This is a genomic window from Roseomonas mucosa ATCC BAA-692, assembly GCF_000622225.1.
GTDB lineage: Bacteria > Pseudomonadota > Alphaproteobacteria > Acetobacterales > Acetobacteraceae > Roseomonas > Roseomonas mucosa.
Genome location: NZ_JHWD01000001.1, coordinates 278,209 through 389,878, shown reverse-complemented (window position 1 = coordinate 389,878; position 111,670 = coordinate 278,209). Strand labels below are relative to the sequence as shown.

Annotated in this window: 104 protein-coding genes and 3 riboswitches (2 of these 107 running past the window's edge); of the genes, 50 read left to right on the top strand and 54 right to left on the bottom strand. The window is 72.1% G+C overall.

Annotated elements, in window-relative coordinates; translation table 11 throughout:
• Positions 1-793, top strand: partial view of a phospholipase D family protein gene (locus BT98_RS0101845; RefSeq protein WP_019459651.1) — the 3' portion only. It extends 695 nt beyond the left edge of the window; 793 of the gene's 1,488 nt are visible here — the last part of the coding sequence; its start codon lies off the left edge, out of view; its stop codon occupies positions 791-793.
• A 19-nt stretch (positions 794-812) separates the two neighbouring features.
• On the opposite strand, the gene BT98_RS0101840 is transcribed toward BT98_RS0101845, so the two are convergent.
• From BT98_RS0101840 to BT98_RS0101820, 5 genes are all read right to left on the bottom strand, one after another.
• Entirely contained in the window at positions 813-2,669 is a 1,857-nt protein-coding gene (locus BT98_RS0101840; RefSeq protein ID WP_019459650.1) for a glycoside hydrolase family 15 protein, read from the bottom strand.
• A 257-nt stretch (positions 2,670-2,926) separates the two neighbouring features.
• On the bottom strand, positions 2,927-5,095 hold the full coding sequence (locus tag BT98_RS0101835) for a hypothetical protein (protein WP_019459649.1): 2,169 nt from the start codon (positions 5,093-5,095) through the stop codon (positions 2,927-2,929).
• Positions 5,096-5,098: 3 nt separating this feature from the next.
• The gene (locus BT98_RS0101830) at positions 5,099-7,888 is read right to left on the bottom strand and encodes a DUF4159 domain-containing protein (protein ID WP_051544233.1); all 2,790 of its coding nucleotides are present in this window, start codon (positions 7,886-7,888) and stop codon (positions 5,099-5,101) included.
• The gene (locus BT98_RS0101825) at positions 7,885-8,823 is read right to left on the bottom strand and encodes a DUF58 domain-containing protein (protein WP_019459647.1); all 939 of its coding nucleotides are present in this window, start codon (positions 8,821-8,823) and stop codon (positions 7,885-7,887) included. Before BT98_RS0101825 ends, BT98_RS0101830 begins: the two co-directional genes overlap by 4 nt.
• 4 nt (positions 8,824-8,827) lie before the next feature.
• The gene (locus BT98_RS0101820; RefSeq protein ID WP_019459646.1) at positions 8,828-9,862 is read right to left on the bottom strand and encodes an AAA family ATPase; all 1,035 of its coding nucleotides are present in this window, start codon (positions 9,860-9,862) and stop codon (positions 8,828-8,830) included.
• 138 nt (positions 9,863-10,000) lie between these two features.
• On the opposite strand from BT98_RS0101820, the gene BT98_RS0101815 reads away from it, so the two are divergent.
• From BT98_RS0101815 to phoB, 21 genes are all read left to right on the top strand, one after another.
• On the top strand, positions 10,001-10,567 hold the full coding sequence (locus tag BT98_RS0101815; RefSeq protein WP_369923743.1) for a DUF1285 domain-containing protein: 567 nt from the start codon (positions 10,001-10,003) through the stop codon (positions 10,565-10,567).
• Complete coding sequence (locus BT98_RS0101810; RefSeq protein WP_019459644.1) at positions 10,567-11,250, top strand: CoA pyrophosphatase; 684 nt, start codon at positions 10,567-10,569, stop codon at positions 11,248-11,250. The genes BT98_RS0101815 and BT98_RS0101810 overlap by 1 nt, the downstream gene beginning before the upstream one ends.
• The gene (locus BT98_RS0101805) at positions 11,250-11,525 is read left to right on the top strand and encodes a hypothetical protein (RefSeq protein WP_019459643.1); all 276 of its coding nucleotides are present in this window, start codon (positions 11,250-11,252) and stop codon (positions 11,523-11,525) included. Before BT98_RS0101810 ends, BT98_RS0101805 begins: the two co-directional genes overlap by 1 nt.
• A gap of 39 nt (positions 11,526-11,564) precedes the next feature.
• Positions 11,565-12,878, top strand: a complete 1,314-nt coding sequence (locus tag BT98_RS0101800; protein WP_019459642.1) for a CCA tRNA nucleotidyltransferase — start codon at positions 11,565-11,567, stop codon at positions 12,876-12,878.
• A gap of 28 nt (positions 12,879-12,906) precedes the next feature.
• Complete coding sequence (locus BT98_RS0101795; RefSeq protein ID WP_026032949.1) at positions 12,907-13,305, top strand: DoxX family protein; 399 nt, start codon at positions 12,907-12,909, stop codon at positions 13,303-13,305.
• 113 nt (positions 13,306-13,418) lie between these two features.
• A complete protein-coding gene (locus BT98_RS0101790; protein WP_019459640.1) occupies positions 13,419-15,188 on the top strand; it encodes an ABC transporter ATP-binding protein in 1,770 nt (589 codons plus the stop codon).
• An 88-nt stretch (positions 15,189-15,276) separates the two neighbouring features.
• Positions 15,277-15,648 carry a hypothetical protein gene (locus tag BT98_RS25850; RefSeq protein ID WP_019459639.1) on the top strand — a complete coding sequence of 124 codons (372 nt, stop codon included), beginning with the start codon at positions 15,277-15,279 and terminating at the stop codon, positions 15,646-15,648.
• 98 nt (positions 15,649-15,746) lie between these two features.
• Positions 15,747-16,376 carry an ankyrin repeat domain-containing protein gene (locus tag BT98_RS25845; protein ID WP_019459638.1) on the top strand — a complete coding sequence of 210 codons (630 nt, stop codon included), beginning with the start codon at positions 15,747-15,749 and terminating at the stop codon, positions 16,374-16,376.
• Between the two features lie 90 nt (positions 16,377-16,466).
• Complete coding sequence (locus tag BT98_RS0101775) at positions 16,467-16,646, top strand: hypothetical protein (protein WP_019459637.1); 180 nt, start codon at positions 16,467-16,469, stop codon at positions 16,644-16,646.
• A gap of 183 nt (positions 16,647-16,829) precedes the next feature.
• Positions 16,830-18,104, top strand: a complete 1,275-nt coding sequence (locus BT98_RS22870) for a flavin monoamine oxidase family protein (protein ID WP_051004724.1) — start codon at positions 16,830-16,832, stop codon at positions 18,102-18,104.
• On the top strand, positions 18,104-19,201 hold the full coding sequence (locus tag BT98_RS0101765) for an ABC transporter permease (RefSeq protein WP_019459635.1): 1,098 nt from the start codon (positions 18,104-18,106) through the stop codon (positions 19,199-19,201). Before BT98_RS22870 ends, BT98_RS0101765 begins: the two co-directional genes overlap by 1 nt.
• 3 nt (positions 19,202-19,204) lie before the next feature.
• Positions 19,205-20,038: an ABC transporter ATP-binding protein gene (locus BT98_RS0101760; protein ID WP_019459634.1), complete on the top strand. Its 834-nt coding sequence runs from the start codon at positions 19,205-19,207 to the stop codon at positions 20,036-20,038.
• The gene (locus BT98_RS0101755) at positions 20,039-21,082 is read left to right on the top strand and encodes an MlaD family protein (RefSeq protein ID WP_019459633.1); all 1,044 of its coding nucleotides are present in this window, start codon (positions 20,039-20,041) and stop codon (positions 21,080-21,082) included.
• A complete protein-coding gene (locus tag BT98_RS0101750) occupies positions 21,079-21,711 on the top strand; it encodes an ABC-type transport auxiliary lipoprotein family protein (RefSeq protein WP_081798511.1) in 633 nt (210 codons plus the stop codon). Before BT98_RS0101755 ends, BT98_RS0101750 begins: the two co-directional genes overlap by 4 nt.
• Before the next feature lie 120 nt (positions 21,712-21,831).
• A complete protein-coding gene (locus BT98_RS0101745) occupies positions 21,832-22,437 on the top strand; it encodes a hypothetical protein (protein ID WP_019459631.1) in 606 nt (201 codons plus the stop codon).
• Positions 22,438-22,608: 171 nt separating this feature from the next.
• Positions 22,609-23,652: a phosphate ABC transporter substrate-binding protein PstS gene (gene pstS, locus BT98_RS0101740; RefSeq protein ID WP_019459630.1), complete on the top strand. Its 1,044-nt coding sequence runs from the start codon at positions 22,609-22,611 to the stop codon at positions 23,650-23,652.
• A 73-nt stretch (positions 23,653-23,725) separates the two neighbouring features.
• Positions 23,726-24,727: a phosphate ABC transporter permease subunit PstC gene (gene pstC, locus BT98_RS0101735; RefSeq protein ID WP_019459629.1), complete on the top strand. Its 1,002-nt coding sequence runs from the start codon at positions 23,726-23,728 to the stop codon at positions 24,725-24,727.
• 4 nt (positions 24,728-24,731) lie between these two features.
• Positions 24,732-25,625 carry a phosphate ABC transporter permease PstA gene (pstA, locus tag BT98_RS22865; protein WP_019459628.1) on the top strand — a complete coding sequence of 298 codons (894 nt, stop codon included), beginning with the start codon at positions 24,732-24,734 and terminating at the stop codon, positions 25,623-25,625.
• A gap of 107 nt (positions 25,626-25,732) precedes the next feature.
• Positions 25,733-26,476 carry a phosphate ABC transporter ATP-binding protein PstB gene (pstB, locus tag BT98_RS0101725; protein WP_237719320.1) on the top strand — a complete coding sequence of 248 codons (744 nt, stop codon included), beginning with the start codon at positions 25,733-25,735 and terminating at the stop codon, positions 26,474-26,476.
• A gap of 16 nt (positions 26,477-26,492) precedes the next feature.
• Positions 26,493-27,209, top strand: a complete 717-nt coding sequence (gene phoU, locus BT98_RS0101720; RefSeq protein ID WP_019459626.1) for a phosphate signaling complex protein PhoU — start codon at positions 26,493-26,495, stop codon at positions 27,207-27,209.
• The gene (phoB, locus tag BT98_RS0101715) at positions 27,206-27,919 is read left to right on the top strand and encodes a phosphate regulon transcriptional regulator PhoB (protein WP_019459625.1); all 714 of its coding nucleotides are present in this window, start codon (positions 27,206-27,208) and stop codon (positions 27,917-27,919) included. Before phoU ends, phoB begins: the two co-directional genes overlap by 4 nt.
• A gap of 12 nt (positions 27,920-27,931) precedes the next feature.
• Here phoB and BT98_RS0101710 read toward each other — a convergent pair whose 3' ends face one another.
• Complete coding sequence (locus BT98_RS0101710) at positions 27,932-28,729, bottom strand: glucose 1-dehydrogenase (protein ID WP_019459624.1); 798 nt, start codon at positions 28,727-28,729, stop codon at positions 27,932-27,934.
• A 215-nt stretch (positions 28,730-28,944) separates the two neighbouring features.
• On the opposite strand from BT98_RS0101710, the gene BT98_RS0101705 reads away from it, so the two are divergent.
• Both BT98_RS0101705 and BT98_RS22860 read left to right on the top strand, forming a co-directional pair.
• Positions 28,945-30,564: an ABC transporter substrate-binding protein gene (locus BT98_RS0101705; RefSeq protein WP_019459623.1), complete on the top strand. Its 1,620-nt coding sequence runs from the start codon at positions 28,945-28,947 to the stop codon at positions 30,562-30,564.
• Between the two features lie 265 nt (positions 30,565-30,829).
• Positions 30,830-32,053, top strand: a complete 1,224-nt coding sequence (locus BT98_RS22860; RefSeq protein WP_019459622.1) for a multidrug effflux MFS transporter — start codon at positions 30,830-30,832, stop codon at positions 32,051-32,053.
• An 80-nt stretch (positions 32,054-32,133) separates the two neighbouring features.
• Here the strand turns inward: BT98_RS22860 and BT98_RS27085 are convergent, their stop codons facing one another.
• Positions 32,134-32,286 (bottom strand): hypothetical protein, encoded by a 153-nt coding sequence (locus BT98_RS27085; RefSeq protein ID WP_019459621.1) that lies wholly within the window; start codon positions 32,284-32,286, stop codon positions 32,134-32,136.
• A 331-nt stretch (positions 32,287-32,617) separates the two neighbouring features.
• Complete coding sequence (locus BT98_RS0101690) at positions 32,618-33,889, bottom strand: MFS transporter (protein ID WP_026032946.1); 1,272 nt, start codon at positions 33,887-33,889, stop codon at positions 32,618-32,620.
• A gap of 283 nt (positions 33,890-34,172) precedes the next feature.
• On the opposite strand from BT98_RS0101690, the gene BT98_RS22855 reads away from it, so the two are divergent.
• Together BT98_RS22855 and BT98_RS0101680 are read left to right on the top strand one after the other, a co-directional pair.
• Positions 34,173-35,426, top strand: a complete 1,254-nt coding sequence (locus BT98_RS22855; protein ID WP_019459619.1) for a GGDEF domain-containing protein — start codon at positions 34,173-34,175, stop codon at positions 35,424-35,426.
• Positions 35,427-35,474: 48 nt separating this feature from the next.
• Entirely contained in the window at positions 35,475-35,801 is a 327-nt protein-coding gene (locus tag BT98_RS0101680; RefSeq protein WP_019459618.1) for a YnfA family protein, read from the top strand.
• A 102-nt stretch (positions 35,802-35,903) separates the two neighbouring features.
• Here the strand turns inward: BT98_RS0101680 and BT98_RS0101675 are convergent, their stop codons facing one another.
• The 3 genes from BT98_RS0101675 to BT98_RS0101665 all read right to left on the bottom strand — a co-directional run bounded on the left by BT98_RS0101675 (position 35,904) and on the right by BT98_RS0101665 (position 38,887).
• On the bottom strand, positions 35,904-36,998 hold the full coding sequence (locus BT98_RS0101675) for a Bug family tripartite tricarboxylate transporter substrate binding protein (protein ID WP_019459617.1): 1,095 nt from the start codon (positions 36,996-36,998) through the stop codon (positions 35,904-35,906).
• Positions 36,999-37,112: 114 nt separating this feature from the next.
• Complete coding sequence (locus BT98_RS0101670; RefSeq protein WP_019459616.1) at positions 37,113-37,847, bottom strand: TrmH family RNA methyltransferase; 735 nt, start codon at positions 37,845-37,847, stop codon at positions 37,113-37,115.
• Positions 37,848-37,876: 29 nt separating this feature from the next.
• Entirely contained in the window at positions 37,877-38,887 is a 1,011-nt protein-coding gene (locus BT98_RS0101665) for an Ldh family oxidoreductase (protein ID WP_019459615.1), read from the bottom strand.
• A gap of 321 nt (positions 38,888-39,208) precedes the next feature.
• Here BT98_RS0101665 and BT98_RS0101660 point away from each other — a divergent pair, with 321 nt between their 5' ends.
• The 4 genes from BT98_RS0101660 (at position 39,209) to BT98_RS0101645 (ending at position 42,791) form a co-directional block, all read left to right on the top strand.
• A complete protein-coding gene (locus BT98_RS0101660; protein WP_019459614.1) occupies positions 39,209-40,075 on the top strand; it encodes a branched-chain amino acid aminotransferase in 867 nt (288 codons plus the stop codon).
• Between the two features lie 259 nt (positions 40,076-40,334).
• Positions 40,335-40,961, top strand: a complete 627-nt coding sequence (locus BT98_RS0101655) for a pseudouridine synthase family protein (protein ID WP_019459613.1) — start codon at positions 40,335-40,337, stop codon at positions 40,959-40,961.
• Between the two features lie 145 nt (positions 40,962-41,106).
• On the top strand, positions 41,107-42,096 hold the full coding sequence (locus BT98_RS0101650) for a sensor histidine kinase (RefSeq protein ID WP_019459612.1): 990 nt from the start codon (positions 41,107-41,109) through the stop codon (positions 42,094-42,096).
• A gap of 59 nt (positions 42,097-42,155) precedes the next feature.
• Positions 42,156-42,791, top strand: a complete 636-nt coding sequence (locus BT98_RS0101645) for a DedA family protein (RefSeq protein WP_019459611.1) — start codon at positions 42,156-42,158, stop codon at positions 42,789-42,791.
• Between the two features lie 390 nt (positions 42,792-43,181).
• Here BT98_RS0101645 and BT98_RS25840 read toward each other — a convergent pair whose 3' ends face one another.
• Entirely contained in the window at positions 43,182-43,907 is a 726-nt protein-coding gene (locus BT98_RS25840) for a glycosyltransferase family protein (RefSeq protein WP_019459610.1), read from the bottom strand.
• Between the two features lie 326 nt (positions 43,908-44,233).
• On the opposite strand from BT98_RS25840, the gene BT98_RS0101635 reads away from it, so the two are divergent.
• Positions 44,234-45,385 (top strand): PA0069 family radical SAM protein, encoded by a 1,152-nt coding sequence (locus BT98_RS0101635; RefSeq protein WP_019459609.1) that lies wholly within the window; start codon positions 44,234-44,236, stop codon positions 45,383-45,385.
• A gap of 75 nt (positions 45,386-45,460) precedes the next feature.
• On the opposite strand, the gene BT98_RS0101630 is transcribed toward BT98_RS0101635, so the two are convergent.
• From BT98_RS0101630 to BT98_RS22845, 9 genes are all read right to left on the bottom strand, one after another.
• A complete protein-coding gene (locus BT98_RS0101630) occupies positions 45,461-45,970 on the bottom strand; it encodes a F0F1 ATP synthase subunit B family protein (RefSeq protein ID WP_019459608.1) in 510 nt (169 codons plus the stop codon).
• Positions 45,970-46,719: a F0F1 ATP synthase subunit B family protein gene (locus BT98_RS0101625; RefSeq protein WP_019459607.1), complete on the bottom strand. Its 750-nt coding sequence runs from the start codon at positions 46,717-46,719 to the stop codon at positions 45,970-45,972. The genes BT98_RS0101630 and BT98_RS0101625 overlap by 1 nt, the downstream gene beginning before the upstream one ends.
• 56 nt (positions 46,720-46,775) lie before the next feature.
• Positions 46,776-47,015, bottom strand: coding sequence for an ATP synthase subunit C family protein (locus BT98_RS0101620; protein WP_019459606.1), 240 nt, complete (start codon positions 47,013-47,015; stop codon positions 46,776-46,778).
• 47 nt (positions 47,016-47,062) lie between these two features.
• Positions 47,063-47,818 (bottom strand): F0F1 ATP synthase subunit A, encoded by a 756-nt coding sequence (locus tag BT98_RS0101615; protein WP_027297131.1) that lies wholly within the window; start codon positions 47,816-47,818, stop codon positions 47,063-47,065.
• Between the two features lie 14 nt (positions 47,819-47,832).
• Positions 47,833-48,129: an AtpZ/AtpI family protein gene (locus BT98_RS0101610; protein WP_026032942.1), complete on the bottom strand. Its 297-nt coding sequence runs from the start codon at positions 48,127-48,129 to the stop codon at positions 47,833-47,835.
• A gap of 64 nt (positions 48,130-48,193) precedes the next feature.
• Positions 48,194-50,059 carry an ABC transporter ATP-binding protein gene (locus BT98_RS0101605; protein WP_019459603.1) on the bottom strand — a complete coding sequence of 622 codons (1,866 nt, stop codon included), beginning with the start codon at positions 50,057-50,059 and terminating at the stop codon, positions 48,194-48,196.
• A gap of 126 nt (positions 50,060-50,185) precedes the next feature.
• Positions 50,186-54,289, bottom strand: a complete 4,104-nt coding sequence (locus tag BT98_RS0101600; RefSeq protein ID WP_081798510.1) for a chromosome segregation SMC family protein — start codon at positions 54,287-54,289, stop codon at positions 50,186-50,188.
• Between the two features lie 38 nt (positions 54,290-54,327).
• Positions 54,328-55,002, bottom strand: coding sequence for a thioredoxin domain-containing protein (locus BT98_RS0101595; protein WP_019461928.1), 675 nt, complete (start codon positions 55,000-55,002; stop codon positions 54,328-54,330).
• Positions 55,003-55,023: 21 nt separating this feature from the next.
• Positions 55,024-55,602: a DUF721 domain-containing protein gene (locus BT98_RS22845; RefSeq protein WP_085977418.1), complete on the bottom strand. Its 579-nt coding sequence runs from the start codon at positions 55,600-55,602 to the stop codon at positions 55,024-55,026.
• Positions 55,603-55,743: 141 nt separating this feature from the next.
• Between BT98_RS22845 and BT98_RS28340 the strand changes: the two genes are divergently transcribed.
• Both BT98_RS28340 and BT98_RS0101580 read left to right on the top strand, forming a co-directional pair.
• Positions 55,744-56,931, top strand: a complete 1,188-nt coding sequence (locus BT98_RS28340; RefSeq protein ID WP_019461930.1) for an A/G-specific adenine glycosylase — start codon at positions 55,744-55,746, stop codon at positions 56,929-56,931.
• Positions 56,928-57,467 (top strand): biotin transporter BioY, encoded by a 540-nt coding sequence (locus BT98_RS0101580; RefSeq protein WP_019461931.1) that lies wholly within the window; start codon positions 56,928-56,930, stop codon positions 57,465-57,467. Before BT98_RS28340 ends, BT98_RS0101580 begins: the two co-directional genes overlap by 4 nt.
• 298 nt (positions 57,468-57,765) lie before the next feature.
• Here the strand turns inward: BT98_RS0101580 and BT98_RS22840 are convergent, their stop codons facing one another.
• The 8 genes from BT98_RS22840 to BT98_RS0101540 form a co-directional block, all read right to left on the bottom strand.
• Entirely contained in the window at positions 57,766-58,020 is a 255-nt protein-coding gene (locus tag BT98_RS22840; RefSeq protein WP_162175642.1) for an acyl carrier protein, read from the bottom strand.
• Positions 58,021-58,033: 13 nt separating this feature from the next.
• Positions 58,034-59,752 carry an AMP-binding protein gene (locus tag BT98_RS0101570; RefSeq protein ID WP_019461933.1) on the bottom strand — a complete coding sequence of 573 codons (1,719 nt, stop codon included), beginning with the start codon at positions 59,750-59,752 and terminating at the stop codon, positions 58,034-58,036.
• A gap of 17 nt (positions 59,753-59,769) precedes the next feature.
• Positions 59,770-60,657 (bottom strand): WcbI family polysaccharide biosynthesis putative acetyltransferase, encoded by an 888-nt coding sequence (locus BT98_RS27560; protein ID WP_019461934.1) that lies wholly within the window; start codon positions 60,655-60,657, stop codon positions 59,770-59,772.
• A gap of 22 nt (positions 60,658-60,679) precedes the next feature.
• Positions 60,680-62,017, bottom strand: a complete 1,338-nt coding sequence (locus tag BT98_RS0101560) for a hypothetical protein (protein WP_019461935.1) — start codon at positions 62,015-62,017, stop codon at positions 60,680-60,682.
• 209 nt (positions 62,018-62,226) lie between these two features.
• Positions 62,227-63,312, bottom strand: coding sequence for a site-specific DNA-methyltransferase (locus BT98_RS0101555; RefSeq protein WP_019461936.1), 1,086 nt, complete (start codon positions 63,310-63,312; stop codon positions 62,227-62,229).
• 120 nt (positions 63,313-63,432) lie between these two features.
• Complete coding sequence (locus BT98_RS0101550; RefSeq protein ID WP_019461937.1) at positions 63,433-63,720, bottom strand: hypothetical protein; 288 nt, start codon at positions 63,718-63,720, stop codon at positions 63,433-63,435.
• Between the two features lie 274 nt (positions 63,721-63,994).
• Positions 63,995-64,639 (bottom strand): ribonuclease HII, encoded by a 645-nt coding sequence (locus tag BT98_RS0101545; protein ID WP_019461342.1) that lies wholly within the window; start codon positions 64,637-64,639, stop codon positions 63,995-63,997.
• On the bottom strand, positions 64,639-65,586 hold the full coding sequence (locus BT98_RS0101540; RefSeq protein ID WP_019461341.1) for an alpha/beta hydrolase family protein: 948 nt from the start codon (positions 65,584-65,586) through the stop codon (positions 64,639-64,641). The genes BT98_RS0101545 and BT98_RS0101540 overlap by 1 nt, the downstream gene beginning before the upstream one ends.
• 265 nt (positions 65,587-65,851) lie before the next feature.
• On the opposite strand from BT98_RS0101540, the gene BT98_RS0101535 reads away from it, so the two are divergent.
• Positions 65,852-66,739 carry a cation diffusion facilitator family transporter gene (locus BT98_RS0101535; RefSeq protein ID WP_019461340.1) on the top strand — a complete coding sequence of 296 codons (888 nt, stop codon included), beginning with the start codon at positions 65,852-65,854 and terminating at the stop codon, positions 66,737-66,739.
• 222 nt (positions 66,740-66,961) lie between these two features.
• Here BT98_RS0101535 and BT98_RS0101530 read toward each other — a convergent pair whose 3' ends face one another.
• From BT98_RS0101530 to gcvT, 4 genes are all read right to left on the bottom strand, one after another.
• Entirely contained in the window at positions 66,962-67,519 is a 558-nt protein-coding gene (locus BT98_RS0101530; RefSeq protein WP_019461339.1) for an NUDIX hydrolase, read from the bottom strand.
• Positions 67,516-70,443, bottom strand: coding sequence for an aminomethyl-transferring glycine dehydrogenase (gcvP, locus tag BT98_RS0101525; protein ID WP_019461338.1), 2,928 nt, complete (start codon positions 70,441-70,443; stop codon positions 67,516-67,518). Before gcvP ends, BT98_RS0101530 begins: the two co-directional genes overlap by 4 nt.
• Positions 70,444-70,450: 7 nt before the next feature.
• Entirely contained in the window at positions 70,451-70,825 is a 375-nt protein-coding gene (gene gcvH, locus BT98_RS0101520) for a glycine cleavage system protein GcvH (protein ID WP_019461337.1), read from the bottom strand.
• Between the two features lie 97 nt (positions 70,826-70,922).
• Positions 70,923-72,017 carry a glycine cleavage system aminomethyltransferase GcvT gene (gene gcvT, locus BT98_RS0101515; protein WP_019461336.1) on the bottom strand — a complete coding sequence of 365 codons (1,095 nt, stop codon included), beginning with the start codon at positions 72,015-72,017 and terminating at the stop codon, positions 70,923-70,925.
• Positions 72,018-72,083: 66 nt separating this feature from the next.
• A riboswitch (glycine riboswitch) is annotated at positions 72,084-72,185 on the bottom strand.
• A gap of 3 nt (positions 72,186-72,188) precedes the next feature.
• Positions 72,189-72,296: riboswitch (glycine riboswitch) on the bottom strand.
• Between the two features lie 117 nt (positions 72,297-72,413).
• Here gcvT and BT98_RS27080 point away from each other — a divergent pair.
• From BT98_RS27080 to BT98_RS0101485, 6 genes are all read left to right on the top strand, one after another.
• Positions 72,414-73,052 (top strand): flagellar basal body L-ring protein FlgH, encoded by a 639-nt coding sequence (locus BT98_RS27080; RefSeq protein ID WP_139341803.1) that lies wholly within the window; start codon positions 72,414-72,416, stop codon positions 73,050-73,052.
• Positions 73,049-73,318 (top strand): hypothetical protein, encoded by a 270-nt coding sequence (locus BT98_RS22830; RefSeq protein WP_019461333.1) that lies wholly within the window; start codon positions 73,049-73,051, stop codon positions 73,316-73,318. Before BT98_RS27080 ends, BT98_RS22830 begins: the two co-directional genes overlap by 4 nt.
• A gap of 83 nt (positions 73,319-73,401) precedes the next feature.
• The gene (locus tag BT98_RS22825; RefSeq protein WP_115359166.1) at positions 73,402-73,671 is read left to right on the top strand and encodes a hypothetical protein; all 270 of its coding nucleotides are present in this window, start codon (positions 73,402-73,404) and stop codon (positions 73,669-73,671) included.
• A gap of 380 nt (positions 73,672-74,051) precedes the next feature.
• The gene (locus BT98_RS27075; protein ID WP_139341802.1) at positions 74,052-74,294 is read left to right on the top strand and encodes a hypothetical protein; all 243 of its coding nucleotides are present in this window, start codon (positions 74,052-74,054) and stop codon (positions 74,292-74,294) included.
• Positions 74,291-74,563, top strand: a complete 273-nt coding sequence (locus tag BT98_RS0101490; RefSeq protein ID WP_019461331.1) for a hypothetical protein — start codon at positions 74,291-74,293, stop codon at positions 74,561-74,563. The genes BT98_RS27075 and BT98_RS0101490 overlap by 4 nt, the downstream gene beginning before the upstream one ends.
• Positions 74,564-74,629: 66 nt before the next feature.
• Complete coding sequence (locus BT98_RS0101485) at positions 74,630-74,872, top strand: hypothetical protein (protein WP_019461330.1); 243 nt, start codon at positions 74,630-74,632, stop codon at positions 74,870-74,872.
• Here BT98_RS0101485 and BT98_RS0101480 read toward each other — a convergent pair.
• Both BT98_RS0101480 and BT98_RS22820 read right to left on the bottom strand, forming a co-directional pair.
• Positions 74,856-75,398 carry an ankyrin repeat domain-containing protein gene (locus BT98_RS0101480; protein ID WP_019461329.1) on the bottom strand — a complete coding sequence of 181 codons (543 nt, stop codon included), beginning with the start codon at positions 75,396-75,398 and terminating at the stop codon, positions 74,856-74,858. The two genes, BT98_RS0101485 and BT98_RS0101480, sit on opposite strands and share 17 nt — an antisense overlap.
• A 75-nt stretch (positions 75,399-75,473) precedes the next feature.
• A complete protein-coding gene (locus BT98_RS22820; RefSeq protein WP_075822752.1) occupies positions 75,474-76,064 on the bottom strand; it encodes a hypothetical protein in 591 nt (196 codons plus the stop codon).
• 130 nt (positions 76,065-76,194) lie between these two features.
• On the opposite strand from BT98_RS22820, the gene ispH reads away from it, so the two are divergent.
• From ispH to rnhA, 3 genes are read left to right on the top strand one after another with little or no spacing between them, the layout of a single operon-like run.
• Positions 76,195-77,196: a 4-hydroxy-3-methylbut-2-enyl diphosphate reductase gene (ispH, locus tag BT98_RS0101470; RefSeq protein ID WP_085977410.1), complete on the top strand. Its 1,002-nt coding sequence runs from the start codon at positions 76,195-76,197 to the stop codon at positions 77,194-77,196.
• On the top strand, positions 77,196-78,179 hold the full coding sequence (locus tag BT98_RS0101465) for a homoserine kinase (RefSeq protein WP_019461326.1): 984 nt from the start codon (positions 77,196-77,198) through the stop codon (positions 78,177-78,179). Before ispH ends, BT98_RS0101465 begins: the two co-directional genes overlap by 1 nt.
• Positions 78,169-78,660 carry a ribonuclease HI gene (gene rnhA / locus BT98_RS0101460; RefSeq protein WP_019461325.1) on the top strand — a complete coding sequence of 164 codons (492 nt, stop codon included), beginning with the start codon at positions 78,169-78,171 and terminating at the stop codon, positions 78,658-78,660. Before BT98_RS0101465 ends, rnhA begins: the two co-directional genes overlap by 11 nt.
• Positions 78,661-78,690: 30 nt before the next feature.
• Here the strand turns inward: rnhA and BT98_RS22815 are convergent, their stop codons facing one another.
• The 4 genes from BT98_RS22815 to BT98_RS0101440 form a co-directional block, all read right to left on the bottom strand.
• Positions 78,691-79,209 carry a cupin domain-containing protein gene (locus BT98_RS22815; RefSeq protein ID WP_019461324.1) on the bottom strand — a complete coding sequence of 173 codons (519 nt, stop codon included), beginning with the start codon at positions 79,207-79,209 and terminating at the stop codon, positions 78,691-78,693.
• A gap of 96 nt (positions 79,210-79,305) precedes the next feature.
• Entirely contained in the window at positions 79,306-79,845 is a 540-nt protein-coding gene (gene moaB, locus BT98_RS0101450) for a molybdenum cofactor biosynthesis protein B (protein WP_019461323.1), read from the bottom strand.
• Between the two features lie 77 nt (positions 79,846-79,922).
• Entirely contained in the window at positions 79,923-81,134 is a 1,212-nt protein-coding gene (locus tag BT98_RS0101445; RefSeq protein ID WP_019461322.1) for an MFS transporter, read from the bottom strand.
• A complete protein-coding gene (locus BT98_RS0101440) occupies positions 81,131-81,682 on the bottom strand; it encodes a GNAT family N-acetyltransferase (RefSeq protein ID WP_027297129.1) in 552 nt (183 codons plus the stop codon). The genes BT98_RS0101445 and BT98_RS0101440 overlap by 4 nt, the downstream gene beginning before the upstream one ends.
• A gap of 98 nt (positions 81,683-81,780) precedes the next feature.
• Here BT98_RS0101440 and BT98_RS0101435 point away from each other — a divergent pair, with 98 nt between their 5' ends.
• On the top strand, positions 81,781-82,680 hold the full coding sequence (locus tag BT98_RS0101435) for a LysR family transcriptional regulator (RefSeq protein WP_019461320.1): 900 nt from the start codon (positions 81,781-81,783) through the stop codon (positions 82,678-82,680).
• Between the two features lie 67 nt (positions 82,681-82,747).
• Here BT98_RS0101435 and BT98_RS0101430 read toward each other — a convergent pair whose 3' ends face one another.
• The 4 genes from BT98_RS0101430 to BT98_RS0101415 all read right to left on the bottom strand — a co-directional run bounded on the left by BT98_RS0101430 (position 82,748) and on the right by BT98_RS0101415 (position 88,018).
• On the bottom strand, positions 82,748-83,710 hold the full coding sequence (locus BT98_RS0101430; protein WP_019461319.1) for a Bug family tripartite tricarboxylate transporter substrate binding protein: 963 nt from the start codon (positions 83,708-83,710) through the stop codon (positions 82,748-82,750).
• 13 nt (positions 83,711-83,723) lie between these two features.
• Entirely contained in the window at positions 83,724-84,443 is a 720-nt protein-coding gene (locus BT98_RS0101425) for a class II aldolase/adducin family protein (protein ID WP_027297128.1), read from the bottom strand.
• A gap of 445 nt (positions 84,444-84,888) precedes the next feature.
• Positions 84,889-86,781, bottom strand: a complete 1,893-nt coding sequence (locus BT98_RS22810) for a lytic transglycosylase domain-containing protein (protein WP_019461317.1) — start codon at positions 86,779-86,781, stop codon at positions 84,889-84,891.
• Between the two features lie 286 nt (positions 86,782-87,067).
• The gene (locus tag BT98_RS0101415; RefSeq protein WP_019461316.1) at positions 87,068-88,018 is read right to left on the bottom strand and encodes a uracil-DNA glycosylase; all 951 of its coding nucleotides are present in this window, start codon (positions 88,016-88,018) and stop codon (positions 87,068-87,070) included.
• A gap of 113 nt (positions 88,019-88,131) precedes the next feature.
• Between BT98_RS0101415 and BT98_RS0101410 the strand changes: the two genes are divergently transcribed.
• A complete protein-coding gene (locus BT98_RS0101410) occupies positions 88,132-89,817 on the top strand; it encodes an electron transfer flavoprotein-ubiquinone oxidoreductase (RefSeq protein WP_019461315.1) in 1,686 nt (561 codons plus the stop codon).
• A 403-nt stretch (positions 89,818-90,220) separates the two neighbouring features.
• On the opposite strand, the gene BT98_RS0101405 is transcribed toward BT98_RS0101410, so the two are convergent.
• From BT98_RS0101405 to ptsP, 4 genes are all read right to left on the bottom strand, one after another.
• The gene (locus BT98_RS0101405) at positions 90,221-91,756 is read right to left on the bottom strand and encodes a CYTH and CHAD domain-containing protein (RefSeq protein WP_019461314.1); all 1,536 of its coding nucleotides are present in this window, start codon (positions 91,754-91,756) and stop codon (positions 90,221-90,223) included.
• A 113-nt stretch (positions 91,757-91,869) separates the two neighbouring features.
• The gene (locus BT98_RS0101400; protein ID WP_019461313.1) at positions 91,870-93,651 is read right to left on the bottom strand and encodes a fructose-specific PTS transporter subunit EIIC; all 1,782 of its coding nucleotides are present in this window, start codon (positions 93,649-93,651) and stop codon (positions 91,870-91,872) included.
• A gap of 90 nt (positions 93,652-93,741) precedes the next feature.
• On the bottom strand, positions 93,742-94,692 hold the full coding sequence (gene pfkB, locus BT98_RS0101395; RefSeq protein WP_019461312.1) for a 1-phosphofructokinase: 951 nt from the start codon (positions 94,690-94,692) through the stop codon (positions 93,742-93,744).
• Entirely contained in the window at positions 94,682-97,192 is a 2,511-nt protein-coding gene (gene ptsP, locus BT98_RS0101390; protein ID WP_019461311.1) for a phosphoenolpyruvate--protein phosphotransferase, read from the bottom strand. The genes pfkB and ptsP overlap by 11 nt, the downstream gene beginning before the upstream one ends.
• Positions 97,193-97,558: 366 nt before the next feature.
• Between ptsP and BT98_RS0101385 the strand changes: the two genes are divergently transcribed.
• Together BT98_RS0101385 and BT98_RS0101380 are read left to right on the top strand one after the other, a co-directional pair.
• Entirely contained in the window at positions 97,559-99,157 is a 1,599-nt protein-coding gene (locus BT98_RS0101385) for an ABC transporter substrate-binding protein (RefSeq protein WP_115359278.1), read from the top strand.
• The gene (locus BT98_RS0101380; RefSeq protein WP_019461309.1) at positions 99,150-100,169 is read left to right on the top strand and encodes a P1 family peptidase; all 1,020 of its coding nucleotides are present in this window, start codon (positions 99,150-99,152) and stop codon (positions 100,167-100,169) included. Before BT98_RS0101385 ends, BT98_RS0101380 begins: the two co-directional genes overlap by 8 nt.
• 24 nt (positions 100,170-100,193) lie before the next feature.
• On the opposite strand, the gene BT98_RS0101375 is transcribed toward BT98_RS0101380, so the two are convergent.
• The 5 genes from BT98_RS0101375 to BT98_RS0101355 all read right to left on the bottom strand — a co-directional run bounded on the left by BT98_RS0101375 (position 100,194) and on the right by BT98_RS0101355 (position 104,518).
• Positions 100,194-101,735, bottom strand: coding sequence for a polysaccharide biosynthesis protein (locus BT98_RS0101375; RefSeq protein WP_019461308.1), 1,542 nt, complete (start codon positions 101,733-101,735; stop codon positions 100,194-100,196).
• A 266-nt stretch (positions 101,736-102,001) separates the two neighbouring features.
• Positions 102,002-103,183: a molybdopterin-synthase adenylyltransferase MoeB gene (gene moeB, locus BT98_RS0101370; protein WP_019461307.1), complete on the bottom strand. Its 1,182-nt coding sequence runs from the start codon at positions 103,181-103,183 to the stop codon at positions 102,002-102,004.
• Positions 103,180-103,449 (bottom strand): MoaD/ThiS family protein, encoded by a 270-nt coding sequence (locus tag BT98_RS0101365; RefSeq protein WP_026033223.1) that lies wholly within the window; start codon positions 103,447-103,449, stop codon positions 103,180-103,182. The genes moeB and BT98_RS0101365 overlap by 4 nt, the downstream gene beginning before the upstream one ends.
• Positions 103,450-103,701: 252 nt before the next feature.
• On the bottom strand, positions 103,702-104,013 hold the full coding sequence (locus BT98_RS0101360) for a hypothetical protein (protein ID WP_019461305.1): 312 nt from the start codon (positions 104,011-104,013) through the stop codon (positions 103,702-103,704).
• A gap of 22 nt (positions 104,014-104,035) precedes the next feature.
• The gene (locus BT98_RS0101355; RefSeq protein ID WP_019461304.1) at positions 104,036-104,518 is read right to left on the bottom strand and encodes a peroxiredoxin; all 483 of its coding nucleotides are present in this window, start codon (positions 104,516-104,518) and stop codon (positions 104,036-104,038) included.
• 257 nt (positions 104,519-104,775) lie between these two features.
• Between BT98_RS0101355 and BT98_RS0101350 the strand changes: the two genes are divergently transcribed.
• Entirely contained in the window at positions 104,776-105,471 is a 696-nt protein-coding gene (locus tag BT98_RS0101350) for a YqgE/AlgH family protein (protein WP_019461303.1), read from the top strand.
• A 224-nt stretch (positions 105,472-105,695) separates the two neighbouring features.
• Positions 105,696-106,904, top strand: coding sequence for a Na+/H+ antiporter NhaA (gene nhaA, locus BT98_RS0101345; protein ID WP_019461302.1), 1,209 nt, complete (start codon positions 105,696-105,698; stop codon positions 106,902-106,904).
• Between the two features lie 191 nt (positions 106,905-107,095).
• Here the strand turns inward: nhaA and BT98_RS0101340 are convergent, their stop codons facing one another.
• Positions 107,096-108,706, bottom strand: coding sequence for an ABC transporter substrate-binding protein (locus BT98_RS0101340; protein WP_019461301.1), 1,611 nt, complete (start codon positions 108,704-108,706; stop codon positions 107,096-107,098).
• A 109-nt stretch (positions 108,707-108,815) separates the two neighbouring features.
• A riboswitch (TPP riboswitch) is annotated at positions 108,816-108,925 on the bottom strand.
• A 145-nt stretch (positions 108,926-109,070) separates the two neighbouring features.
• Here BT98_RS0101340 and BT98_RS0101335 point away from each other — a divergent pair.
• Positions 109,071-110,603, top strand: a complete 1,533-nt coding sequence (locus BT98_RS0101335; RefSeq protein WP_019461300.1) for a UxaA family hydrolase — start codon at positions 109,071-109,073, stop codon at positions 110,601-110,603.
• Positions 110,604-110,709: 106 nt separating this feature from the next.
• Here BT98_RS0101335 and BT98_RS22805 read toward each other — a convergent pair whose 3' ends face one another.
• Positions 110,710-111,670 carry the 3' portion of a glycosyltransferase family 2 protein gene (locus BT98_RS22805; protein WP_019461299.1) on the bottom strand. It continues 53 nt past the right edge of the window, so only the last 961 of its 1,014 coding nucleotides appear in the window; the start codon falls outside the window, past its right edge — the gene reads right to left on this strand; it ends in the stop codon at positions 110,710-110,712.

The following is a 111,670-nucleotide window of genomic DNA, read 5'->3' as shown; positions in this document are numbered from 1 at the left end:
GCTGCGTCGCCGCCTCGACGCGGATGCGCGATCCGGCGAGGCCCAGCCCTATCTCGAACGCGTCCGCGCCTCGCTGGAGCGTGACATCCTGCACGGCTATGCAGCCCTGCTGCCCACCCAGGATGTCGAGGTCGCTGCCGACCCGCCCGACAAGGCGACCGGCGAGGAGGTGCCGGGCCGGCTGGTCACCGCCATCGATGCGGCGCTCCAGGGGACGGAGCGCGAGGCGATGTTGATCTCCCCCTATTTCGTGCCGGGCGAGGCCGGCGCCGCGGCGCTGATCGGCCTGCTACGGCGGGGCGTCCGCGTCCGGGTGATCACCAACTCCCTGGCCGCCACCGATGTTGTGGCGGTGCATGGCGGCTATTCCCGCTATCGCCGGCGGCTGCTCAAGGCGGGGCTGGAGCTCTACGAGCTGAAGCGCAGCGGGCGGGAGGACGCCGGCGTGCTGGGCTCCAAGGGCGCCAGCCTGCACACCAAGGCCTTCGTACTGGATCGCGAGCAGCTCTTCGTCGGCTCCTTCAACCTCGATCCGCGCTCGGCCAACCTGAACACCGAGATGGGCGCCTTCATCCGCCACCCCGAACTGGCGGAAAGGCTGCGGCGGGAATTCCGCCGCCTGTCCTCGCCCCAGCGCAGCTACCACCTCAGCCTCCGGCGCGGCCTGATGGTCTGGACCGACGAGAGGCCGGACGGCCGACGCCGCGTCCAGCACAAGGAGCCCGATGCGAGCTGGCAACGCCGCCTCCTGGCCCAGCTCGTGCGCTGGCTGCCGGTGGAAAGCCAGCTCTGAACCGGCCCCGGAGCCGGGGCTAACGCAGCCGGACCACCCGGCGGCTGGGCGTTTCCCGCAGGGTCCGGTCGGCATAGGTGCCGCGCACGGCCTCGCGCCCGCCATGGCGCAGCAGGTCTAGCACCATGGCGCTGTGCAGGAAGCCGAGATGGCTGAAGGCCTGCGGGAAATTGCCGAGGAAGGTGCCGTCCTCGGCGATCTCCTCGGGAAACAGGCCGACATCGTTGGCCAGGGCGCGCAGCGCGTCGAAGCGCTGCCGCGCCTCCTCCTCCCGCCCCAGCCAGGCCAGGGCATCGACCAGCCAGAAGGCGCAGAGCAGGAAGGTGCCCTCATGCCCGGGCAGCCCGTCCTCCGTCTTGTAGCGGTAGACCAGGGCGCCATGGCCGAGCTGCCGGATGATCTCGTCCACGGTGCGGTTGAACACCGCCTCGTCCACGGGAAAGCCCAGCATCGGCGCCAGCAACACCGACGCGTCCACGGCATCGCTGCCGAAGCTCTGGGTCAGGTAGCCGCCATGCGGATGCACGCCGGGCCCGTTCACCTCCGCCACGATGGCGTCCCGCGCCGCGCGCCATTCCTCTCTCTCGCCGAGCAGGTGGATGGCGCGGTCCAGCGCCACCCAGTTCATCAGCACCGCGTGCAGGTAGCGCGTCGGCGGCAGGCGCGGTTCCCAGAGGCCGTTGTCGGGCTCGCGCCAGACCTTGGTCACATAGTCGGCCATGCGGGCGATCTGCGCGCGGGCCTCGCCATCGATCTCGCCGCCGAGCCGGTGCCGCAGATGGACGAGGTCCAGGAGCTGGCCATAGACATCGGCCTGGTGCTGGTCCGCGGCGCCGTTGCCCTCGCGCACCGGCGCACTGCCGCACCAGCCCTCGAAATGCGCGATCCCGCGTTCCTCCAGCCCCTCGCCGCGGCCGTCGATGGCATAGAGCGGCCGCAGCCCGCCATCGTCGCGCAGGGAAAGGTGCCGGACGAAGTCGAAGAAACGCTCGGACTCCCGCACATGCCCGAACTTCTTCAGGGCGTAGAAGGCAAGGCAGGAATCCCGCAGCCAGCAGAAGCGGTAGTCCCAGTTCCGGATGCCGCCGATCTCCTCCGGCAGGGAGGTGGTGGGCGCGGCCACCAGGGCACCGCTGGGCTCGTAGGTCAGCGCCTTCAGCACCAGCGCGCTGCGCACGAGATCGTCCTGCAACGGGCCGTCATAGCTGCGGATGCCGGACCAGGAGACCCAGCCCTGCCGCGCCCGTTCCAGCCGGTCATAGACATCCTCCCGGTCCTCCTCCGTCGCGGCGCCGGCGCGGAACAGGCGGAAGGCGGCATGGGCGCCCCCCGAGAGCGTGAAGCGGGCCGTCGCGCACCCTTCCTCCAGGCTGAGCGGCTCGTCGGACAGCAGGCTGGGGCAGCCCTCCGCCGCGGCAAGGTGCCTTTCCACCCGCAGGGGCGGGAAGGCGGTGGCAAAGCCCGGCAGCGGCCGGAAGCGGAGGCGGAAGCGCAGCCGGCCGGACACGCCGCTCAGGATCCGCACCAGCTCCGGCCCCGGCGGCCCTTCCGGCGGCGGCGGCAGCATCAGGTCGATCAGTCGCGCCATGCCGGAGGCGGTGGCGAAGGTGGTCTCCAGGATATTGGTCTGCGGCAGGTAGGAGCGGCTGACCTCGAAATCCTCCTCGGGGCGCAGTTCGAAGAAGCCGCCCCGGCGCCGGTCCAGCAGCCGCGAGAAGACCGGCGGCGCGTCGAAGCGTTCCAGGCAGCACCAGTCGATCGCGCCGTCCCGCGCCACCAGCGCCGCGCCGTGGCAGTTGCCGATTAGCGCATAGTGCTCGATCGGCTGGTAGGGACGGGTCCCTTCGGGGCTCTGGAGCGGAAGCGTGGGGCTCAAGGGGCGGATCGGTCCTCGCGGCACGGGGTTGGCCCGGACCACCCCGGCCCGGCGGGCATACCCAGCCGGAGGGGCCGGATCGCTCCAGGTCAACGGGACCATGCTCGCGCCGCTGCCCATTCTCGCGGGTAGTTGATGCCGATCCCACGCTCTGGATGGCAGCTTCCATGCCCGTCACGATGGCCGCCATCCCCCGGGACCGGACACAAACGCGACGCCACACCCGAAAGAACCTGCTCCGGGCTGGAAGGCGCGCCTCAGGCCCCTTCGCGCCGCCAAGCCAGGACGGCCACGCCGAGCACCATGGCCAGGGCCAGCCAGGGCGGCAGCAGGGCCGTCGCGGAGAGGCCCGTCACCGTATGGTCCTCGTTGCGGCGCAGGCCGATCCAGCCCGGCCCGGCGGTGTCGCGCCCGGCGGCGACGCGGCGGATATCCGGCAGTTGCGGCTCCGCCCCCGTGCCCAGCCAGCGCGCCGCCCCACCCGTGGCGCGGGCCAGCGGCTCCACCGGTCCGGGATCGGCGCGCAGGTCGGCGATCTCCATGGGATTGGGCGCGGCGGCGGCGGCATAGGCGGTGCGCTGCCCGTCGCTGGCCTGCCAGACGCCCGGCTGCTCCGCCGGCATCTCCACCGTGGAACGGCCGCCGCCCGCCGCGCGGGCCGGATGGCGCGTCACCGTGCCGTCCGGCGCGGTGACGGCGATCTCGGGCGGCGGCGCATCGGCCACGCTGCGGCGGGTCACGGTCAGCCGCCCCTCGGACACGCTGGCGGTGAGGTCCTCCTCCTCCAGCTCCGGCTCGCGCATCGACCAGTGGGCGACACGGCGCAGCAGCTCCGCCTGCGGCCCGCCGCCGTCATGGCCACGCGCCCAGAGCCAGATATGGTCGGAGAGCAGCAGCGCCACCCGGCCCTCGCCCACCCGGTCCAGGATCATCAGCGGGCTACCGCCCGGCGCGTCCATCACCGTGGTGCCGGAACGCGGCTCCGCCCGCATGTAGCGGTACCAGCGGCCCCAACTCTGCGGCCGGTCGCCGGCATTGGCACCGGGCAGGTCCTCGGTCACCGGATGGCGCTGGCCGGCATCGGTGACATGGGCGCGGAAGGGGCCGTCCACCTCGGCATCGTTGCCGCCGCGCGGTGGCGGGGCGAAGCCGAAGTTCAGCCCGTTGCCGAAGCCCGCCCCGCTGCCCAGGGGCGGCCGCACCGGCAGGACCTGCCCCAGCGGCGTCAGGGCGAGGCTGGTCGGACCGCTGAATTCCGGCCCCACGGACAGCAGCAGCGCGCCGCCGCCGCGCACATAGTCGGCGATGTTCCGCAGGTATTGCGGCGGCAGGAAGCCGCGGTTGCTGAAGCGGTCGAAGACGATCAGGTCGAAGTCGCGCAGCCGCTGCTGGAACAGCTCCCGCACCGGGAAGGCGATCAGCGCAAGCTCGTTCAGCGGCGTGTTGTCGTCCTTCTCCGGCGGGCGGAGGATGGTGAAGTGGACGAGGTCCACGTTCGGATCGGCCTTCAGCAGCCGGCGCCAGGTACGCTCCCCGGCATGCGGCTCACCGGAGACGAGAAGCACGCGCAGCCGCTCCCGCACGCCGTTGATCGTCACCACGGCACGGTTGTTCAGGGTGGAGACCTCGCCCGGCCGTTCCTCGGCCGCGACCTCGACCACCGTGGGGCCGCCGCGCTCGATCGGCACGGCGATGCGGTGCTCGCGGCCCAGCGGCACGCTTTCCACGCGCGGCGCGGCGCCATCGCGGCGGATGGTCAGGCGCACGGCGCCGCCGTCGGCCGCCCCCGCGGGCACGCCCAGATCCTCCGCGACCACGCGCAGCTCCACCGAGCGGCCGACGATGCCGAAGCCCGGCGCCTCGATCACCCGCAGCCGCCGGTCCACCTCGCCGGGCCGCCCGGCCAGCAGGGCGTGGAAGGGCGCGTCCAGGGCGGGGCCGCCGGCGCCGCCGGGCGGGGGGATGTCATGGACCTGCCCATCGGTCAGGGCGACGATCCCGGCGAGGCGCGCGCGCGGGATCTCGGCCAGGGCGGTCTCGATGGCGCCGTAGAGCCGCGTGCCCCGGTTGCCGCCTTCTTCCACGGTGATGCTGCGGAACTCCAGGTCCGGGATGCGGCCGAGGCGCTGCTCCAGCACGTCCCGCGCCCGGGCGAGCTGCGCCTCGCGCCCGCCGATCCGCGTGCTGGCGCTGTGATCCAGCACCACCAGGGCGATGTCGGGCCGGGTCTCGCGCGTCTCGGTCACGAGGCGGGGATTGGCCAGCGCGCCCAGGATCAGGGCGAAGGCGGCGGCGCGCCACCAGGCGCCGCGCGCCCGCCGCCAGACGGCCAGCGCCGTGGCGAGGACGGCCAGCACCGCCAGCGCGGCCAGCAGCCAGGGCGGCAGGATCGGGGCGAGGTCGATACCGGAAAGGGTCTGCTGCATGCGCTACTGCCCCAGCCGTTCGAGGATGGCCGGGACATGCACCTGGTCGCCCTTGTAGTTGCCGGTCAGGGCATAGATCACGAGGTTCACCCCGAAGCGGTAGGCGAGCGTGCGCTGCCGCGCCCCGCCGGGCACCACGGCATAGGGGTTGTTGCCGCGCGCATCGACCGCCCAGGCCGAGGCCCAGTCGGCGCCGCCGATGATGGCCGGGCTGACGCTGTCATTGGCGCGCTCCACGTCGCGCGCCACCCAGACCGTGCCGCCGGCCCAGCGCCCCGGAACCTCGGCCAGCAGGTAGAAGGCGCGGCGCAGCACATGGTCCTCCGGCAGCGGCGCGAGCGGCGGGATGTCCAGGTTCCGCGTCACCCGGCGCAGCGCCTCCTTGGCACCGGGCGCCATGCCCTCGCCGGAACCCTCGTCGCGCGTGTCGAAGAGCACGATGCCGCCGTTGCGCATGAAGCCGTTCACCGCTTCCGCTGCCCGGTCGTCGAGGTCGCCCGCATCGGGCGAGACCGGCCAGTAGAGCAGCGGATAGAAGGAGAGATCGTCCACCCCCGGGCGCACCGCGGCGGGCTCGGCCAGGGTGGCGGCGGTGCGGCGGTTCACATAGTCCGACAGCCCCGCCAGCCCGGCGCGCGAGACCTCGTCCAGCGCCGCATTGCCGGTCACCACATAGGCGAGGCGGGTGGCCAGGGCCGGGGCATCCTCGGCGGGCACGGCCCCGCTGTTCCGCGACGGGGCCTGCCCTTGGGCATGGGCGGCGCCGGCGAAGCCCAGCGGCAGGAGCAGGGCCAGCAGGGCCACCCGGCGGGGGGCCACCCGGCGGGACAGCCCGGCGGCCCCTGACCCGCCACCGCGCCCGAGCAGCCCGCGCTGCACCAGCGACAGCACCAGATCCGCCAGCAGCAGCAGCATCGCCGCCGCCAGCAGCCAGGGGCCGAGGTCGCGTTCCACCGGCACGCCGCCCAGCACCACGGCGCGCGCCCCGGCGGGCGGCGGCGGCGCCAGCACGGGGGCCGGGACATGCGCGGACAGGTTCAGCGCCCGGCGCTCGCCGCTCTCGCCGGGGGTGCCGTACCAGCCCGGCGGATGGGCGGGGCCGGGCACCGTGGCCGCGAGGTCCCGCGCCACGATGGCGGTGGCGGTGGCCGGGGCGGGGCCGAGATGGCCGAAGCCGTCCATGCTCTCGATCGGGGCGAGGCGCGCCGCGCCCGCGGCCTCCGCCACGCCGGAGGACAGCGCCACCAGCCGCCGCAGCATGTCCACGAAGAGGCCCGAGAGCGGCAGGTCGGACCAGTCGGCATTGGCGGTCACATGCACCAGCACGATCCGCCCCGCGCCGCGTCCCAGGCCCGTGACCAGCGGCGTGCCGTCGGCCAGGGTCGCCCAGGTCCGCTCGCTCAGCCGCGGGGCAGGCTCGGCCAGGACCTGGGTGCGGATGGCGACCTCGGGCGGCACGGCAAGGCCGGCGAAGGGGGACGTGTCGGGGAAGGTGGCCAGGGGCTGCGGCTTCTCCCAGGACAGCGAGCCGCCGAGCTGCCGCTCCCCGGCCCGCAGCGTGACCGGCAGCAGCGGGTCCGGATGTTCCGCCATGCGCGGCCCGGCGAAGCGCAGCAGCAGTCCGCCCTCCTCCACGAAGCGGGTGACGGCCTGGATCTCCCGCGCCTCGGTCAGCGGATAGTCGGCCAGGACCAGCACCGCCAGCTTGCGGGACAGCAGCGTTTCCAGCGAGCCGCGCCGCACCTCCACGAAGGGCTGCAGGGCGCGCTCCAGGTAGAAGAGCGAGCCGGTCAGCGGCGTGTCGGCGGCGCCGTCCCCGGCCAGCAGGCCGACGGGGCGGCGGCGGAAGCGCTCGTCCAGCAGCACGGAGCCGGCGGCGCCGGTCTCGCCCTCCAGCTCCAGCCGCACCACCTGCTCGCGGATCTCCAGCGGCAGTTCCAGCGCGCCCTCGGCGCTGCCGGCACCCGCCGGGATGGCGATGGTGGCACGGGCCAGGGTGCGGCCATCGGCGGTGCGCGCCAGCACCGCCGCCTCGCCCGGCGTGGCCGAGGGGGTCTGGCGGACGGTCAGGCGCAGCCGGTCGGCCTCCGCCGCCGGCGGCGGCAGGATGCGCAGGGGCAGGGCCGGGTCGCGCCCCGCCACGGTCAGCGGCCCCATCTCCGCCAGCGTGGTGGCCAGCACCGAATCCCCGCTGGCATGGGTCAGCCCGTCGGTGATGAAGAGCGAGGCGGCCTGCCCGCCATTCGCCTGCCGCCAGGAGGCCAGGGCCGTGGCGGCGGCGGCGCGGTCCGGCGCCCAGGGCAGCGGCCGCAGCGCGGCGAGGCGGGTCGCGGCCTCCGGCGCCGGCAGGGGCGGCGTGGGCGCGGGCATCTGCCCATCCGGCGCGGGCGCCGTGGCCAGCAGGGAGACCGGCCGGCCGTCGCGTCCCGCCGCCTCCACCGCGGCGCGGGCGGTGGCCATGCGCTGCGGCCAGTCGGCGGCCGAGGCCCAGCCATTGTCGATGGCGAGCAGCAGCGGCCCCTGCCCACCCGCCCCCGCCGCCGCGTCCCAGACCGGCCGCGCCAGCCCCAGCACGATCAGCGCCGCCGCGGCGAGGCGCAGCAGCAGCAGCCACCAGGGAGTGCGGGCCGGTGTCTCCTCCGCCACGGGCAGGTCGCGCAGCAGCCGGGTGGGCGGAAAGGACTGCCGCTTCGGGGAAGGCGGCGTGACCCGCAGCAGCCACCAGAGCAGCGGCAGGGCCGGCAGGGCGAGCAGCAGCCAGGGCGCGGCGAAGAGCAGGGGACCGAGATTCATGCGCCGCCCCGCCCCCCACGGGCCGGGGCCAGGGCCTGCCAGAGCGCGAGCAGCGCGGCCTCCGGCGGCTGGTCCGTACGATGGACGAGCAGGTTCCAGCCGGCGGCACGGGCAATGGCGCCCAGGCCGTCGCGATGCGCCGCCAGACGCTCGGCATAGAGCTCGCGGATGCCTTCGACGCGCGGGACCAGCGTGGCGTCACCTCCGGACAGGGCCTCGAACCGCACCCGTCCGGCGAAGGGCAGGCTTTCCTCCGCCGGATCGAGCACCTGTACCAGATGGCCCTGCACGCCCTGTGCCGCCAGGGCCGAGACGGCGCTTCGCGTGTCCTCCAGCGGCGCCAGGAAATCGCCCAGCAGCACGGCGCGGGCATGGCGCGGCAGGCGCTGGTCGCGCGGGGGATCGGTGTGGCGCCCCAGCGCCTCGGCCAGGGCCGGCAGCGCGCCGCGCCCGGCCAGGGCCCGCCCGTCGCCGAAAAGGCGCAGCCGCTCGCCGCCCCGCAGCAGCAGCGCCCCCAGGGCCAGGAGCAGGAGCTCCGCCCGCTCCCGCTTGGTGGCGCGGCCAGGGCTGCCGGACCAGTCCATGCCCGGCCCGGCATCGCGCCAGAGGCCCACGGTCTGCGCCGCCTCCCACTCCGTCTCGCGCACGAAGAGCCGGTCGGTCTTGGCGCTCTGCCGCCAGTCCATGCGCGCCAGGCTGTCGCCGGCGACAAAGGGGCGGAACTGCCAGAAGGCATCCCCCTGCCCTGGCCGGCGGCGGCCGTGCACGCCCTGCATCACCGTGGCGGCCACGCGTTCGGCGGCCACCAGCAGCGGCGGCAGCGCCCCGGCGGCGGCCTCGGCCCTGGCGGCACGGTCGATGGCGGTACCGCTGCCCTGGCCGGGGTTCCGGCCTCCTGCGACGGTGCTTCCGGCGCGGAACAGGCCGAGCGCCACCCGGTCAGCCGATCCCGCCGCGCAAGGCGGCGATCACCTCCGGCAGCCGCACCCCGTCCGCCCGCGCGGCGAAGCTCAGCGCGAGGCGGTGCCGCAGCACCGGCTCGCAGAGCGCCGCCACGTCGTCCAGCGAGGGGGAAAGCCGCCCGTCCAGCAGCGCCCGGGCGCGGGTGGCCAGCATCAGCGCCTGGGCAGCGCGCGGGCCGGGGCCATAGGCGAGATGGCGGCTGGCCTCGCCGCCCTCGGGGCCGGGGCGGGCGCCGCGCACCAGCGCCAGGATGGCGTCCAGCACCTTCTCGCCCACGGGGATGCGCCGCACCAGCGCCTGGGCGGCCAGCAGCTCGCCGGGCGAGAGAACGGCCACCGCCTTCTCCTCCGCCGCACCGGTGGTGGCGAGCAGCATGGCGCGCTCGGCGGCGGCGTCGGGGTAGCCGACCTCGACCTCCATCAGGAAGCGGTCGAGTTGCGCTTCCGGCAGGGGATAGGTGCCCTCCTGCTCGATCGGGTTCTGCGTGGCCAGGACGTGGAAGGGCGATGGCAGGTCCATCACCTCCCCGGCCACGGCCACCTTGCGCTCCTGCATCGCCTGGAGCAGGGCGGATTGCGTGCGGGGCGAGGCGCGGTTGATCTCGTCGGCCATCAGAAGCTGGCAGAAGACCGGTCCCCGGATGAAGCGGAAGGCGCGGCGGCCGCGGCTCTCCCCCTCGTGGGATTCCTCCAGCACCTCGGAGCCCAGGATATCGGCCGGCATCAGGTCCGGGGTGAACTGCACCCGGCGGGCATCCATGCCCAGGACGGTGGCCAGGGTTTCCACCAGCCTGGTCTTGCCGAGCCCCGGCACGCCCACCAGCAGCACATGGCCGCCGGAGACCAGGCTGGTCAGCACCTGCTCCACCACCTGTTCCTGGCCCAGGATCACGCGCCCCACGGCGTCGCGCGCCCGGCCCAGCCGGTCGGCCAGCATTTCCGCCTGCGCCATCAGCGCGGCGCTGTCCTCGCCATTTTGCGAGCGGGGATCGCCGAGCACCACTTCCACCATGCCTTCCCCTCTCCCTATATGCATCCCCGTCGGGCAAGGTTGGACGGACCTTCCCGGCTGTGGATGTTCAGTCGTCACGGCATGGATCAGCCTATGACCCTAGCGGCGCGCGAGGAAACAACGAAACCGCTACCCCCGGTGACATTCCGTAAGCGGGATTGCGGCGATTTCGACATGAGGATCGCCCGCGACGGCACCTGGCATTATCGCGGATCGCCCATCGGGCGGAAGGAGCTGGTCTGCCTTTTCGCCAGCGTTCTCAAGCGCCTGCCCGATGGCGGCTATGTCCTGGAGACCCCCGCCGAGCGCGGGCGGATCGCGGTGGACGACGCCCCTTTCGTGGCGGTCGAGATGTGCTGGCGGGACTGTGACTGCGAAGGCCACGGCGTGAAGCTGCAATGCGTGAGCTTCCGCACCAACCTGGACGAGGTGGTGACCGCCGGGCCGGAGCACCCGATCCGGGTGGAGACCGACCCGGAAACCGGCGAGCCCAGCCCCTATGTGCTGATCCGCCCCGGGCTGGAGGCCCGGATCAGCCGCCCCGTCTTCTACGAGATGGTCGCCCTGGCCGAGACCGAGGTGATCGACGGCCGCCGCGTGCTTGGCGTCTGGAGCAAGGGCATGTTCTTTCCGGTGGGCGACCATCCGGAGGAGGAAGCCGGCGACCTGGAGGATGTCTGGGACGAGGACAGCCCCGCCGGGTGATGCGCGACGGCCCGCCCGGCCTGCCGGCCCCGCTTCCGCCCTCCCTTTCCGCCCGGCAGATCGCCCACCGCCTGACGGCGTCCCTGGCGCCGGGACACGCGCCCTCCCTCTATCCCAGCACCACGCCCGACAGCACCGGCCTGCCCGAGGAGCTGGACGCGCCGCCCCCACCCGGGGAGACGGAGGCCGGGACCGGCCTGCGCCGCGCCGCCGTGCTGGTGCCGGTGGTGCTGGGCGAGGCGCCCGCGGTGATGCTGACCCTGCGTGCCGCCACGCTGTCCGCCCATGCCGGGCAGGTGGCGCTGCCCGGCGGGCGGATCGAGGCGGGCGAGACGCCCGAGGCGGCCGCCCTGCGCGAAGCCGCCGAGGAGGTCGGGCTGGACCCGCGCCTGCCGCAGGTCCTGGGCCGCCTGCCGCCGCATGTGACCGGCACCGGCTATCATGTCGTGCCGGTGGTGGCCCTGCTGCGCCCGCCCTTCACCGTGACGCCGGACGCCGCCGAGGTGGCGGAGATCTTCGAGTACCCGCTGGCCCGCCTGCTCGACCCGGCAGAGCCGCAGCGGCTCACCCGCCTTGTCGAAGGGCGGGAGCGTACCTTCTGGGTCTGGCCGCACGAGCAGCATCTCGTCTGGGGCGCCACCGCGGCGATCCTGCGCAATCTCGCCCTGCTGCTGCGCGGCTGATGCTGCTCCGCCTCGTTCCCGTGCTGCTGTTCCTGACGCCCTTCGCCGGCTTCCTGCTCTGGCGCCGGTTCCGGCCGCGTCCCGCGCCGGGGCGGCCGGGCGAGGAGGACCTGCCGTGGCCCTTCCTCGCCCTGGCGGGGGCCGGGCTGGCCCTGGCGGCGGCGGGCCTGGCGGCCTATGGCCTGTCCCGCCGGATGGAACAGGGCAGCACCTATGTGCCGGCCCGGCTGGAGCCGGATGGCCGGATCGAGCGCGGCCATGCCGGGCCGCCATGATGGCGCCCCATGACAGCATCCGGAGAGACCGGAGACCCGATGCGCCCCCACGACGTGATCCCCGAACACCCTGACGGCGCCCCCCACGCCCGGCTGGCTCCCCCGGAACGGCTGACGCGTGGCGCCCCGCTGGCGGTGTTGCGGGCGCTGCCGGGCTCGCGCGCCGTGGGTGGCTGCGTGCGCGACGCGCTGGCGGGGCGGCCGATCGCCGATGTGGATGTCGGCGTGCCGCTGCCGCCCGGGGCCGCCGTGCCGCTGCTGCGCGCCGCCGGGCTGAAGGTGGTGGAGACCGGCCTCGCCCATGGCACCGTCACCGCGATCGGCGATGGCGAGCCGGTGGAGGTGACCAGCCTGCGCCGCGATGTCGTCACCGACGGCCGCCATGCCGAGGTGGAATGGACCGCCGACTGGCGCGAGGACGCGGCCCGGCGCGATTTCACCATCAACGCCATGTCCATGGATGCGGAGGGCAATCTCTGGGACTGGTTCGGCGGGCGGGGGGACCTGGCCGCCGGGGTGGTGCGCTTCGTGGGCGACCCGGCGACGCGGCTGCGGGAGGACTATCTGCGCGCCCTGCGCTTCTTCCGCTTCCAGGCCCGCTACGGCACCGGCGCGCCGGATGCGGCGGCCCTGGCCGCGATCCGGCAGGCGGTGCCGGGGCTGGCCCGGCTGTCCGCCGAGCGGGTCTGGAGCGAGACGAAGCGCCTCCTGGCCGCACCCGCCCCCTCCGGCGCGCTGCGGCTGATGCTGGATACCGGGGTGCTGGCCGCGATCCTGCCCGAGGCTTTGTCCGGCATCCCCGAACCGGCGGCCCTGGCGGAGCGCATCGGCGCCCTGCGGCGCGGCATCGCCGCCGGCCTGCCCCCCGACCCGGTGCTGCGCCTCGCCGCGCTGCTCCCCCCCGGTTCGCGCGGTGCCGGCGGACGGATCGCGCGGCGCCTGCGCTTCTCCAACGAGGAGCGGGAGGTGCTGGAGGGGCTCACGGACCGGGACATCCTGCCTGACCCGGCGCCGGACGACGATGCCCTGCGCCGCTGGCTGTCCCTGCGTGGCGATGCCGGAGCGCCGCCGCGCGAAGCCTGGCTGGCCGAGTTGCGCGACGGGCGCGACCGCTCGGCGCTGCGGGCACGGATCGCGTCGATGCCGGTGCCGCGATTCCCGCTCCAGGGCCGCGACGCCCTGGCCATGGGTGTGCCGCCCGGGCCACAGCTGGGGCGAATGCTGCGGGCGGTGGAGGCCTGGTGGCGGGAGGACGGCTGTCGGGCGGATGCCGGAGCCTGCCGTGCCCGATTGACGGAACTGATGAAGGATATCACGGAAGGCCACTGGCCGACCGGCCAGGGGCGCGCATAAGCGGCCCTCCACCGTCAGAGAGCCTCTCATGCCCCAGGACGACGTCTTCGCCCCGAGCTGGGCCCCCCGTATGCTTTCGGTGCTGCGGATCATGACCGCACTGCTTTTCCTGGCGCACGGCACGCAGAAGCTCTTCGGCTTCCCGACGCCCCAATACCAGCCGGACTTCCTGACCCTGAGCTGGTTCGCGGCGGCGATCGAGCTGGTCGGCGGCGTGCTGCTGACGCTCGGCCTCTTCACCCGCGCCACGGCCTTCGTCTGCGCTGGCGAGATGGCCTTCGCCTATTTCATGGCGCATTTCCCGCGCAGCTTCTTCCCGGCCGTGAACGGGGGCGATGCCGCCGTGCTGTTCTGCTTCGTCTTCCTCTACCTCTTCGTGGCCGGCGGCGGCGCCTGGTCGGTGGACGCCGCCCGCAACCGGGTCTAGCAGGCCGCCCGTCCTGGCTGTTCCCACGCGACGCCTTGCCCCCGGGGGCAAGGCGTCTCCGCGCAGAAGGGCGATACCGTTCGGCGCCGATCCGCTCTAATCCCCCTGCCGACATGGCCCGTCCCAAGCATCCCCCGATTTCCGCCGAAACCACCCGCGCCCTGACCGGGCGGCTCTGGCGCGACTATGTGCGGCAACATCCGCGCGGCATCCTGGTGGCGATCCTCTGCACCGGGGCAGTGGCCGGGCTGACGGCACTGTACCCGGTGGTGATCCAGCAGGCCTTCGACCTCTTCACCAGCGGCGACCCGCGGATCACCTGGCTGGTGCCGCCGGCCATCATCCTGCTGACCTGCCTCAAGGCTCTGGCGCAGTACGGGCAGGCGGTCTCGGTGCAGGCCGTGGTGCTGCGGGTGATCGAAGCGGTGCAGAACGACCTGTTCCGCGCGCTGACCCGCGCCGACCTGGCCATCGTGGCGCGGGAGGCCCCGGCCCGGCACGCTGCCCGCTTCACCGCCGATGCCCAGGCGATCCGGGAGGCGCTGACCAAGGCGATCAACGGCGTGGCGGACCTGCTGACCGTGGTCGGGCTGGTCGGCTCCATGGTCTGGCTGGACTGGCAGATGACACTGGTGGCGGCGCTGCTCTATCCGGTCGCGGTGGTGCCGGTGCTGCGCCTGGGCAAGCGCATCCGCCGCGCATCGGGCGGCATGCAGGACCGGGTGGGGGAGCTGGCGGCGACGCTGACGGAATCCTTCTCCGCCGCCCGCGTGGTCCGCACCTACCGGCTGGAGGACAGCGAGGAGGCACGGGCGCGCGGCGCCTTCGCGCAGCTCCGCGCCGCGCTGATGGGCATCAACCGCATCCGCTCCAGCCTCGACCCGATGCTGGAGGCCATCGGCGGCGTGGCGGTGGCCGCCATCCTGGCCGTGGTCGGCTGGCGCGTCTCGCAGGGCGCCGGCACGGTCGGGCAGTTCACCGGCTTCGTCGCGGCGCTGCTCATCGCCTCCCGCCCCGTGCGGGCCCTGGGCTCGCTGAACGCGGCGCTGCAGGAGGGGCTGGCCGGGTTGTCGCGGGTCTTCGCCGTGATGGACACCAAGCCGCGCATCGCCTCCCCCGCCGGGGCACCCGGTCTTCCGCCGGGCCATGGCCGCGTGGAATTCGCCGATGTTGCCTTCGCCTACGAGGGCGGCGGCGACACGGCGCTGCGCGGGGTGAGCTTCGTTGCGGAACCGGGGCGGACCCTGGCGCTGGTCGGTCCCTCCGGCGCCGGCAAGTCCACCGCCCTGGCGCTGCTGCCGCGCCTCTACGACGTGACCGGCGGCCGGGTCACGCTGGATGGCGCGGATGTGCGGGAGGTTTCACTCGCCAGCCTGCGCGACGCCATCGCCTATGTCGGGCAGGATGCGGTGATCTTCGACGACACCGCCTTCAGCAACATCGCCAGCGGCCGCCCCGGCGCAACGCGGGCGGAGGTCGAGGACGCCGCCCGCGCCGCCGCCGCGCACGGCTTCCTGTCGGCGCTGCCGCAGGGCTACGACACGGTGCTGGGCCCAGGCGGCTCGCGCCTTTCGGGCGGGCAGAAGCAGCGCGTTTCCCTGGCCCGCGCCCTGCTCCGCAACCCGCGCGTGCTGCTGCTGGACGAGGCGACCAGCGCGCTGGACGCGGAGAACGAGGCGGCGGTGCAGGACGCCATCGCCCGGCTGCGGGCGGGGCGGACCACGCTGGTGGTGGCGCACCGCCTTTCCACCGTGCGGGACGCCGACCTGATCGTGGCGATGGAGGGGGGCCGTGCCGTGGAACAGGGCACGCATGCCGAGCTGATGCGGCGGGACGGGCTCTATGCCCGGCTGGTGCGGACCCAGAGCTTCGTGGCAGCCTGATCCTCCGGCGCCGCCGGGCCAGGGGGCGGGGGCCCCTGGGGTGGAAGCCTCTTTTCCTTGTCCCGGCGCGCTCTATCTTGAGATCGTCATGAAACGCCTCCTCCTCGCGCTCCCCCTGCTTGCCACGGCCTGCGCCGCGCCGGGGCCCACCCTGGCGCAGCGGCTCTCGCCGCTGGTGGGGCAGTCGGAAGGAAAGCTGGTCTCCACCCTGGGCGTGCCGGTGCGGACCTATGAGGCGGACGGGCGGAAGTTCCTGGAATTCCAGAGCCAGCGTTTGACCGCGCTGCCTGGCGATCCCTTCTGGGGCGGCGGCTTCGGCTATGGCGGGCGCCCCTTCGGCTGGGGCGGGGTCTGGGGGCCGCCCACCACGGTCTGGGCGCCGGTGACCTGCAGCATCACCTTCGCCCTGCGGGCCGACCGGGTGGAGGACTTCACCTATCGCGGCGAGGGCTGCGCCTGAGGGACACGGGGCCGGCCCCCCCTTCACCGGCCCGAACGGAGCCCGCCCCATTTCCCCGCTGGCAGAAAGCCGCTCTGCCCGCTAGACAGGCACGCATTATGCGCCGCCTGCTCCTCGCCAGCCTCGCCACCCTGCTGCTGCCTGTCGTGGCCGCACAGGCGCAGTATGATCCGACCCGCCCGCGCGGCCCGCTGCAGCCCAATACCCCGGGCGCGGCGCCAGCGGTCGCGCCGCCGCCCCTGCCCGGCGCCGGCAACGGCCCCGGCGGCGCGATCCCGTCGGACAAGCCCGTGTCCAGCATGTCGCCGAACGACGAGCTCTTCGACGCCATCACCCGGGGCGACATGGCCGCCGCCCGCGACGCCGTTTCGCGCGGCGCCGACCTGGAGGCCCGCAACGTCCTGGGCCTGACGCCGATCGACGCGGCGGTGGACCGGGGGCGCAACGACATCGCCTTCTACCTGCTTTCGGCCCGCGCCTCGTTCCGCCCCAGCAGCCCTTCCTCCGCCCCGCCGCGCGAGGCCGCCGCGCCGCGTTCCGGCCCGTCCCGTCCGGCGGCCTCGCGCGAAGCCGCGCGCGGGCGCAGTCCGGCCGGCCCGCGCGAGGCCGCCAGCCCCCGCCCGACGCGCACGGCCGAGCAGGCCCCCACCGGACGTGCCCCTGCGGGCAATGGCGGCACGCCCCGGCCGGAAGCAGGCTTCCTGGGCTTCGACGGCCGCGGCGGCTGATCCCGCTCATCCGGCGAAACCCACAGGCCCGGGCAGGCTTTTCCCTGTACCGGGCCTCGGCCCGTCTCCGGCTGCAAGGAAGCGGACCGCATGAAGGGCACACCGATGAGTCTCTGGCTGAGCGCTGCCAGCCGCACGGCCGGCTGGTGGCAGGGCCATTTCGCCAATGCCTGGCGCCAGCAGAGCAGCAAGGCGATCCGCGCCGCCTTGTCCGCCCCGGCGAAGCCTTCCAGGACGACCCGGACACGGCGGCATACAAAGAAGACCTGAATTCCCCTATCCGTGCGGCCCGCCGCAGGACCGCACGGCCGCCCCCATCGTTCGGACCGGCATGCGGCACGGGCGCATCACACCTCAGGCATCCGCGGGGTCCCTGAGCCTCCAGGTGGATTGGCGTCCGGGACCCGTTGACGTACATCCATGTATGTAATGCCCCGTCCGAGCAAACCCGATGTGCTGATTCTCGGTGCCGGCGCGGCCGGCCTCGCGGCGGCGCGCGCCTGCCTCGCCCGGGGACTGGCTTGCACCGTGCTGGAGGCGCGGGACCGGGCCGGCGGCCGGGTGCTGACCGATCACAGCCTGGGCTGGCCGGTGGACCTCGGCGCCACTTGGCTGCACGCGGCCGCGCGGAACCCGCTGGCCGCGCTGGCACGGGAACTGGGCTTCCCGCTGCTGAACCATGACGATCAGCGGCTCCACCGCCTCTACCTCGACCGCCCCGGCGATGCCCCAGGTGCCGGGCGCTGGGCGACGGAGGCGGAACAGGCGGAATTCGACGCGGCCTATGACCGCTGGATGGAGGCCGTGCGGGCCGCTCCGCGGGAACCGGACCCTGCCCTGGCCGCCGTGGCGCCGAGTGGCGGCCCCTGGGATGCCAGCATCGCGGCCTGGGAAGGGCAGACCATCGCCGCGGCCGAGCCGCGCGACATGGGGGTGGCGGACTTCCTGCGGAACCAGCTGGAGCCGCCCAACCTCCTGCCGGAGCCTAGCTTCGGCACGCTGCTGGCCACCCTGGCGCGAGGCCTGCCGATCCTCACCGGCTGGCCCGTGGAGCGCCTGCGCTGGTCCGGCGGCGGCATCCGGGCCGAGGGGCCGCGTGGCGTGCTGGAGGGGCGGGCGGCCATCGTGACCCTGCCCGCCAGCCTGCTGGCCGCCGGGGCGCTGCGCTTCGACCCGCCCCTGCCGCCCGGGCATCAGGAGGCGCTGCACGGCCTGCCGCTGGGGCTGCTGACCAAGTTCATCCTGCCGGCCAGCGGCGGGGACCGGCTGGACCTGCCGCCCTTCGCGGGTGCCGAGCGGCGCGTCGTGGAAGGCGAGACCCGCATGACTTTCGTGGCCTGGCCCTTCGGCCGGCCGCATCTGGAGGGCTTCCTCGGCGGCGACCATGCCTGGGCGCTGGAGCGCGAGGGCCAAGCGGCGCAGGTCGCCCATGCCCGGGAGGAGCTGGTCCGGCTCTATGGCGCAAGGGCGCGGCGGGCGATCGACTGGGACCGGGCCCTGGTCAGCCGCTGGGGCAGCGACCCCTTCTCGCTCGGGGCCTACAGCTATGCCCGGCCCGGCGCGGCCGGGGCGCGCGCCGTCCTTTCCGCCCCGCTGGCGGACGGACGCCTCGTCCTGGCCGGTGAGCATTGCCACCCGGACCTCGCCGGCACCGTTGGCGGCGCCTGGGAAACCGGCGAGGCCGCCGCCGCGGCGGTCGCCACGGCCCTGTCGCCGGGGAACGGCTGATGGCGGGCGGGACGGAAGCCGGAGCGCCCTCCTTCATGGTAGAGGGCGAGACGCTGCGGGTCTCGGGCGACCTGACCACGGCAACGGTGGCCCCGGTCTGGGACCGCCTGCCCGGCGAGGCCCAGGGGGTGCGGCGCGTGGACCTGTCGGGTGTCGAGACGATCGATACCGGCGGCGCCACGCTGCTGCTGCGCGCCGCCGGGGCCTGCGAGACCTTCGAGGGCGCGAGCCGCCCGGTCGCCGCCGTGCTGGAGCGGGTGCGCGTGGCGCGGGAGCAGCCGGAGCCCCGGCCGAACGGGCCGCGCCTGCCGCTGGTGTCGGCGCTGGGGGCCTGGGGCGTGGGCGTGTGGCGGGCGATGCTGGTCCGCATCGCCTTCCTGGGCGAGGCCGCCGCCACGCTGGTGAATGCCTTCCGGCGCCGCCGGCAGCTGCGCGCCTCCGAGGCGATGCGCCATCTCGACGAGGCGGGGACGCGCTCCTTTCCCCTGGTGATCCTGCTCGGCGTGCTGATCGGCCTGATCCTGGCCTTTCAGTCCGCCGCGCCGCTGCGCCAGTTCGGCGCGGAGACCTTTATCCCCCGCATGGTCGGGATCTCCCTGCTGCGCGAGCTCGGCCCGCTCCTGGCCGGGGTGATCCTGGCTGGCCGCACCGGCTCGGCCTATGCCGCCGAGCTCGGCACCATGACGGTGAACGAGGAGGTGGACGCGCTCCGCATCATGGGCATCGACCCGATGGTGATGCTGGTGCTGCCGCGCCTGCTTGCCGGCCTGGTGGTGATGCCGGTGATGACCCTGCTGATGAACCTGTCGGGGCTGGTCGGCATGACCGGCGTGATGCTCAGCCTGGGCTATCCGCTGGTCTTCACCGTCAACCAGGTGGCCGAGGGCGTGGTGATGAGCGACCTGCTGCAGGGGCTGTTCAAGGCGGCGGTCTTCGGCCTGGTCATCGCCGGCATCGGCTGCCGCGCCGGGCTGACGGCCGGGCGGGGGCCGCGCGCGGTGGGCGATGCCGCCACGGCAGCGGTGGTCGGCGGCATCGTGGCCATCGTGGTGCTCGACGGCCTCTTCGCCATCCTCTTCTACCGCCTGGGGTTCTGAGCGATGGCGGAACAGCCGGCGCGGGACGCGCCATCCCACCGGGGCGACCGCGCGGACCCGCCGCCGGAGGCCATGGGCGGTGCCGGGGACGGCGAGGCGGTGGTCCGGGCGCGGGACGTCGCCATGCAGTTCGGCAGCAACCTGCTGTTCCGGGACGTGAGCTTCGACGTGCGGCGCGGCGAGGTCTTTGTGATCCTGGGCGGCTCGGGCTGTGGCAAGTCCACCCTGCTCAAGCTGCTGATCGGGCTGATGCCGCCGAGCGACGGCCGGATCGAGATCCTGGGCACGGACATGCTGGCGACCGAGGGCGCCGCGCGCCGGGCGCTGCTGAGCCGGCTCGGCGTGATGTGGCAGTCGGGCGCCCTGTTCGGCTCGATGACCCTGCTGGAGAACGTGATGCTGCCGCTGGAGGCCCATACCGATCTGCCGCCGGAGGGCCGGGCGGAGATCGCCCGCACCAAGCTCGGCCTGGTCGGGCTCAGCGAGGCGGCGAACCGGCTGCCGGCCGAGATCTCGGGCGGCATGGCCAAGCGCGCCGGCATCGCGCGCGCCATGGCGCTCGACCCGCCGCTGCTCTTCCTGGACGAGCCCTCGGCGGGGCTCGACCCGATCACCTCCGCGGGGCTCGACCAGCTCATCAAGGACTTCGCCCGCGATCTCGGCACGACCTTCGTGGTCGTGACGCACGAGCTGCAATCCATCCTGAACATCGGTGACCGCTGCATCATGCTGGACAAGGCCGCGAAGGGCGTGATCGCGCAGGGACGCCCCGGCGACCTGCGCGCCGACCCGCCCAACGACACCGTCCGCCACTTCTTCCGCCGGGAGGCCGAGTAGATGGCCGCGCCCGGGCGGGGCTCCGGCCTCTACCTGCGGGTCGGGCTGCTGATCCTGGCGGGAATCGCGCTGGCAGTCGGCTTCGTGATGTTCTTCACCGCCGGCCGGCTCAACCGCCATTCGGAGATCTTCGAGACCTATTTCCGCGAAAGCGTGCAGGGCCTCGATGTCGGCGCCCCGGTGCGCTACCGCGGCGTGCAGCTCGGCCGCGTCACCGAGATCACCCTGGTCAACTCCGTCTACCGCAACCCGGAAGGGCGGCCTTTCCAGGCGGCCTTCCAGCTCGTCGTGGTGCGCTTCGCCATCGAACAGAACCGGTTGGGGCCGGAGGGCACCGGTCCCGAGCGCGCGGTCGGCTTCGGCCTGCGGACCCGCCTGTCGAGCGCCGGCCTGACCGGCGGCTCCTATATCGAGATGGACTTCGAGAACCCCGAGCGTTTCCCGGTGGAGAAGCTGCCCTGGGCGCCGGCGCATCCGGTGATCCCCTCCATCCCCTCCACCGTGGCGCAGGTGCAGGATGCCGCGCAGAACCTGCTGAGCCGCCTGCAGGGCCTGCCGCTGGAGGACATCATGAACAACCTCGACGGCGTGCTGGCGGATGTCCACCGGCAGACCAGCAGCGGCGACCTGGCGAAGACCCTGGCCGATGTCTCGGCCATGGCCGGCACCCTGCGCCAGACGCTGGACAGCACGGATATCCAGGGCATGGTGAAGGACATCCGCGGCGCGGTGGCGGATCTGCGCCGCACCGTGGCGGGGCCGGAGATGCAGGCGACGCTGCGATCCACCCGCGACGCCGCGGCGCAGCTCAATGCCTCCATGCAACGGCTGCCGGCGGTGATCGGCGCGCTGGAGCGCACGGCGCGCACGGCAGGCCATACGACCAGCGACGTGAACGCGGACCTGCAGCCGATCCTGCGCGACCTGGGGGCGGTGGCCGCCAACCTGCGCGACACGACGGAGACCCTGCGCCGTGCGCCCTCCCAGGCGATCCTGGGCGCGCCGCCACCACCGCCCGCCTGGGCCACGGAGCGCAACCGATGAACGGTCCCACCCGACGCCCTCTGTTGATGCGCCGGCCGGTGCTGGCCGCGCTTCTGGCCCTGCCCGGCTGCTCCGCGCTGCAGAGCCGCCCCTATGTGGAGCCGCTGCGCTTCCGGCTCGACCCCGTGCGGCCCGGGCCACCCCTGCGCGGCTTCGGCGGGCAGACGGTCCTGGTCCGCCTGGCGCGCGCGGCACCGGGGACGGAGGGGCGGATGCTGCGCTCCATCAACCCGGACGGCACAGTGCATGTCGAGTACTACGCCGAATGGGTCGCGCCGCCCGCCGAGGCGATGGACGAGGCGCTGCGCCGCTGGCTCGTGGCCTCGGGCCTCTTCGCCGCGGTACTGGCGCCCGGCACGCGGGCCAGCAGTGATCTGGTGCTGGAGACGGAGCTGACCGCCCTGCATGCCGATCTCGGCCAGGGTCTGGCGCGGGCCAGCCTGTCGGCGGTGCTGTTGCGGGAAGGCGCGCTCGACCGCCGCGCCGTACGCCAGTTCACCGTTTCCGGAACCGCGCCCCTGCCGCCGGAACGGCCGCTGCGGCCGGAACCCCAGGCCCAGGCGATGGTGGCTGCCCTGGCAGGGGCCTTCATGCAGCTGGAACAACAGATTTTGATCGCGTTAAGGTAGTAATCTTCTATTAATACAACTTGCAGTTAACTAAGCATGGCGGTGTTCACGAATACCTAGACAACCGTCAACCTTCGGCCAGGATGGCGCGTTGAGGCGGTTGCTTCAGGGGTCACCCCAATGCCGTTCGATGGCCCGGACAGAGACGACGACTGGAACGACGTCTGGTCGGAATACGACCACCGCCTGCATGCGGCGTGCGCCCTGCCGGCCGGCACCACCGGGAAGCCACTGCCAACCCGACGGAACAGGCGCCACCTGCTGCTCCTGCTGCTGGTCCCGCTGCTGCTGGTCTTCGGCGCCGGGCTCGTCGCGCCGTCCTGGATGATGGCGCAGGACTTCGCCGCGAGGCTGCGGCACATGGATGGCGACGCGCTGTTGCAGATGGCCGACCGGCCCAGCCTCCAGAGGAACCTGCGGCGGGAGTTCGCCTCCCGGACCGATGTGGAGGGCCTTTCGCCCACGGCCCGGAACTGGCTCTCGGACATGGCGGAGGAGATGGCGGATGGCTGGAACGACCCGCAATCCGTCGGCGCCTGGCTGCAACTGCGCCGCTCGCCTCCCTTCCTGTCCCAGCACGTGCTGCGCTCCCTCGGCGATCCCATCGGCACCAGCCATCTCCGCTACGCCGCAGCACGCCTGAACTATGCCGGCGGGATTGCCTTCGACCTTTCCTGGGGGGGCGGGCAGGTGCGGCTCCAGGGCCTGCGCTTCCCGGGCGGCTGACCCTATCCGGCGATACCTTTCCCGTCGGTAAAGGTGCCTTCGGCCGGCCGGCCTGTCATCGAACCTTCATAAAAGTGAAACATGTCCGACGCCTTGGGGGACTAGGGAGCAGCCGGCGGCGGGAGAACATGTCCTGCCGGCAATAACAAATCGCTCCGGAGACCACGCACGGTGTACAGACGCTCCCTCGCTCTCCTCACCGGCCTCGCGCTGCTGACCGCCGCCGTGCCGCACGGCGCCCTGGCCCAGACGGCCGACATCACCGGTGCCGGCGCGTCCTTCCCCAACCCGGTCTATCAGCGCTGGGGCGAGGGTGCGAAGGCGGTCGGCATCCAGCTGAACTACCAGTCCGTGGGTTCGGGCGCCGGCATCAACCAGATCCGCAACCGCACGGTGGATTTCGGCGCTTCCGACGCCCCGCTGAAGCCCGAGCAGCTGACCGAGGCCAAGCTGGTGCAGTTCCCGGCCGTGATGGGCTCGGTGGTTCCCATCGTGAACCTGCCGGGCGTCGAGATCGACCAGCTGAAGCTGACGGGCGAGATCCTGGCCGACATCTATGCCGGCAAGATCACCAAGTGGAACGACCCGAAGCTGGTCGAGCTGAACCAGGGCGTGACCCTGCCCAACGTCGCCATCGCGCCGGTCTACCGCGCCGATGCCTCCGGCACATCCTTCGTCTTCACCTCCTACCTCTCCGCCGTCTCCTCCGACTGGCAGGGCAAGGTCGGCGCCGCCACCTCCGTGAAGTGGCCGGCCGGCGCCGGCGCGCGCGGCAACGAGGGCGTGGCCGGCACGGTGCGCAACACCCGCGGCGCCATCGGCTATGTCGAGAACGCCTATGCCACCCAGAACAAGCTGACGACCGTGCAGCTCCGCAACAAGGCCGGCAAGTTCGTGAAGCCGACCATGGAGAGCTTCATCGCCGCCGCCGGGAATGCCGACTGGTCCGCCCCCGGCATGGCCGCCAGCATCATCGACCAGAAGGGCGACAGTTCCTGGCCGATCGTTTCGCCGACCTTCATCCTGCTGCCGGCCAATCCGGAGAACGCCGACCGCTCCCGCGCGGTGATGCGCTTCTTCGACTGGGCCTTCACCCATGGCGGCGACGCGGCGCGCCAGCTCGAGTACATCCCCCTGCCGGAGAACGTGCAGGCCAAGGTGCGCGAGACCTGGAAGCAGGTGACCGTGGACGGCAAGCCCGTCTGGAACCGGTAAGGTCCGGAACCGGAACATGACCGGAGGGGCCGCGAGGCCCCTCCGGCACTTCTGACCCCAGGAAGGCCCGACCTTGTCCCAGACCGCCTCGCACCTCGCGGGCGCCGCCATCGGCGCCGACCCGGTCCCCCCCCGTCCCAGCCGCGCCACGAGGCGCGCCACCGGCTTCGGCGACACCATCTTCGCGGCCCTCTGCCAAGGGGCCGGCATCCTGGTGCTGCTGCTGCTGGGCGCCATCATCGTGGAGCTGTTCCTGGGCGGCCTCCCGGCCTTCCGGGCCTTCGGCCTCGCCTTCGTCGCCTCGACGGACTGGGACCCGGTGCAGGAGGTCTTCGGCGGCGGCGTGCCCATCTACGGCACGCTGCTGACCGCGCTGCTGGCCATCCTCATGGCCGTGCCGGCGGCCTTCGGCATCGCCTTCTTCCTCACCGAGCTGGCGCCCGACTGGATGCGCCGCCCGGTCGGCGTGGCGGTGGAGCTGCTGGCCGCCGTGCCCTCGATCATCTACGGCATGTGGGGCTTCTTCGTGATCGTGCCCTTCATGGCCACCACCATCCAGCCGCCGATCATCGACACGCTGGGCGAGGTGCCGGTCATCGGCGCGCTCTTCTCCGGCGCGCCCTTCGGCACCGGCCTGTTCACCGCGGCGCTGATCCTGGCGATCATGATCCTGCCCTTCGTCGCCGCCACGATGCGCGACGTGTTCGAGCAGGTGCCGCCGGTCTTCAAGGAAAGCGCCTATGGCCTCGGCGCCACGACCTGGGAGGTGATGCGCGGCGTGGTGCTGCCCTATACCCGTACCTCCGTGGTGGGCGGCATCATGCTGGGCCTGGGCCGCGCCCTGGGCGAGACCATGGCCGTCACCTTCGTGATCGGCAACGCCAACCGCATCTCCGCCTCGCTCTTCGGCCCGGGCAACACCATCGCCTCGCTGGTCGCGCTGGAATTCGGCGAGGCCGGGATGGGCAGCCTGAAGCTTTCCGCGCTGCTGGCGCTGGGCTTCGTCCTCTTCGTCATCTCCTTCGCGGTGCTGGCCGTCTCGCGCTGGCTGCTGCGGCCCCGGCTGAAGGGCTGAACCGATGAGCGCCACCACCTCCCGCCCGGGGCATATCGGCCCGCGCAAGGACCCCGCCGTGGCCCGCGCGCTGGGCCGCAGCCGGCACCGCAAGGACCTGCTGATCCGCGCCTTCTGCATCGCCGCCACGCTGCTGGGCCTGTTCTTCCTCGCCTCCATCCTGCTCACCCTGCTGCTGCGCGGCATGCACGGGCTGTCGCTGCAGACGCTGGTCACGGTGACCCGCCCGCCCGGCAGCGGCGGCGGGCTGCTGAACCCGATCGTGGGCAGCCTGATCCAGGTGTTCCTCGCCACGCTAGTGGGCACGCCGATCGGCATGCTGGTCGGCACCTACCTCGCGGAATACGCCCGCGGGTCGAAGCTCGGCGGCGCCGTGCGCTTCGTCTCGGACGTGCTGCTTTCCGCCCCCTCGATCCTGATCGGCCTCTTCGTCTACCAGCTCCTGGTGCTGCCCTTCGGCGGCTTCTCCGGCTGGGCGGGCGTGGTGGCGCTGGCCATCATCATCATCCCCGTCGTGGTCCGCACCACCGAGGACATGCTGAGCCTGCTGCCCGACACGCTGCGCGAGGCGGTGATCGGCCTGGGCTCGCCCAAGTGGAAGATGGTGGTGCTGGTGGGCTGGCGCGCCGCCGCCTCGGGCATCATCACCGGCGTGCTGCTGGGTGTGGCCCGCATCGCCGGCGAGACCGCGCCGCTGCTCTTCACCTCGCTCGGCAACCTGAACTGGTCGGTCAGCCTGAACCAGCCGATGTCGAGCCTGCCGATCACCATCTACGCCTATGCCGGCTCCCCCTATGAGGACTGGGTCACCCTGGCCTGGGCCGGGGCCCTGATCATCACCCTGGGCGTGCTGGGCCTGAACCTCGTCGCCCGCACCGTGCTGCGCGCCAAGCGCTGAGAGGCTCCGCCATGAATGGAAACGCCACCAACTTCAGCATGCCGAGTGCCTCCTCCAGCAGCCTGGTGGACACGTCCCGCCCCTCCGTGCCGCTGAACGAGGCGGGGATGAGCGTGCGCGACCTGAACTTCTGGTACGGCGACAAGCATGCGCTGAAGGGCATCAACCTCGACCTGCCGCACCGCCAGGTGACCGGCATGATCGGCCCCTCCGGCTGCGGCAAGTCCACCCTGCTGCGCATCCTGAACCGCATGTACAGCCTCTATCCCGGCCAGCGGGCCGAGGGGCAGGTGCTGCTGGACGGGGAGAACATCCTCGAATCGGGCGTGGACATGAACGCGCTCCGTGCCAAGGTCGGCATGGTGTTCCAGAAGCCCACCCCCTTCCCCATGACGATCCGCGAGAACATCGCCTTCGGCATCCGCCTGCACGAGCGGCTGGGCCGGACGGAGATGGCCGAACGCATCGAATGGGCCCTGGCCCGCGCCGCGCTGTGGGACGAGGTGAAGGACCGGCTGGACACCAATGCCGCCGGCCTTTCGGGCGGGCAGCAGCAGCGCCTCTGCATCGCCCGCACCATCGCGGTGCGGCCGGACGTGATCCTGCTCGACGAGCCGACCTCGGCGCTCGACCCGATCAGCACCGCGCGCATCGAGGAGCTGATCGACGAGCTGAAGCAGGACTTCACCATCGCCATCGTGACGCACAACATGCAGCAGGCGGCCCGATGCGCCGACCAGGTGGCCTTCTTCTACCTGGGCGAGCTGGTGGAGGTGGCGCCCGCGGCACAGCTCTTCACCACCCCGCGCGAGCGGCGGACCCAGGACTACATCACCGGCCGCTTCGGCTGAGACAGGGGAAGCGGCCATGGCCAACCAGCCCGAACACATCGTCAAGTCCTACAGTGACGACCTGCGCCGGCTGCGCGAGCTGGTCGCCCGCATGGGCGGCCTCGCCGAGCGCCAGGTGGCCGATGCCGCCTACGTGCTTACCCGGCGCGACGCCACGGCCGCCGCCGAGGTCGCCGCCCGCGACGCCCCGATCGACGGGCTGGAGCGCGAGGTCGAGAGCTTCTGCGTCCGCCTCCTCGCGCTGCGGGCGCCGATGGCGGCGGACCTGCGCTTCATCGTCGCGGCGATGAAGATCAGCCAGGAACTGGAGCGCATCGGCGACTATGCCCGCAACGTCGCCAAGCGCGTCATGGTGATCGCGCAGCAGCCCAATCTCGTCGGGCTGGGCACCTTCGAGGCCCTGTCGCAACTGGTGCAGCGCAACCTCAAGGACGTGATCGACGCGCTGCTGAACGAGGATGCCGAGGCCTGCCGCCGCGTCTGGGCCAGCGACGTGGCGGTGGACGACGTCTATAACGGGCTCTTCCGCCAGCTTCTGACCCACATGATGGAAGACCCGCGCAACATCACCGCGGCCACCCACATGCACTTCATCGCCAAGAACTTCGAGCGGATCGGCGACCACGCCACCAACATCGCCGAGACGGTGTACTTCTCGATCACCGGCCAGAACCTTCCCGACGACCGGCCGAAGGTGGAGGCTCCGGGCGACCTGTCTCCGTCCGACGAATGAGTGCCGCGATCGAGACCGGCACCCGCCCCACCATCCTGGTGGTGGAGGACGAGGCGCCCCTGCTGACCCTGCTGCGCTACAACCTGGAGCGCCAGGGCTTCCGCGTCGAGGAAGCGGCCGACGGGCAGGAGGCGCTGCTGCGCGTCTCCGAAGGCCGGCCCGACCTGGTGCTGCTGGACTGGATGCTGCCCAGCCTGTCCGGGCTGGAGGTCTGCCGCCAGCTCCGCCGCCGCCCGGCGACGCGCGACCTGCCGATCATCATGGTCACCGCCCGCACGGAGGACCAGGACGCCGTGCGCGCCCTGGACACCGGGGCGGACGACTACATCGCCAAGCCCTTCACCGTGGAGGCACTGCTGGCCCGGATCCGCGCGCTGCTGCGCCGCTCCGGCCCCGGCTCGATGCGCGAGGCCCTGGTCTGGCGCGAAATGGTGCTGGACCCGGAAGCGCATCGCGTGACGCGCAACGGCCGGCCGCTGCATCTGGGCCCCACCGAGTACCGCATCCTGGAATTCATGATGCAGCACCCGGGCCGCGTCTTTTCGCGCGAGCAGCTGCTGGACGCGATCTGGGGCCGCGACATCCATGTCGAGCTGCGCACCGTGGACGTGCATATCCGCCGGCTGCGCAAGGCGGTGAACGGGCCGGAGGAGGAGGATGTCATCCGCACCGTCCGCTCCGCCGGCTACGCGCTGGACGTGGAGGGCTGAGGGCGTCGCCCCTCAGCCGTTGTCGCGGAAGCCGGGATAGAGGCACATGCCGCCATCCACGGTGATGGTGGTGCCCACCACATAGTCCGACATGTCCGAGGCCAGCCAGACAGCGGCGTTGGCGATGTCCTCCACATCGCCGACGCGGCCATAGGGGATCAGCTCCAGCAGCCGCTTCCCGGCCTCACCCTGCGTGTTCTCCGCATTGATCCGCGTGGCGATGGCGCCGGGCGCGATGGCATTGATGCGGATGCGCTGCCCCGCCAGCTCCTGCGCCAGGGTGCGCATCATCAGCGCGATGCCGCCCTTCGAGGCGGCGTAGTTCACATGCCCCGCCCAGGGGATGACCTCGTGCACCGAGCTCATGTGGATGATCTTGCCCAGGGCGCGGGACAGCTTGCGGTCGCCCTGCTTCAGGAACTGCCGGATGCCCGCCTGGGCGCAGAGGAACTGGCCGGTCAGGTTGGTGTCGATCACCTTGCGCCAGTCCTCGACCGTCAGCTCCGTGGCCGGCGCATCCTTCTGGATACCCGAATTCGCCACCACGATGTCGATGGCGCCCATCGCCTCCGCACCCCTCGCAAAGAGCGCCGCCACGGAATCCGGGTCGGAGACATCGGCCTGCAGCGCCACGGCCCGGCCGCCCCTGCCCTCGATCTCCGCCACCAGCGCCTCGGCGGGCTCACGGCCGGAATGGTAGTTCACGATCACCGCCGCCCCGGCCGCCGCCAGCCCGCGCGCAACGCCCGTGCCGATGCCGGAACTGGCGCCGGTGACCAGCGCGACCTGTCCATCGAGACGACAATCCATGGCTGTCCTCCTGCCTGTGCCGCAGCGCGGCGGCCCTGTCCCCGGCGATGCCCCGAGGGGCGGAACAGACGGCGGCGGCGAGAGTTGCGGGGCGGCGAGCCAGGCCGGACCGATCCGGACGGTTGACGGAACGGACCGGTTTTCGCCAGCCTCCTCGCCCCGGGGGCCGTCACGGACCACGAATCCTGCCTTTTCCCCGGCCGGAACCAGCCAGGATGCCCACCATGCCGCCGAGCACGCCCTTCACCCGACGGACCCTCCTGGCCGGTGGCGCCGCGCTGGGTCCGGCGGCCGCCCTGTCGCGCCCGGTCCTGGCACAGGGCGATGCGGCGCGGGTGCTGCGCTTCATCCCGCAGGCGGATGTCACCATCCTCGATCCGCTGGCCACCACCGCCTATCCAACGCGCAACCACGGCCATATGTGCTGGGACACGCTCTACGGCATCGATGCCAGCTTCAGGCCGCAGCCACAGCTCGCCGAGGGTCATGTGGTGGAGGATGACGGAAAGCGCTGGGTGTTCACGCTCCGTGAGGGCCCGCTCTTCCATGATGGGGAGAAGGTGCGCGCCCAGGATGCCGTGGCCTCCATCAGGCGATGGATACCGCGCGACACGCACGGCCAGACCCTGACGCAGCGGCTGGACGAGATCCGCGTGCTGGACGACCGGCGCTTCGAGATCCGGCTCAGGCGGCCCTTCGGCCTGATGCTGGACGCGCTGGGCAAGGCCTCCTCCTATCCCTGCTTCATCTATCCCGAGCGCTTCGCCACCCAGGACCCGACCAGGCCCTTCACCGAGGTCGTGGGCTCCGGCCCCTACCGCTTCCTGGCCAATGAGCGTGTCTCCGGCGCCCAGGTCGTCTATGGCCGCTTCGACCGGTACGTGCCGACGCCGGTGGGCACGCCCAGCATGATCGCCGGCCCGAAGCTCGCCCGTTTCGAGCGGGTGGAGTGGAAGGTGATCCCCGACCCCGCCACCTCCGCCGCCGCGCTGCAATCGGGCGAGGTGGACTGGTGGGAGGTCGTGCCCTCCGACCTCAACCCGGTGCTGAAGCGCGCCCGCGACGTGGTGCTGGAGCGCATCGACGATTCCGGAACCTATGCCAGCTTCCGCTTCAACCACCTGCAGCCGCCCTTCGATAAGCCCGAGGCCCGCCGCGCCCTGCTCGGCGCCGTGCTGCAATCCGACTTCATGGCGGCGGCGAACGGGGACGATCCGCGCCTGTGGCGCGACAAGGTCGGCTGCTTCCCGGTCGGCAGCCCGCTGGCCAACGACGCGGGGCTGGAGGCGCTGACCGGCCCACGCGACTACGGCAAGGTGAAGGCCGACCTCGCCGCCGCCGGCGTGGCGGGCGCCAGCGTGACGGCGCTGCACGCCACCGACGTGTCGAACCAGAACGCGCTGATGACGGTCGGCGTGGACATGCTCCGCAAGTCCGGCTTCCAGGTGCAGGACGCGACCTCGGACTGGGGCACACTGCTGCAGCGGCGGCAGAATCGCGGCCCGGCGAATCAGGGCGGCTGGAACGCGCTGGTCGCCCTGTTCAGCGGCATGGAGTTCAGCACCCCGGCCGGGCACCTGCTGCTGCGCGCCAATGGCGAGAATGCCTGGTTCGGCTGGCCGACCTCGCCGAAGCTGGAGGCGCTGCGCGAAGAGTGGTTCGACGCGCCGGACCTGGAGGCGCAGAAGCGCCTGGGACGCGAGATCCAGGCGCAGTTCTTCGTGGACGTGCCCTATATCCCGCTCGGCCAGTATTTCGTGGACAGCGCCTATCGCCGCGGCCTGACCGATATCCGCCCCGGCCTGCCGATCCCGCTGAACGTGCGCCGGGGCTGAGGCAGGCCGCGGCCCCTCCCTGGCTGCTGTTGCGCTTCATGGCTGGCCCCGGATGGCTGGCCCCGGGGGAGAGGCGCCGCCTCTTTCGCCGGCCCCCTCTCCGCCGGGGACCGAAGCCGGTTCCTGGACCCGGGCTTGAGTTGGCGCCTGCCTTGGCAGGGGCGAGCCGTGCTTGTTGCATTGCGAGAGGGTTGCTATCGCAGGCTTCCGTGTTCCTGGGCTGGCCGCGATCGGTGCCCGGGTTCCGGCAAAGGAGAACCCTGCATTGGCGCTCCGGCACAAAGGGCTGGCCTTCACCCTCTTCCTGGGTGCGCTCTCGGCCCTGCCGCCCCTGTCCATCGACATGGGCCTGCCGGGTTTTCCGGCGCTGGAAGCCGATCTGGGCGCCACGCCCAGCCAGGCCACGCAGACGCTGAGCATCTTCCTGCTCGGCTTCGCCTGCGGCCCGCTCCTGCTCGGCCCGCTCTCCGACCGCTTCGGCCGGCGGCCGGTGCTGCTGGCGGGACTGGTGGTCTTCGCCCTGGGCGGGCTCGGCTGCGCCCTGGCCGGATCCCCCGGAATGCTGCTGTTCTGGCGGCTCGTGCAGGGCATCGGCGCCGGGGCGGGCGCGACCCTGCCTTTTGCCATCGTCCGCGACCTTTTCGACGGCGTGGAGGCACGGGTCCGCATGTCCTATGTCACGCTGGTCCTGGGCATCGGCCCGATCGTCGCGCCGATACTGGGCACGCTGGTGCTGGCACTGGGCGGCTGGCGGGCGATCTACGGCACGCTGGGCCTCGGCGGGCTAATCCTGCTGCTGGTCACCGCCTGGGGCTTCGCGGAATCGGCACCGGATGGCCAGCACCACAGCCTGCACCCCCGCCAGATCCTGGCGCGCTACGGCGATGTGCTGCGGCGCCGGGTCTTCCTTGGCAATGCCCTGTCCAATGCCGCCTGTTTCGGCACGCTCTTCGCCTACATATCCGGATCGCCAGCGGTGCTGATGGGCCAGTTCGGGGTGGAGCCGGGCCGCTACAGCCTGCTCTTCGCCTGCTCCGCGGTGACGCTGATGCTGGGTTCGGCGCTCAGCGGCCGTCTGGCCGCGGCGCATGTGCCGGGGCAGCTGGCGTCCCGCGCCGCCCTGTCGCTGACGCTGTGCAGTTCACTGCTGGCCCTGGTCCTGACCCTGTCCGGCAGCCTCGGCTCTGCCAGCCTCGTGACCTTCGCCGCCATCGGCAGCTTCGGCTTCGGCCTCCTGGCGCCGAATGTCACCCATGGCGCTTTGCAGCCGATGGGGCGGATGGCCGGGGCCGCCTCGGCGGCGCTGCGCAGCCTGCAGATGCTGTTCGGTGCCTTGGCGGGCGCGCTGGTGGGGTTGTTCTACGATGACCACAGCGCCCTGTCTCTCACGGCGACGATGGCCGGCTTCGCGCTGCTGGGCTTGGTGCTGCAACTCGCCCTGCTGCCGGGCCGGGAGCCTATGCCGGAACACGCGCCCCCGCACAGCTGACGGGGCCCTCCGGTGTCTTGAATCTGGCATCCTGGAGCAGAGCCAGGCGGCCGGCCTCGCCCCGCTCCCGGTCCGGCGCTTCAGCGCGCGGGCGTCGCCGGAACCTTGGGCGCGCTTTCCGCAGCGGCGGCGATCGCGCGTGCGACAACCAGGAGGCCCTGGCGCTGGTGCTCGTTCATGGTGGTAACCAGGCGTTGCAACTCCGCCTGGAAGTTGTGGTTCGAAGACTGCACGTCCTGATGCCCCTCCAGCGTACTCGAACCGGAAACAAGTTTATCGGCATAAATCGCATTTTTTGGATGTTTGCAAGCACCTTTACCATTCCGTCACGAACCGGGCGACAGGCACGGCAGCAAAGGGCAGGAACCTTGGCTTCTTGCAGTTGCGAGATGGAGAATGCCTCCGGAGGCGGGCCGGCCGGGAACTTTCATTCTCGGCTAACAATAAATTTCGTGTGACCGCCTCATCTGCCAGACCATGAAACCATCGCCGCGCCGGGGTGCGCAGCGATCCGGCCGGGCCACTCCTCGAACCCATGTTTCCGTGCCGTGGCGATGCGGCGCCTTACCCGGCGCCGGTGGCCTCTTTCTCCGCCTCGTTCTCCCCTTCCGCCATGGGGTGCAGGGGCGCCACCGCCGGGGTGGTGCCGGGCAGGCCCTGATAGGGATGCTGCTGTTCGGCGGGCAGGGTCGCCCGGGCTGTCAGGCGCCACAGGCCGAAGCCGAGACAGGCCAGCGACACCAGCCCCGCATAGAGGAACAGGCCGCTGCGTCCCACCAGACTCATGCCCGTGGAGGCCAGGACCGGCCCCGCCGCCGCGCCGAAGGAATAGGCCAGCACGAGGCCGCCGCTGGCCGCCACCCGGTCGCCCGCCCCCAGCCAGTCATTGGTGTGCGAGACGCAGAGCGGATAGAGCGCGAAGACCAGGCCGCCGAAGAGCGCCCCCGTTGTCAGCAGCCAGGCGGTGCCGTGCGGAGCAGCCAGGAGCACCAGGATGCTGGAGGCCGTCAGCGCGGCCAGCGTCCCCAGGATCACCAGCCGCCGGTCGAACCGGTCGGACAGGCGCCCGAGCGGCCATTGCAGTGCCATGCCCCCCAGGATCAGCGCGGTCATGAACAGCGTGGTCCCTGCGAGGTCGAGCCCGCTGCCCCGGGCGAAGAGCGGCGCCAGGGCATAGACGGCGCCCAGCAGCAGGCCGCTCGTCACCGTGCCGACCATGCCGAGCGGCGAGATCCGGTAGAGCTGGCGCAGGCTCAGCGAGGCCACGTCGGGCAGTGCGGTGGGGCTCTTGCTGGTCATCGAGATGGGCAGCACGGACAGGCCCATCAGGATGGACAGCAGCAGGAAGGGCCGCAGGTCCCCCGCCCCGCCGATGTTCAGCAGCCCCTGCCCCGCCGCCTGGGCGCCATAGACGCAGACCATGTAGGCGGCGAGCAGCGCGCCGCGCCGCGCCGGTTCCGCCCGGTCGTTCAGCCAGCTCTCGATGCAGATGAACAGCCCGGCCATGCAGAAGCCGTCCACCAGCCGCACCAGCGCCCAGAGCGCGGCGTTCTGCCACAGCGCATAGACCAGGCCGGTGGCCGAGACCGTGGAGGCGAAGACGGCGAAGGCGCGGATATGCCCAACGCGCAGGATGACACGGAAAGCCTGCAGGGCGCCGAGGGTCAGGCCGAGGAAATAGGCCGTGGCGACGAGGCCCGTCAGCGTCGGCGACGCACCGGCCGCGTTCAGGCGCAGGCTGATCAGCGTGGTGAGCGGCCCGTTGCCGAGCATCAGCAGCACCACCGAGAGCAGCAGCGCGCCGACCGGCCGCAGCAGCGGGGGAGCGGTGGTCACCAAGAGTGTCTGTCTCCCTGCTTCCGCCCTTTCCGCGGCGGGCATGGATAGGGCGCGGCGGACGTGACGCGGCAAAGGGGTGGAACGCAAGCCCCCGCCGCTTCGCGTCCTCGCGAGGGCAACGCCGCGCGTGATATCATTTTCCGCCATGGAAGGTTTTTTTGAGCCTTGTGCCGCCAGGGCAGGGCTTCCGGCGTTGACCCGACACGCCGCAACCCCCCGGATCATCCGCAGCTCCTTGCATTTCGATACGGATGCCGATTTTTGAGTGCTAGGGTCGCCCATGATCTTTCCGCCCCTGCATGCCCCGACGCTGCTCGTGGCGACGGCTCTGGTGATCGCCTTTTCCGGGCTGGTCCTCCTGCTGTCTCGTGGCCGCGGCCGGGATGCCGGTCCGCTCGCCCTCTGGGGGATCGCCCTGATCCTGGGAGCGGCCGGCCTTGCCCTGACGGCGGTGGCGCATGATGGCGGCGGTGCCTGGGGCGGGGCGGCGATCCTGCTGGCGACGGCCCTGTCCTGGACGGCGGCGCGGCGCTTCGCCGGCCGGCAGGCCCGCCCCGGCCTGATCCTGCTCGGGCCCGCCGCGTGGCTGCTCTGGGCGGGGCCGGTCGGGGATGGGCTGGAGAGGGCCGGGCTGGCGGGACCCTGGCACGCCACGCCGGTCTTCGCGATTGGCGCCGCCTATACCATCGCCACCGCGCTGGAACTCCGCCGCCGGCGCGACGAGGCGGGGGATGCCGGACGAATCGCCACCCTGCTCCTCACCCTGCACGCCGTGCTTCATCTCGCCCGCGCCGCCTCGCTGGTGCTGGCCACGGAAGGAAGCTGGCTGCTTTCCCCGGACATCGGCATGGTCCTGGTCGCCGAGGCCCTGCTGCACACGATCGGCCTCGCCTTCCTGTTCCTGGCGATGACCAGGGAGCGCGCGGAGCGGCAGGCGCTGGAGCCGTTGCGGCGCCTCGCCCTGTCCGACGGGCTGACCGGCCTCGCCAACCGGCGCCGCCTCGACGAGACCCTGGCGCGGGCGGTGCGGGAGAACGACCGGATGGCGCTGCTGATGGTCGATGTCGATCACTTCAAGGCCTTCAACGACACCTATGGCCACCAGTCCGGCGACGATTGCCTGCGCGCCATCGGCAAGGCGTTGAGCCTGTCCGTCCGGCTTCCCGGCGAGATGGCCGCGCGCTACGGCGGGGAGGAATTCATCCTGCTGCTGCCCGGGGCCGACGAGGCCGCGGCCCTGGCCCGGGCGGAGGATATCCATGCCCGGATCGCTGCCCTGGCCATCGCGCATGGCGGCAGCCCGCCCGGCCGGGTGACGGTCAGCATCGGCATCGCCACCCGGCGGAGCCATGACACCGCTGGGGAGGCCGGCGCGCCGGACCGGCTGCTGCGCGACGCCGACGCGGCCCTCTATGCCGCCAAGGCCGAAGGGCGGAACCGGACCCGGGGCCCCGGATCGGTCCGGGGGCCGGTCCTGCGCCCCAGCCTCCCGGCGCATCTCCATCCCGCCCTGGAGCGGGCGCGCTCCGCCTGACGGCACCGGCCCTTCCGCCCCGCGGGCGCGGCTGGCAAGCGGGGCGGCATGGCCTCCATCCTCCTCTACCTCCTGGCCGCCCTGGCGGAGATCGCCGGCTGCTTCAGCTTCTGGTCCTGGCGCCGCCTGGGACAGAGCCCGCTCTGGCTGCTGCCGGGCATGGCCTCCCTCGCCGCCTTCGCCTTCCTGCTGACGCTGGTGGACAGCAGCGCGGCAGGCCGCGCCTATGCGGCCTATGGCGGGATCTACATCGCCGCCTCGCTGTTCTGGCTCTGGGGCATGGAAGGCGTGGCCCCCGACCGCTGGGACCTTGCCGGCAGCGCCCTCTGCCTCCTCGGCAGCGCCGTGATCCTCTTCGCGCCACGCAGCGGCTGACTGGGAGCGCTGCGCCTGGCGGCGGCCCCCAGGAGGGGCAAGAGGCCGGGGAAGAGGCGAAGGTGTCCCCCGGGACGCGAAACGGCAGCAGTGACGCCTGGATCAGTCCAGCGTCGCGCCCGAGGCTTCCACCAGCCGGTGCCAGTATTCCGCCTGCGTCTGCAGATAGGCCGCGAAGGTGGCTGGGCTGTCGTCCCAGACAGGGGTCAGGCCCTCCGGCACCACGCGGTCGCGGAAGGCTTCCGAGCGCACGAGGCCGGTGAAGGCCGCGAAGAGGCGGCCGATCCGGTCCGGGGCGGTGCCGGCGGTGGTCAGCACCGCATACCAGGCCTGGGCGTCGATGCCGGAGCCCGGCAGCAGCTCCTCCATGGACGGCACGTCGCGCAGCTCCGGCACGCCGGTCACGCGCCTGGCCGAGCCGACCGCCAGGGCGCGGAACTCGCCGCTGCGCAGGTGCGGCAGGATCGCCGGCGCCACGTCGAACATCATGTCCACGTTGCCCACCAGCAGGTCGCGGATCGCCAGGGCGCCGCCGCGATAGGGCACATGGGTGATGTCCACTCCGGTCGCCTTTTGCAGCGCCGCCAGTGTCAGGTGGCTCACCGTGCCGGTGCCGGAGGAGCCCATGGTGATCTTCCCGGGCGCCGCCTTCGCCGCGGCGATGAGGTCGGCGAAGCTCTTCCAGCTGCGGTCGGCCCGCACCACCAGCACCAGCGTTCCGGACGCAACACGGGTGATCGGGGCGAGGTCCTTCAGCGGATCGAAGCTCATGGAACGGCGGTACAGGAAGCGGTTCGCCGCCAGGATCGTGGCCGAGCCGAGCAGCAGCCGGTAGCCGTCCTTCGGCGCGCGGACCACGGCCTCCGCACCCAGGTTGCCGCCCAGCCCGCCACGGTTCTCGACCTGGACCGGCTGGCCAAGGGCGGGCTGCACCTGTTCCGCCAGGAGGCGGCCGAGGATATCCACCGCACCGCCGGCCACATAGGGCACGATCATCTGGAGAGGGCGGTCCGGGAAGCTCTCCTCGGGCGTGGCGGGCGGCGCCGACGGGGAGGCCGCGTCCCGGGACGCTTCCGGAGCACCCCCCTGGGGCGCCCTCTGGTTCACCTCCTGGTTCACCCCTTGGGCCAGGGCGCCGCCGGGGCGGGGCAGCAGGGCCGCCAGGGGGATCAGCATGGCGCGACGGCGCGGGGTCATCGCTCGGCTCCCGGGGTTCATGCGGCTTCCTCCTCGCAGCAGCTCGGCCCGCCTGCAAGACCCGTACCGGCCGCGGCCACCGCGCACGCGGCAGGGGGACGGCAAGGGGACAGGTCAGCGCGCCGAGAGGCTGTGGATCAGCACCGCCGCGGCGACGGAGACGTTGAGGCTTTCCACCCGGCCGGAGCCCGGCAGCGTCACCCGCGCGGCGCAGGCCCCGGCGGTGACCGGGGCGACGCCCTGTTCCTCGTTGCCCAGCACGAGGGCGATAGGCCGCCCGCGCGGCAGTTCCCCGGGCGGAACGCCGCCGGCCGCGACCGCCGCCACGGTCAGCACCTGCGCCGCGATGGCGCGCAGCGTCCCCGGCAGGTCCGGCGCGGCATGGAGGGCGAGCGCCTCCAGCCCGCCCTCGGCGGTGCGGAAGGCGGCCTCGCCCAGCCAGGCCTGGCGCGGATCGCCGGACAGCACCATGCCGGCGCAGCCGAAGAAGGCCGCCGAGCGGGCGATGGCGCCGAGGTTGTGCGGGTTGCCCACACCGTCCAGCACCGGCAGGACCGGCGCGGCGAGGAGCGGGGCCGGCAGGGGCACGGGCAGCAGCGGCAGGCGGCGCGGTACGGCGATGGCCACGATGCCGCCGTGATGCGTGGTGCCCGCGACACGCGCCAGCTCCTCCGGCCGGACCTCGCGATAGGGGCGGCGTTCCCGCGCCAGGGCGGCGCAGACCGGACCGGCCTCCGCACGCATGGCCGGCAGGTAGAAGAGGCGCAGGATATCGCCTGGGCGATGCCGGAAGACGGCCTGCACGGCGGCGCGGCCGCAGATGCGGTCGGGATCGGGGGGACGCGGCATGGCGGATGGCTGCTCCAGGCGCCGCGGGGCTAGAGCTTGCGCCCCGCCAGCCCTTCCAGCATCTCCAGCGTGGTCGTGGAAATCTCCATCCCCTCGGCCTCGCTGCGCGCCTCGGCGGCGAAGCGGCGGCCGCCCGGCAGGCGCACGCCCTCGTCCTCCAGCATCGCGGCGACCAGCGTCTCCACGCGGTCGAGGAAACGGTCCTGCCCCGCCAGCGCGCCGGGGTCGATGACGATGAAGGCCTGGCCCAGCGTCGGCCTGTTGCCCTGCTCCTCGAACAGGCTGTCCGCCTCCACGCTCAGCGCCGCACCGGTCAGCGCCACGCAGAGCAGTTCCACCACCATGGCCAGCAGCGCGCCCTTGGTGCCGCCCGCCGCCAGCATCGTGCCCGCCAGCGCCGCCTTGGCGTCGGTCGTCGGGCGTCCCTCGGCATCCAGCGCCCAGCCCTCGGGGATCGGCTCGCCATGCTGGGCGGCCTTCATGATGCGCCCGCGCGCCACGCTGCTCAGTGCCAGGTCGATCACCAGCGGCGGGGCGTCGCGGCGCGGAAAGGCAGCGGCGATCGGGTTGGTGCCGAAGAGCGGCCGCTTGCCGCCAGGCGCCGGGATCGAGGCCGGGGCATTGGCGAAGGCCAGCGCCACCAGCCCCTTCTCCGCCATGCGCGCCACCGGGATGCCCATGGCGCCGGAGTGGTTGCTGTTGGTCACCCCGGCGAAGCTGATGCCGTGCTCGCGCGTGCGGAGCATCGCCTCGGCCTCAGCGATCTCCAGCGCCGGATAGGCGAGGCCGTGGCGCGCATCGACCAGGACGGTGCCGCCGCGCTCGGCGCGGATCTCCGGCACCGCCTTGCCATCGGCCCGGCCGGTGCGCAGGAAGCCCGTGTACATCGGCACGCGGGACAGGCCGTGGCCGGACCAGCCGGCGGCCTCCGCCCCGACCAGGGCGCGAGCCGTGGCACCGGCCATGATGCCGGAGGACCCGGCATTGACGAGGGACTTGCGGACCAGGAGATGCGCCTGGGCGGTGTTGATGCGCGGCATGTCCCCCTAGGGCCGCGCGCGGCGCAGCACGTCAAGGGGCTTTGCTCGCGGGCCTGCCTTCGTGGCCTCCGGGGGCCTTGCGCGAAGATCCCCGGGGAACGCCCGGAGAAGTCCCGGTGGGCCCAGGCATGTCCAGGGCCGGTCCGGGGCGGCGCCGGGGACGGAATCCGCCGTGGACTCCCGCGAAAAGGGAAAGACATCCCCCGGAAGCCCCTCGTCCGGGGAATGGCTCTCCCGCAATCGCCGGGCGGGCCTTCACCCCCCGCTCCCGGCATGGCAGGCTCGCCACCTTCCTTACAGCATGACGCGGGAGTTCGGCGCATGGCGGGCGTGTTCTGGTACGACGGGCAGTGGAGCACCGAGGAGCCGAAGGTTCTGGGCCCGATGGACCACGCCTTCTGGCTGGGCTCGATCGTCTTCGACGGCGCCCGCGCCATCCGCGGCCTGGTGCCGGATCTCGACCTGCACTGCCAGCGCGTGATCCGCTCGGCCCGCAACATGGGCATGGACCCGAAGATCGCCGCCGGGGAGATCGAGGAGCTCTGCCGCGAGGGCGTGCGCCGCATGGGACCGGATGCCGAGCTCTACATCCGCCCGATGTTCTTTATCCGCACCGGCATCGGCGCGGCCTTCCCGGATCCGGCCTCCACCACCTTCATCCTGTCGATCTACGACGCGCCGATGCCGGAGCCGAAGGGCTTCTCCGCCTGCATGGTGCCCTACCGCCGCCCCGCCGCCGACATGGCGCCGACCGATGCCAAGGCCTCGGCCCTCTACCCCAACTCCTCCCGCGCCGTGCGCTGGGCCAAGGAGAAGGGCTTCGAGAACGCGGTGATGAGCGACCCGGACGGCAATGTCGCGGAATTCGCCACCTCCAACATCATGATGGTGAAGGACGGGGTGGTGATGACGCCCACGGCCAACGGCACCTTCCTGGCCGGCATCACCCGCTCCCGCATCATCTCCCTGCTGCGCGAGGCGGGGCGCGAGGTGCGCGAATGCACCGTGACGCCGCGGATGCTGGCCGAGGCGGACGAGATCTTCGCCACCGGCAACTACGGCAAGGTGCAGCCCTGCACGCGCTTCGAGGACAACCAGATGCAGCCCGGCCCGGTCGCCGCCCAGGCGCGCAAGCTGTATTTCGACTGGGCCGAGGGTTCGCGCATCCTGCCGGGGAAGGCCGCCTGAGGGAGAGCCGCGCCAGCTGCGCTGCGACCTGCTCCGGCCAGCGGAGGACCGGGTCCTGAGCCGCCGGCAGCAAGGCAGCGGCGTCACCCACCCGCGCCCTGCCCCGTCGCGGGACGGACCGCGCGCCGGGGCGAAGCCGGGCCGGGGACAGGATGGGCGCGCCCGTGCCGGAAGCGACCGGGACACGGCGCGGCCCCGGTCCTCCGGCGACGGCCCGCCGTCTTGGCTGGCGCAACGCATCCTGCACCAGGATGGCGAGGTGCTGATCCTCGACAAGCCGGCCGGCCTGCCGGTCCATGCCGGGCCGCGCGGCAAGCCGAGCCTGGAGGACTGGCTGCCCCTGCTGCAACAGGGCAAGCGGCATCTGCCGCAACCGGCCCATCGGCTGGATGCCGACACCGCCGGGTGCCTCGCCCTGGGCCGCACCAAGCCGGCGCTGGCGGCGCTCGGCGCGCTCTTTGCCGCCGGACGGGCGGAGAAGACCTACTGGGCCGTCGCGCTCGGCAGCCCCCTGGCCGAAAGCGGCACGGTGGACGCGCCGCTGCGCAAGGTCAGCACCGCCCGGGCCGGCTGGCGCATGGAGCGGCATCCGGAAGGCCAGGCCGCCCGCACGGCCTGGCGTGTGCTGGGGCGCGGCCCTGGCCTGACCTGGCTGGAGCTCCGCCCCGCCACCGGCCGCACGCACCAGCTCCGCCTGCATTGCGGGATGATCTGCGGCCCCATCCTGGGGGACCCGCTCTACGGCCAGCCGGCCCCGGGGGGTCTGCACCTGCTTGCCCGCGCCCTGCGCCTGCCGCTGGAGCCGCCGCGCGCGGCCGAAGCGCCGCTGCCTGGGGCCATGCAGGCGGGCTTCGCCGCCTGCGGCTGGACGCCGGGCAGCGCCTGAGGCCGGGGCCGATGCCCGCTCCGTGCCCTCCAGCCCGATGCTCGCGAGGGTTTGCGGTGGGCACGATCGCGAAGCCCTCGACGTCCTGCGGCGTCGCTGTCATTCCATGCGCGCATGGGTCCCGCATGAGCACGGAGAGCTGAGGTTGGACGGGCAGGCGAGATCGCAGCGCCTCGGCCATGGCTGGACCAGCGGGCAGCGCCTCGCCGCGCTCTATGGCGGCTATGCGCTGCTGGTCCTGCTGGTCGTGCTGGCGCAGCTTCGCTGGACGGACGGCGAGAGCACGGGGCCGGTGCTGCTGTCGGGCCTGCTGCTGCTGCTGGGCCTGGGCGGAGTGGCCTGGGCCTCCCGCACGCTGGTCGTCCAGCCGGTGGCCGCCGCGGCGCGCCGGCTGGAGGAAGGCGGCCCCTTCCCACTCGCCTCCGGCCTCGCCGGCGACGACTACGACGAGCACCAGGCCCCGGCGGAGATCGCCGAGCTGGTGCAGCGCCTGGGCGCTGCCCGCGCGACCCAGGAGGAAGCGGTGCGCCTGCGCGACCTGCTGCTGCGGGAATCGCACCACAGGCTGAAGAACCACCTGACCCTGCTGGGCTCCTTCCTTCGGATGCAGGAGCGGCAGATCGACGACCCGGCCGCCCTGGCGGCGCTGCGTGCTGCACAGGGACGGATGATGGCCATCGCCGCCACCTATGACCTGATGCACGAGGCCGGGGCGGCGGAGGTCTCGCTCGACGGCATGCTGGAACGCCTTGCCCGGGCGTTGCCGGAGCGCGAGGGCTCGGCGGTTCCCATGGATACCGAGCTGGCGCCGGTCTCCGTGCCAGCCGACGTGGCGGTCAAGCTCGGCCTGGTGGTGAACGAGCTGGCTACACACGCCCTGCGCCATGGCCCGCCCGGGGGCCGGGTGCGGATCGTCCTGCGGGCCGAGGGGGATGGCCTCGTGCTCCTGGTCAGCGACGAGGGACAGGGGCAGCCGGAGGGTCCCAAGGGGCTGGGCATGACCATCGCCGAGGGCCTCGCCCGGGCGCTGGGCGCGCGCCTCGGCCGCCTGCCGCCGCCGCAGAACAGTTGGGAGGTCGCCTGGTCCCCACGCCGGGATCCGGCCAGGAATCAGGGGCAGGCCGCGGCCTCGTGAGGATCCCTGCCCCTGCATGATCGCTGGCCAGGGGCCGCCGAGGATGTTAACAATCGTTCATGATGGATGAATGGACCGCCGCCTTCGAGGGCTGGATGCGCGCCAATGCCGCCTGGGTCGGCCCCGCCACCTTTCTCGTCGCCTTTCTGGAATCCTTTCCCGTGGTCAGCATCGTGGTGCCCTCCACGGCGCTGCTTCTCGCCATCGGCGCACTGATCGGCGGCGGACTGGCGGACCCCTGGCCGGTGCTGGCCGCCTGCGCCCTGGGCGGCATGCTGGGCGATGCCGCCGGGTACTGGCTGGCGCGGGCGGTGGGCCCCTATGCGGTGCGGCGGCGCCTGCCGGCTTCCTGCCGACGGGTCTATGCCTGGTCGGTCACGGTGTTCCGGCGCTGGGGCTGGTGGGCGGTCTTCGCCGGGCGCTTCCTCGGCCCCATGCGGGCGGTGACGCCGCTGGCGGCCGGCGTGACCGGCATGCGCAACCGCGCCTTCCAGAGCGCCAATATCCTGTCCGCCCTCCTCTGGGCGCCGCTGGTGCTGATGCCCGGCTCCATCGGTGGCTGGCTGGCGCGGGAACTCGGGCAGGAGCCCGATCCGCTCCTCCTGGCCGCCACGGCCGGCGGCGCCCTGCTGCTCTGGCTGAGCTACCTGCGGCTGAGGCCCGTGCTGAGCGGTGCGCTGAAGGCAAGGCGCTGAGCCGTCACACTTCCGCCCGGAGGGCGAGGTCCTACCTGGCCTTCGGCGTCGAGGCAGTGCCTCGACCCCCGATACCCCCTATCCGCCAGGAACCCGGTCAAACGCATACGTTGGACCCTGGACCTCCCACTCGTTGACGCTCTCTGACGCCGGATCGCGCCGGAGAGCCTAGCCCTCCAGCGATATCGGTGCGGACAGGGTGTTCCACTCGTTTCCCGAGCCCCATCTGTCCGTTCAGCCCCCGGGGATCGGGGCATAGGCCAACGCCCGCCACGGCTGCCAGCACAGGGAGCCCAGGGCGCGCAACGTCCTGGCAGGAAGGGGATTCCGGGGCGAGAGGCGGCGCCTCTCCCCCGGGGCTGGCCACGGAGGCCCCGCCGACAGTTCCTTCTACCCGGCCAGCCCTGCCATCAGGCCGAGCCTGCGCGGCACCGCCGGTGGCGGCATGACGGACGGCACGGGCCTCACGCCAGCCAGTCTGGCGGGCGCGGTGGCGTAGCGAAGGTCGTGACCCTCGGCGAGCATCTGCCGGAACAGAGCCGCCATCGAGAGATCCTGACCGCCGCGCCGCTCCAGGCGGTTCAGCACCTGCCGGAACAGCGCCACGGAACGGAGGCGGTACAGGCCAGTGCCGCAGAGCCGGGACAGCCCGCGCTGCTCGGACAGTTCTTCCAGCCGCCCCACCGCATCCCCCTGGACGAAGCCGCGAAAGGGGCGGCCGTTCTCGCCGCATTCCAGCCAGCCATCCGCCCCGGGGACCGGCGGCAGATGGCACAGGTCCGCCAGCGCCTCCGCGCCCAGGACCGTCAGCGGCGCCTCGACAGGGGCGCCGATGGCGCCGAGGCCGAGGCGCACCGTTTCCGCCTCCCCGCGTGTCGGCCGGGACAGGGCGACGAGTTCCGCGGCGGTGCCATAGGCCGCCAGCCGGCCGTGCAGGAACTCCGCCACGCCCGGCCGGTCGAGATGGATGATCAGCAGGCTGGAAGTGGGGCCACTGTCCGGCAGGCCCGCGAGGAAGCGGTCCAGCAGGGACGGGCCGCCCTCCGCGCCGCGCAGCCATTCGGGCGGGATCTCGTCGTTGCGTCCCGGACGGCCGACAGCAGGGACCACGATCATGTCGCCGGTTCCCGGTCCCCAAGGGGGGATAGGGAGGGGACGAGTGAAGACGGGGGCATAGGGGTCATGATCGACTCGGATCGGCTCCGGGCAGGGCAAAGGCGTGAAAGGAAAATACATCCATAGAGTGTATCACTTCCAAAACAATCAACCCTAAGTCAATGCCCAAAGTGAGTGGTGGGCGATTCGATGTTCCCATATTGTTCTTGACCTGACGGTGCCCTGAACCCCATATTCGGCAGGAACGAAGAAAGAACGCGGCCACGTTTCCCCCGTGATCCCCCACGGGGACCCCACCGTGGCCGCCCCGGACGGAGCTTCGTGTCATGCCCGATGGCAGCCTGGGCCGCCCCCTCGCCCTGACCGGGTCCCCCCTTCCCGGTGTCCGCAGAGGCCGTGGTGCCTCCGCGAACCCTGCCATCCGCTACGAAAGCTCCGTCCGGGACCCCTTCGACGACGGCTGGAACACGCTGCCCGAGGCACTGGCGGAACTGCCGCCCCTCGCGACCACCCTGACACGGGATGTCACGCGCAAGGCCCTGGCCTGGAACGACAGCCCGGATCTCGGCTTCGACCGCAGCATCAATCCCTACCGAGGCTGCGAGCATGGCTGCATCTACTGCTATGCCCGCCCGACCCATGCCTGGCTGGGCCTCTCGCCGGGCCTGGATTTCGAGACGCGGCTGGTCTTCAAGCCCGAGATCGCCACGCTGCTGGAGAAGGAGATGCGCCGGCCCGGCTATGTGCCGAAGCCCATCGCGCTCGGCTCCAACACCGATCCCTACCAACCCGTGGAGCGGCGACTGCAACTGACCCGGGCGGTGCTGGAGGTGCTGGACCGCTTCAACCACCCGGTTTCCATCGTCACGAAATCCGCCGGCGTGCTACGGGATATCGACATCCTGCAACGGATGGCGTCCCGCAACCTCGTCCATGTCTGCCTGTCCGTCACCACGCTGGACCACAGGCTGGCCCGGCTGATGGAGCCCCGCGCCGCGGCCCCCATACGCCGCCTCGCCGCGCTGCGTGCGCTGACCGAGGCTGGCATCCCCACCGCCGTCCTGGCAGCGCCGATGATCCCCGGGCTGAACGATGCCGAACTGGAGCGCATCCTGGGCGCCTGCCGCGAGGCCGGGGCGAGCCGGGCGGGCTATGTGCTGCTCCGCCTGCCGCTGGAAGTCGCGGAAATGTTCGAGACCTGGCTGCGGAACCACTATCCGGATCGTGCCGCCCGCATCCTGGCGCTGATCCGCGAGACGCGCGGCGGGCAGAGCTACGATTCCCGCTTCGGCATCCGGCAGGTCGGCACCGGGCCCTATGCCGACACGCTGCGCCAGCGCTTCCACCTGGCCCTGAAGCGCTTCGGCTACGGCCAGACCTTTCGCGGCGCCGGGGGGTGCGGCGACGATCCCCTGGACTGCTCGCGCTTCACCGTGCCGCCCTCGGAGGCCGCACCGCAGCAGCTCAGCCTGTTCTGACCCACTCCCGAACGGAAAGGGCCCGCCGGATCGCTCCGGCGGGCCCTTTCCATATTCCCGTGGGGATCCGGCTTTTCAGGCCGCCCGCAGCGCCTTGGGCAGCTCGGCCACGGAACGGTCCACCAGCGCGGCATCGGCCCGGGCGTCGAACTTCTCCGCGATGACGTCGCGCGCGGCCTGGGTGGCAACCTCGGCGGCGGTGCGGCGCACCTCGGCCACGGCGCTCGCCTCGGCGGCGGCGATGCGGTCCAGGGCCATGCGCTCGCTACGCTTGGCACTGGCCTCGGCCTCGGCCATGGCGGCCTTGGCGAGGCGCTCGGCCTCGGCCTTGGCGCGGGCGATCATCTGCCCGGCCTCGGCGGCGGCGGCGGTGCGCTCGGCCTCGGCCTGCTGGCGCAGCGCCTCCGCCTCGGCGCGCAGGCGTCCGGCCTCATCCAGCTCGTTCCGCACGGCCCTGGCACGGGCGTCGAGCATGCCGGCGAGGCGCTGCCAAAGCATCCGCCCGGTCAGCACGACGAAGAGGACGAAGGCGACGCCGACCCAGAACTTCGGGTCGAGCCAGAAATGCTCGTAATGGTGTGCCATCAGGCCTGTCCTCGCGCCGCGATCTGACGGTCGACGGCCTGCGCCACGGCCGCCTGGTCCTTGATGCCGGAAAGGGTCTCGACCAGCGCCGTGGCGGCATCGGTCGCGACCTCGCGCAGCGCGCCCATGGCGGCGTCGCGGGCCTGGTTGATGCGCGCCTCGGCCGAGGCGATCTGCTCCTGTAGCCGGGCATTCAGCGCCTCGGCCCGTGAGGCGGCCTCGGCATTGGCGGCGGCCACGGCGGCGCTGATGCTGTCCTGCGCCTGGGCGCGGGCCTGCTTCGTCGCGGCCAGATGCGCGGCATTGGCCTCGTCGGCCTCGGCCTTGGCCGCGCGCGCGGCCTCCAGGTCGGCACCGATGCGCTGGCGCCGGCTGGCCAGGACCTCGCCCACCGGCGGCAGCAGCCACTGGTAGCAGACCAGCACGAAGAGGCCGAAGATGACGAAGAGCCAGACGACCTGGGCCGTGGTCAGCGGGTTGCCGAAGTCGAGCTGCGGCATGCCGCCCTTGCCTTCGGCCTGGGCCTTGGCATCGTGGTAGTCGGCGCGGTCCTGGGCAGAGCCGATGGCGTGCGCGCGGTCGGAATCGGAAAGCGGGGCCCCCGTCGTCTGCGGCAGCTGGCTGGGCAGAGCCACGGTGCCGGAGGGGGTGGAATGGGGCGCGGCGGGCGCGGAGGGAACCTGTGCAACGGCGAGCACCGGCAGGAGAACCAGCGCCGCGGCCAGCGCGGTCGTCTTGCGGCGGATCATCACGGCTCCTGAAGGAACCGGTGCCGCGGGGACGGGCCCCGCGGCACCAGGGGGTGTCAGGTGAAGAGGATCAGGAAGGCGATCAGCAGGGCGAAGAGCGCCACGGCTTCCGTCAGGGCGAAGCCCAGGATGCCGATCGGGAAGACGGTGTCGCGGGCGCCGGGGTTGCGGGCCACGCTGCTGATCAGCGAGGAGAAGATGTTGCCGATGCCGAGGCCGACGCCGAAGAGGGCGATGACCGCGAGGCCGGCGCCGAGGGCCTTGAAGGCGCCGAGGTAGGCGACAGGATCGTTCATCGAGAAGTTCTCTTTCCTTGTCTCAAGGGGAAGGGGACGCGCTGTCTTTAGTGCAGGTGCACCGCGTCGTGGAGATAGATGCTGGTCAGGATCGCGAAGACATAGGCCTGCAGGAAGGCGACCAGCACCTCGAAGCCGATCAGCGCGACGTTGACCGCCATCGGCAGCAGCGCACCGAGGAAGCCCAGCGCACCAAAGGAGCCGATCAGCACGACGAAGGTGGCGAAGACCTTCAGCATCACGTGCCCCGCGACCATGTTCGCGAAGAGACGGATGGAGAGGCTGATCGGGCGGGACAGGTAGGAGACGATCTCGACCGGGATGATGATCGGCGCCAGCCAGAGCGGCGCGCCCTCGGGGAAGAAGTAGCCGAAGAACTTCCGGCCATGCAGGACCAGGGCGATGATCGTCGTGGTCAGGAACACCAGGACCGCGAGGCCGAAGGTCACCGCGATGTGGCTGGTATAGGTGAAGGCATAGGGGAACAGGCCCAGCATGTTCCCGAACAGGATGAACACGAACAGTGCGAAGACGAAGGGGAAGTAGCGGCGCCCCTCCTGCCCGACCTGTCCGATCACGAGCCCTTCCACGAATTCGTAGAAGATCTCCGCCAGCGCCTGCAGCCGTCCCGGCACGACCGCACGGCGGCGCATCCCGAACAGCATCAGGGCGGAGATCAGGCCGACCGCGAGCAGCATATGGGCGGTGGACTGGGTGAACCCGACAGCGCGGCCGACAGGCCCCAGCACGGGGATGAGCTCGAACTGGCTCAGCGCGTCGATCGTCTTGCCTTCAGTCGCCAAGGCCCTGCCCTCATTCAGCGGTCGCGCCCACGCCCCGGGGAAAGAACGCGGTAAAGATTCAGCACCCCGGCGGCGCCGCCCACAAGGAAGAAGACCAGCAGAAGCCAGGGGGACGTGCCGAACCACCGGTCCAGCGCCATGCCGATCACGGTGCCGACAATCAGGGCCGAGACCAGCTCGGCACCGATCCGCAGCCCCAGACCCCACACGCCTGCCGGCAGCCCTCCCTTTCCCTTTTCAGGGTCGGGATCCAGGCCCTGCTGGGCCCGGGCTTTCCGCAAGCGGTCGTCGAAGTCGCCGTGCTTTACCACCCTCGCTCCCTGCGGGCCTAACCCCCGGAAGGCAATGGGCTCGTAAGGAACCGTTCACACGGTGTCAAGCTGAGACGAAACCGCCGGACTGCCGCTCCCACAAGCGCGCATAGGCTCCGCCGCGGCCCAATAATTGCGCATGCGTGCCCATCTCCGCGATGCGCCCGTGTTCCAGCACGACCAGACGATCGAGCCGCGCGATGGTGGACAACCGATGCGCGATGGCGATCACGGTCTTGCCCTGCATCAACCGCTCCAGCTGTTCCTGGATCGCCGCCTCCACCTCCGAATCGAGCGCGCTCGTCGCCTCGTCCAGCACCAGGATCGGCGCATCCTTCAGCAGCACGCGCGCGATGGCGATGCGCTGCCGCTGCCCGCCGGACAGCTTCACGCCGCGCTCGCCGACATGGGCGTCGTAGCCGGTGCGGCCGCGCCAGTCCTCCAGCCGCGCGATGAAGCCATCCGCCTGGGCCTGCCGTGCCGCCGCCGCGACCGCCGCGTCATCCGCATTGGGGCGGCCATAGCGGATGTTGTCGCCGACCGAGCGGTGCAGCAGCGCGGTGTCCTGTGTCACCACGCCGATGGCTGAGCGCAGCGACTCGGCTGTCACCGCGGTAATGTCCTGTCCATCGATCAGGATGCGCCCCGAATCGGGCTCGAAGAACCGCAGCAGCAGGTTGATGGCCGTGGTCTTGCCGGCGCCGGAATGGCCGATCAGCCCGATCCGCTCGCCCGGCGCGATGGTCAGGTCGAAGCCGTCCAGCACCGCCTGCCCTTCCCGCCCATAGCCGAAGCGGACCTTGTCGAACCGCACCTCGCCGCGCGTGACCACGAGCTCCTTCGCCTCCGGCGGATCGGGCGCGGTAGGCGGCACGGCGATGGAGGCCATGCCCTCCTGCACCACGCCGATATTCTCGAAGATCGAGGAGACGTTGAAGGCGACCCAGCCGGAGATGTTCACGATCTGCCAGGCCATGGGCAGCGCCGTGGCCACGACGCCGAGCCCGATCTCGCCCCGCGTCCAGAGCCAGATCGACAGCGCCGCCATTCCCGTCATCAGCAGCGCGTTCAGCGAGGACAGCAACAGCCCGTTCAGCGTGACGATGCGGGTCTGGCGCTGGAAGCGGTCGGTGAGCTGGTTCAGCCCCTCGCCCACGAAGTCGTCCTCGTCCCGCGCCCGGGCGAAGAGCTTCACGGTCAGGATGTTGGTGTAGCTGTCCACCACCCGCCCGGTGAGCAGCGAGCGCGCCTCCGAGGCCCGCCGCGCCCGTTCCCGCAGCCGCGGCACCACGAGGCGGAGCTGCACCACGTAGAGGCAGAACCACAGCAGAACTGGCAGCGCCAGCCGCCAGTCCGCCGAGACCAGCCAGAGCACCGCCCCGCTGGCATAGACCAGGATGTACCAGACGGCATTGACGCCGGAGACGATGCTCTCGCGCAGCGCCGGCCCCGCCTGCATCACCCGCGTGGCGATTCGGCCAGAGAAATCCTCCTGGAAGAAGGCCCAGCCCTGCCGCACCACATGCCAGTGCGCCTGCCACCGGATCATCCCGGTGAAGCCCGGCACCACCGCCTGCTGCACCACGAGGTTCTGCATCAGGATGGAGGCCGGCCGCACCAGCACCAGCACCAGCGCCATGCCGAGCAGCGGCCCCCAGGCCTCGGCGAAGAGCCGCTCCGGCGGATGGGCCTGCAGCAGCGAGATCACCCGGCCGATGAAGATCGGGATCAGCGCGTCCAGCAGCGCCACCCACATCCCCATCACGAAAAGCAGCAGGAAGACGAGCTTCGCCTGCCTGGCATAGTGCCAGTAGAATCCCAGCAGCGAGGGCGGCGGCGCCCCCTCCGGCACCGGCACGCCCAGGAAGCGCGCGGCCTTCTCCCCCGGATTCGCGGCCGGGTTCACCAGGCTTTCGAAGAAGCGGAACATCGCGGGAACAGGACGCCCGCGCGGGGAGTCGGGTCAACGCACAAGGCGTTCATGTTCCCCAGGGGGTGCCTGTGGCCCGGGCGGGAAGGCGCCGCCCTCCCCCCGGGCCTGAGGCGCAACGACCGTTCAGGCCGTCGCCTGGGCCACCATCTCCACCGCTCGCGACAGGTCCACGCTGAGCAGGCGGGACACGCCGCGCTCCTGCATGGTGACGCCGTAGAGCCGGTGCATGCGGGCCATGGTCAGCGGGTGGTGCGTGACCACCAGGAAGCGGGTGCCCCCTTCCGCCATCGCGTCCAGCAACCCGCAGAGGCGCTCGACATTGGCGTCGTCCAGGGGGGCGTCCACCTCGTCCAGCACGCAGACCGGGGCGGGCTGGCACCTGAACACGGCGAAGATCAGGGACAGCGCGGTCAGCGCCTGCTCACCGCCCGAGAGCAGCGAGAGGGCGGCCAGCCTCTTGCCCGGCGGCTCGGCGAAGAGTTCCAGGCCGGCCTCCAGGATATCCTCCGACCCGACCAGGGCCAGATGCGCCCGCCCGCCGCCGAAGAGCCGGGTGAAGAGCGCCTGGAACTCCGCGTTCACCTTGTCGAAGACGGCGCGCAGCCGCTCCCGCGCCTCGCGGTTCAGGTGGCCGACCGAGCCGCGCAGCTTGTGGATCGCGGTGGCGATGCTGTCGCGCTCGGCATCCAGCCCGGCGAGGCGTGCCTCGATCTCCGCCACCTCGCCCTCGGCGCGCAGGTTGACCGGACCCATCTCCTCGCGCTCCCGCGCCAGGCGCTCGGCCTTGCGGCGGGCGCGTTCCTCGGCGGCTTCGGACAGGTCCTCGGGTGCCTCGGGCAGCACCGCCTCGGGGCCCAGCCGCTCCGCGATTCGGGCCATCAGGGCGCGGGCGGCGTCCTCGGCCCGCTGCACTGCGGCATCGGCGGCGAGGCGGGCCTCGCGGGCGGCGGCATGGGAGGCTTCGGTGCGGTGCCGGGCCTCGGCCGTGTCGCGCACCGCCTGCTCCGCCTCGGCCAGCTTGCGGGCGGCCCCGGCATGGGCGGCTTCGGCCTCGGCCAGGATGCGGGCGGAGGCCTCGCGGCGGGAACCGGCGGCTTCCGGCGCCTCGGCGGCCTCGCGGCAGAGGCGGCGGGCCTCCTCGGCGCGACGCTCCAGCTCGGCGAGGCGATGGCCCGCTTCGGCGGCGCGATCCGACCAGCCGGCGCGCTCGGCTCCCAGGGCCTCGCGCCGGGCGCCGATCCGCGCGGCCTCGGCGTGCAGCGCGGCCGCCGCCTCGCGCAGACGGGCCTCCGTGCCGCGCGCCTCGGCCAAGGTGGCGCGGGCGGCCTCCAATGCGGCGCGGGCGGTCTCCACCGGCACCTCGCCGGCGCGTCCCGCGATCTCCAGCGCCGCCTGAGCCTCGGCCTGCTCGGCCAGGGCGCGCTCGATCTCCGGCAGCAGCGCGGCGAGGCGGCTTTCCGCCCGCGCCGCATCGGCGGCCAGCCGGTCGCGGGCGGTGCGGGCGGCATCCAGGCTCAGCCCGGCCTCGCGCCGGGCGGCGCGGGCACCGGCCTCGGCGGCCCCGGCCCTGGTCTCGGCGGCACGGGCGGCGTCGCGGGTGCGGGCAGCCTCGCCGGCATCCGGCAAGGCGGCGAGCGCCGCTTCGGCCACCGACAGCGCGGCCTGGGCGGCGTCCAGCTCGGCGGCGGCCTGTTCCAGCCGCGGCGCCAGCGCGGCCTCGCGCCCGGCCACGGCGGCGGTCTCGGCGGAAAGACGGGATTCCCCGGCGCGCGCCCTGGCCAGCCGGGATTCGGCGGCGCGGCGCGCCTCGCGGCTGCCGTTCTCGCGGGCGATCGCCTCGCGCTCGGCCGCCTCGGCCACCAAACGGGCCTCCCGCGCACCGGCGGCCCGGTCCTGGGCGGTGGCGAGGTCGGATTTCAGCGCCCGCAGGCGGTTGCGGCGCTGGAGGCGGACCGCGGCGGCGCTCGGCGCCCCGGCGCGGACCGTGTAGCCATCCCAGCGCCAGAGCCCGCCCTCGGCAGAAACCAGGATCTGCCCGGGAGCCAGCGCGGGTTGCAGCGCCGCCCCATCCGCCCCGTCCGGCAGCAGCCCGACCTGGGACAGCGCGCGGCGCAGCGAGGCCGGTGCCTCCATCAGACCGTCGAAGCCACGCACCCCGACCGGCAGAGGCATGGAGCCCGAAAGCGGCGGCAGCTCGCGCCAATGGCGCGGCGCCCCGGAGCCGGCGGCGGCTTCCAGCGCCTCGCCCAGCGCGGCGCCCAGCGCCACTTCCAGGCCGGGCGGCACGGCGGTCGCGTCTAGCAGCGGCGTGTCGCCCTTGCCGGCCTCGGAGCGCAGCAGCGCCTCCAGCCCCTGCGCCTCCGCGGCGAGCAGCGCCTGCCCCGCCTCCGCCTCGCTGGCGGCCTCCCGGGCGCGGGCCAGGGCGGCACGGGCGGCCTCGCGGGCGGTCTCGGCCTCGCGCGCCGCCTCGGTGGTGGCGGCATGGGCGGCCTCGGCCCCGGCGAGCTCCTCCCGCGCGGCTTCCAGCACCCCTTCGGGCAGGCGGGCGGCGGCGATCCGCGCCTGCTCGGCGGCGAGCTGCTCCGAATCCCGGCGCGCCCGGTTCAGCCGCGCCAGGGCGGCGTCGCGGTCGCCCGTCGCGCGCTGCAGGGCGGCGGCGGCAGAATCGGCACGAAGCCGGGCAGCGGCATGGGCCTCCTGCGCCGTGACGCGGGCGGCTTCGGCCTGCTCCAATGCGGCATCGGCGGCGGCACGCGCGGCCTCGGCCTCGGCGAGCCTCGTCTCGGCAGCCGGCAGCGCCTCGGGCGGCGGGATCACGGCCTCGGCCTCGCCGCGTTCGGATTCCAGCCGCGCCAGGGCCCCGGCGGCCCGGTTGGCGCGCGCCTCGGCGGCCTCGCGGGCGGCGCGGCGATGCGCCTCGTCCGCGGCGGCGGCGGCGGCTTCCTCGGCGGCGCGCTCGGCGGCGCGGCCGGCCTCGTCCAGCGCGGCGCGGGCCGCTCCGGCCTCCGCCTCGGCCGCTGCCAGCCGGGCGGGCATCGCCCCGGCCTCGGCCGCGAGCCCGGCCTCCTCGCCGCCCAGCCGGGCCAGCGCCTCGTCGGCGGCGCGGGCGGCCATGGCGGCGCGTTCCAGATCCTCCTGCACCTGCCGCAGCCGCGCCCCGGCGGCTTCCAGCGCGGCGCGGGCGCGGGATTCCTCGGCGGAAAGCCCCTCGGCCTCCACCCGGCGGCGTTCCAGCAGCGTGCGGGCCAGGGCCTCGGCCTCGCGCGGCGCCGGCAGGGCGTTGGTGGCGGTATGGGCAGCCACGGCGGCACGCGCCGCTTCCGCCTCGGCCGCCTGCAAGGAGGCCTGGGCCTGGGCGCGCTGGCCACGCGCCAGATGCAGCTCGGCCTCGCCGCGCCCGGCCAGGATGGCCAGCCACTCGGCCTCTGCCTCGCGCGTCAGGCCGGACAGGTTGCGGTAGCGCGCGGCCTGTTTCGCCTGCCTGCGCAGCCCCTCGCGCTGGCGCTCCAGCTGGGCGCGCAGGTCCTCGGCGCGGGACAGGTTGCCCTCCGCCTGGCGCAGCTTCAGCTCCGCCTCGTGGCGCCGGGCGCGCAGCCCGGCGATGCCGGCGGCCTCCTCCAGCACCTGGCGGCGGTCCTCGGGCCTGGCGCCGATCAGCGCCGCGACCTTGCCCTGGCTGACCATGCCGGAGGCGCGCGAGCCAGTGCCGAGATCGGCGAACATCGTCGCCACGTCGCGCCCGCGCACCTCGCGCCCGTTGATGCGGTAGCCGGTGCCCTCGCCGCGCTCGATGCGGCGGATGATCTCCAGCTCCGTCACCTCGGCATTCGGCGGCGGGGCGAGGCCGGCGGCATCCTCCAGCCAGAGCGCGACCTCGGCATGGGAGCGGGCGGCGCGGGTGCTGGTGCCGGCGAAGACCACGTCGTCCATCCCGGCGCCGCGCATGGCGCGGGCGTTGGATTCGCCCATGGCCCAGCGCAGCGCCTCCACGACATTGGACTTGCCGCAGCCATTCGGGCCGACGATGCCGGTCAGGCCGGGCAGGACCTCGACCGTCTGCGCCTCGGCGAAGGATTTGAAGCCGGCGATGCGCAGGCGGGTGAGCGTGGCGGAACGCAGGGCGCGTTCCGTCGCCTCGCTGTCCCGGGAAGAGGTGCGGGTGGTGCCGCCCTCCTCCCCGTCACCCCCTTCATCGCCGGGCAGGGCGCGCGGCGAAATGGAGTCCATCCAGGAAACGATCCTTGATCTCTGGGACCTGTGGTCCGTCAGCCGGGCGTGGCCTGCTTCACCAGCTCGGCGAAGCGCTCGAAGGGAATCTCGCCCGGCACGGACTTGCCGTTGAAGACGAAGGTCGGCGTGCTGTTCACGTTGAACTCCTTCTCGCCCTGCTGCCGCATCTCCATGATGGCGCGCTGCAGGTTGCGGTCGTTCACGGCGGCGTCGAAATCGGCGCGCGACATGCCGGCCAGCGCGGCGATCTTGGCCACTTCGCCCAGGTTGTCGATGCCGCGCGCGAAGGCCCAGCGGTCCTGGTTGGCGAAGAGGGCGCTGACGAAGCCCTCGTAGCGGTCCACCGGCAGGGCGCGGGCGGCACAGGCGGCGGCGAGCGCCAGCTGGTCCAGCGGGAAGTCGCGCCACACCATGCGGGCCTTGCCAGGTTCGACCAGGTCGGCCTTCACCTTCGGCCAGACCTCGTTGTGGAAGCGGGCGCAATGCGGGCAGGTGAGGGAGAAATACTCGATCACCGTCACCGGGGCATCCGCCTTGCCCGCGCCGCGCTCGGCCATGCGCGGGTCCGGCGTCGCCGGGGCGGTGTTGGCGGGGGCGCCAGCGGGGGCCGGCGTCTGGGCATGGGCCGGGCGGAGCGCCAGCAGGACCGGCGTCCCCAGGGGGATACCGATAGCCGTGGCCGCGAGCATGCCGCGTCGGGAAATCGTCATGATGGATCGCTCCGCTTGCCGTCAGCGCTTCCGATAGACGCCCTGGGCCATTCTTTCCAGCGCCGCCCGGAGATCCGGATCCTGCACCCCCGCCAGGCGCTCGGCCAGCTCCCCCGGCAGGGCGGCCGGATCGCGCGGGGTGGCGGGCCGCGCCGCCCGCCCCGCCGGGGCCTGCTGCACGAAGCGCAGCGCCTCCACGGCGATGCTGCCCAGGGCGGCATTGATGCGGCCCATCAGCTGCGGGCCGAGATGCTGCAGCTCCATGGCCATGGGGCCGGAACAGGCGATGGTCAGCGTGCCGCGGGCGAGGCGCAGCGGCTGCGTCACGGCGGCGAGCTGCGGGCCGACGATGGCGGGCCAGTCCGAGATCAGGCTGGCCCCGGCGGGGCTGCGGCGGCGGAAGACCGGGCGGGTGATGGGCGGCAGGACGTTGCCCAGGGGACGCAGCCCGGCTTCCGGCCGGCGCGGCGCGAAGGGGCGGGCCGCTGGCCCGGCAGCGGCCTGGGGGGGCGCTCCCCCGGGGATGGCGGTGCCCGCCGGCGTGTTGCCTGGCTCCGCCTTCTGTCCCGCCGGCGGACGCGCCCTCGGAGCCGCTCCCATCTGGGCCACTCCCATCTGGGCCACTCCCTGCCCCGCCGCCTGCACAGCCTTGGGCTGACCATCCTTCACGCCCCGCCGGGCCGCCGGCTTAGCCCCCTCGGGGCTTGATCGTCGGCACGTCCCACCCTCCTTTGCCACCCGATGCATCCCCCTGCCCCTGAACTTCTCGACTGGTACGACCGCCACCGGCGCAGCCTGCCCTGGCGTGGCGAGCGTGATCCATACCGCATCTGGCTCTCGGAGGTGATGCTGCAGCAGACCACCGTGGCCGCGGTCGGCCCGCGCTATGCCCGTTTCCTCGCCCGCTTCCCCGATGTCGAGGCCCTGGCCGCCGCGCCCTGGGAGGCGGTGGCGGCGGAATGGGCGGGCCTCGGCTATTATGCGCGGGCGCGCAACCTGCACGCGGCGGCCCGGGCGGTGACGGCGCGCGGCGGCTTTCCGGACACCGAGTCCGGCCTGCGCGCCCTGCCCGGCATCGGCGCCTATACCTCGGCCGCCGTGGCCGCCATCGCCTTCGGCCGCCCCACCGTGCCGGTGGACGGCAACGTGGAGCGTGTGGTGGCCCGGCTCTTCGACATCCGCGACCCGCTGCCCGCGGCCCGGTCCCGCCTCGCCAGCCTGGCCCGCGCCTTCATGGAGCAGCCCGCCGCCCGCGCACGACCGGGGGACTTCGCCCAGGCGCTGTTCGACCTGGGCGCCACGATCTGCACCCCGCGCCGCCCGGCCTGCGCCCTCTGCCCCTGGCGCGGGCATTGCGCCGCCCAGGCCGCCGGGGTGCAGGACAGCTTGCCGGTCAAGGCGCCGAAACCGGTGCGGGGGCTGCGCCAGGGCATGCATTTCCTGCTGCGCGACGGCGGCGGGCGCCTGCTGCTGCGGCACCGCCCGCCGCAGGGGCTGCTGGGCGGCATGCCCGAGATCCCCGGCACGCCCTGGCGCGAGGGGGAGGCCTGGAGCGAGGCCGAGGCCCTGCCCCACGCGCCGCCGCTCGCCGCCGAATGGCGCCTGCTGCCCGGCGTGGCCCGGCACGGCTTCACCCATCTGGAGCTGGAGATGCGCCTGCTCTCGGCGCGGCTGGCCGCCTCGCCCCCGGCGCCGGAGGGATTCTTCTGGCTGGCGGAGGAGGAGGCGCGGCGTGCCTTGCCCAGTGCCATGGGGCGGCTGCTGGCCCTGGAAAGCCTGGCCGCCGCCATTACCGCCCCGGCTTCGGCCCCGATCGCGGCTCCGCTTGCGGGCGAGGCCCCGGCCGTGGCACCAAGGGCGGTCCCGGCCCGGGGGCGCCCGCGCGGCGCCGCCGGGACCGGGCTCCCGAAACGCCGGACGAAATCATGAACGCTCTTCTGACCCAGGCCCGGTCGCGCGGCGGCCTTCTCTCCTTCGCCCGCTTCCTGGGCCTCGCCCTGATCGGCTCTGGCATCCTGGCCGCCTCGGCGCAGGTCACCGTGCCGATGTGGCCGGTGCCGGCGACGCTGCAGTCGCTCGCGGTGCTGCTGCTCGGCGCCCTCGGCGGCTCCCGCCTCGGCGCCGCCAGCGTGGCGCTCTACCTTGCCGAGGGCGCGATGGGCCTGCCGGTCTTCGCCGGCGGCGCCACCGGCCTCACCGCCTTCGCCGGGCCGACTGCCGGCTACCTGCTGGGCTTCCTGCCCGCCGCCTGGATCGCCGGGCAGGCTTCCGGCTCCTGGCTGCGCGGCGCCCTGGTGCTGACCGTGGCGCATCTCGCGCTCTTCGTGCCGGGCGTCGCCTGGCTGGCCGGCTTCGCCGGCTGGGAGAAGGCGCTGATGGCCGGCTTCGTGCTGTTCATCCCCGGCACGCTGGTGAAGACCGGCCTCGCCTTCGCGGCGCTGCGGCTCGCCCGCCGCCAGGGCTGACCGCCACGGAACGGCCTCGTCCGGGAGCGTGCATCCGCGCTCCGGACCGGGGCATTCGCGGTGAACGGATGGGAACCGGGAATGCCCCCGGTCTTCCGCAAGGGCGCCGGGCAGGGAGATGTTGCCCGGCGCCCCATACGGACCGGATGTGGGCCCGTCCACATCCGGCCGGGCCGCGCGCCCGGGGAGGGGAGCGCGGCCTGCCGCCCCGGGATGGAGTTCCTCCACCCCGGGGCGATCCTGCGGCGCCGGCATGACCGCGCCCGCGGCCACCCGGCGCCCGTGATCCGAGGCGCCGTCAGCCCGGCAGGCGTTCCCGCACCAGCGCCATCAGCCCGCCCACATCCGGCACCTGCGCCGCCGCCTCGGGCGGGATCTCGACGCCGAAGGCGTCCTCCAGGTCCATCAGCAGGTTCACATGCGCGACCGAATCCCAGCCGGCGACGTCGGCGGCGGCCAGCCCCGCGTGGAAGGCGCCGCGGAAGCCCGGGAAGGCCCGGCGCAGCACCGCCTCGAAGCGCGCGGCCAGATCGGCCTCCGCGGTTCCAGCCATCATCGCGTTCCTCTCATGGCGCGCCCTCGCCGCCGGCCTGCAGGAAGGCCGCACGGTTGAGCGCGCGGCTGATCTTGCCGCTGGTGGTCTTGCGCAAGGCGCCGGGGGGCAGGCGTCCGACATGCACCGGGTTGACGGCGAAGCGCTCGCCCAGCACGGCGCGCACCGCGCGACCGGTGGCCACCTCGTCCTCCGGCACGCCGTCCGCCGCCTCGTAGAGCACCACGATCTGGTCGCTGCCGATGCGCTCGTCGGGGATGGAGAAGACCACCGCGCGCCCCGGCTTGATCGCCGGCACGGCGGCCAGCGCCGCCTCCAGGTCCGGCGCCACCAGGTTGCGGCCGCGATAGATCAGCACGTCGTCGAGGCGGCCCAGCACATAGAGCTCGCCGTCATGGAGGAAGCCGAGATCGCGCGTGCGCAGCCAGCCATCGGCGAAGCGCTCCTCGCTCAGCGCCGGCTCGCCGTAATAGCCGTCGAAGAGGCAGTCGGAAACGATCAGGATCTCGCCCAGATCGTTGCCGGCATCCCCCACCGGCAGGAAGCGCAGCGCGCAGCCCTCGATCGGCCTGCCGCTCGACACCAGTTCCACCGCGCCCGGCATGCCGGGCAGGACGGGCACGACATGCCCGGCATCGAGCGCCGCACGGTCCAGCAGCAGGCGCGCCGGACCCGCGGGGCGCGATGCCCCATCCTCCCGTCGCGGGCGCAGCGGGCTCTGCGTCACGGCGAAGACGTTCTCGGCCAGGGCGTAGCAGGTGTGCAGCGCCTTCGGCGACAGGCCATGCGGGGCGAAGGCGTCGAGGAAACGGTCCATCGAGGCGGCGCGGCAGACTTCCGAGCAGTTGACCACCGCGCGCAGGCCGGACAGGTCCAGCGCCGCGCCGCGCAGCCGCCGCGCCGCGCCCGCCAGGTGATCGAAGGCGAAGTTTGGCAGCCAGAGCAGCGTGGCGCACTCCGCTTCCGCGAGGCGCAGGACCGAGAGAGGATCGGCCAGCCATTCGAAGGGATCAAGCGCCAGCACCGGCATGGCCGCGACGAAGGGCAGCACGGTGCAGGCGATCAGCCCCATGTCGTGATAGAGCGGCAGCCAGCTCGCCACCTTGTCGCCCGGCTGCAGGTCCAGCGCCGCGCCATAGGCCTCGGCCTGCCGCACCAGCGCGTCATAGCCGAGCATCACGCCCTTCTTCAGCCCGGTCGTGCCGGAGGAATGCTGCAGCAGCGCCAGGTCCCCCGCCACCGGCTGCGGCACGGGCCGCCGCGCGGTGTGGTCGTCCAGCGCCGAGAGCGCGCCGAAATCCAGCGCCGGCACGCCGGTCTCGCCCAGCGCATCGATCGCGGCACCGAGGCCGCAGACCAGCCCGGGCCGGATGCGCGCCACCAGTATGCGGTGCGCCTCGCGCCAATGGGCGGCATCCTGCTTCGCGGTGGGCGGCGGCATCACCGAGGGCACGGCCCCCAGGAACTGCGCCGCGAAGAAGCTGACATAGAGGTCCGCACGCGTGTCGGAGAAGATCAGCACCACCTGCCCCGGCCGTAGCCCGGCGCGGCGCAGCGCCACCATCCGCGCGGCGATGCGCCGGCCCAGCTCGGCGAAGCCCAGCGCCTCCGTCCCGGAAGCGCGGTGGAGCAGCAGCGCCGTTTCCCCGGGGCTTTCGTCCAGCGCCAGGAGGAAGCCGGCGAAGTAGAGGGCCCGTGGGGAATCCGCCACCGCCTGCGGGTCGGGTGACATGGCCGGCTGCACGCCCCTCATGTGAAATACGGCCGCCAGCGGATGTAGTCGACGATGTAGTCGCGGAAGCTCAGCGCGCTGGCATTCACCAGCACCCGTTCCGCCGGATCGTGCCAGCGCAGGCCGAAGTGCCGCGCCACCAGCGGGTTGACCGGGATCTGCGCGAAATGCTGGCCGTGATAGGCCTCCGTCAGCGCGCGGACCTCGCCATGGGCCCGCGCGGCGTCGATCTCCAGCAGCCCGGCCGAGACCTCCAGCATCTGCCGCAGGATCTCGCGCAGCAGCGGGCCGGCGATGTGCATGTAGTCGTGGAACAGGCGCTCCTCGCGGAAGCGGCCGGCGACGAAGGGCGCCAGGGCGATGTCGCTGTCCTTGTCCCGTGCCTCCGCGCGCGCCAGGTCGAAGCCAAGCCGCCGGTCGAGGCGCGGCAGCTCCGCGGCGCAGCGCTCCAGGTACAGGTCGAAGAGCGCATCGTCCGGCAGCGCCACCGCCTCGCCATCCACTGCCAGCATCATGGCGATGCGGTCGCCCAGGCGGTAGCGCTCGCCCTCCGGATAGTCGCCATCCTCCGGCCCGCCCTTGCGCGGGTCCAGCGCCTCGAAAGGCCAGAGCGCGGTGATGTTCTGCGGCGGGAAGCGCAGCACCGGCGTGCCTTCCGGCATGCGCGCGCGCAGCGCCGCGCGCTCCTCGACGAAGGCGTTGTCGAAGACCTGCTCCCACAGCACCGCCGGCGCATCGCGGAAATCGGGATAGCTGTCCCACCCGCATTCCGGCCGGTCGAAGACGTGGTAGCCGACATGGATCACGTCGCAGCCTTCGAGGCTGGGGATGCGTCCCAGCACCTCCGCCATCTCCTGCCCCTGGCAGTTCGCGCCGATCACCAGGCGCATGCGGGCCTCGCTCATCCTGCCCTCCCCTTCGCCCGCCTCAGCGCGCCCATGGCTGCCACCGGATGTAGCGGAGCATGTATTCCCGGAAGGTCCAGCGGTTGCCGAACCAGGCGAAGCGCGTGTCGCCGTCGCACCAGTCGAGGCCCAGGCGCCGCGCCACCTCGGGATGCAGCGGCGTCTGCCGCGTGCAGGACAGGCCGAGCCAGCCGCGGCTTGCCTGCCGGTATTCCTCCAGCGCCGCCTCGCGCACCGATGCCCCCAGCAGCGAGGTCCGGCGCAGCAGCGCCTCGGTCACGAGGTGGAAGGGCGCCCCGGTCGGATCGTGCGGCGTGTTGAACAGCGGCGCGCGGCGCATCATCGCCCGCATCTCCGCCGCGACGCGGATCTCGCAGCCCGCCTCGGCCTGTTCCCAGGCGGCGAAGCCGGAGGCCGCCCAGTCGCCGGCGATGTCCAGCGCCTCGCAGGAGGCGGCGAGGTAGCGGCGGTACAGGTCGCCATCCTTCAGCCCCGGCGCCTCCGCCGCGAGGCCGGCGGCGATCCGGTCGTTATAGAGCGCGCCGCCGTAGCGCCCGCCGGGCCAGAGCGGCTCCGGCCGGTTGCGCGGATCGGACGCCAGCAGCGGCCAGTGCAGGTGCCCCTGCAAGGCGGGGAAGCGCAGCCCTTCGGCCTGCGAGCCCTGCGGGGCCGCCGCGCCGGAGGACGGCTGGGACCAGAGCGCCACCGGCCCCTCCTCCCCGGCCGCGGCCAGGGCGGCGGCGAGGTCCTTGCCCTCCCCGACATGGCGCGGCACCAGACGCCCCGAAAGGCTCCGCAGGCGGCCCAGATTGCGGGCGAGCTGCCGCGCCTGGTGGTTGCCCATGATCAGCAGGGTGATGGCGGCGTGCGTGCCCTGCGCCGGGGCGACGGCGGCGGCCACGCCCGGCACCGGAAAGAGGCGCAGCGTCTGCCAGGCGAAGGCCAGCCGGCGCGTGTCGCCCGAAGGCGGCTGCCCGGGCCGCGAGGGCGGGCGGGAGGCGTCGGGCTGCTCGAAGACGAGGTCGTTGGCGACATCCGTCCGCAGCAGTTCCGGCGGCAGGTCCAGCGTGAAGCTGCCGGTGGCCTGCGCCACGATCTCCGGCAGGACCGTCCCGTTCAGGACCGGTCGCAGCCGTTGCACGCGGTGGCCGCTCTCATGGTTCAGTGCGGGAAAGCCCCGTGCCTCCAGCCGCAGCGGCACGCCCGGGCGCAGGGGGAGGAGTTCCGGGGAGAGTTCCAGGCGGCAGCGATCGTCCATGCTCCAGACGATCTCGGGCTCCTGATGCGACCAGCCTTCCCGGCGGAACAGATGGCTGTTCCCGTCCGCCCCGAAATAGATCAGCAGCATCTGCGCCGCCATGCACCAACCCCCGGTGAACCGTTAACAATATCTACCAGGGGTTGCGTTACCGCAAGAAATTGCACTGCAACAGAGTGCCATGACGGCTGGCACTCGTTTTTGTTTGGAAGGTGGCGTGAATCCCCGGCCCGCGGGCCGGTCCATGACTGGCCGGCCAGGCAGAGGGGCCGCGACGGCGGATCAGGGCCGGCGGAAAGCCGGTGCGGCCCTCAGGCCTGCCCGGCAAGTTCGGTGCGGAACTCGTCCAGCAGGCGCAGCGAGCCATCGCGGCGCTCCACATGCCAGAAGAGCCAGCCGTTGCAGGTCGGCGCCTCCTGCACCTCGGCGCCGACCTTGTGGATCGAGCCGAGCGCCTTGCCGCAGCGGAGCGTACCATCCGCCCCGACCTCGGCCCGCCAGCGGCGGTGCCGATCCACGAGGCGCGAGCCGGGCGGCACGAGGCCGCGTTCCACCAGCGTGCCGAAGGGAATGCGCGGCTGCTCCCGCCGGGCCGGGAGGCTGAGCGCCAGGCTTTCCGGCAGCGGCTCCACCGCCTCGATGCGTGCCCGGGCGGCCTCGGCATAGGCCTCGTCGCGCTCGATGCCGATGAAGCGCCGGCCGAGGCGCCGCGCCACCGCCGCCGTGGTTCCGCTGCCCATGAAGGGGTCGAGCACCACCTCACCCGGCGCGGTGCAGCTCAGGATCACCCGGTGCAGCAGCGCCTCCGGCTTCTGCGTCGGGTGCAACTTCTTGCCCTTTTCGTCGCGCAGGCGCTCGTTGCCCGTGCAGAGCGGGATCAGCCAGTCCGAGCGCATCTGCACGTCGTCGTTCAGCGCCTTCATGGCGGCGTAGTTGAACTTGTATCGGCTCTCCGGCCCGCGCGAGGCCCAGATCAGCGTCTCATGCGCGTTGGTGAAACGGCGGCCGCGGAAGTTCGGCATCGGGTTCGACTTGCGCCACACCACGTCGTTCAGGATCCAGTAGCCGAGATCCTGCAACGCCGTGCCGAGGCGGAAGACGTTGTGGTAGGCGCCGATCACCCAGATCGTGCCATCCTTGCGCAGCACGCGGCGGCATTCGGTCAGCCAGGCACGGGTGAAGGAGTCATAGGCCGGGAAGCCGTCGAACCGGTCCCAGGCATCGTCCACGCCGTCCACCAACCCGCCTTCAGGCCGCACGAGGTCGCCCTTGAGTTGCAGGTTGTACGGGGGGTCCGCGAAGATCGCATGCACCGAGGCCGGCGGCAGTTGACGCAGCATGTCGAGGCAGTCGCCGACCATGACCTGGTCGAGCGGAAGATCCAGCCCGGTGCCCACAGCAATCCCCCTCTGTCGAGTCGGCAAAGTGATGAAGCCGAGTCGCCTCGTCAAGCGAGGGGGACTCACGCGGGAACTCGCGTCAGCCGCGAAGTTCGCGCGGCGCCGTTGTCAACGGGATCAAAGGCCGAACAGAACCCCGGCGATGTCATGCCCCTCCGAATCGGTGGCGGTGCCGCGCCGCGGCATCTCCCGATTCGCGCGCCGGTACCAGTAGCCGGCATTGCCGAGGTCCCCCTCGATTCGGTGCAGCCAGGCATGGACCCAGGCGGCCTCGCGCCCCGGCTCGTCCTGCACAAGCGCATGCGCCGCCTCCCACTCCCCTCGCAGACCATGCCACACCGCCCGCAACGCCGGCGAAACCCCCTCGGGCACCGCATCCGCCGCCAGCATCTCCTCCGCCGTCATGCCTCCGCTCCTGCTGCCGCTGCGTGATCGACCGGGGCGCTCCGGGAGGCTCTGCCTCCCGGACCCTTTGCTGAAGGAGGGGCCGCTCAGGGGGATAGTATCCCCCCGAGACCCCGCCATGAGCGCTCCGCGAGGAGGGGGTTGTTCCGCCGGTATGCCATCCGGCGACCGGTGTCCTGTCCCCCCTCCTCGCGGAGCGCCCACAGGGTTCCAAGGGACTAACGTCCCTTGGCGGGGTGTCCAGAGGGGCAGAGCCCCTCTGGCCCCAGCCCGATCACGCAGCAGGCTCCAGCAGCAGGAGAGCCTGATCGACCGGGGCGAAGCCGCGGCGGTGCTGGGGGCAAGGGCCGAGACGTGCGAGGGCGGCGCGATGGGAGGGGGTGGGGTAGCCGGCGTGCCGGGCAAAGCCGTAGCCGGGGTGGCGGGCGTCGAGGCGGGCCATGGCGCGGTCGCGCAGCACCTTCGCCACGATCGAGGCGGCGGCGATGGAGAAGGAGAGGCCGTCCCCGCCGATCACGCAGCGAGTGGCGCAGGGCAGGCTGTGCGGCGCACGGGGCGCCATGTTGCCGTCGATCAGCGCGAGGTCGGGCACGGGGCCGAGGCGGCGCACGGCGCGCAGCATGGCGAGGTGCGTGGCACGCAGGATGTTCAGCGCGCCGATCTCCGGCGCCGTGGCGGCGCCCCAGCCTACCCGGGCGTGGCCGGCGCGCGCGGCCTCGCGCAGCGCGGCGAAGGCGGCCTCGCGCCGGGCGGCGTTGAGCTTCTTGCTGTCGTCGAGAAGGCGCGCGAGGGCGAGCGGCGGCTCGGCGGCGAAGATCACGGCGCCAGCCAGGACAGGGCCGGCCAGCGGGCCACGCCCGGCCTCGTCCACGCCGGCGACGCGTCCGCCGGCGGCCAGTTCCAGGCTGTAGTCGGGCATCAGAACGAACGCGTCTCCCAGACATCGTGCGGGTGCAGCAGGTCCGGCGCGCCTTCCCGCAGGAAGCGCGCCGCCGCCGCGTCGCCCAGCAGGGTGGCACGCAGGAAGGCCGTGGCAAGCCCCGCAGTGCGGCCGTGATAGGTCGGGTCGCTCCAGCGCGCGCCGGCACCGGGCTCATCGGCGAAGGAGGCGTGCACCGCGGCGTTCAGCACCGCCAGCGCGCCGGGATTGCGCGCCGCCTCGAAAGGCTCGCGCCGCTGCGCCGCGCGCACGCCCTCGATCCAGCCGTCGTCGTTGCTGCCGGTGACATGCAGCATCGGCGCGACGAAGCCGGCATAAGCCAGGCGCGGCGGCAGGCCCTGGGCGGGGATGGGGGAAAGGGCGATTCCCGCTTTCAGGCGCGGATCGGGCAGGTTCAGCCCGCGATCGCCGCCCGGCAGGCGCTGGCCCAGCATGGCCTGCACCGTCCAGGCACCAAAGGAATGCCCGGTGATGGCGAGGCGCCCCGGGTCCGCCTGGGGCGGCAGATTGTCGAGGGCGAAGCGGACATCGTACAGCCGGTCCAGCGCCACGTTCACATCGAAGGCCGCTGCCGCCAGGGCCATGCGATCCCCGCCATGGCGCCAGAGGCTGTCGTCGCTGCCCGGATGCTGCAGGTGGATGGCCAGGAATCCCGCCCGCGCCAGTGCCCCGCCCAGATAGGCGAGGCCATGCCGCGAGCCGCCCAGCCCATGACTGAGCAGCACCGTGGGAAAGGGGCCCCGCCCCGCCGGGATGCGCAGCAGCACCGGGATCTCCCGGTCGCGCGCCGGGTCCCGCCAGTGGGCCTCGCTTTCCGCGGGCGAGGGCGGGGCGGCCTCGCCCGGCGCTGGCCGCAGCAGAGGCGCGGCCGCCAGCGCCCCGAGCAGCGCGCGCCGCCCGCCTGTCGTGAGACCTTCCCCCGTCATGGAAGCCCGGGGAGAGTGTCGTCGCTGTGCCATGCCGTGAGCACCGCCACGCGGCCTGCGCCGCGCTCCTGGAGGATGGGGATGGGCAGGGCGGGCGCCATGGTCCTGGCCGGCCCGTCCCGGATGATGCATCTGGGGACGGGTGGCGGGATCGTCCAGGAATTCCGGCACGGGCCGACACGAAGCCTTAACACTCGAACAGCTATTCATATGTTGACTGTGTAACGGGGCCTCGCTATCGCCCCTCTCCCAGCAGGGAGGAGCCATGTCCCCCGCCATCCGCCTCGCCCTGGGCAGCATCCTGTTCGGCCTCGTGGTGCTGGGCCTGAAATTCGCCGCCTGGCGGGTCACGGGCAGCGTCGCACTCTATTCCGACGCGCTGGAAAGCATCATCAACGTCGCCACGGCTGGGACGACGGCGTTGGCCCTCTGGGTCAGCCAGCGCCCCGCCGATGCCGGGCACCCCTATGGCCACGGCAAGGCGGAATACTTCTCCGCCGTGCTGGAGGGCGTGCTGATCGTGCTCGCCGCGCTTTCCATCCTGCGCGAGGCCTGGTTCGGCTTCCTGTCGCCCACACCTGTCGAGGCGCCGCTGCTCGGCCTGGTCATCAACGCCGCCGCCACGCTGCTGAACGGCGCCTGGGCGACGGTGCTGCTGCGCGCCGGGCGGGCGCGGCAATCCCCTGCCCTGCTGGCGGATGCGCGGCACCTCTTCACCGACGTCTTCACCTCTGGCGGCGTGCTGCTGGGCTTCGTCCTGGTGCCGTTGACCGGCTGGCCGCTGCTCGACCCCGCCCTGGCGGCGCTGGTGGCGCTGAACATCCTCTGGAGCGGTGCCGGGGTGGTGCGGAGCTCCGTCGGCGGCCTGATGGACGCGGCGCCGGACAAGGAGGTGATGCGGCGGCTGCGCGGGATCATCTCGCGAAACGCCGATGGGGCGCTGGAGGCCCACGATCTGCGCGCCCACCGCGTCGGGGGCCGGCTCTTCCTGGAATGCCACCTCGTCCTGCCGGGCGACATGCCGCTGCGCGAGGCTCATGCGGTCTGCAACCGCGTCGAGGAAGCCCTGGGGCGGGAAATGGGGGATATCGTGGCGACCATCCACCCGGAGCCGGAAGAGGAAGCACAGCGGCACGGCGTGCTGGTGCTGTGAAGCCTAGCCCCCGGAGGAAAGGCGCCGCCAGCGCGGAAACGGTGTCATTCCTCTTTTCGGGAGCGCCGCCGATCCACCCGCTCTCAGGATCAGAAGGGAGTCCGGCCTCGCCACCGGGCGCCAACGGAAGGCGGGGTCCGGGGACATACGCTGTCCCCGGCGGGGGGGGGGCCGGGGGAGGCGGAGCCTCCGCCCGGGGGTGGGAGCAAGCGCAACGCAGGATCAGAAGCGCAGGCGCCCCGCCGCGCGCAGGCAGAGCAGCAGCGCGGAAACATGCATGACCTGCGGCAGGATGCCCTCGTCAAGCCGCGCCAGCACGTCCTGCCAGGGATGCAGCTCCACGGTGATGTCCTCGCCCGGCTCCAGGCGCGGCTCGGCGATCTTCCGCACGTCCAGCGCCAGGAGGTTATGGCTGCGGTTGCGGTGCGAGGCCGGGTTGGGCGAGAGGCTGGAGACGAGGCGCAGCGAGCCGGCGGCGTAGCCGGTCTCCTCCAGCAGCTCGCGCGCCCCGGCGGGCACCGGATCGGTCTCGCCAGGGTCCATGCCGCCCGCAGGGAGCTCCAGGCAGAAATCCTGCGCCCCGTGCCGGTACTGGCGGATCAGCACCAGCTCGTCCGAGGGTGTCAGCGCCACGACATGCACCCAGTCGGGATATTCGAAGGTGTAGAAGGGATCGAGCAGGTTGCCGCGCGCATCCTCCACCGCCTCCGCATTCACATGGATCCAGCGGTCCTTGAGGACGGTGCGGGATCGCCGCACCGTCCAGGGCTTGCGCGTCATTCGGCGGCGATGCGCATGTCCTGCGCATAGGCTTCGAGTGGCGCGCAGGTGCAGGCGAGGTTGCGGTCGCCATAGACGTTGTCCACGCGCTTGACCGGCGGCCAGTACTTGTGCGCGGCGACCCAGGGCGCCGGATAGGCGGCCTGCTGGCGGGAATAGCCATGGGTCCATTCCGCCGCCGTCACCTCCTCGGCGGTGTGAGGCGCGTTCTTGAGCGGGTTGTCGGCCCGGTCGAGACGCCCTTCCGCCACCTCGGTGATCTCCGCGCGGATGGCGACCATCGCCTCCACGAAGCGATCGAGCTCCGCCTTCGGCTCGCTCTCGGTGGGCTCCACCATCAGCGTGCCGGTGACGGGCCAGGACATGGTCGGCGCGTGGAAGCCGAAATCCTGGAGGCGCTTGGCGATGTCCTCCACCGCGATCCCGGCCTCCGCCTGGAAGCCGCGGCAGTCGAGGATGCATTCATGCGCCACCATGCCCTGGCGGCCGCGATAGAGCACCGGATAGTGCCCCTCCAGACGCTTCGCGACATAGTTGGCCGAAAGGATCGCCACCTGCGTCGCCTTCCGCAGCCCCGCCGCCCCCATCATGCGGATATAGGCATAGGGGATCGGCAGGATCGAGGCGGAGCCGAAGGGCGCGGCCGAGACCGGGCCGAAGCCCGTCTCCGGCCCCGCCTCGGCCAGCAGCGGGTGGTTCGGCAGGTGCGGCGCGAGATGCGCCGCCACGCCGATCGGGCCGACGCCCGGCCCGCCGCCGCCATGCGGGATGCAGAAGGTCTTGTGCAGGTTCAGGTGGCAGACATCCGCGCCGATGCTGGCGGGCGAGGTCAGCCCGACCTGCGCGTTCATGTTGGCCCCGTCCATGTAGACCTGGCCGCCATGCCGGTGGATCAGCGCGCAGATCTCGCGGATGCCTTCCTCGAACACGCCATGCGTCGAGGGATAGGTGATCATCAGCGCGGCGAGATGCGCGGCGTGCTCCTCCGCCTTGGCGCGCAGGTCATCGAGATCGACGTTGCCGTCGTTGTCGCAGCGCACGACCACGACGCGCATGCCCGCCATCGCCGCCGAGGCCGGGTTGGTGCCATGGGCCGAGGACGGGATCAGGCAGACATTGCGCTGCTGGTCACCGCGCGCATGGTGCCAGGCGCGGATGGCGAGGAGCCCGGCATACTCGCCCTGGCTGCCCGCATTCGGCTGCAGCGACACGGCGGCGAAGCCGGTGACGGTGCAGAGCCAGCTTTCCAGCCGCCGCACCAGCGTCAGGTAGCCCGGCACCTGCTCCGCCGGGGCGAAGGGATGCACGTTGCTGAAGCCCGGCAGCGTGATCGCCATCATCTCCGCCGTGGCGTTCAGCTTCATCGTGCAGGAACCGAGCGGGATCATGCTGCGGTTCAGCGCGACGTCGCGGTCCTCCAGCGACTTCAGGTAGCGCAGCATGCCGTGTTCGCTGCGATGCGCGGAGAAGACCTCGGCGGCGAGGATCGCGCTCTCGCGCTCCAGCGCGGCGGGGATGCCGCCGGCGGCCTCGATCGCCCCAAGTTCCGGCGCCGACACGCCGCCGGCCTCGGACAGCGCCCCGGCCAGCTTCGCGAGATCGTCGCGCGAGACGGTCTCGTCGAGGCTGACGGCGACGCAGCCCGCATCGACGCGGCGCAGGTTGAAGCCGTGCGCCAGCGCCGCCTGCATCAGCGCATCCGCCTTCGCGCCCGCCTCGATGGCGATGGTGTCGAAGAAGCCCTCGTGCCGCAGCGCGAAACCCGCCTTGCGCGCCGCGCCGGCCAGCAGCCGCGCCTGGAGATGCACACGGTCGGCGATGCGGCGCAGCCCGTCCGCGCCATGCCAGCAGGCATAGAGCCCGGCCATCACCGCCAGCAGCACCTGCGCGGTGCAGATGTTGGAGGTCGCCTTCTCGCGCCGGATATGCTGCTCGCGCGTCTGGAGCGCGAGGCGCATGGCCGGGCGCCCGGCGGCATCCACCGAGACGCCGACGATGCGGCCCGGCATCAGCCGCTTCAGCCCGTCCTTCACCGCCATGAAGGCGGCATGTGGGCCGCCCCAGCCCATCGGCACGCCGAAGCGCTGCGAGGAGCCGATGACGATGTCGGCGCCCATCTCGCCCGGCGGCTTCAGCCGCACCAGGGCCAGCGGGTCCGCCGCGACGATGGCGGTGACGCCCGTGTCATTGGCGAGCTTGATCTCCGCCTCCAGCTCCGCGCGCAGCTCGCCGGTCGTGCCGGGATAGGAGAAGATCGCGGCGAAGGGCCCCTCGCTGCGGATCGCCCCGGCCATCTCGCCGGGGGCGTACGGGCGGATCTCGATGCCCAGTGGCGCGCCGCGGGTGCGCAGCACGGCCAGTGTCTGCGGGTGCAGGTCGCGCGAGACCAGCATCACGCGCCGGTTGGTGGCACGCGGCCCCTTCACGGCGGCCAGCGCCATGGCCATTGCCTCCGCCGCCGCCGTGCCTTCGTCGAGCAGCGAGGCATTGGCGACCGGCAGGCCGGTGAGGTCGGCGACCATGGTCTGGAAGTTGACCAGCGCCTCCAGCCGCCCCTGCGCGATCTCCGCCTGGTATGGCGTATAGGCCGTGTACCAGCCGGGATTCTCCAGCACGTTGCGCAGGATCACCGGCGGCACATGCGTGCCGTGATAGCCCATGCCGATCAGCGACTTCACCGCGCTGTTCTGCGCGGCAAGCGCGGCCAGCTCGGCCACCACCTCGGACTCGCCGATGGCGGGCGGCAGCGCATCGAGCGTGTCCCCCAGGATGGCGGCGGGCACGGTACGCGCGGTCATGGCGTCGAGGCTGTCCGCCCCGATCGCCTCCAGCATCGCCGCGATCTCCCCCTCCGAGGGGCCGAGATGACGGCGCACGAAACCGCCCTGGTCCTCCAGGGCGGCAAGCTGCTCAAGGGTGCTCATCGCGGCATCAACCGGCGGCGGCCACGGCCTCGTAGGCCGCTTCGTCCAGCAGCCCGTCCACCTCCGCGGCATCCTTCGGCCTGATGCGGAAGAACCAGCCCTCGCCCATCGGGTCGCGGTTCACCAGGCCGGGATCGTCGCCCAGCGTCTCGTTGGCGCCGGTGATGGTGCCCGCCACCGGGGCATAGATGTCGGAGGCGGCCTTCACGCTCTCCACCACCGCGATGGATTCGCCGGCCTCGACCTCGCGCCCCACCTCGGGGAGATCGACGAAGACGATGTCGCCCAGGGCTTCCTGGGCGTGGCTGGTGATACCGACCACGGCATCCTCGCCCTCGGGGCGGACCCATTCATGGCTGGCGGTGTAGCGGATCTGGGACATGGGGCGGGTTCCTGCAAATCGGTCTGGAGAGATCGGTCCGGGCAGATCGGTCCGGGCGCGCCCGCCACTTCCCGGGCGGGCACGGGGGAAAAAGCGATCAGGCGCGGCTGGCGCGCTTGTAGCGGTGTGGCACGAAAGGCGTGGGCGCGACCTTGGCCGCCACGGCCTTGCCGCGCACCATCAGGTCCAGCGCCGTGCCATCCGTGGCGAGGTCAGGGCGGACATAGCCCATGGCGACGGGCGCCCCGAGCGTCGGGCCGAAGCCGCCGCTGGTCACCTCGCCCACCACCTCCGCGCCGGACTGGATCGGGGTATGGGCGCGGGCGGGCTGTCGCCCCTCGACGGCGAAGCCGACGCGCAGGCGCTTCGGGCCGTGGTCCAGTTCCTCCCGCACCCGCTCGGCGCCGCGGAAGTTCCATTCGGTGCGGCGGCGCTTGCCGATGGTCCAGTTCAGCGCCGCCTCGACCGGGCTCGTGGTCTCGTCCAGGTCGTTGCCGTAGAGGCAGAGCCCGGCCTCCAGCCGCAGGCTGTCGCGCGCGCCCAGCCCGGCCGGTGTGGCACCCGCCGTGACCAGCGCCCCGGCCAGCTTCGTGGCGTTCTCCGCCGGCACGCTGATCTCGTAGCCGTCCTCGCCCGTATAGCCGGAGCGGCTGACCAGCGCGGAGCCACCCGCCAGCGTCACCTCGGCCACGCCCATGAAGGGCAGCGCCGCCACCTCGGGCGCCAGGGTGGCGAGGATGCGCTCGGCCGCCGGCCCCTGCAGCGCCAGCAGCGCGCGGTCGGGCATCGGCGCCAGGGTGACGGAAGGCGGCAGGATGGCCCCGATCGCCGCCTCGTCCACCGCCTTGCGGGAAGCGTTCAGCACCAGGAACATCCGGTCGCCGAGATTGGTGAACATGAAGTCGTCGAGGATGCCGCCCGCCTCGGTCATCAGGACGCCGTAGCGCTGCCGCCCGGGCTTCAGCCCCTGCACGTCGGCGGGGGTCAGCGCCTCCAGCGCCGCCGCCGCGCCCTCGCCCCGCAGCTCCGCCTGCCCCATATGGGAGACGTCGAACAGCGCCGCACCCTCGCGGCAGGCCTTGTGCTCGGCGATGATGCCGGCGGGGTAGTGCACCGGCATCATGTAGCCGGCGAAGGGCACCATGCGCGCGCCCTGGGCGCGGTGCCAGTCGGCCAGCGGGGTCTCAAGCATCGTCTCGGCGGCGTCAGCCACGCATCCTCCTTCGCCGCTCAGGGCGGCGGAACGGAACGTGGCCCCCCTCTGTCCATGGACCTGAGAGATTCGGCCGGGCATGGCGCCCGCGCCTTACTCCGTCGGTGCCGGAACGCCCGTTTCGGGGCGGGCCGGGCTTTCCAGAGGCCCCTTCCCCGCGCGGTCCATCGGGCCTGAGCGTTTCCGGGGGCCGGTTGCGCCTTCGGCGGAGGCCGGCCGGTTCGGCACCGGACGGCCTCGCTCTCCCGCGCGGGATCAGCGGGTACGGGCTGTTATGGCATTGCGGCATGGGCGCTGGCAACGGCGGCGAGTGGGCGGGAGTCCCGACTTTCGCTCCATCATAGGATTATATTCCCCCTCAGGAGGGCAGAGGCCTTGCGCAGAACCGTCATCACCGAAGACAGCTTACGGCGCGCCATGCGGGACGACCGTTACTGGCAGGTCCAGCACCCGGAACGCGGGGCCTATGCCGGCTGGGTCACCAAGGGCTGGCAGGCGCTGGCCACCTCCCCGCTGCGCACGGCGGCGGGGCAGAGCATGGTCTCCGCGCGCGTGCCTATGAACGGCAGCGCAACGGCAGGCCGGAGCATGTCTCCGCCCATACCCGCAGCAGGCGGGCCGGACAGGGAAACACCGCCGCCACGCCCCGCCCCGGTATCGTCCCGGTCCAGCCAGCTCGGGCCCTTCCTGTTGGCGCCCAAGCCGCCGGGCTACATCGTGCCGAGGCCGCAGGAAGCCGCGCCTGTTCCGATGAAGCGGGTCCCGAGGCAAAGCGGCAAGGAAGGCGCGAAGGACACGCCGAACTGGGCCAAAGGCTTTCCCCGCTATCAGGGGGAGAGCTCGACCCAGTACGCCGAGCGGCTTCTGGATCAGAAATACGGGGGACGGCAAAACTGGGACAAACTTCCTTCTGACCGAGGGAGCAAAAGCGAATTCAGCAAGATCAGGAAATTCGGCGAGCGCTCTTTCCAGGAGATGTTCTGGGACATGATGCTGGGAGAACACGAGGCATGACCGGGGACGGCATGGAGTTCTGGGTTGTCTACCATTACAAGATGACCGCCGCCGACGACGAGATCGACGACGATGAATTCGAGATGTCCCGGAAGACCGTGGGCTACTATTCGTCCGAGGAAGAGGCTCATAACGCCATCATCCGCATGCGGAACCTGCCTGGCTTCCGTGACTGGCCTTACGGCTTCAGGATTGTTGGCAGCCGCGCGAACCACGATGTCTGGCACAGTGGCTTCGGGTTCGATGACGACGATCCCGATGTCTGAAGCCGTCTCGCACGGAACACGATGGGCATTGATGGCCGCAGCGTCCGGAAGACACCCGGCTACCGAAAGAGGATGACAGGCTGATGGCAAAAGCACCTCTGTGGGAGGCATTGCATTATCGTATCCAGGCCGGCGACGACGAGGGCGCCGATCCGGCCACCAAGATCTCCGCCAAGCTTGTCGGCACCTACTCTACGCGTGAGAAAGCCGAGGAAGCGATTGCCCGCCTGCTTCCTCTGCCCGGCTTCCGCGACTGGCCCGGCGGCTTCCGCATCTATGAGGTGACGCTGGACCGGGACCTCTGGCCGGAGGGCTTCGCCGGCACGGAGACGGGAGAGCGGCCCAGGCCATAGTGCAGATGTTCCGCGCAAGGCCGCGATGGCCTCGCGCGGAAGCGTCATCGCCGGCAGGCGCTGGCCACCTCCCCGCTGCGCACGGCGGCGGGGCAGAGCATGGTCTCCGTGCGTGCCTATGAGCGGCAGCGCAACGGCAGGCCGGAGCACGTCCCCGCCTATACCCGCAGCAGGCGGGCCGGACAGGGAAACACCGCCGCCACGCCTCGTCCCGGCATCGCCCCGGCATCGTCCCGGTCCAGTTCGGGCCCTTCCTGCTGGCGCCCAAGCCGCCCGTGTCCTCTGCCACGAGCACGCGTCGCGCCCCGGGGGCCACGGAGACACCCGAAACAGGCAGCCTTCCGAAAGATCCCGGACCGCCAAGACAGAGGAAACCGGGGTTGAGCGGCAAGGAGGCGGCCAGCGATGTTGCGAGCTGGGCAAGGGGTATCCCACGCGGGCAAAACCAGACAGCCGAGGAATACGCCACGAAGTTGATGAACGACCAGTATGGCAAAGGGAATTGGGAACGAACAGGAAAAGGGAGGCCAACCAATAGTGAATATAGCAGAATAAAAAATTATGGTGAGCGTGCATTCATTGAATGGATGCTTGGGATTGATACCGGAGGAAATATCATATGACCGGAAAAAGCGAAAACTTCTGGATCGTCGAGCATCACGAAATGGATGCGGACGGTGATGAAACGGAAACGGACGAGATCGAAATGTCGATGAAGCTCATAGGCATCTATTCGTCCGAAGAGAAAGCGAGACAGGCGATCGGACGCATGCGTCAGCTCCCCGGCTTTCGCGACTGGCCCGATGGCTTCCGCGTTTTCCATTACTGCGCGCCGTTGGATGACACCAGTTGGACGGAAGGCTTCGGCTTTGATCCCGATGATCCTGAGTGAATCGATCAGGGAATAGCACAGCCACCACACAGCGCGTGGCACCCGATATCGGACAAGGTAGGTGTCATGACGAAGATATGGCTGCTCTCTCACTACAAGCTCCAGGCCCACGAGGATGAGCGGATCAATCCGCGCAACCTTCTCTCCATGAAGAGCATCGGCATGTATTCCAGCCCACAGACGGCGGAGGAGGCCATTGCGCGACTGCTCGATCAGCCGGGCTTCCGCGACTGGCCCGGCGGCTTCCGCATTACCGAGGTGGTGGTGGACCGGGACCTCTGGCCGGAGGGCTTCACCGAGGCCGGCTAACCCGCCGCGCCGCCGCCTCTTCCAGCATCGCCACCAGCGCCGCGTCGCCGCTGCCTTGGGCCAGGGTCAGGGCGGAACTCCCCTCCGGGTCCTCGCGCGCCGGATCGGCCCCGGCATCGAGCAGGATCTCCGCGATCTCCCGCTGCCCGAACATGGCGGCGAACATCAGCGGCGTGCGCCCCGCCCCGTTCGGCGCATCCGGCTCCGCCCCGGCGGCGAGGAGAACGCGGGCGATCTCCGCCTCCCCCTTGAAGGCCACGCCGGCCAGGGCGGTGCTGCCCTTGGCATCCGGCGCATCCACCGCCGCGCCCCGGGCGAGCAGCAGCGCGGTGGCGTCCTTCTGCCCGTTGTAGGAGGCCAGCACGATCGGCGGAAAGCCGCGCGCATCCGGCCGGTTGGGGTCCGCCCCGCCATCCAGGAAGGCGGCGAGCAGGTCCAGCCGTCCGTCGCGGACAGCGCCGTAGAACAGCGCCTCCAGCTCCTCGGGACCGAGGGTGGGCGGCGGGGGGATGGGGCGGTCGCTCATGCCCGCCCATCTTCCGGCAGGAGGCACCACCCCCGCAAGCGCCCCCTCCCCCGTTCTCCTCCCCGGGCCATGGCCTCAGCGGCGCGGGCCGCGCTGCCGGTTCAGCGCCAGTTCCTCGGGCGAGAGCTGGAAGCCCAGCAACACCTGCCGCTGCGCCGCCTCTCCCGGGGTCGCGGCGGGGATGCGGATGGAGATCTCCTCGCCACTGGTCTGCACCCGGTTCACATTGGCCGGGAATTCCACCGCGGCGGTGTAGTTCGCCTTGGCCAGGATGCGCCCTTCGTCCGCCGTGGTGACGGCCACGAAATAGGGCAGCGACGCCGTCCGGGTCGTGGCGGCGGGCCCGCGCTCGGCCGCCATGGCCAGGCGCAGCGTCACGTCCAGCCCCTTGTGCCCCGGCGCATAGTCGCACTTGGCCTGATAGCCGGTCAGCCGCGCGTCCAGCACCATGGAGGGGATGTCCCGCCCCGGGCCGCGATAGCGGGTGAGGTCCGCCGCCTCGCCCAGCAGCGAGACAGCCGGGCAAGGCGCCATGGCATTGGCCAGGGGATTCTTCGAGTCCGTGCTGCCGCAGCCGGCCAACGCCAGGGCCACGAGAAGGGCGGGTGCCCCCCGGAAAGCCACGCCCCCGAAAGACAACCCCGGGCGCCCTGCGTGAAAAGCCATGCTATACTCCCCCTGTCCCAGGCGCCCGGGGATCGCTAGGTTGCGCCTGCCCCCGGCCGGGTGACCATCTCCCGGTGCCTGCCGCCACGAACTGGCACGAGAGACGCCCGACGCCAACATGCCCCACGACATGCCCGCCCACGCCCCCCTCTCCCCGCCGGTCACGGACCGCCCCGCCGCTGCCGCCACTAGGCCGCCCCTGACCGTGCTCCTTGCCGGACCACGCGGCTTCTGCGCCGGGGTGGACCGGGCCATCAAGATCGTGGAGGAGGCGCTGATCCGCCGCGGCGCCCCCGTCTATGTGCGCCATGAGATCGTGCACAACCGCTTCGTGGTGGAACGGCTGGAGGCCCTGGGCGCCGTCTTCGTGGAGGAGCTCTCCGAGATCCCCGACGACGGCCAGCCGGTGGTCTTCTCCGCCCATGGCGTGCCGAAATCCGTGCCCGCCGAGGCGCAGCGTCGCGAGATGTTCTTCCTCGATGCCACCTGCCCGCTGGTGAGCAAGGTCCATCGCGAGGTGGAGCGCCATTCCGCCACGGGCCGCCACATCCTGCTGATCGGCCATGCCGGGCACCCGGAAGTGGTCGGCACCATGGGCCAGCTCCCCAAGGGCTCGGTGACGCTGGTGGAGGATGCCGCCCAGGCCCGCACGGTGCAGCCGCCCGTGGGCGTGCCGCTCGCCTTCACCACCCAGACCACCCTCTCGGTGGACGACACGGTGGAGATCGTGGCGATCCTGCAGGACCGCTTCCCGGACATCTCCAGCCCAACCAGGGAAGACATCTGCTACGCCACCACCAACCGGCAGGCGGCGGTGAAGGCCATCGCCCCGCGTGTCGAGCTGATGATCGTGGTGGGCGCTCCGAACTCCTCCAACTCCGTGCGGCTGCGGGAGGTGGCGGAGCGTGCCGGCTGCGCCCGCGCCATCATGGTGCAGCGTGGCCACGACCTCGACCCGGCGCTGGCCGAGGGCGTCGCCTCAGTGGGCGTGACCGCGGGCGCCTCGGCGCCGGAGGTGCTGGTGGACGAAGTGCTCGACCGGCTGCGCACGCGCTTCGACCTGAAGATCGAGGAAGTCGTGGTGGCGCGCGAGAACATCACCTTCAAACTTCCGGCTGCGCTGAAGGACTGATGGCCGTCTACACCGAAGTGACGGAGGCGGCGCTGGCCGCCTTCCTCGCCGGCTATGCGATCGGCGAGCCCCTCTCCCTGCGCGGCATCGCGGAGGGCGTGGAGAACAGCAACTTCCTGCTCGACACCACCCATGGCCGCTATGTCCTGACGCTCTACGAAAGGCGCGTGGACCCGGCGGAACTGCCCTGGTTCCTCGGGCTGATGCGCCACCTCGCCGCACAGGGCGTCGCCTGCCCGCAGCCCGTGCCCGGGCGCGACGGGGAGGCGCTGCGCGAGCTCGCGGGCCGCCCGGCGGCGATCTGCACCTTCCTGGAGGGCGCCTGGCCGCGCCAGGTCGCCCCCGCCCATTGCGCCGAGCTTGGCCGCGCCATGGCCGGCCTGCACGCGGCGGGCCGTTCCTATGCGGCGGAGCGGCCGAACGCCCTGGGGCCCGCCGCCTGGGCGCCGCTGCTGGACCGCTGCCGCGACGGCGGGGACGCGGTGCAGCCCGGCCTCTGCGACGAGCTGGCGCAACATCTGGGCCTCATCCTGCGCGAATGGCCGAACCTCGCAGAGTACGGCACCCTGCCGCGCGGGCAGATCCATGCGGACCTCTTCCCAGACAACGCCTTCTTCCAGGGCGGGCACCTGACCGGGCTGATCGACTTCTACTTCGCCTGCACCGATCTGCTCGCCTACGACCTCGCGATCAGCCTGAACGCCTGGTGCTTCGACGCGGATCTCCGCTTCGTGCCGGAACGCGCGGCGGCAATGCTGACCGCCTACGAGGCCCTCCGCCCCCTCACCCCGGCGGAGCGCGCCGCCCTGCCCGTGCTCTGCGCCGGGGGGGCGATGCGCTTCCTGCTGACGCGCCTCTACGACTGGACCCACACGCCGCCCGGCGCGCTGGTGACGCGCAAGGACCCGCTCGAATACCTCGCGCGGCTGCGGCACTTCATGGGCCACAGGGCCCTTCCGGGGATCTTCGCCCATGCCGGCTGACAGCGCGACGATGGAAGACACCCAGGAGGCGTCCCAGGGGACCGAGGTCGAGATCTGGACCGATGGCGGCTGCAAGCCCAATCCCGGCCCGGGCGGCTGGGCCGCGATCCTGCGCTACAACGGCCATGAGCGGGAGCTGAGCGGCGGCGACCCGGCCACCACCAACAACCGCATGGAGCTGACGGCGGCGGCGCAGGCGCTGGAGGCGCTCCGGCGCCCCTGCAAGGTTGTGCTGCACACGGACAGCGAATACGTGCGCAACGGCATCTCCCGCTGGGTGCATGGCTGGGTGCGCAACGGCTGGAAGAACGCGGCCAAGGAGCCGGTGGCGAACTACGAACTCTGGCAACGCCTTCTTGCCGCTGCCAAGCCGCACGCCATCGAATGGCGCTGGGTGCGCGGCCATTCCGGTGACCCGATGAACGAGCGCGCGGACGTACTCGCCACCGCGGCGCGGAAGGCCATTTCCGGCAAGGGCTGAAGCCGCCTCGCCGGAAGGACGCCTTCCGCCTCAGCCGTAGCCCTTTTCCTCGCCCCGTCGGCGTTCCGCCTCGGCCTCCGCGGCGGACTTGTCGGTGACGGAAGCACCGGCTGCCGCATCCCCGGACGTACCCTCCCCGGCCGCATCCGTGGAAGCGGCAGCCGCCCCGCCCTGCCCTTCCTCCGCCGGGTGGAAGTCGAACTCCCCCCGGCCGCTCTGCCACTGCTGCACCGTCAGCACCCGGGCGCCGCCCTCGCTGCCATGCGGGCCATGCACCACCCCGGCGGCGAAGGTCAGGAAGCCGCCAGGACCGAAGCTCTCGCCATTCTCGGTCAGGTCGCCCTCCAGCACGTAATGCATCTCCGAACCGGCCTCGTGGAAATGCGCCGGGATGCGGCCGCCGGGCGGCAGATGGATAATGGTGGTGACGACGCCTTTCTCCTGGTCCTCGTTCAGGATCTGCACGCGGAACTCGCCCTCGGCGCCGGGGATCTCGAAGACGACCGGCGCGGCGGCATCGGCCGCGAGCTTCAGGGGACTCTGTGACATATGGCTTCCTCCGCCTTGGGTCGCCGGAAGCTGGTCACGGATCGCCATCGCGCCAGACGGAGGGCGGCTTCACGGTTGCAGGAGAAGGCGGGCCGTTCAGCCCCCCGCCAGATGCTCCCGCAGGCGCGGCATCAGCTCCACGAGGTTGCAGGGCTTGTGCCGGGCGTCGAGCTGGAAGCGGAGGATGTCGTCCCAGCCGTCCTTCACCGCCCCGGTGCTGCCCGGCAGGGCGAAGAGATAGGTGCCGTCCGCCACGCCGCCGATGGCGCGGGACTGCATCGTGGAGGTGCCGATCTTGGCATAGCTCAGCATCCGGAACAGCTCGCCGAAGCCGGCGATCTCCTTCTCCAGCACGCGGGCGAAGGCCTCCGGCGTCACGTCGCGGCCGGTGATGCCGGTGCCGCCGGTGCTGATCACCACATCCACATCCGGATCGGCGATCCAGCGGCGGAGCTGCGCCTCGATGGCATCGGCCTCGTCGCGCAGGATCTCCCGCGCCACCAGCCGGTGCCCCGCCGCCTCGACCCGCGCCGCCAGCGTGTCGCCGGACCGGTCGCTGGCGCGGTCGCGCGTGTCGCTCACCGTGAGCACCGCGATGTTCACGGGCAGGAAGGTCAGGCTCTCGTCGATCGGCATGGCGGCATCCCCATCACGTCACTCTCCGGCCCCTGCTTACAGGCTTCCAGGCTTCGTTCCCATGCGCCGCCGCGCCGTCACCCCCGCTGGCCCGCCCCGAACCGCCACCACAGCAGCAGGGAGGCCAGAAAGGCGCCCAAGGCGAGAAGGGTGCCGAGGCCCATGGCCCAGCCCGCGCCCAGCCCCTCGATGACCGGCACATAGGCCAGCGGCGCGACGGCGGACAGCAGCAGGCCAGGGGTGATCAGCGCTCCGGCGATCCGCCCATAGGCACGATGGTCGAAGAGAACCAGCGGCAGGGCACCGCGCGTGATGGTGGTCAGCCCGTTCGCCGCCCCGTAGAGGAGCGAGAAGAGCACCGCCACCGTGGCCGAGGTGCCGCTCCACAAGGCCAGCACGAAACCGAGGGCGAGGCCGCCCGTGGCGAGCAGGTTCAGGCTCAGCGCGCCCATGCGGCTGCCCGACAGGATCTCCGCCAGCCGCGCGGCGGACTGGCCGATGCCGCGCAGCGTGGCCACCCAGACCGCCGTTGCCAGCCCCAGGCCCAGCCCGGAGAGCAGCGTGATCATATGCGCCGACATGGCCGCGTTCAGCACGCCGATGAGCAGGACGATCGCGGCGTAGAGCGCCCCGGCGAGGCGGCGCTCGCCCCCGTCCCGTGCCAGCGCCGGGGCGGCGGGGGCATCCGGCCCGGCCCGGAAGGGACCGGCGCGGCCGCTGGGAATCAGCAGGTGCAGCGGCAGGGTCAGCAGCGCCGCCCCGGCATAGGCGAGGCACGCGCCGCGCCAGCCGAGATGCTCCGCCAGCAGGTGGCCCAGCGGCCAGAAGACCGTGGAGGCCAGACCGCCCAGCAGGGTGATCTGCGACATCGCCCGGCGTGCGCCCGCCCCGCCGATCCGCGCCAGGGTGGCGAAGGCGGCGTCGTAGAGGGTCAGGCGCATGGCCAGCCCCAGCACCGCCCAGGCCGCGTAGTAGCCCACCACCTCCCGCGCCAGGGCCAGGCCGAGGCAGCCCAGAGCCAGGAGGACGGAGCCGAGGCCCATCACCCGGCGCCCGCCCTGCCGGTCCATCATCCGCCCGGCCAGGGGGGAGACGAGCCCCATCACCAGCAGGGACAGAGCGAAGCCGCCCTGCACCCTCGCCATGCCCCAGCCGAGATCGGTGGCGATGCGCTCACCCAGCACGCCGATCAGGTAGTAGCTGACACCCCAGGCGATGAGCTGCGACAGGCCGAGCGCCCAGACGGTGCGCCGGGGGACGGCAGGGGGAACGGCGGCGGCCAGGGTCACGGGCGCGGCGCCGGGGCATCGGGCAGGCGCACGGCCCCCGGCCCCAGGGCGCGCTGCATCAGCACGGAATCCAGCCAGCGCCCGTGCTTGAAGCCGACATCGGCCAGGATGCCGATGGTGCGGAAGCCCAGCCGCTCGTGCAGGGTGCGGGAAGCCTGGTTGCCGCTGTCGCCGATCACCGCGACCATCTGGCGCCAGGGACCCGCCTCGCAAAGGGCGATCAGCCGGGACAGCAGCGCGCGGCCTGCCCCCTGCCCCTCGCGCCCAGGGGCGACATAGATGGAATCCTCCAGCGTATGCCGGTAGGCCGGCCGGGCGCGGTAGAGCGAGGCATAGGCATAGCCCGCCACCTCCCCGTCCCGCTCCGCCACCAGATAGGGCAGGCCCAGCGCCAGCACGCCCTGCCGCCGCGCCGCCATCTCCTCCAACCCAGGCGGCGCTTCCTCGAAGGAAGCGCAGCCGTGCAGCACATGTTGCGCGTAGATCGCCTGGATCACGGCGAGATCGCCGTCATGGGCGGGGCGGACGAGGAAAGGGAGGGGCGTCATGCGGCGGTGGTCCGAAGGAACATGGCCGGACTCTTCCATCCCCCGGCACCATGAGGGAAGCTTTGCCCTCTCATGCAGAGCATCAGGAAAACTTTGGGATGCGCGATCTCAGCCTCGACCAGCTCCGCAGCTTCACCGACGTGGTGGAACTGGGCAGCTTCTCGGCCGCGGCGGAACGGCGCGGCCTGACCCAGCCGGCGATCAGCCTGCAGCTCCGCCAGCTCGAACGCCGCCTCGGCGTGCGGCTGATCGAGCGCGTGGGCCGGCGTGCCGGGCCGACCGCGGCCGGAATGGCCCTGATCGCCCATGCGCGGCGCATCGAGCGGGCGGTGGGCGAGGCGTTGGAGGAACTGGCGCCGCATGCGGCGGGCGTCGCCGGGCGGGTTCGCATCGGCACCGGCGCCACCGCCTGCATCTACCTGTTGCCGGATGTGCTGCGCGGGCTGCGGCAGCGCTTTCCGGCGCTGGAGATCACCGTCCGCACGGGCAACACGGCCGAGGTGCTGAAGGCGATCGAGGAGAACGCGCTGGATCTCGGCCTCGTCACCCTGCCCGCCCCTGGCCGCGCCTTCGCCGTCACCCCGGCCCTGGCGGACGAGTTCCTGCTCTTTTCGCCCCTTGCCTCACAGCCACCCGCCATCCCGCTGACGCCGGAGGCCGTCGCCGCCCTGCCGCTGGTGCTCTACGAACCCGGCGGCCATACGCGGCGGGTGGTGGACGAATGGTTCGCGGCCGCCGGGCTGCACCCCGTGCCCAGCATGTCCCTGGGCAGTGTCGAGGCGATCAAGGAACTGGTCGGCGCCGGGCTGGGCCATGCCATCCTGCCTGGCATGGCCTGGCGGGACAGCGACGCTCCGCGCCTCTCGGCCCGCTCCCTGGCGCCACGCCTGGAACGCCAGCTCGCCCTGGTGCTGCGCCGGGACAAGCCGCGCCATCCGGGGCTGCGGGAGATGCTGCGGGCGCTGGAGGCGTGTTTCGCCAGCCGGGGTGGCCGGTAGCGGCAACCGGTCAGGCTCGCACCTGCACCGCTCGCCAATTCCGCGTCAAAGGCGGAGCGGCGCCAGCCTATTCGGGCTCGATGCCCGCTTCCTGTGCGATCCGCGCGTTCCGTTCGGCTTCCACCCCGATGAAGCGGACGAAGGCGGCGCGGTCCTCCGCCAATGGCTCGGCCCCCTGTTCGGCGAGGCGTGCCCGGATATCCGGGTCGCGGGAAAGGGTCTGGACCGTGGCATTGAGCCGGTCGGCTTCCGCGGCCGGCCATCCCTTCGGCGCCCAGAGCGCGTACCAGAGTGTGAAGTCGAGCCCTGGCATGCCCTGTTCCGCGATGGTGGGGATGGCGGGAGCACGCGCCACCCGGTTCGGGCCGAGGATCGCATAGGCGCGCAGGCGCCCGGCCTCCACATGCGGCCAGGCGGAGCCGAGCGGCGCCACCATCAACGCCGTGTTGCCGGACAGCACATCCGTCAGCGCGGGCGCGGTCCCGCGATAGGATACGACCAGGGCATCGGCCTTGGCCTCTCGCTTGAAGCTCTCCGTCGCGAGGTGGCCCATGGAGCCCAGCGCGGAATTGGCGAAGGAGAAGCGATCCGGCTGCTTCCGCATGGCGGCCACCAGGGCCGCGACGCCACCCTCCGGCGTGATCCGGGGATTTCCGACCAGCACCATCGGCGCGGCGGCCAGCCGCGCGACAGGCGTGAAATCCGCCACCGGATCGTAGGGAACCGACCGCATCACGCGGCGGGCCATGAGGTGGATATCCGCGTTGACCAGGAAGGTCTGTCCGTCCGGGCTCGCGCGCGCGACCTCGGCGGCACCGAGGGTGTTGTTGGCACCTGAGCGGTTCTCCACGACCCAGGTCTGATCCGTCATCTCGGCCAGCCGGGTCGCGTAGATCCGCCCGATCACGTCGATGGCGCCGCCCGGCGCGGCCGGGACAATGAGGCGCACGGTGCGGCGCTGGGCCCGCACCGTGCCGGGGAGAAGGGACAGGAGGGCAATGGCCCCGAGAGGGCGGCGTGCGATCCGCATGATGCGTCCTCCCTCAGATGCCGCCGAAACCGGCGCGGGCACGGAAATAGGCCCAGGCACGGTCCAGCGGTCGCTCGCCCATCAGCATCCTGGCCGTCATCTCCGTCTCGCCTTCCGTCAGGAAGCGCGGCGTGCCCATGGCCATGGCGCGGGACTGCAACTCGGCATTGTCCTTCATGCGGACACAGACGAAGACCACGGCAGGCAGGGACTGCGCGGCGCAGGTCGCCCCGTGGTTCCGCAGCAGCACCGAGGTGCCGCCACCCAGGGCCCTGGCGAGGCTGTCGGCGCGCGGAACATCGTCGATCAACATGTTGGTGTCGCCGAACTCGTCACGACTGTCCCAGACCGGCACGGGACCGCCAAGAAGGGCGGCCATATGGAAGACGGGCCGCAGTGGGACATCCGTCACCGTATAGGGCAGCACGGCCGGGCAGTGGTGATGGACGGTGGCCTGCACATCCGGCCGCGCGGCGAAGACGCGCGCGTGCAGCACGCTCTCCAGATAGGGCCGCAGGCCCCTGGGATCGACCGGCACGCCATCCAGCGTGAACTCCAGCAGATCGTCGCGCGTGACGATTTCGGGCGAGCGCGAGCGTGAAAGGAAGAAGCGGTCGGGACGATCGGGGTGGCGGACCGCGACATGGCCGAAATCGTCCAGCACGCCCTCATGGGCGAGAATGCGGTTGGCGATCACCAGATCACCCAGCAGAGCGTGTAGGTCCTGCGCCATATCGGACGTCCCTTCCCTGTTCCCGTCGGCCAGTGACTGACCGACGATCCTTCCGGTCACCCTGTCCGATCTTTGAAATAACGTATGCATAAATTAAGTACACTGTCAATCCGTCGGCGTTCCGGTATTTCCCTCGGGCAAACGGCCCGCCAGCCAAGGGCGTGCAGGCGCAGGGAAGGCGGATGTCCGGCACCGGTGATGCGGACCACGATCGCCGAAGCCCTTATCGCAGCACAAAAGGTGCAGGCGAACTCCGCCATCGGACCGGGGATGGCCCCTGACGGCACTCGCAGAGGCGCTGGGCCGTTACGGGCCGGCAGCCTGGATCACCATCGCCATGAGGTGCCGCAAAAGACCCGACCGCCACCTCCGGCAGCACTCACGGACTGGGGAATGCGCCGCGTCCGTCAGCGCGGCCCCGCGGGCAGGAATAGTGCCATGGCCCTCAGCGCGCCGAGACCTTCCGCAAGGCGGCACCCCCGGCCGGCGCGGCGCCCGCGCCGGGAAAGCGTGGGAAGGCGCCCGCGGCCAGCGCCTCCAGGCTTTCCGCCGGCAGGCCGAGGCGGCTGGCATAGATCCAGGAATAGGCCAGCACACGCTGCACGTAGAGCCGCGTCTCGGGGATCGGGATGGCCTCGATGAACAGGAAGGGATCGTCCCGGTACTGGGTGTTGGGCTGCCAGCTCTGCAGGCGCCCCGGCCCGGCATTGTAGGCCGCCAGCACCCGGATCAGCCCGCCCTGCGTCGCTTCGTGCGAAGCCAGGTGCAGCAGGTAGCGCTGGCCGAGCTCCAGCCCGAAGGACGGGTCGTGCAGCCGCTGTGCCCCGGCGACGGTGCCGAGCGAGGAATCGCCGGTGATGAAGGAGGCCGTGGCCGGCATCACCTGCATCAGCCCGCGCGCGCCCACGGGCGAAACGGCACCGGCATCGAAGTTCGATTCCTGCCGCGCCATGGCATAGACCAGCGCCGGATCGACCCGGAAGCCGCCGAGCGGCTTCAGGTTCGGCACCGGGAAGCGGGCGAGGTCGCGCGGCCTGCCATCCGCCGTCTGCGCCAGCCCGGCGAGCTGGGCGGCGAATTCCGTCATCCCCGCCTGCGTCGCCACGGCGAGCGAGGCGCGCGCCAGGGTCGGGTTGCCCTGCACCGCAGGCCAGAGGCGGCGCAGCTCCTGCTCCGCCCGCTCCTTCTGCCCGATCTGCAACAGCGCCAGCGCGCGCCAGCCGCCGGCGGTCTCGGCCAGGGCGGCGGACTCGGCCTCGCCGTTCACGTCCTTCTCCCAGGCGAAGTCGGTCTTCAGGCCCAGGGCGCGGCGGGCCACGAGGCCGTAGAAGGTGCGGGGCTCCTGCGCCGCCTGCAGCATCCAGGAGACATAGAGCTGCGGCTGTCGCGCCCGCACGGCAGCCCGTGCCGTCCAGAAGGCGGCGGCGGATCGCAGCACGGCGGGCGCATCGTCGGCCCGCGCCGCCGCCTCGAAATAGGGCAACGCCACGTCGAAGACATTGCGCCCCCAGGCGGCCAGCCCGGCCACGAAGGCGGCCTGGGCATGGCTGGGGCTGCCGCGCACCGCCTGGGCGGCGATGCGGAAGGCTTCCTCGTCCTGCCCCGCCTGGAACAGCGCCAGCGCCACATCGGCCTGGAGCAGCGCGGCATAGGCCGGGGTCATGCCGCGGGTGCCGTTGATCAGCCGCAGCGCCCCGCTGGCATCCCCGGCCGCCGCGCGGTCGCGCACGCTGCGGTCCAGCGCCGGGTTGCGCGCCACGTTGCGGGCGGCGGGCATGCTTTCCTCGGGCACGATGTCGGTGGCCGAGGAAAGCGTGGCATCGGGCGGCGGCGGCGGCAGGCTGGCGCCGCGCGGGCTGCGCTCCACCAGCAGGGCATAGACCCGCGGTGCCTCGGGGTGGTCCGCATGGGCGGCGAGCCAAGCCTGCAACTCGGCCGGCTCCGGCACCGGGCCGATCCGGCGCAGCCAGCGGTCGGCCAGGACATGGCCGACCAGCCGCCGGTCCTGCAGGAACTCGGTCTCCACCCCCGCGCTGGCGGCATCGCCGCGCGCCTGGAAGTCGAAGATCCGCCGCAGCCGTGCGGCGTCGGAGGCGGCCAGCGGCTCGGGCAGGCCGATGGCGGTGCCGGGACGGACCGCGGGAGCCAGGGCCACCTCACGGTTGCCGGGCAGCGGTGACGAGGCGCCGGTGCGGGTCTTGCGCTGGCCGCCGGCCTCCTCCCGCGCCGAGGCGGCATGGGCGGGCTTGGCGTGGAAGGCCACCGGCACGCCGATGGCGGTGGTGGCGAAAAGCAGCAGGCCCAGGTGAGCCATACGCTGGGCCACACGCCGGGCCATGTGGCGGATGCTGTGCCGGGGACGGTGGCGGGCGGCGCCGCGAGCGCGCCGAGGTAGGTCGGAAAGGCCCTCTTGTTTCAAGGTCCGTCGGCGATGAACTCCCATGCCGGAGCGGTTAACGGAGGCGTGAGGCCAGTGACAACCCTCTTTCGATGAGAAACGTCTCATTAATTGAGACGTTTGGCCGGAAATCCTTTGCCGCACTGGGCTTTCCGACTTCACAAAATCGTTATACGAGCTTCGCCCCGCAATACGCGAATCGAGTCGTTCCGGTTTTGCCCGGCTCTCAGAACCCCTTGGGGACTTCGCCATCCAGGGCGCGACGCAGCGTGAGCAGGTCCTGCCAGGCCTCCCGCTTGGCCGAGGGCTGCCGCAGCAGATAGGCCGGGTGCAGCGTCGCCAGGGCCGGCACCGTGCCCAGCCCCTCGATCTCCAGCCGGTGCCATCGGCCCCGCAGGCGGGTGATGCCCTCCCGCGCACCCAGTAGGGCCTTGGCCGCCGTGCCGCCGAGCAGGACGACATGCCGCGGGCGTGCCAGGGCGATATGCCGCCGGGCGAAGGGCAGGAAGAGCGAGACCTCCGCATCCGTGGGCGTGCGGTTCCCCGGCGGGCGCCAGCAGAGGATGTTGGTCAGGTAGAAGTTGCGGGTGCGGTCGAGGCCGATGCTCGCCACCATGCGGTCCAGCAGCCGCCCCGAGACGCCGACGAAGGGCTTGCCCAGCCGGTCCTCGTCGGCGCCGGGGGCTTCGCCGATCAGCATCAGCCCGCTTTCCGCCACGCCGTCCGAGAAGACGATGTTGGTCGCCGTGTCGCGCAAGCTGGCGTCGAAACGCTCCATCGCCGCCTTCAGCGCCTCCAGGCTGTCCGCCCCGGCCGCCAGATCGGCGGCGCGCAACGCGGCGGGGGCCAGCACCTCGGCCGGGCGGGGCGCCGGGCGGCGCGGTGCCGGGGACGACGGCGCGGCATCGCCGGGGAACAGGCCGCCACTGGCTTCCTCCCTGGCCCCCGCGCTGCTCCCTGCGTCCCGGACCGCCCCCGCCACCCGTCCGGGCGCGGACCAGGCGGTGGAGCTGGCCGCCACGCCGGGCGTGGCCGCTTCCGGCCTGGGCACGGTCCGGTCCCGGGGCGCCGCCTCCAGCGCCTCGTCCACCCCCCAGCCGAGTTGCAGCGACAGCGCCGCCAGCAACGCCTCGCGTAAGGCGTTCCCGTCCTGCTGGGTATCCGCGGCGTCATCCATGGGGGCTGATATCGGCCCGGGACGGGGTTCCGTGCAACCGGAGGCGAGGCTACACCCTTGCCTCTGGATATAAAGAGAGCGGAGGGCGCGGAACCTTGGCCGAACGCGAGGCAATGGAATTCGACGTGCTGATCGTGGGCGCCGGGCCGGCCGGGCTCGCGGCGGCGATCCGGCTGAAGCAGGTGGCGCCCGATGCGACGGTCTGCGTGGTGGAGAAAGGCTCCGAGGTCGGGGCGCATATCCTCTCCGGCGCGGTGATCGAGCCGCGCGCCCTGGACGAGCTGCTCCCCGACTGGCGCGACGACCCGCCGGCCCTGGCGACACCCGCCGCCGACGACCGCTTCATGCTGCTGACCGCGAAGCGCGCCTTCAAGCTGCCCACGCCGCCGCAGATGAACAACCACGGCAACTACATCGTCAGCCTGGGCAATGTCTGCCGCTGGCTGGGGGCGAAGGCCGAGGCGCTGGGCATCGAGATCTATCCGGGCTTTGCTGCTTCCGAGACGATCATCGAGGATGGTCAGGTGAAGGGCGTGGTGGCCGGCGTGATGGGTATCACGCGCGACGGCGAGGAAGGCCCGAACTACCAGCCGGGCATGGAGCTGCGCGCCACCTACACGCTGTTCGGCGAGGGCTGCCGCGGATCGCTGACCCGCAGGCTGGAGGAGGTCTTCGACCTGCGTGCCGAGGCCATGCCGCAGACCTATGCGCTGGGCATCAAGGAGCTGTGGGAGATCCCCAGGGAGAAGCACACGCCCGGGCTGATCTGGCATTCGGTCGGCTGGCCGCTGCCCAAGGACACCTATGGCGGCTCCTGGCTCTACATGCTGGGCGAGAACCTGGTCTCGATCGGCTTCGTGGTCGGGCTGGACTATCCCAACCCCTGGCTGGCCCCCTTCGAGGAGTTCCAACGCTTCAAGACCCATCCCGAGGTGCGGAAGTTCCTCGAAGGGGGCAAGCGCATCGCCTATGGCGCCCGCGCGCTGAACGAGGGCGGCTGGCAGGCCGTCCCGCGGCTCGCCTTCCCCGGCGGGCTGCTGATCGGCGATGGCGCGGGCTTCCTGAACGTGCCCAAGATCAAGGGCACGCACCTCGCCATGAAGAGCGGCATGGTGGCGGCGGAAGCCGTGGCGGAGGCCCTGGCCGGCGACCGCCGCGCCGTGCTCGACGCCTATCCGCGCGGCATCCGGGAAAGCTGGATCACCGAGGAGCTGAAGGGCGTGCGCAACATCCGCCCGGGCTTCGCCAGGCTCGGCTTCTGGGGCGGCATGGCCAATGCGGCGCTCGACACCTACGTCTTCAAGGGCAAGGCGCCCTGGACGATGAAGCACCATGCGGACCACGAGACGCTGCGCGACGCCAGCAAGTCCGAGCGCATCCGCTACCCGAAGCCGGACGGGGTGCTGAGCTTCGACCGGCTTTCCAGCGTCTTCCTGAGCAACACCAACCACGAGGAGGACCAGCCGGTCCACCTGAGGCTCAAGGACCCGTCGCGCTGGAAGGCGATGAACTGGGACCGCTTCCGATCCCCCGAAAGCCGCTACTGCCCCGCCGCGGTCTATGAGGCCGTGGGGCCGGAGGCGGAGCGCGAGCTGGAGGGCGAGCCCGACCCGCAGGCCGTGGAAGGCCCCGGTGGCCAGAACGCCGAGGTCGAGGCCGGGGATGCCAATGTGCGCCTGGTGATCAACGCGCAGAACTGCGTCCACTGCAAGACCTGCGACATCAAGGACCCCACCCAGAACATCGTCTGGACCACCCCCGAAGGCGGCGGCGGCCCCAACTACATCGGCGGGATGTAGGCCACCCGGGCGTCACGCTTCCACCAGCCGGGTTGGGCGTCACGTCCGGCGTTGCGCCGTCCCGGGTGAAAGGCGCTGCCTTTCCCCCGCCCCCCTATCCGCCAGGACCCTGAGGGTCCTGGACCTCCCCTTCGCTGGCGCCTGTTGCCGGCCGGATCGCGCCGGAGAGCCATGCTCTCCGGCAGGATGCCGGCGCCTTCCGCGCGGACATCGTATCCTGCTTTCCGGGAGCCCCGCGTTTCCACCTGCTTCCGGGGACCGGCCCACAGACCAACGGCCATCACGGGCGCCGGCGAACCGGGTACAGGGCACGCAGTGTCCTGGCGGAGTGGGGGTCCGGGCGGAGAGGCGGCGCCTCTCCACCCGGCGGCCGGCCCCGGAGGACAACGCCGGAACGGGTGGATCAATCCACCAGCGGCAGGGGCAGGTCGCGGAAGGCCTTCCAGTCCTCGGGCAGCCGGGCGACGGCTGCCTCGCGCCGTGCCTCGGCCCATTGCGCCAGCCCGGCCATGGCGGGCGCCAGTTCCGTGCCACGGCGCGCCACCAGCTTCTCCGCCATGGCGATGGCGGTCACGGCGTCGTTCAGCCCGCCCAGATCCTCCTGCAATTCCTTGCAGCCCTGGAGGTAGCGCCGCAACGCCTTCTCGGGGCAGAGACCGGACAGGAACTCCAGGCCATAGCGCAGCCGCTTCAGTGCCTTTCGCAGAGAATGCAGCTCCTCCATCGAGCGGTGCCGGATCTTCCTGCCGCGCCGGCGGACCTTGCGGGCGACCCCTTCCAGCAACCCGGGCGCGACCTTGGCCAGCGGCTTGCCCACCGCCACGCCGCCCAGCACGGCAGGGTCCTCCGCCCAGCCGGCGAGGCCCAGCACCAGCGCGCCCAGCGCCGGCCGGCGCAGCTCCTCCAGCATGGCGGCATGAGCCTCCACCCGGCATTCCTCGGCGGCCGGACGCAGCAGGGCGACCCACTCTGCCGTGCCTTCTTCCTTGCCGGCCTCGGACAGGGTCTCCTCGCAGAAGACGTCCCAGTCCCGTGCCGCGCCCAGGACTTGGCCCAGCCGCCTCAGCTCGTCCTCGAACCGGGCCGTGGCATGCGGCTCCAGCAGCGGGCCGAAGAGGCGCAGCGCCGCCCGCAGCCGGCGGATGGCGACGCGCATCTGGTGCACGCCCTCCATCCGGCTGCCATCCGCCGTGCCGGTCCGGGCCAGCGGCTCATTGGCCATGAGCTGGCGGAGGCAGGAGCCGATGATGGCCCGCACCGCCTCGGCCACCGTCATCTCCGGGCGCAGCACCACCTCGCCCGCCTTTTCCGCCCGGCGGCGCGGCGCCCTGGCGGCGATCTGCCATCCGCGCGCGGCCTTGCTCTCGGTGGACAGCAGCGCACCTGGCACGGCGAGCAGCACCTCGGAGGCCAGCCGATAGAGCGCGATGGGGGAACCCTGCTGGAGTTCCATCTCCATTTCGCGGATCGGCTCGCGGCGCTTTCCGGCCCGGATCTCGCCCAGGTCCAGCACCGCCTCGATCCGCACGTCATCCGCAGGGGAGAGGTCGCAGCGCAGCCGCCGCACCCGCGTCTCGAAGACCGGCCTGAGGGCCGTCCCATCCGGCAGCAAGGGTTCGGCGGGCGTGCCGCGCAGCAGGGCGAGGTCCGGCACCTTCCCCTCGACCGACGCTTCCCATTCGCCGCGTCCGAAGGTGCTGCCGTCGCTGGCGGTCTTCAGGGTCTGCAGGGTCCGCGCACCGCCCTGGCGCAGGCGCAGGGCCATGCCTTCCTTCAGCAGGCGGCGGTCCGCGGTGTCGAAATATGTGGTGATCTGGTGACGCTCGGCCGGGACCAGGCCGCGGAACGCATCGAGATCCGGAAAGGTGTCGCCATAGCCATCCGGCAGGAGGAGCTTGATCTCCAGCTCCCGCGGATTTTCTTCATCATGATCTGCCATCGTCCTGGCAGAATGTCATGGCGGCCACAAACGACCGAGGCCGTCTTCAAAATTTCAATAATCTGTCATCAAAGAGACGCACGGTTGTGCCCGTGCGTCTCTTTTCGCGGCTGTCAGGCCGCCACGGCTTCGGCGGGGCTGTTGCGCTTCAGCACCGCGACGGCGAGGCCGGTGATCACCGTGCCGACCACGATGGCCACGAGATAGCCCAGCGGGTTGCCCACCGCCCCAGGGATGCCGACCACGAAGATGCCGCCATGCGGTGCCCGCAACGTGCAGCCGAACAGCATCGACAGCGCGCCCGTCACCGCCGAGCCCGCGATCAGCGCCGGGATGACGCGCAGCGGGTCCTTGGCCGCGAAGGGGATCGCCCCCTCGCTGATGAAGGCGAGTCCGAGCACGAACGCCGCCTTGCCCGCGTCGCGTTCCTCCTGCCCGAAGCGGTTGCGGGCGATGAAGGTGGCCAGCGCGATGCCCAGCGGCGGGGTCATGCCGGCGGCCATGATCGCCGCCATGGGGGCATAGGTCTCGGTGCCCAGCAGGCCGACGCCGAAGGCATAGGCCGCCTTGTTCACCGGCCCGCCCATGTCCACCGCCATCATGGCACCGAGGATCAGGCCCAGCAGCACCGCGTTGGTGGTGCCCATGGAGCGCAGCGTCTCGGTCAGCCAGGCGAGCAGCGCCGCGATCGGCGTCCCGACCACGTAGATCATCAGCATGCCGACGATGATCGAGCCGATCAGCGGGATCACCAGGACCGGTTTCAGCCCTTCCAGGCTTTCCGGGAAGGGCAGGCTGTCGCGCAGCCATTTCGCGACATAGCCGGCCAGGAAGCCCGCCGCGATGCCGCCCAGGAAGCCGGCGCCTACGAGGTTCGCCAGCATGCCCCCGACGAAGCCCGGCGCCAGTCCGGGCCGGTCGGCGATGGAGAAGGCGATGAAGGCCGCCAGCACCGGCACCATCAGCGCCAGGGCCGACTTGGCGCCAATGTTGAAGAAGGCCTCGGCCAGCGAGCCCGGCTCCTTGAAGGCCTCGATGCCGAAGGCGAAGGAGATGGCGATGCAGAGGCCGCCCGCCGTGACCAGCGGGATCATGTAGGACACGCCGGTCATCAGGTGCTTGTAGGCACCGCGCCCGGCACCCTTGCCCGTGGGCTTGGCCGGGGTGGGCGCCGCGCCCGAGGCCGCCGCGCCACCCTGGGGCTCGGCGACAAGGGCGCGCCGGATCAGGTCCTGCCCGCCGCGCAGCGCCTCGTTGGTGCCGGTGACGACGATGCGCTTGCCGTTGAAGCGGGCGGTGTCCACGCCCGTGTCGGCGGCGATCACCACCGCGTCGGCGGCGGCGATCTCCTCCGGCGTCAGCTGGTTCTTGGCGCCAACCGAGCCCTGGGTCTCCACCTTGATCTCGTGGCCCAGTGCCTTGGCCGCCTTTTCCAGCGCGGCGGCGGCCATGAAGGTATGGGCGATGCCGGTCGGGCAGGCGGTGATGCCGACCAGCTTCCTCGGGCCGGCGGCCGGGGACGCCCCAGGGTTTGATCCAGGGTTTGATCCAGGGTTTGACCCAGGGGCTGCGACAGTTCCCGGCGCGGCAACGGGCGGCGCGGGCGGGCGCGGCAGGCTGCCCAGCGCCGAGGCGGAGCGCAGCGCCGTTTCCGGATGGCGGATCGCCTCCACCACGGTGGTGGCGATCAGCGGCTTGCCGGCGAAGCGCGCCGCCTCGGCCGTGGCATCCCCGACCAGGAGGATGGCATCCGCCTCCCCCGTCGGGCTCCCCTCGCCCGTATCGAGCGACAGCTCGACATGGCTCCTCTCGGCAGCCTCGCGCAGCGCCTCGGCCGCCATGGCGGCGTGGGGCGGGCTGGCGGCATGCCGGATCACGGCGGTCAGCCGGGTCATGCAGTTGTCCCCCTCAGGACTGAATGGCGCCGGACAGGCCGCCTCCAGCCGGTACCGCCCGGTGGAGAAAGCCTGCCCGTGACACCTGGATTACAGCTTCTCGATCCGCACGGCTTCGGCAAGCCGTTCGATCATGGAACGGTCCGGCATCCCGCCTGGGGGGCGGGAAACGGCGGCGGCGGCGCAGGCGGTGGCGAGGCGCGCCATGGCCTCCGGCGCCAGCCCCTGGGCCAAGGCGGCGGACAGGCCCGCCACCATGGAATCGCCCGCCCCCACGGTGGTGGTCAGCGGCACCTTCGGCGGCGTGGCCCAGAGCATCCCTTCCGGCAGGGCGAAGAGCGCCCCCTCCCCGCCGGCGGAGACGATGACACGGGCGATGCCCCGCCCGCGCATTTCCGCCGCCGCGGCGACCACCGAGTCGCGATCCGCCAGCCTGCGGCCGAGCAGCGCGCCCAGCTCGTCGCGATTGGGCTTGATCAGGTCCACCCCGGCGGCCAGCGCCGGCTCCAGCGCGGCGCCGCTGGTGTCCAGCAGCACCGTCCGCCCGGCGGCGCGCTGGGCCTTCGCCAGCACCGCCCAGGCATCGGGGCCGAGGCCGGGCGGCAGGCTACCGGACAGCACCACGATGGCCGGGGCGATGGCGTCGAGCCGCGCCAGGACGCCTTCCAGCGCATTCGCCGGCGCCTCGGGCCCCGGGGTGTTCACGTCGGTGACGCGCCCGTCGCCGCTTTCCACCAGCTTGACGTTGATGCGCGCCCGGCCCGGCACGCGATGGAAGGCGTCCTCCACCCCCATCCCGGCGAGGTAGCGGGCATAGGCATCCGCATCGAGGCGCGGCATCAGCCCCGTCGCGGCGCTGCGCTGCCCCAGCACGGCATGCATGGCGGACACGTTCACGCCCTTGCCCGCCGGGCGCATCTCCGCCCCCCGGGCACGGTTCACCTCGCCCGGCTCCAGCCGGCCGAGCGTCACGGTGAAGTCCATCGCCGGGTTCAGCGTGACGGTGGCGATGGTCTCGCCCTGGCTGGCTTCAGGCGGCATGGGCCATCTCCCGCGCCACGGGCAGGGCCCGGACCTCGGCGGCGGTGGCGCAGTTCAGCGCGGTGCGCGCCAGGCGCTCGGCCTCGTTGCGGCTCAGCCCGCGGATCTGCGCCTTCAGCGCCGCCACGTTGGGGATGGAGACCGACAGCTCGTCCACCCCGAGGCCCACCAGGATCGGCGCCGCCACCGGATCGGCCGCCATGTTGCCGCAGACGCCGACCCAGCGGCCCCGGGCATGGGCGGCCTTCACCGTCATGTCGATCAGCCGCAGCACCGCCGGGTCCAGCGCGTCCGAGCGCGCGCCCAGCGTCGGGTGCAGCCGGTCCACCGCCAGCGTGTACTGGGTCAGGTCGTTGGTGCCGATGGAGAAGAAATCCGCCTCGGCCGCGAGCTGGTCGGCCATCACCGCGGCGGCGGGGACCTCGACCATGATGCCCACCTCGACCGGCGGGGCGACCAGGGCGCGGCGCTCCTCCTCGATCAGCGCCTTGGCGGCGCGCAGGTCGGCGAGCCCGTCCACCATCGGCAGCATGATGCGGATGTCGCCATGCCTCGCCGCCCGCAGCGCGGCGCGGATCTGCGGCCGGAACAGCTCCGGATTGGCGAGACAGAGGCGCAGCCCCCGCAGGCCGAGGAAGGGATTGGCCTCGGCCGGATGGCGCACGAAGCGCAGCGGCTTGTCGCCGCCCGCATCCAGCGTCCGCAGCACCACCGGCAGCCCGCCGAAGCCCTCGGCCAGCTTGCGGTAGATCTCGAACTGCTCGTCCTCGGTCGGCGGCTCGGCGCGGTCGTCGAACAGGAACTCGGAACGCACCAGCCCCGTCCCCTCCGCCCCGGCGGCCACGGCCTCCACCGCCTCCTCCGGCTTGCGGCAATTGGCCGCGACCTCGACCCGGTGCCCGTCCCGCGTCACGGCGGGGCGGAAGGCGGCGGCCTTGGCGGCGGCGGCACGGTCACGGCCGCTGGCGATGGCCTTCTCCGCCGCGGCGAGCTGCGCCGCATCCGGATCGGGGCGCAGCAGACCGCGGTCGCCATCCACGATCACCGGCGTGCCGTCCGGCAGCGCCATCACCGACGGCCCGGCGGCGACGATGGCCGGGATGCCCAGGGCGCGCGCCAGGATGGCGGTATGCGCCGTGGGCCCGCCCGCCGCCGTCACCAGCCCCACCACCCGCATCGGGTCGAGCCCGGCGGTCTCGGAGGGGGTCAGGTCCTCGGCCACCACCACCGCGCGCTCCGGCAGCGGCACGGAGATGTCGGGATCGCCGCTGGCGCCGGTCAGGCGGCGCAGCACGCGGCGGGAGACGTCCTTCAGGTCGTTGGCACGCTCGGCCAGCAGCGGGTCGCCCAGCGCCACCAGCGCCTCGGCGCGCGAGGCGGTCGCGCCATCCCAGGCGGCGGGGGCGGAGGCGCCCTTCTCGATGCGCATCCGCGCCTCGGCCAGCAGTTCCGGATCGTCCAGGAACTCCTCATGCGCGCCGAAGATCGCGGCGTGCTTGGCGCCGATGCGGGTGGTCATGTCGGCCGCCACCTGACGCAGCTCGGCCTTGGCCTCCACCAGCGCGCCGTCCAGCGCCGCGCGCTCGGCGGCCGGGTCTGCGGCGGTCTCGGCATAGCCCGCGCTCTCGGAGCGGTGGCGGAAGATCACGCCGATGGCCACGCCCGGGCTGGCGGGCAGGCCGGCGATGGCACCTTCCTCGGCCACCGGGGCCATGGCCTCCGGCGCGCGGTCGGCGGGGGCATGGTCGTCGTCCCCCTCCCCCAGCCCGGCGACGAAGCCGGCCCGCACAGCCTCCAGCGCCTCGGCGGCCTGGGGGCCGCGGGCGGTGACGGTGAGCTGGGCATTCGCTCCGGCGCCGAGCTGCAGCAGCGAGATCATGCTCTTCGCATCCGCCCGGCGGTCGCCGTGGCGGATCTCGATGGCGGCGTCATAGCGCTTGGCGATGCCGGCCAGGGCGCGGGCCGGACGGGCATGCAGCCCGGCGGCGCCGGGCGCCTGCACGCCGATGGAGAAGCCCTCGCCCGAGGCTTCCAGGGAACCTGCCGGCGGCATGGCGGGGGCGGTGGCGGCCGGGGCCGCATCGGGGTCCAGCGTGCGCAGGATCAGCCCGGGATCGCGCGTGGTGGCGAGCCGCTCGGCCAGGGCGCTGTCGCCCAGCACCTCGGTCAGGCGGCGCAGCACCTCGATATGCTCGTCGCCCTGGGCGGCGATGGCCACCACCAGCCGGGCCTTGTCCTCCCCCCAGTCCACGCCCTTCGGCACCTGGAGCACGGAGATGGCGGTGCTGTGGATCAGGTTCCGGTCGTTGCGCTGCCCGTGCGGGATGGCGATGCCGTCGCCCAGATAGGTCTCGGCCTCGCCTTCCCGGCGCAGCATGCTCTCCACATAGGCGGGCGCGATGGCGCCCGTGTCCACGAGGAGCTGGGCGGCCTGCCGGATGGCCTCGTCCTTGGACCCCGGATTCGCGTCGAGGCGGATGCGTTCGGCGGAAAGGATCACGTGTGCTGGCATCCCTTGGTCACGATGTGGCGCCCGGAATCCGGCAGAGGTCCCGGGGAACCCGGTTCACCAGGTCCGCCCGTCCGCCGTCCCCGTCGCCTGAACATGTCCTAAATGGCGGCACCGCGACAGGCAATTGGGACAATGCGCCACGGCAACGGGCGGCAGCTTTCCCCGCCCGCCCCGCTCCGGCGTTTCACGTCCTGGCCGCCCGTGGGGGAGGCGGAGCCTGGTCCCTCGGGACGGCGCAATGCCGGAGACGGCGCGCGTGGGCCGGGCGGCTCTGGACGCCTCCCTGCCAGGCCTGCCACCCTGGCGGTCCCGGTGCGGCGTTCCGCCCGGCCTGATCGCGGAATGGAGGACCGGATGCGGCGCCGCAGGCTCCTGGCAGGCTCCCTGGCGGCGGGGTTGGCCGCGCCGTGGCTCTCACGGGCGCGGGCCGCCTCGCCGGGCGGGTCCGTGCTGCGCTTCGTGCCGCAATCCGACCTTGCCGTGCTCGATCCGGTCTGGAGCACGGCCTATGTCACGCGCAACCACGCGATGATGGTCTTCGACACGCTCTACGGGCAGGACAGCGCCTTCCGCGCCCGGCCGCAGATGGTGGCGGAGCACGAGGTCTCGCCGGACGGGCTGGCCTGGCGCCTGACACTGCGGGACGGGCTGCGCTTCCATGATGGCGAGCCGGTGCTGGCGCGGGACTGCGTCGCCTCCATCCGCCGCTGGGGGGCGCGCGACGGCTTCGGCCAGACGCTGATGGCGGCGACGGAGGAGCTTGCCGCCGAAGGCGACCGGGTGATCCGCTTCCGCCTGAAGCGCCCGTTCCCGCTCTTGCCGGATGCGCTGGGCAAGGCGGGCTCCGCGATCTGCGCCATCATGCCGGAACGGCTGGCGCGGACCGACCCCTTCACCCAGGTCACGGAGATGGTGGGCAGCGGTCCCTTCCGCTTCGTGGCGAGCGAGCGGGTCGCGGGCTCGCGCGTCGTCTATGCGCGCCACGAACAATACGTGCCGCGCCCGGAGGACGAGGTGGGCGGCCCCGCCGATTTCACCGCCGGGCCGAAGCGGGTGCATTTCGACCGCGTGGAATGGCATGTCCTGCCCGATGCCGCGACCGCAGCGAATGCCATGCGGGCGGGCGAGATGGACTGGTGGGAGAACCCGACCGCAGACCTGCTACCGATGCTGCGCCAGGATCCGAAGCTCAACGTCGCGCAGCGCGATGTCGCCGGCTATGTCGGCTGCCTGCGCTTCAACCATCTGAATCCGCCCTTCGACAACCCGGCGATCCGCCGCGCCCTGCTCGGCGCCGTGTCGCAGGCCGACTACATGACCGCCGTGGCCGGTACCGATCCGGCCAACTGGAACGAGGGCGTCGGCTATTTCCCGCCGGTCTCGCCGCTGGCGGGCGATGCCGGGATGGCGGCGCTCACCGGCCCGCGCGACATCGCCGGGGCGCGCCGGGCGCTGGCCGAGGCGGGCTACAACGGCCAGAAGGTGGTGCTGCTCTCGCCTTCCGATTTCCCGACGCTGAAGGCTCTGGCCGACGTCACCGCCGACCTTCTGCGCCGGCTCGGGATGAACCTGGACGAGCAGGCGATGGACTGGGGGTCGATGGTCCAGCGCCTGCCCAAGCGCGATCCGGTCGAGGCGGGCGGCTGGAGCATCTTCGGCACCTTCTGGTCCGGCATCGATCAGATCAATCCCGCCGTGCACAGCTATCTGCGCGGCAACGGCACGGCCACCGGCTGGCCGCGCAGCGAGGCGCTGGAATCGCTGCGCGACGAATGGCTCGCCGCGCCGGACGCGGCGGCGCAGAAATCCATCGCCGTCCGCATCCAGGAGCAGGCCTTCCGCGACGTGCCCTATATTCCACTCGGCCAGATGATCGCCTCCACCGTCTTCCGGCGGGAGATCGTGGATGTCCCCAAGGGCTTTGTCCTGTTCTGGAGCACCCGCCGTGCCTGACGCACCACCGCTGAACCTGATCACCGACATCGCCGGCATCACCGTCGGCCATGCCACGGACCTCGCCCTCGGCTCCGGCGTCACCGCCATCCTTTTCGCCGGCGGCGCCACCGCCGCGGTCAGCATGCGCGGCGGCGCCCCGGGCTCGCGCGACACGGAGCTGCTGGCGCTCGACAAGTCAGTGGAGAAGGTGGACGGGATCGTGCTCTCCGGCGGCTCCACCTTCGGCCTCGATGCCGGAACCGGGGTGCAGGCGGCGCTGCAGGAGCTGGGACGCGGGCAGAGCTTCGCCGGGATCACCATCCCGCTGGCACCGCAGGCCATCCTGTTCGACCTGCGGAATGGCGGCAGCAAGGACTGGGGCCGCTTCCCGCCCTATCGCGAACTCGGCTACGCCGCCGCGATGGAGGCCGCCGGGCAAGGCTCCGGCCATGGCTTCGCGCTGGGCAGCGTCGGGGCCGGGACGGGCGCCACCACGCCGCTGGTCAAGGGTGGCCTCGGCTCGGCCAGTCTGATGAGCGAAAGCGGCCATGTCGTCGCGGCCATCGTGGCGGTGAACGCGGTCGGCTCCCCCCTGGTCGGGGAAGGTCCCTGGTTCTGGTCGGCCCCCTTCGAGCGGGACGGGGAATTTGGCGGGCGCGGCCTGCCGGCCCGCTTCACGCCGGACCACGTGCTGCCGCGCTTCAAGGGCGGCCCCGGCACCGCCACCACGATCGGGCTGGTCGCCACCAACGCCGCATTGACCAAGGCCCAGGCCGCGCGCCTCGCCAGCATGGCCGATGACGGGCTGGCCCGCGCCATCCTGCCGGCCCATGCGCCGAATGACGGTGACACGGTCTTCGCCGCCGCCACGGGGGAGGTGCCGCTGGCGAACCCGCTGCGCGACCTGACCCTGCTCGGCCATGCGGCGACCGTCGCCATGGCGCGGGCGGTGGCACGCGCGGTCTTCGAGGCGGCGGCCCTGCCCTATCCGGGGGCGCTGCCATCCTGGCGTGACCGGTTCGAGGGATAGCCCTCCGGCGGAAGCCCGGCGGCGTCAGTCGTGCGCGGCGTCCATCATGTGCCGCGCCGACAGCAGGGCCTGGAGCTGCGCGGCGCGGCCCTGCAACCCTTCGATCAGCGGCAGGGTCTGGGCGACCTCCCGCAGGCGCCCCATCTGTGCCGGGCAGGCATGGAACCGCTTCTCCTCCACATGCGGGAGCAGCGCATCCACCAGCAGCGCGACGAGGCTGCGGTAGCGCGCGGCCGTGCTGGCGCCCGGCCCGGCCCAGGCCGGCGCCGCGCCCCACCAGAGCACGTCCAGCAGCCGCTCCGGCGGCGTGGTGGCGAAGACCGCGCCGGTGACGGCGGTGACCGCGGCCAGCAGGGCCTGCTTCACCGTTCCCGGCGCGCCCTCGGCACCATCCACCACCTGGCGCAGATGCCGCAGCTCCTGCGTCAGCACCGCATCGGGCACCGCGCCGACGCGGGCGCCGACCATGGTGCCGCTCCGGTCGGTGAAGCCCTGTGGCGCCTCCAGCGCATTGACCAGCGGGTGGTACTCGTAGAGGCCGCTCCAGTCGAACTGGCCGCGGTAGAAGGATTCGTCGTAGCCCTTCGGCACGCCCAGGAAGCGCAGGCCGACATCGCGGCCGCTGCGCCGGATCTGGAACAGCGCGAGATCCAGCGTGTTCACCGGCCAGCCGAGATCCACCGCGCTCCAGAAGCCATCCACCGGCCCCTCGCCGGCCAGCGCGGCGGCATTGACCAGGAGATGCGTCGCCTGCCGCAGGTTCTGCACGTTGAAATGCCGGTCCGGCCCGTGCAGGCCGATCATTCCGGCCTCGATCCCCGCCTGGATGTCGGCGGCGATGATGCCGTTCTCCAGCACATGGGTGAAGCGCGTGACGGCAAAATGCGTCGCCTCCGCCCCACCTGCCCGCCCGGCCGCGGCATGGCGGGCGGCGCGCATCCACTGCGCCTCGGCCAGCTTCTTGGTGGCGGTGTAGACGTGGTCGGTCACATAGGCGAAGCACTTGCCGGTCGAGGAATAGACCGCCACCCGCACGCCATGGCGCTGGCAGGCCTCGATGACGTTGCCGCTGCCGAAGACATTGGTTTCCACCGCCTCGCGCACCACGGCCTCGGCTCGGCCGGGCTCGCGGATCGCGGCGAGGTGGAAGACCACGTCGGGCCGCGCCTCGCGGAAAGCGGCATCGAGGGCCGCCATGTCGCGGATATCGGCGGTGATGCCGGTGCCCTCGCCATGGTGCGGGGCGATATCGAGGTTGAACAGCGCGGCAGGCCCGAAGCCTTGCAACAACTGGCGCAGCCGCGTGCCGACGGAGCCGGAACCGCCGGTGACCAGGATCCGGCGCCCGGCCAGCCGCGCCGCCGCCGCGTCGCGGTGCAGCTCCACGTTGCGGGTCATGGCGAGTTCCAGCGGGTCCTCGTCCAGCCCGCCCTCGGCTGCCCTGGCGGCCAGGAGACGGCGCGTCAGGACCTTCAGGGCCTCCGTCGTCGCCGCGTCCAGGCCGGCGCGGCCATCGGGCGCCAGGGCGATGATTTCTTGAATCAGGTCAGCGCTGCTTTGCGGCATCGAATCAATCGCCCTGCTGGAGCAACGTGTCATGCACAAGGACAGTGCGGCACGAAGACTTTGTAACGCTCAGTTTCCGCAGTGCAGCATACATGGTCTCACCAAGTAAAGTCGTATTAATTAGATTTAGGGAATCGCACGAAACCGGGCGGACACAGCGGCCATTAACCGGGATCATTCCCAAAATGATCTTCACTTTCCCGTTTTCTGGGATAAAAAACCTTTCTCCGGCCGCGTTTCCGCGACCGGAAGCGAAAGGCGGATCGTCAGGCCTTCGGCCCGGTCCAGGCGGAGAAGCCTTTCTCCAGGTTGAACAGCCGCCCGGGATCGTAGCCGGCCGTGGCCAGGGCGCGGATGACAGCCGCGCTCCGCATGCCGGACTGGCAGTAGACCAGCACGTCGCGGTCCCGTGGGATATCGCCCAGCACGCCGGCGGCGGCGGTGCCCTGTTCCCGCAGCGCGCCGATCGCCTCGTCGATCAGCGGCTTGGGGATGCGCAGGGCATCCGGCAGGGTCCCGCCCATCCATTCCGGCGGATTGCGGACGTCGAGCAGCACCATCTCCGGCCCCGCCTCCAGGCGGGCCAGGGCCTGGGCGGCGGAAAGCCCCTGCCCGACCACGGGCGCGGAGCAGACCATCTGCACCTCCCGCAGCACGATCTCGGAACGCGGCTTGCTGCAACAGGGGCAGTCGGGCGCCTTGGCCACGGTGACGGTGCCGAAGCTCAGGTCCAGCCCGTCATAGACCAGCATCCGCCCGATCATCGGCGTGCCGATGCCGGTGAGCAGCTTGATCGCCTCGGTCGCCTGCAGCGCGCCGATCACGCCCGGCAGCACGCCCAGCACCCCGGCCTCGGCGCAGTTGGGCGCGAGTTCGGTCGGCGGCGGCTCGGGGAAGAGGCAGCGGTAGCAGGGGCCGACCCGGGCATCGAAGACGCTGAGCTGCCCGTCGAAGCGCAGCACGCCACCATAGACGTTGGGGATGCCGAGCCTGGTGCAGGCATCGTTGACGAGATAGCGCGTCGGGAAGTTGTCGGTCCCGTCGATCACCACGTCATAGCCGGCGATCAGGTCCAGCGCGTTGTCCACGGTCAGGAAGACGTCGTGCCGCTCGATCACCAGGTCCGGGTTCAGGTCGGTCATGCGCGCGGCGGCGCTTTCCGTCTTCTGCCGGCCCAGGGTGGAATAGCCGTGCGCCACCTGGCGCTGGAGGTTGGTCTCCTCCACCACATCCGGGTCCACCAGCCCGATGCGGCCGACGCCCGCGGCGGCGAGGTAGAGGGCGGTGGGGCAGCCCAGCCCGCCGGCGCCGATCAGCAGCACGCTGCCGGCCTTCAGCCGGCGCTGCCCCTCGATGCCGAATTCCGGCAGGATCAGGTGACGACCGAAGCGCCGCAGCTCCGCGGCGCTGAGGTCCGGCAGCGGAGCATCCGCGAGGCGCGCGCTCATCCGCCGGCGATGCTCGCCAGGATGCGGATCTCGTCCTTGCCGTCGACCGGCGTGTCCAGCCCGTTCAGCAGGCGGATGTCCTGCCCGTTCTTGAAGACCATCACGAAGGGCCGGAGCCGATTCGCGGTGAAGAGATGGCCCCGCATCTCCGGCAGGTCGTCCACCAGGCTGTCCAGCACCGACTGGACGGTGTCGCCCTCGACCGTGACCTGTGCCTGCTGGGCTGTGTATCGGCGGAGCGAACTCGGCACCAGGATAACCGGCATGGAACCCCTTTCGGAACGTGCCAGGGTCCCTGCCGGCCGCTGCACGGCTTCCGGCGGCGACGCCTCGCGGAGAGGCGCCAGGGCCACCGGCATTCATGCCGGGCGGGCGGGGACCCAATGATCAGAAGCACCTATAGAGCGACGGCGTGTCGAAATCTGCAACCAAAATCTCGATTAAATTGACACATAACCACTTGATACGAATTAAGAATAATTAACGACGCCGTCGCTCCGGGTCATCCATGGCCCGGTTCAGGATCGGCCCAGGGTCCTCACATTCGCCGCGACACGGCGGCGGACGGGGGCCATCGCGGCATTGGCGATCTGCCGCGCATCGGCACCCTGCAGCGCCTTGCGGCCCGCATCCATCCAGCCCTGGGTGAAGGCGCGCTGCTTCTCCAGCGCCATGGCCGTCAGGGCCGGGGCGGCCGTGGCGGGTTCCGCCCAGAGGCTGGCCGAACGGAGGGTGAAGACCCACCCGGCCTGCCAGGCGAACAGGCTCCAGCGTGTCATCTCGGCCAAGGCCCCGATGGGGTCCGCTGGGTTCGGTGCGATTTTGGGCATGGGAGCCTTCCTACAGGTTCGGCTACAGCGCCGCCAGGATCGTTTCGGCCTTGCTGGCCTCGAAGGCGCCCGGAGCCTCGATCCCCACATGCGCCACCTTGCCGTCGCGGGCGATCAGGGCGAAGCGCTGGCAGCGCACCCCCATGCCGCGGGCGCCCAGGTCCATCTCCAGCCCCAGCGCGCGGGTGAAGGCGGCGGAACCGTCGGCGAGCATGGCGATCTCCTCGCCCAGGCCCTGGTCGCGGGCCCAGGCGGCCATGACGAAGGCGTCGTTCACCGCCATGCAGGCGATCGCATCGACGCCCTTGGCGCGCAACGCCTCCGCCTGCTCCTTGAAGCCCGGCAGGTGGCGGGCGGAGCAGGTGGGGGTGAAGGCGCCGGGGACGCCGAACAGCACCACCGTCCGGCCGGCGAAGAATTCCGCGGTGTCCTGCTCCTGGGGTCCGTCCGGGGTGGCGCGCATGAGCCTGACCGAGGGGATCGTGTCGCCGGGCTGAATGGGCATGGGCTTCCTTTCCTGCGGGATGCGCCCCGATGGGACTGTGGGGCGCCTGTGCGGATGCGGCGCGAGCGGAGCCGGGCTGTCAAGCGCCAGCCCCCCGGCGAAGCTGTGCCGCCAGCCTTCCGGAACCGCCCGGAACGCCGCCCCGGAGGCGCCTTCGCCCGCATCCGCCAGGACCGTGCTGAAAACACGATGGCGGAGACGGCTTGTCGCCACAGGCCGCTTGCGGGCGACCGGGGAGCCCGCCACATTCAGGGGCGATGGCGAGGCACGCACGAGACGACGACACCCCCGATTTTCCCGAGGACGCGCCCGAGGGAGGCAAGGACACGCCTGCCCGCCGCCCGGCCCGGCGGCGGAGCCGGAAGGACCGCGACCAGGGCATCCGCCTGCCCGACAGCACCTCCCTGACCGGGCAGGTCCTGATCGCCATGCCCAGCATGCAGGACCCGCGCTTCGCCCGCAGCGTGATCTGCCTCTGCGCCCATTCCTCGGACGGCGCGATGGGCATCGTGCTGAACAAGGCCATCGAGAACCTGTCCTTCGACGACCTGCTGAAGCAGCTCGACGTGGCGCCGGTGCCGCCGCAGCGGCGCATCGCGCTGCATGCCGGCGGGCCGGTGGAGGGCGGGCGCGGCTTCGTGCTGCACACGGCGGACTGGTCCAGCGAGGGCAGCCTGCAGGTCGATCCCGAGCTGGCCCTGACGGCGAGCGTGGACATCCTCAAGGCCATCGCCGGCGGCGGCGGGCCGCGCCGGGGCCTGCTGGCCCTGGGCTATGCCGGCTGGGGACCGGGGCAGCTGGAGGAGGAGCTGCAGCAGAATGCCTGGCTCAACGTGTCCCCGGACGAGGCCCTGATCTTCGAGGAGGAGGAGAACGACGCCAAGTGGCGCCGGGCGCTGGCCAAGCTCCGCGTGGACCCGCTCCTCCTGGTGAGCATCGCCGGGCGGGCCTGACCGCGCCAGGGCGGGCCGCTGCGCGGCATCCGGCCCCGGCCCGTTCCGCCACACCCGACAGGAACCGGCGCCGCCGCGGGCCGATGACACCCCGTTCATGTTGTGCGGCCATGCCAAACGTGGAAAACCCCCGTCCCCGGGGGGGCATTCCTGGGAGGGAGCCACGCTCCTTGCCCCCCTCCCGCCCCTGACGTGCCCCTGACATGAAGGAGCCGCGCCGCCCCATGGCCCTCGCCCCACGCCGCCCCGTCCTGTCCCTGCTCCGTGACTTCCTGGACCACAGCGCCTCGGGCGGCCTGGTCCTCATGGCTGCCGCCGCCCTGGCGCTGATCGTGGCCAATACCGGCCTGGCACCGGCCTATTTTCACGCGCTGCACGCCTATATCGGCGGCCTCAGCCTGCTGCACTGGATCAATGACGGGCTGATGGCGGTCTTCTTCCTGCTCGTCGGGCTGGAGATCAAGCGCGAGATGCTGGACGGCCAGCTCGCCAGCTGGGGCCGCCGCACCCTGCCCGGCATCGCCGCCCTGGGCGGCATGGCGGTGCCGGCGCTGATCTATGTCGGCTTCGCCCATGGCGATCCGGAGGCGCTGCGCGGCTGGGCCGTGCCCGCCGCCACGGATATCGCCTTCGCCCTGGGGGTGATCTCCCTGCTGGGGCAGCGCGTGCCGGCCTCGCTGAAGATCTTTCTCGCGGCCCTCGCGATCCTCGACGACCTCGGCGCCGTGGTGATCATCGCGATCTTCTACACGGACAGCCTGTCGCTGCTGGCGCTGGGCGCCGATGGCGTGATCCTGGTGCTGCTCTTCCTGCTCAACCGGGCCGGGACACGGCAGCTCTGGCCCTATCTGCTGCTTGGCGCGCTGCTCTGGTTCTTCATGCTGCAATCGGGCGTGCATGCCACGTTGGCGGGCGTGCTGCTGGCGCTCTGCATCCCCCTGCGCCACCGCCCGGGCGGCGCCGACGACACGGCGAACTCGCCGCTGCACCGGCTGGAGCACGGGCTGACCCGCTGGGTGAACTTCCTGATCCTGCCCATCTTCGGCTTCGCCAATGCCGGCGTCTCTTTTGTTGGTATGAGCCCGGAGGCCCTGCTCGGCCCCGTCTCGCTCGGCGTCGGGCTGGGCCTCTTCATCGGCAAGCAGATCGGTGTCTTCGGCGGGGCCTGGCTGGCCGTGAAGCTCGGCGTGGCGGAACGCCCGGCCGGGGCGACATGGCCGCAGATCTACGGCACCGCCCTGCTCTGCGGCATCGGCTTCACCATGAGCCTCTTCATCGGCCTCCTCGCCTTCCCCACCCATCCGGAAATGCAGGACGCGGTGAAGATCGGCGTGCTCGGGGGTTCGGTGGTCTCCGCCCTCTGCGGCGCCGCCCTGCTGCGCGTCACAGGACGGGCGCTGGATGCGCGGGGCGAGGCGGTCCGGGTCTCCTGAGGCGCCGCTCCCCTGACCCGGGGGCAAGGCCCTGCCCCGCCCCCGATACCCCCGCTCCGTCAGGACCCTGAGCGTCCTGGGCCTCCTCTCCGTGGGCATTCGCCGAATCCGCGCGGCGCCCGCTCCAGGCGGGGTCCCGGGGAGGTGCTTGCCTCCTTGAGCGGAGAGGGTGTGGGAGAGGCAGCACCGGATCAGGCGCGGCGCAGGTTCCACAGGTACGGGTTCGGCCCCTGCAGCACGCCGGAAAGATCGGCGCGGAAGCCGGTCTGCAGCACGAAGATGCCGGTGGGCGCGAAGGGCACGCTGTTCCAGCTCGTCTCCTGCACGCGGCGGAGCGCCAGGGACTGCGCCTGGGCATCCGGGGCATAGAGCCAGTGGTCGATTGCCTCCTCGGTGGCCGGGTCCTCGGGCCAGCCGAACCAGGCCTTCTCCCCATTGCCGCGGATGGCGAAGTTCACCGCCGGGTTGGCGATGGAGCCGGAGGGGGCGTTGGTGGGCAGGATGTTCCAGCCGCCCTCGCCCGGCTTCGCCTTGCTGGTCCGGCGGGCGAGCACGCTGGCCCAGTCCGTCTCCACCAGATCCACGTCGAAGCCGAGCTGGCGCATCAGCTGCGCGGCCAGTCGCCCCTGCGGCGCGATGGCGGCGAAGTCGGAGGCGTTGATGATCACCACCTTCGCCCCCTCCACCCCGGCGGCGCGGATGATCTTCCGGGCCGATTCCAGGTCCGGCGCCACGGGCGCATGGCTCTCCACACCCGGCAGGGTGCAGGGGAGCATGGCATGGCATTCCGCCCAGTCGCCCGGGGCGGCGACGGAGGCCATGAAATCCGGCTGCGCCACAAGGTCGCGCACGGCGCGGCGCACCTCCGCCTTGTTGAAGGGCGGGTGCAGATGGTTGAAGCGCATGATCCCGAGGAAGCCCATCGGGTCATAGACCTGGAAGGCCAGCCTCGGGTCCTGCTTCAGGGACGGGATCAGGTCCGGCAGCGGGTATTCCACCCAGTCCACCTCCCCGGTCTTCAGCGCCGCCGCCGCGGTCGCGCCATCGGGGATGATGTGCCATTCGAGCCGGTCGAAATGCACCAGCTTGCCGCCCGAGGCGCCGTCGGCGGGCTCGGCGCGGGGCACGTAGCGCTCGTTGCGGGCATAGGCGACGCGGCTGCCGCTGTTGAACTCGTCCGGCAGGAAGCGCCAGGGGCCGGAGCCGGTGATCTCGGTGATGGGCTTGTCGCCCGGCGTCTTCGCGATGCGCTCCGGCATGATGAAGGGCACCACCGAGGCCGGCTTGGCCAGGGCATAGAGCAGCGCCGGGAAAGGCCGGTGCAGGCGGATCGACAGGGTGCGGTCGTCCGGCGCCGTCCATTCCGCCACGCTCTGGCGCAGGATCTGCCCGAACTGGTCGCGCGAGGCCCAGCGTTCCAGCGAGGCGATGCAGTCGCGCGCCCGCACCGGCTCCCCGTCATGAAAGCGCAGCCCCTCGCGCAGCCGGATGGTCCAGCGCTTCCCGTCCTCGCTGGTCTCGTGGCCTTCCGCCATCTGCGGGTGCGGCCGCAGCTTGGTGTCCGTGGCGTAGAGCGTGTCGAAGACGCAGAAGCCGTGCGTGGTGCTGATCGTGGCGCTGAGGAAGACCGGGTCCAGCACCGTCAGCGCCGCCTGCGGTACGAAGCGCAGGGTGCGGGCACGGGTGGCGCCGGAATTCCCCCCCTGGGCCAGGGCCGGGCGGGCCAGGATGGGGGTGGCCAGGATGGGTGTGGCCAGGATGGGGGCGGTCAGCCCGGCCTTCAGAAGGTCACGTCTTTGCATGCGGGAAGTCCTCTCTCGCTGGTCCCTGGATGCGAGGCGAGGTGCAGGGCCACGGCGCCTGCCGGGGCGCCCGGCGGGGCAGGACGTTCCGGAAAGGGCCGCCCTTCCGTGGCATGAGGTGCACCGATCCCTTCGCCGGTCCTAACCGGGGCAGGTTCCAGGGGTCGCGGGCCGCCTTGCCCGCCTCTCAGCCCGGTATGGGCTCCCCCCGATGTCCGCCCCAGCTATGGGCCAGGGGCGGAACGGCGGCAAGACGCCCGCGCCGCGACGGCGGAGCGATCCTTTGCGCCACCCCCTGGAACCGCCATGGCAGCGGGGCCTATGCTGCGGGCAAAGCCCGACAGGCAACGAGGAAACCGACGCCATGGATGCCGTGACCCAGCCGCCCGTGATCCGCCTGCATCCCGAGGACGGGGTGGTGATCGCGCGCATGGTCCTCCCCCCCGGCACCACCGTCGCCCCCGGGGTGCGAGCGGAGAAGCGCATCCCCGCCGGCCACAAGGTCGCCATCCGCCCGCATGCGAAGGGCGAGGCGGTGCGGCGCTACGGCCAGGTGATCGGCTTCGCCACGCGCGACATCGCCCCCGGCGAATGGGTGCATGTGGAGGAGATCGCGATGGGCGACTTCTCGCGCGACTATGCCTTCGGCGCCGACCTGAAGCCGACCGAATATGTGCCCGAGCCCGCGACGTTCCTGGGCATCCGACGGCCGGACGGGCGGGTGGCGACGCGCAACTATGTCGGCATCGTCACCAGCGTGAACTGTTCCGCCCATGTGGCGGAGCTGATCGCGCTGGCCTTCCGCCGCAACCCGATCACCGGCGAGGACCCGCTGGCCGCCTGGCCGAACGTGGATGGCGTGGTGGCGCTGACCCACAAGACCGGCTGCGGCATGGCGCAGGGCGAGCCGCTGTCGCTGCTGCGCCGGACCATCGGCGGCTATGCGCGGCACCCGAACTTCTCGCATGTCGTGGCCATCGGCCTGGGCTGCGAGGTCAACCAGATCGGCGGGATGATGCAGGAGCAGCGCCTCGCCGACCGGCTGCGCAGCATGGACATCCAGGAGATGGGCGGCGCCCGCAAGACGGTGGAGGCCGGCATCGCCTTCGTGCGCAGCGTGCTGGACGAGGCCAATGCCGTGCGGCGCGAGCCGGTGCCGGCGGGCGAGCTCTGCGTCGCCCTGCAATGCGGCGGCTCGGACGGCTATTCCGGCATCTCCGCCAACCCGGCGCTGGGCGTGGCGAGCGACCTGGTCGTGCGCCATGGCGGCACGGTGATCCTGAGCGAGACCACCGAGACCTATGGCGCCGAGCACCTGCTGACCCGCCGCGCGGTGAGCCCCGAGGTCGGGCAGAAGCTGGTGGACCTGATGCACTGGTGGGAGGACTACACCGCCAAGGAGGGCGCGGAGATCAACGCCAACCCTTCCCCCGGCAACAAGGCCGGCGGGCTGACCACCATCCTGGAGAAGAGCCTGGGCGCCATGGCCAAGGCGGGCCACACGAACCTCGTGGAGGTGTACCGCTATGCCGAGCCGGTGGCCGCCAGGGGCTTCGTCTTCATGGACACGCCGGGCTACGACCCGGTGGCGGCGACCGGGCAGGTGGCAGGCGGCGCCAACCTCGTCTGCTTCACCACCGGCCGCGGCAGCGTCTTCGGCGCCAAGCCGGCACCCAGCCTGAAGCTCGCCACCAATTCCGCGATGTACGAGCGGATGCAGGACGACATGGACATCAACTGCGGCACCATCCTGACCGGCGAGGAAACGGTGGAGCAGTGCGGCGAGCGGATCTTCCGGCAGATCCTGCGCGTGGCCAGCGGCGAGCGGACCAGGAGCGAGGAATTCGACTTCGGCGCGGCGGAGTTCGCGCCCTGGCAGATCGGCGCGACGGTCTGAGGAGCGGGCGGCGGCCTTTCCTGGTCGCGTCCCGCTTTGCGGTTGCCCACCGGGGACCGGAGCCGGCTCCCGAACCCCGGAGTTTTCATCGGTTCCGGAGGATGCCCTACATCTCGTTCAGCCGGATCGAGCCCTGGGCGACCCGCAGCGCCCAGGGCAGCGGCAGCAGGCGCGAGGCCAGCACGATCAGCGAGGCCCGCGCCCGGCCCTTCAGGCTGCGCGCGGCGGCCGCGGCGGCGAGTTGCGCGGCGAGGCCAGGACCCCGGCGCCCCTCCATCCGCGACAGCAGCCCCTCCAGCGTCTGGATGCGCCAGTTCCGCGTGGCCCAGCGGGTTTCCTGCGGCTCCAGCCGGAGTTGCCCGGCCGTGCTGGACAGGCGCTGCACGCGGGTGCGGTAGCCATCGAGCCACACGGCGATGTTGGCCCGGTTCAGCCCCTTCACCGCATCGCCGAAGGAGCGGCCATGAACGCGGTAGAAGGCGACCGTCCTCTCCGCCACCGCCACCCGGCCGAAGAGGGGCACCGAATCCATCAGGTAGGTGTCGGCGCCGATGCCCTGGACGGTTTCCGGCAACGGCATGATCCGCTCCAGCACGTCGCGGCGCCAGGCATTGCCCGAGGTCGGCGCCGAGACGACGGCGCCCGGGCCGGTGGCCAGGATGCGCGCGCCGAGATCGCCCTGCGGCGCGCTCCGCCCCGGCAGGCGCCGGCCGAGCTCCTGCCCCTCGGGGCCCACCACCGTCATGTAGCCCTGGGAACGGACGACGGCCGGGTCGCGGAAGGCGTGCAGATGCGTCAGCACCGCATCGGGGGCCAGATAGTCGTCGGCGTCGAGGAAGATGACGATCCCGCCGCGGCTGGCGGCGAAGCCCTGGTTGAAGGAGGAGATCTGCCGTCCTTCCTCCTTCAGGATGACGCCGATCCGGTTGCCGTAGCCGGCGATGATCTCGCGTGAGCCGTCGCTGGAATAATTGTCGACCACCAGCACATCCAGGCCGAAATCCCGGCCCGCGCCCTCCTGCTCCAGCGCGCTGTCGATGCACTGGCGGATATAGGCCGCGTAGTTG

What these genes read in the sequence shown, in the direction of transcription:
- BT98_RS0101835 (WP_019459649.1), bottom strand. Translation starts at nt 5,095, where the DNA reads ATGCAGCAGACCCTTTCCGGTATCGACCTCGCCCCGATCCTGCCGCCC.
- BT98_RS0101830 (WP_051544233.1), bottom strand. Translation starts at nt 7,888, where the DNA reads ATGAATCTCGGTCCCCTGCTCTTCGCCGCGCCCTGGCTGCTGCTCGCC.
- BT98_RS0101820 (WP_019459646.1), bottom strand. Translation starts at nt 9,862, where the DNA reads ATGGTGGAAGTGGTGCTCGGCGATCCCCGCTCGCAAAATGGCGAGGAC.
- BT98_RS0101810 (WP_019459644.1), top strand. Translation starts at nt 10,567, where the DNA reads ATGCGCGACGGCCCGCCCGGCCTGCCGGCCCCGCTTCCGCCCTCCCTT.
- BT98_RS0101805 (WP_019459643.1), top strand. Translation starts at nt 11,250, where the DNA reads ATGCTGCTCCGCCTCGTTCCCGTGCTGCTGTTCCTGACGCCCTTCGCC.
- BT98_RS0101800 (WP_019459642.1), top strand. Translation starts at nt 11,565, where the DNA reads ATGCGCCCCCACGACGTGATCCCCGAACACCCTGACGGCGCCCCCCAC.
- BT98_RS0101795 (WP_026032949.1), top strand. Translation starts at nt 12,907, where the DNA reads ATGCCCCAGGACGACGTCTTCGCCCCGAGCTGGGCCCCCCGTATGCTT.
- BT98_RS0101790 (WP_019459640.1), top strand. Translation starts at nt 13,419, where the DNA reads ATGGCCCGTCCCAAGCATCCCCCGATTTCCGCCGAAACCACCCGCGCC.
- BT98_RS25850 (WP_019459639.1), top strand. Translation starts at nt 15,277, where the DNA reads ATGAAACGCCTCCTCCTCGCGCTCCCCCTGCTTGCCACGGCCTGCGCC.
- BT98_RS25845 (WP_019459638.1), top strand. Translation starts at nt 15,747, where the DNA reads ATGCGCCGCCTGCTCCTCGCCAGCCTCGCCACCCTGCTGCTGCCTGTC.
- BT98_RS0101775 (WP_019459637.1), top strand. Translation starts at nt 16,467, where the DNA reads ATGAAGGGCACACCGATGAGTCTCTGGCTGAGCGCTGCCAGCCGCACG.
- BT98_RS0101765 (WP_019459635.1), top strand. Translation starts at nt 18,104, where the DNA reads ATGGCGGGCGGGACGGAAGCCGGAGCGCCCTCCTTCATGGTAGAGGGC.
- BT98_RS0101760 (WP_019459634.1), top strand. Translation starts at nt 19,205, where the DNA reads ATGGCGGAACAGCCGGCGCGGGACGCGCCATCCCACCGGGGCGACCGC.
- BT98_RS0101755 (WP_019459633.1), top strand. Translation starts at nt 20,039, where the DNA reads ATGGCCGCGCCCGGGCGGGGCTCCGGCCTCTACCTGCGGGTCGGGCTG.
- BT98_RS0101750 (WP_081798511.1), top strand. Translation starts at nt 21,079, where the DNA reads ATGAACGGTCCCACCCGACGCCCTCTGTTGATGCGCCGGCCGGTGCTG.
- BT98_RS0101745 (WP_019459631.1), top strand. Translation starts at nt 21,832, where the DNA reads ATGCCGTTCGATGGCCCGGACAGAGACGACGACTGGAACGACGTCTGG.
- pstA (WP_019459628.1), top strand. Translation starts at nt 24,732, where the DNA reads ATGAGCGCCACCACCTCCCGCCCGGGGCATATCGGCCCGCGCAAGGAC.
- pstB (WP_237719320.1), top strand. Translation starts at nt 25,733, where the DNA reads ATGAGCGTGCGCGACCTGAACTTCTGGTACGGCGACAAGCATGCGCTG.
- phoU (WP_019459626.1), top strand. Translation starts at nt 26,493, where the DNA reads ATGGCCAACCAGCCCGAACACATCGTCAAGTCCTACAGTGACGACCTG.
- phoB (WP_019459625.1), top strand. Translation starts at nt 27,206, where the DNA reads ATGAGTGCCGCGATCGAGACCGGCACCCGCCCCACCATCCTGGTGGTG.
- BT98_RS0101710 (WP_019459624.1), bottom strand. Translation starts at nt 28,729, where the DNA reads ATGGATTGTCGTCTCGATGGACAGGTCGCGCTGGTCACCGGCGCCAGT.
- BT98_RS0101705 (WP_019459623.1), top strand. Translation starts at nt 28,945, where the DNA reads ATGCCCACCATGCCGCCGAGCACGCCCTTCACCCGACGGACCCTCCTG.
- BT98_RS22855 (WP_019459619.1), top strand. Translation starts at nt 34,173, where the DNA reads ATGATCTTTCCGCCCCTGCATGCCCCGACGCTGCTCGTGGCGACGGCT.
- BT98_RS0101680 (WP_019459618.1), top strand. Translation starts at nt 35,475, where the DNA reads ATGGCCTCCATCCTCCTCTACCTCCTGGCCGCCCTGGCGGAGATCGCC.
- BT98_RS0101675 (WP_019459617.1), bottom strand. Translation starts at nt 36,998, where the DNA reads ATGACCCCGCGCCGTCGCGCCATGCTGATCCCCCTGGCGGCCCTGCTG.
- BT98_RS0101670 (WP_019459616.1), bottom strand. Translation starts at nt 37,847, where the DNA reads ATGCCGCGTCCCCCCGATCCCGACCGCATCTGCGGCCGCGCCGCCGTG.
- BT98_RS0101665 (WP_019459615.1), bottom strand. Translation starts at nt 38,887, where the DNA reads ATGCCGCGCATCAACACCGCCCAGGCGCATCTCCTGGTCCGCAAGTCC.
- BT98_RS0101660 (WP_019459614.1), top strand. Translation starts at nt 39,209, where the DNA reads ATGGCGGGCGTGTTCTGGTACGACGGGCAGTGGAGCACCGAGGAGCCG.
- BT98_RS0101645 (WP_019459611.1), top strand. Translation starts at nt 42,156, where the DNA reads ATGATGGATGAATGGACCGCCGCCTTCGAGGGCTGGATGCGCGCCAAT.
- BT98_RS25840 (WP_019459610.1), bottom strand. Translation starts at nt 43,907, where the DNA reads ATGATCGTGGTCCCTGCTGTCGGCCGTCCGGGACGCAACGACGAGATC.
- BT98_RS0101635 (WP_019459609.1), top strand. Translation starts at nt 44,234, where the DNA reads ATGCCCGATGGCAGCCTGGGCCGCCCCCTCGCCCTGACCGGGTCCCCC.
- BT98_RS0101630 (WP_019459608.1), bottom strand. Translation starts at nt 45,970, where the DNA reads ATGGCACACCATTACGAGCATTTCTGGCTCGACCCGAAGTTCTGGGTC.
- BT98_RS0101625 (WP_019459607.1), bottom strand. Translation starts at nt 46,719, where the DNA reads ATGATCCGCCGCAAGACGACCGCGCTGGCCGCGGCGCTGGTTCTCCTG.
- BT98_RS0101620 (WP_019459606.1), bottom strand. Translation starts at nt 47,015, where the DNA reads ATGAACGATCCTGTCGCCTACCTCGGCGCCTTCAAGGCCCTCGGCGCC.
- BT98_RS0101605 (WP_019459603.1), bottom strand. Translation starts at nt 50,059, where the DNA reads ATGTTCCGCTTCTTCGAAAGCCTGGTGAACCCGGCCGCGAATCCGGGG.
- BT98_RS0101600 (WP_081798510.1), bottom strand. Translation starts at nt 54,289, where the DNA reads ATGGACTCCATTTCGCCGCGCGCCCTGCCCGGCGATGAAGGGGGTGAC.
- BT98_RS0101595 (WP_019461928.1), bottom strand. Translation starts at nt 55,002, where the DNA reads ATGACGATTTCCCGACGCGGCATGCTCGCGGCCACGGCTATCGGTATC.
- BT98_RS22845 (WP_085977418.1), bottom strand. Translation starts at nt 55,602, where the DNA reads ATGGGAGCGGCTCCGAGGGCGCGTCCGCCGGCGGGACAGAAGGCGGAG.
- BT98_RS28340 (WP_019461930.1), top strand. Translation starts at nt 55,744, where the DNA reads ATGCATCCCCCTGCCCCTGAACTTCTCGACTGGTACGACCGCCACCGG.
- BT98_RS0101580 (WP_019461931.1), top strand. Translation starts at nt 56,928, where the DNA reads ATGAACGCTCTTCTGACCCAGGCCCGGTCGCGCGGCGGCCTTCTCTCC.
- BT98_RS22840 (WP_162175642.1), bottom strand. Translation starts at nt 58,020, where the DNA reads ATGGCTGGAACCGCGGAGGCCGATCTGGCCGCGCGCTTCGAGGCGGTG.
- BT98_RS0101570 (WP_019461933.1), bottom strand. Translation starts at nt 59,752, where the DNA reads ATGTCACCCGACCCGCAGGCGGTGGCGGATTCCCCACGGGCCCTCTAC.
- BT98_RS27560 (WP_019461934.1), bottom strand. Translation starts at nt 60,657, where the DNA reads ATGAGCGAGGCCCGCATGCGCCTGGTGATCGGCGCGAACTGCCAGGGG.
- BT98_RS0101560 (WP_019461935.1), bottom strand. Translation starts at nt 62,017, where the DNA reads ATGGCGGCGCAGATGCTGCTGATCTATTTCGGGGCGGACGGGAACAGC.
- BT98_RS0101550 (WP_019461937.1), bottom strand. Translation starts at nt 63,720, where the DNA reads ATGACGGCGGAGGAGATGCTGGCGGCGGATGCGGTGCCCGAGGGGGTT.
- BT98_RS0101545 (WP_019461342.1), bottom strand. Translation starts at nt 64,639, where the DNA reads ATGCCCGACTACAGCCTGGAACTGGCCGCCGGCGGACGCGTCGCCGGC.
- BT98_RS0101540 (WP_019461341.1), bottom strand. Translation starts at nt 65,586, where the DNA reads ATGACGGGGGAAGGTCTCACGACAGGCGGGCGGCGCGCGCTGCTCGGG.
- BT98_RS0101535 (WP_019461340.1), top strand. Translation starts at nt 65,852, where the DNA reads ATGTCCCCCGCCATCCGCCTCGCCCTGGGCAGCATCCTGTTCGGCCTC.
- BT98_RS0101530 (WP_019461339.1), bottom strand. Translation starts at nt 67,519, where the DNA reads ATGACGCGCAAGCCCTGGACGGTGCGGCGATCCCGCACCGTCCTCAAG.
- gcvP (WP_019461338.1), bottom strand. Translation starts at nt 70,443, where the DNA reads ATGAGCACCCTTGAGCAGCTTGCCGCCCTGGAGGACCAGGGCGGTTTC.
- gcvH (WP_019461337.1), bottom strand. Translation starts at nt 70,825, where the DNA reads ATGTCCCAGATCCGCTACACCGCCAGCCATGAATGGGTCCGCCCCGAG.
- gcvT (WP_019461336.1), bottom strand. Translation starts at nt 72,017, where the DNA reads ATGCTTGAGACCCCGCTGGCCGACTGGCACCGCGCCCAGGGCGCGCGC.
- BT98_RS22830 (WP_019461333.1), top strand. Translation starts at nt 73,049, where the DNA reads ATGACCGGGGACGGCATGGAGTTCTGGGTTGTCTACCATTACAAGATG.
- BT98_RS22825 (WP_115359166.1), top strand. Translation starts at nt 73,402, where the DNA reads ATGGCAAAAGCACCTCTGTGGGAGGCATTGCATTATCGTATCCAGGCC.
- BT98_RS0101490 (WP_019461331.1), top strand. Translation starts at nt 74,291, where the DNA reads ATGACCGGAAAAAGCGAAAACTTCTGGATCGTCGAGCATCACGAAATG.
- BT98_RS0101485 (WP_019461330.1), top strand. Translation starts at nt 74,630, where the DNA reads ATGACGAAGATATGGCTGCTCTCTCACTACAAGCTCCAGGCCCACGAG.
- BT98_RS0101480 (WP_019461329.1), bottom strand. Translation starts at nt 75,398, where the DNA reads ATGAGCGACCGCCCCATCCCCCCGCCGCCCACCCTCGGTCCCGAGGAG.
- BT98_RS22820 (WP_075822752.1), bottom strand. Translation starts at nt 76,064, where the DNA reads ATGGCTTTTCACGCAGGGCGCCCGGGGTTGTCTTTCGGGGGCGTGGCT.
- ispH (WP_085977410.1), top strand. Translation starts at nt 76,195, where the DNA reads ATGCCCGCCCACGCCCCCCTCTCCCCGCCGGTCACGGACCGCCCCGCC.
- BT98_RS0101465 (WP_019461326.1), top strand. Translation starts at nt 77,196, where the DNA reads ATGGCCGTCTACACCGAAGTGACGGAGGCGGCGCTGGCCGCCTTCCTC.
- rnhA (WP_019461325.1), top strand. Translation starts at nt 78,169, where the DNA reads ATGCCGGCTGACAGCGCGACGATGGAAGACACCCAGGAGGCGTCCCAG.
- BT98_RS22815 (WP_019461324.1), bottom strand. Translation starts at nt 79,209, where the DNA reads ATGTCACAGAGTCCCCTGAAGCTCGCGGCCGATGCCGCCGCGCCGGTC.
- moaB (WP_019461323.1), bottom strand. Translation starts at nt 79,845, where the DNA reads ATGCCGATCGACGAGAGCCTGACCTTCCTGCCCGTGAACATCGCGGTG.
- BT98_RS0101440 (WP_027297129.1), bottom strand. Translation starts at nt 81,682, where the DNA reads ATGACGCCCCTCCCTTTCCTCGTCCGCCCCGCCCATGACGGCGATCTC.
- BT98_RS0101435 (WP_019461320.1), top strand. Translation starts at nt 81,781, where the DNA reads ATGCGCGATCTCAGCCTCGACCAGCTCCGCAGCTTCACCGACGTGGTG.
- BT98_RS0101430 (WP_019461319.1), bottom strand. Translation starts at nt 83,710, where the DNA reads ATGCGGATCGCACGCCGCCCTCTCGGGGCCATTGCCCTCCTGTCCCTT.
- BT98_RS0101425 (WP_027297128.1), bottom strand. Translation starts at nt 84,443, where the DNA reads ATGGCGCAGGACCTACACGCTCTGCTGGGTGATCTGGTGATCGCCAAC.
- BT98_RS22810 (WP_019461317.1), bottom strand. Translation starts at nt 86,781, where the DNA reads ATGGCCCGGCGTGTGGCCCAGCGTATGGCTCACCTGGGCCTGCTGCTT.
- BT98_RS0101415 (WP_019461316.1), bottom strand. Translation starts at nt 88,018, where the DNA reads ATGGATGACGCCGCGGATACCCAGCAGGACGGGAACGCCTTACGCGAG.
- BT98_RS0101410 (WP_019461315.1), top strand. Translation starts at nt 88,132, where the DNA reads ATGGAATTCGACGTGCTGATCGTGGGCGCCGGGCCGGCCGGGCTCGCG.
- BT98_RS0101405 (WP_019461314.1), bottom strand. Translation starts at nt 91,756, where the DNA reads ATGGCAGATCATGATGAAGAAAATCCGCGGGAGCTGGAGATCAAGCTC.
- BT98_RS0101400 (WP_019461313.1), bottom strand. Translation starts at nt 93,651, where the DNA reads ATGACCCGGCTGACCGCCGTGATCCGGCATGCCGCCAGCCCGCCCCAC.
- pfkB (WP_019461312.1), bottom strand. Translation starts at nt 94,692, where the DNA reads ATGCCGCCTGAAGCCAGCCAGGGCGAGACCATCGCCACCGTCACGCTG.
- BT98_RS0101385 (WP_115359278.1), top strand. Translation starts at nt 97,559, where the DNA reads ATGCGGCGCCGCAGGCTCCTGGCAGGCTCCCTGGCGGCGGGGTTGGCC.
- BT98_RS0101375 (WP_019461308.1), bottom strand. Translation starts at nt 101,735, where the DNA reads ATGCCGCAAAGCAGCGCTGACCTGATTCAAGAAATCATCGCCCTGGCG.
- moeB (WP_019461307.1), bottom strand. Translation starts at nt 103,183, where the DNA reads ATGAGCGCGCGCCTCGCGGATGCTCCGCTGCCGGACCTCAGCGCCGCG.
- BT98_RS0101365 (WP_026033223.1), bottom strand. Translation starts at nt 103,449, where the DNA reads ATGCCGGTTATCCTGGTGCCGAGTTCGCTCCGCCGATACACAGCCCAG.
- BT98_RS0101360 (WP_019461305.1), bottom strand. Translation starts at nt 104,013, where the DNA reads ATGCCCAAAATCGCACCGAACCCAGCGGACCCCATCGGGGCCTTGGCC.
- BT98_RS0101355 (WP_019461304.1), bottom strand. Translation starts at nt 104,518, where the DNA reads ATGCCCATTCAGCCCGGCGACACGATCCCCTCGGTCAGGCTCATGCGC.
- BT98_RS0101350 (WP_019461303.1), top strand. Translation starts at nt 104,776, where the DNA reads ATGGCGAGGCACGCACGAGACGACGACACCCCCGATTTTCCCGAGGAC.
- nhaA (WP_019461302.1), top strand. Translation starts at nt 105,696, where the DNA reads ATGGCCCTCGCCCCACGCCGCCCCGTCCTGTCCCTGCTCCGTGACTTC.
- BT98_RS0101340 (WP_019461301.1), bottom strand. Translation starts at nt 108,706, where the DNA reads ATGCAAAGACGTGACCTTCTGAAGGCCGGGCTGACCGCCCCCATCCTG.
- BT98_RS0101335 (WP_019461300.1), top strand. Translation starts at nt 109,071, where the DNA reads ATGGATGCCGTGACCCAGCCGCCCGTGATCCGCCTGCATCCCGAGGAC.